This window comes from Pseudoalteromonas galatheae, assembly GCF_005886105.2.
GTDB classification, from domain to species: Bacteria; Pseudomonadota; Gammaproteobacteria; order Enterobacterales; family Alteromonadaceae; genus Pseudoalteromonas; species Pseudoalteromonas galatheae.
Genome location: NZ_PNCO02000002.1, coordinates 173,015 through 288,357, shown reverse-complemented (window position 1 = coordinate 288,357; position 115,343 = coordinate 173,015). Strand labels below are relative to the sequence as shown.

Here is a 115,343-nt window from a genome sequence, read left to right as displayed (position 1 = left end):
AAAGCACTACTTCATTTTGATAAGCAAGATGCAGAGCTACAGGCTGAAATTAAAGAGCTAATCGCAGGATATGAATCACCAGTAGAGTTCTATATCAGCAAGCTAGTTGAAGGTATTTCTACGCTAGGTGCGGCATTTGCTCCGGAGCGTGTAATCGTTCGCATGTCTGACTTTAAGTCAAACGAGTATGCAAACTTGGTTGGCGGTCAGCAGTATGAGCCTGAAGAAGAAAACCCAATGATTGGTTTCCGCGGCGCATCCCGTTACATTTCCGAAGACTTTAGAGAGTGTTTTGCATTAGAGTGTGAAGCTATCAAACGTGTTCGTAATGAGATGGATTTAACTAACGTTGAAATCATGATCCCATTCGTTCGTACCCTAGAAGAAGCAGCTCAAGTTATTGAAATTCTTGAAGCTCATGGTCTAAAACGCGGCGAGAATGGTCTAAAAGTCATCATGATGTGTGAACTGCCATCAAACTGCCTGCTTGCTGAAGAATTTTTAGAATATTTCGATGGCTTCTCGATAGGTTCAAATGACCTTACCCAATTAACACTTGGTCTGGACCGCGATTCTGGCCTTATTGCACATTTATTTGATGAGCGAAACCCGGCTATCAAAAAACTGCTTTCAATGGCAATTCAAACCGCTAAGGCGAAGGGCAAATATGTAGGTATTTGTGGTCAAGGCCCATCGGATCATGAAGATTTCGCAGCTTGGTTAGTTGAAGAAGGAATTGATTCTGTCTCACTTAACCCTGATACAGTACTTGAAACGTGGCTTTATCTAGCTGAGAAGTTTAATAAATAATTTAATGGCCCCAATGTAACACATTGGGGCCATTTCATTTCTGAAATGTCCTATCTAACTTTTCGCAGCCAAGCTTAAACAAACGCTGCACATTTTTTAGGTGCTTCTTCGCACCATCATGATTCATTGAAAAGCACACAAGTGCCGCAAGTAAAAAGATAATCGATGGACCGGGCACAACAAAGAAGATCAATGCTAGAATGCAAAACACGATACCAGCGAGGTCGTAAATAATTTTCATGTTATTTCCTCCTTTACAATAAGAGTATAAGATGCATGGTGAAATAAACTATTTCCAATTGTAACAAACCATAAAATTCTCAAGTTGATCATTAATCCTTCGTGATACAATTAATTCAAAGCAAGTAAAATATACCGTCATGATCGCAAATATTAGTCAGCAGGATTCTGCAAACGAACTTATCAACCTCTATCAAAGCAAACTAATTGATGCAGGTTTTAGTGGAGACATTGATTCGAGTTATGCAACTCGCCTTGTTACATCAACCGACAATAGTATCTATCAAGAAATCCCTCAAGCTGTATTGTTTCCTAGAACAAATCGAGACGTACAGCTTGCGCTGGAAATCGCCCAACAAGACCCGTTTTTATCTCTTACCTTTGGTCCGAGAGGAGGAGGAACTGGTACTAATGGTCAATCACTTACTCCAGGTATCGTGATAGATCTTTCGAGGCACATGAGAGAAATTCTTGAGATCAATGAACAAGAAGGTTGGGTTCGAGTTCAAGCGGGTGTAATCAAAGATCAGCTTAATGACTTTTTAAAACCTTACGGTTATTTCTTTTCTCCAGATCTCTCCACCAGTAACCGAGCAACAATTGGTGGTATGGTAAATACTGATGCGTCGGGTCAAGGCTCTCTCGTTTATGGTAAAACAAGCGATCATGTACTTGGGTTAAAAACCTTTTTGGTGGACGGTACAGAACTAAATACCTCAAAGTTAGCAATTGACAAAGCGGAGTTACTAGCTGAGCAAAACTCAAAGACTTCTCACATTTATGCGAATGTCATCGAGATCTGTCGAAACAATCGAGCACTTATACTTGAAAAATTTCCAAGACTAAACCGCTTTTTAACGGGTTATGACCTCGAAAATGTATTCGACGATTCACTAACCACTTTTGACTTGTCTCGAATTATTACGGGCTCTGAAGGTTCGCTTGGTGTTGTCACCGAAGCAAAACTCAATTTAACGCCAATTCAGCCATTTAAAACTTTGATCAATATTAAGTATGATTCATTTGAATCTGCACTCAGAAACAGTCCTTTCTTGGTTTCCGCTAATGCAACTTCGGTCGAAACCGTTGACAGTAAAGTCTTAGGTCTTGCCAAAGAAGACATCATTTGGCACTCAGTATCGGACTTAATTCAAGATGTACCCGGTGTTGAGATGCAAGGTCTTAACATGGTTGAGTTTAATGGTGAATCAGAAGATGAAATTTCATCTAAAGTCGATAGCTTATGTCAACGATTGGATCAGCTTATTGCGAACAAAGAAGCAGGTGTTATTGGCTATCAACTTACCAATGATAAGGCGGATATCCTTAAGATTTATGCGATGCGTAAAAAGTCGGTTGGCTTATTGGGTAACGCCAAGGGCAATAAAAAGCCACTTGCTTTTGCTGAAGATACAGCCGTTCCACCTGAAAACCTTGCTGATTTTATCATTGAGTTTAGAGAGTTACTTGATAGTTATCAATTAGATTATGGTATGTTTGGTCATGTTGACGCCGGTGTTTTACACGTACGCCCAGCGCTTGATATGTGCGATCCTGAACAGGAAAAACTACTACGTGTGATCTCAGATAAGGTAGTGGCGTTAACCGCAAAATACCGAGGACTAATGTGGGGTGAGCATGGAAAAGGTTACCGAAGTGAATACGGACCTGAGTTTTTCGGTGAGCAACTATTTAATGAACTTCGTAAAATTAAAAGCTTGTTTGATAAAAACAATCGCTTAAATCCTGGAAAAATTTGTACACCACTGGATTCAGGTGACCAATTAGTGTCAGTCGATGCGCAGAAAAGAGCTTGGTTTGACCGAACAATCCCAACTGAAGTAAAAGTAAACTACGAAGCACCGATCAATTGTAATGGTAATGGACTTTGCTTTAATTATGATGATAAATCACCAATGTGCCCATCGTACAAGGTCACCAAAGATCGCAGAAACTCTCCAAAAGGACGTGCAGGCTTATTCAAAGAGTGGTTAAGACTCCAAAACAATAAAGGGGTTGATTTGATTGCGACAGAAAAACAATTAATCAACCATGAAAATGACACTACTTGGTGGGAGCGCTTTCTAAATACCCGTAAGAAAAGCGAATATGACTTTTCCCATGAAGTTAAAGCATCAATGGATGAATGTTTAGCCTGTAAAGCGTGCACAACGGCATGCCCAATAAAAGTTGATGTTCCTACGTTTCGCGCTAAGTTTTTAAACTTTTACTACAGTCGTTACAATCGACCACTTAAAGACTACCTAGTTGCGAACATTGAACGTGCACTACCTACTATGGCCAAGTTCCCAAATGTAGTTAACGCCCTACAAAGTAACAAAATATCAAACTTTTTCGTTGAACGGCTAATTGGCTATGTTGACTCGCCGGCACTAAGTAAGATGCAGCTTAACAAGTTAGTGCCGAACAAATATTTCTATTCAGAGGGCCGTTTCGAAAAGTTAAGCGATGAAGAACAGCAAAGCGTAGTATTTGTTGTTCAAGACCCCTTTACGAGTTTCTATGAAGCGGAATTAGTATCGGACTTTGTGCAAGTTATATCAAAGCTTGGGTTTTATCCACTCGTGTTACCATTTAAACCAAACGGTAAACCACAACACGTTAAAGGTTTTTTAAAGGAATTTAAATCGACCGCGAGCAGCGCTGCACAGTTTTTGAATACAATCAGTGAATATAACAGGCCTCTAGTTGGGCTCGATGCTTCTTTGGTGATGTGCTATCGCGATGAATATAATGATATCCTAAAAAAGAGTAGGGGTAACTTTAAAGTACAATTGGCGCATGAATGGCTTTCAACTGTTGAAATCCCGACGGCTGCGACAATCAGTCCGTCAAAATTTACGTTAATAAGCCACTGTACAGAAACAACAGCAATGCCTGAATCAAAAGGTGTTTGGCAAGGCATTTTTAATAAATTGAACTCTAATTTAGAAGCGGTTAATACCGGATGTTGTGGCATGGCGGGAACTTATGGCCACGAAACGCAAAACCAAGAAAATTCAAGAGCGCTCTATGAATCCTCTTGGCAGCATCATATTGATAACACCGCTCTAGATGAAGTATTAGTGACAGGTTTCTCTTGTCGCTGTCAGGTTAAACGCTTTAAGGGAATAAAACCAAAGCACCCACTTCAAGCACTTAACAAAATGTTAGATTAAATCCTAAGAATGCCCAGTTTACTGGGCTTTTTTATAATTAATTTTAACTAAAGCCAATATTGGCTTAATATGACTTTATGTATGATGTGTTCCCTCATACTGAAAGGAGCCACTATAATACCAATTAGCTTAAAATTAAGTGATCTATTTTGAGGCGAGAAAATCTTGTCGACAACACCGCTATCGCAGGCTGCTATTTCCTAGGTACTCACATCAATGTAAGCAAGGCGAAATTATTGCTATTTAGTTGTTCTAAATTAGAAACCTTTAAAGCTGTAAGCGTCAGGTTTGCTCCTACAAATTGACCAAGTATTAAGACTCATTGATATAGTTTAGCAGTTCATTCGTGTTAACATCCGAGAAAGCTATATTGGCTATCATCTAAACACTGTCAGTAAACAAGTATTTAATAAAGCTCTCACCAGTAAGCATATAATTATCGCTTAATCATAATTCGAAAAGGTATTGGACGCTGCGCTTCAAGCTGCTTAAGTTTTTCAATAGACTTATCGGTAAAGGTGTGCCCTTTTGGTAATAATAAAATTCCTTGATTGCTGTGAAGTGCTAAGCCCAATGTCAAGCCAGGTTTGAGCTTTTCGGTGGTCAAGATATCAACCGAGCCGACTTGATCTTGGCCTAACTCGTTGTTATTTACTGCTTGCTCCAAAATATCAACAATTTCAGGGGAATAAAAGCTTCCCCTATAGGTTCGAATAAGGTCTAGTGCTAAATCAGCTCTCTCGTTATCAGAACCATTCGTGCTATATAAATTGTCATAATAATCTCTAGCGACTGCAAGTATTTGTGAGCCCAAAGGAATTTCTTTACCTTTAAGCCCTTTAGGGATACCTTGGCCATTGAACTTTTCAAACTGATGATAAATCGCTTCAGCTACATCAGATAAGTGCTGCGCCGGCATCAACATAAGCTGTGCAATGGAAGGGTGTGTATAATAGATTTTCTTTTGTGCTTCGCTTAGCTTTCTTATTGGTGATTTATAAATTTCAGGATCCATAGCAAGTAAGCCAACTTCAGCTAAATATCCCGACATCATGGCCGTTTCAGCTACTTCATTTGAGAGCGCTAACTTCTTGGCTATGATTCTACATAACTTGGCTATATTTTTTGCTTTTTTCCCATCAATAAAAGGATTCGCATTCAGAAAATTATATAGCAACTCTACGGTCGCTCGATGTTCTTTACGTTCTTTTTGGTTAGCTTGCTCTAATTGACTTAATACTTTACGGATCTGCGCTGTCCGTTTTTGTACTAATCCTTCCAGGTTTTCATTTAGTTCTGTTAGTTGCTCATTTTTTTGTACTATCTCTTTATTAAGCTTCTTATTTAATCTTTTTAATCTGTATTTCTCTGAACACTCTCTTACCGTATGTACGAGTATATCGTTATCCCAAGGCTTTTGAATGTATGCATGGATCCCACTTTCGTTAATCGCTTTAATTGTTGATGAGAGATCAGAATATCCGGTAAGTAATATCCTTTGTGTATCTGGGCAAATACTCTTCACCTCGTGTAAGAAAGTAGCACCATCCATTTCGGGCATCCGCATATCACTAATAACAACCTCAAAAGAGGATGCTCGCACAAGTGACAAGGCTTGTTGTGGATCATTGCAGAGCTCTGCGTGTATTCCATTTTGACGAAATAATCGATTGAGCGAACGGATCACGTTCGTTTCATCATCAAGACAAAGTATACGTATTGCTTCACCTGCAGTCGTCGATTGCTCGTCAAATTCCAAAGTTCATTCTCCTAAACGAATTAAGTTAAATCTAGTTCAAAAAGGAAACGACGACAAGAAAGGGAGTAAGTGTTTCATAAGTTATATTACACTTTGGACTTGTTAATATCTTTTTAATATATACCGCTAAAACAAACTGTTACTTACATGCTTTTTGGTAAATCTTAATGGTAACTATCACTTAATTTTAAATAATTACAAATTTAATTTATGTGCCTTATCAAGACGAAACTAAGCATATTTTTCATAGTGTTAGTGTTACAGTTTAATGAAAAAAGGATGAAAACAACGTTTACGTAAACGTAAACTTAAACCGAAATTTGTTGTTGCCATATTAATTTTATGTGTTAGCTTTATGGTGTTATTGTTAACCAAATACAATAAATGGTTGGAGAACCAAACTATGAAACAACATGTAAAGACCCTTAAACTATCGCAAATGGCTGCGTTCATTGGAGCTATTTTTTGCGCAAACTCATATGCTTACAACTGTGATGGCCTACCAGAATGGTCACAAAACTCTACTTACAATGGAGGCGCTCAGGTACAAAAATCGCAACAAGCTTTTGAAGCAAAATGGTGGACACAAGCCGATCCGATTACACACTCTGGTCCGTGGGATGATTGGAAAAAATTGGGTGACTGTGACAGCGTTGTCACCAACAATCCACCTTTAATACAGAATTTACTGCCAGTTGACGGGACCTCTTTTAATGAAAATGACAGCGTTGCCATTTCTGTAAATGCAACAGACACAGATGGCGAAGTAACTCAGGTAGAATTTTTTGTAGATGGCATGTCAGTCGGTATTGATACAACAGCAACGGGTGATAGCTTTTCCTTTAATTGGGCGGCAATCGCCGGAACTCACGCAATTTCTGTTGTTGCAACAGATGATAAGCAAGCAGTGTCCAACACGTTAACAACAAATGTTATCGTTAATACGACAGGAAATCAGTTACCTACAGCAAACCTTTCGTTCGGTGGAGGTAGTGATCTAGTTATTGATCAACCTGTAGATATCGTTCTTGATGGCTCGGATCCTGACGGCTCAATAGCAAAACTAACGCTGCTTATTAACGACCAAATCGCATTTGAAAGTACAACAACACCAGCTCAGCACACTTGGACACCAACACAACTTGGTGCGGTAACATTAAAGCTTATTGTTGAAGATAATACCGGTGCAACGGCTGAGAGCATACTTAATGCAAGTGTGATTGAAACACCTCCAGTTGCAAACAGCTGTGTTCCACATGGCCTTTACCAGACCCCCAACACTTCGCCTAACTATTGTGATATTTACGATGAAAACGGCCGTGAAAAAATGGGAAGCGATCACCCAAGACGTGTCATAGGGTACTTTACTAGCTGGAGAACGGGTAAGAATGGTCAGCCTAGCTATTTAGTTGATGATATTCCATGGGATAAGATCACCCACATCAATTACGCTTTCGCGCACGTTGATGCCAATAACAAGGTATCAATAGGGAACCCAACTGCACCTAACAATCCTGCAACGAATATGACATGGCCAGGTGTTGCTGGGGCAGAAATGGATCCATCTCTTCCTTATACCGGCCACTTTAACTTACTGAACAAATTCAAGAAACAGCACCCTGATGTGAAAACTTTGATCTCCGTAGGCGGCTGGGCAGAAACTGGTGGCTACTTTGACGAAACAGGTAAGCGTGTCGCCAGCGGTGGCTTCTATACGATGACTACCAATGCAGATGGAAGCGTGAATCATGCAGGTATTGATGCGTTTGTAGCAAGTTCCGTTGAATTTATCCGTAAATACAACTTTGATGGTGTCGATATCGACTATGAATACCCATCTTCAATGAATGACTCTGGTCATCCCGATGATTTTGCAATATCTAACCCGCGTAGAGCAGCATTGAATGCTTCTTATCAAGTATTAATGAAAAAACTGAGAGAAGCATTAGACCAAGCAGGCCAACAAGACAATACTCACTACTTACTAACGATTGCATCACCTTCTTCTGGTTACCTTCTACGTGGTATGGAGACATTCCAAGTCACCAAGTATCTAGACTATGTCAATATCATGTCTTATGACTTACACGGAGCGTGGAACCAGCACGTTGGTCATAACGCATCGCTATTCGACACTGGCGAAGATTCAGAACTTAAGCAGTGGAATGTATATGGCACCAAAGAATTTGAAGGAATTGGTTACCTTAACACTGATTGGGCGGTCAAATATTTCAGAGGCTCTGTCTCTGCAGGACGGATCAACATTGGCATCCCTTATTATACTCGGGGTTTTAGAGATGTTACGGGCGGTACAAATGGTTTATGGGGACAGGCTGCATTGCCTAACCAAGCTGATTGCCCTCCAGGAACTGGCAGCGGCGAAAAGAACAAGTGCGGTAATGGTGCAGTAGGTATCGATAACTTGTGGCACGACAAGAACGACGTTGGCTTAGAAGTACCGGCAGGTTCGAACCCACTTTGGCATGTTAAAAACCTTCAAAATGGCGTGCTAGGTAGTTACCTAAGTGATTATGGACTAGACCCAGTTAATAACCCTGAGCATCAAATTAATGGCAGCTATACGCGCCATTACGATTCTGTTGCCGTTGCTCCTTGGCTCTGGAACGCCACCAAGAATGTTTTTCTATCTATTGAAGATGAAGAATCAATGGCCGCCAAAGTCGACTATGTCATCAACCAAGAACTAGGCGGTATCATGTTCTGGGAGCTTGCAGGTGACTTTGATTATGATGCTAGCAAGAATGAATACTTTATGGGTTCATCGCTAACAACCTTAGCCTACAACAAGTTTAACCAAAGTGGCACGCCTTACTCTGTAAAACAAGGAAATAAGAGCTTTGTAAAACCAGCGTCAGCTGTTGATGTAACCTTCGTAGCGAAGGATTTTCCAGCAGGAGATGCTAACTATCCGATTGCACCAACTTTTGCCTTTACCAACAACTCAGCGATAGATTTGAGTGGCGCGAAAATTTCGTTTGATGTTCCTGTTGCAACATCGGCAATTTTTAAATCGAACTGGAATGCACAAGAAAAGCTAGGCATGGCAGTGGACGTAAATGGCTCAAATGCTGCGGGTAATAATATTGGCGGCTTCGAAAATGAATTCCATCGATTCTCAATCACGCTTGTGAATGAGTGGGGTGGTACGCCTAAGTCTTTTGCTCCAGGCGAAACCATCAATGCCCAAGTCATGTATTACATGCCTATTTCTGGCCCCGTTAACTTTGTAGTTGAGAAAGACGGAAACCGTTATGCATTCACCAGCGAATATAACGACCTACCGGTCGCAGCACCTGGCACAGGACCTACCGATCCGGTAACTAGCTGTAAAGGCACACCTATCAGTCAAATTGTGGTTTACCCTAATTTGCCACAAGGTACACATGCTGCTCAAGGTGATTTAATTGTTGAAGGAAACGCGGTGTATGAAGCGAAGTGGTGGAGCAATAAGCAGCCATCAGTCAGCAGCGACTATACCAAGGTTTGCAATTTGTAAATAGTTAATGGGGAGCTTTGCTCCCCCTTTATGAAAGGCGAATAAGCATGAATAGTTTATACCGTAAATATGCGCTTGGTCTTTTTGGCGTAACCTCGGCTTTGCTTTCAAACGCAGTTTCAGCTCATGGTTTTATGGACTTTCCCAAAGCAAGGCAAGCTATCTGTCAAGCGCAAGGAGGTTATTGGTGGCCAGATGATGGTTCAAATATCCCAAACCTAGCGTGCCGAGCAGCTTTTCTAGACTCAGGCCATTTTCAGTTTGTGCAAGAGCATGAGTTTTCAACCAATACCGCTGACTACAATAATCTAGAGGCGGTAAAAGCAAATATTCCCGATGGTACGCTTTGCTCAGCTGGCGACCCGAACAAAAGTGGCATGAGTGTTGTCTCACCGCACTGGCAGCGCACAGTTGTAGAGCCAAACGCCCAAAATAAACTTGCCATTAGCTTTAGAGCTACAACCCCCCATAACCCCAGCTTTTGGCAGTTTTTCCTGTCAAAGCCGAACTATGATGGTGATACATCTCCACTGACTTGGAATGATTTAGAGCTTATTAATGAATTTGGCAATATTGATTTCGTCGTGGATCCTGAAGGTAAGCGCTTCTATAAAATGGAAATAGATATACCGCAAGGCCGAGAGGGCAATGCTGTATTATATACCCGTTGGCAACGGTTTGATGTCGCAGGAGAGGGATTTTATAACTGCTCTGATATCACAATAACCCCAACGGGGGCACCACCAGAATGGGTGAGCAGCGGCTATTTCGTAAAACAAGGCCAAGATGCTAAAGCCGGCGATAGTGTGTGGTTTAGGACATTTGACCAATCTGGCAACGAATTAATTAGCCATCACCTGAATGTAACCTCCACTAATGTATCAAGATGGCAAGCTGAGTTAGCTCTTTATCTTAATAGCAACTACGGTAATAAGGTCAACATTGGTATTAAGCAAGCGGATGGCTCAATCGTATTTGATCCTAACGCCTTATTGGCAAACGAAGTATTTTTGCCAAGTGTAGCCTACACTAGCAATCTTAGCATCGTAAAAGGCGGCGACAACACGGCCCCTACGGTGAACCCAATTTCTAACCAAATTATCTCAGAAAACAGCCAAGTGACCGTGCATGCACATGCATTTGACGACCAAAATGATCCACTATCGTTCATTTGGAGCATTCCTGCACCACTTAGCTTTAGTGGCGAAGGTGACACCATTACCATCTCAACACCTGAAGTTACCGCTGATCAAACCTTTCAGGCTGAACTTAATGTCACCGATGGCAAAGCAAGCACGACCGTAAGTTTCAAAATTACCGTTCAAGATAGCACCAATAACCAATACCCAGCTTGGAGTAGCACAACTACTTATGTCGCAGGCGACAGAGTAACGCATAAACAAAAAGTATATGAAGCCAAGTGGTGGACGCAAGGAGAAGAACCCGGCACGTCCGATGTTTGGAAAGCAATTTAAAGAAAACCCAAATTAATTGGGTACAACATGTAACTACAATAAGGTTGAAGATATGAAACTTAACAAAATCACCAGCTATATAGGACTTGCCTTACTGAGTGGCGGAGCACTTGCCGCTCCTTCCACACCAACGCTAGACTGGCAGCCACAACAGTATTCGTTCGTTGAGGTTAACGTTGATGGGCTAGGCTCATACAAACAACTGGTTAAAGCCAAAGAAGTTGTCAATATCAGCATCAAATGGAATGCATGGAGTGGCTCTGGCGGCGACAATTATAAAGTATATTTTGATGACCAGCTCGTTAACCAAGGTACGCTTGCAGCTGGTACTAAAAGTGGCGTAGTACAATTTCCCTATACTAAATCCGGTCGCCATCAGCTTTATTTAGAGCTATGTGAAGGTACTGTATGTGCAAGAAGCGCAGGGAAAGAAATCGTCATTGCCGACACAGACGGTGCACATCTCGCGCCACTTCCTATGAATGTAGATCCTAACAACCGCAATAACGGGACAATTCCAGGCCGGGTAACGGGTGCATATTTCGTTGAATGGGGCATTTATGGTCGTGACTACGACGTAACTAAGATCCCAGCGCATAACTTATCTCACATTTTATATGGCTTTATTCCTATTTGTGGTCCTAACGAATCACTCAAATCCATTGAAAATGGTAATAGTTGGAGAGCGCTACAAACTGCATGTGCTGACTCTCAAGATTATGAAGTCGTCATTCATGACCCTTGGGCAGCCGTCCAAAAATCTATGCCAGGGGTGGATGCAAAAGATCCTATTCGCGGTGTTTATTCTCAATTGATGGCACTAAAACAACGTTATCCAGATCTTAAAATTCTCCCTTCGGTAGGGGGGTGGACGCTATCAGATCCGTTCCATGGCTTTACAAATAAAGCAAACCGCGACACTTTCGTCGCGTCAGTAAAACAATTTCTTAAAACTTGGAAGTTCTATGACGGTGTAGATATCGATTGGGAATTTCCCGGCGGTGATGGTCCAAACCCAGATTTGGGCGATCCAGTTAACGACGGTCCAGCATATGTGGCGCTAATGCAAGAACTTCGTGCAATGCTAGATGAATTAGAAGCTGAAACTGGCCGTCAATATGAGCTGACTTCTGCAATAGGTGCAGGTTACGACAAGATTGAAGATGTAGATTACCAAGCTGCTCAGCAGTATATGGACTATATCTTTGCGATGACCTATGACTTCTATGGCGCTTGGAACAATGAAACGGGTCATCAGACTGGTATCTATTGTGGCTCTCATCTAAGTACAGATGAATGTAACGGTACAGGTGTTGATGACAATGGAGTGCCACGCAAAGGCCCTGCATACACTGGCGACCATGCAATTCAGTTATTACTTCAACAAGGTGTACAGCCCTCTAAGCTCGTTATGGGCGTTGCAATGTACGGTCGCGGCTGGGAAGGTGTGCTTGATGCAAATGCGACCATTCCAGGCAATCCAATGACAGCGCCGGGCAATGGGCCGTTGACTGGTTCTACAAGTGAGGGCGTTTGGGAGCCGGGTATTATGGATTACAAGGCTATTGCAGCAAACGCTGTAGGCCAAGGTGGTTCAGGCGTTAATGGTTATGAAGTAGGCTACGATGAGCAAGCACAAGCAGCATATGTTTGGAACAGAAGTAACGGTAAACTCATCACTTACGATAGCCCACGCAGCGTTATCGCAAAAGGCCAGTATGCGAACACTCATCAACTGGCTGGTTTATTTGCTTGGGAAATTGACGCTGATAATGGCGACATTCTAAATGCGATGTATGATGGCCTTACAGCGGGTGAGATCCCTAATCGTGCTCCTTCTATCGGCGTTTCTGGACCAATCAATGTGACCTCAGGTCAGGTTGTGAATGTTGATGCGCAAGCAAGCGATTTAGACAATGATCCACTAACCTACTCATGGGTTGCTGCGCCTGGTTTGGCTTTATCTGCTAACAACACCGCAGCTGTCGCTGTAACTGCTCCATCTGTCACTCAGCAGACAAGCTATGACTTGACTGTAACGGTGAATGACGGCGCATTGTCAACAACCAAAACAGTCGCTGTAGTTGTAAACCCAGAAGGTGCAAATGCAGCGCCAGTCGTTACACCGGTTTCAGATATTACGGTTAACGAAGGAGCCTCGGCTACTGTCAATGTATCAGCTACTGACCCTGAAGGCGCAGCACTTAGCTATAGCTGGAATGCACCAGCCGAACTGAGCGTTGTAGCAAATGGTAGCTCAGCCACTATTACTGCTGCAAATGTCACTGCCGACACAACCGTGCCAGTCACAGTTACCGTATCAGACGGGGTTAACGCTGTAGATACAACATTCAATGTCACAATTAAAGACGGTGGCGCCCAATACCCGACTTGGGATCGCTCTACCGTATATGTTGGTGGTGACCGTGTAATTCACAATGGTAATGTCTTTGAAGCAAAATGGTGGACTCGAGGCGAGGAACCTGGAACTGCTGCGGTATGGAAAGCAGTAACTAACTAATCTAACCATCCCCAATTAATGAGCTTGCCAGTCAAGCTCATTTTTTATGCACATAAACATAAAGTTATCCATTATCTGGCTTTTATCAGCAATTTCTTCTTTCTTTTTCTGCTTGGTCTTTCATAATGACATAATGAACTTCATAAAAGAGTCATAAGTTCTGGCAGTGCTTATTCGTCTATCCGTTTTATTATTCGTTTTGGCTTTTCCAAAAAGCTACGCTTCCGATTGCGCGGATAAGTTGTCCCTAAAAATCGGCATTGGCTCTAGCTGGCCGCCTTTTGTTATGTATGGCACTCGTCCTTATGGCATAGACGTAGATATCACTAGAGCAGTGTTTGAGCGCGCCGGGTTTTGTATCGAGTTTATTCAACTTCCTTCATCAGCACGTGGGATCACCGAGCTTGAGAAGGGCTTAATTGATGTCCTACCATCCGCAAGTTTTAGTGTTGATAGAGCAAAAATCGCTTACTTCTCGTCGCCATATCGGCGTGAAAAAATGCGTTTGTTTGCTAACAAGGAAATAGATCTCGATAGCAACTTAATCGAGTTATTTTCTGCAGGCTATACATTTACGGCTAATCCCGGAGCCTACTACGGTGAGGAAGTGAAGCAAATAAAAAAAATCGATTGGTATGACAAGCGGTTGTTTGAAATCGCGAGCTTGGACAGGCGAATAGAAATGGTGGCTAAAAACCGCGTCGATTTTCTGATTGAAGATGAAGACGCAGGCTACTACTATATCAACAAGCTAGGCTATCAAAGCATTCAGCTACACCCTTATGTAGTTAACGATAACGCTATTCATTTTATGCTTGGACGTCATGCATTTAAGCGTAGTGACATTGAGCGGGTCAATGAAGCAATTACCAATTTAAATGGCACAATAGCGAATATCTCAGAAAAATATAGAAAAGATTCAGGATGACTCAACAGCAGCAACTCCTTCAAACATTACAAAGCACATTTGGACATACGACACTTCGCCCGGGACAATCGGAAGTCATAGAATCTATACTGCAAGGCCAAAGTGCAATCGCTATTTTTGCAACTGGTGCAGGCAAGTCGTTGTGTTATCAGTTACCAGCAATCATGAAGCAAGGGGTGTGCGTAGTCGTTTCACCGCTATTGGCATTGATGCATGAACAACGAGATTACCTACAAAGTAAAGGGGTTGCGACGGCTTGTCTTGATAGTACTCAAAATAAAGAGGAAACATTACGCATAGAAAATGCGGTGCGAAACAATGCTCTTAAAGTCCTCTTTATATCTGTCGAGCGGCTGAATAGCCAAAAGGCTCGGACTCTATTATCACAAAGCAATATCTCTTTTCTTGTCATTGATGAAGCGCATTGTATTTCTGAGTGGGGACATAATTTCAGGCCAGATTACCTAAAAGTGGCTAAATATCGATATGAACTTGGTGTCAACCAAGTGCTATTACTCACCGCGACAGCAACAAATAAAGTTGCACGCGATATGGCAGATAAATTCGATGTATCCGATCAAAATATCATTAGAACGGGCTTTTACCGTAAGAACCTATTCTTAAGTGCGGCGCATATTAGCGAATCTCAGAAAGACGAATATCTACTCGCCTTTTTGAAAAAAGCAAAAGGCGCAGGTATCGTTTATGTCACGCAGCAAAAACAAGCTGAAGAAGTAGCAAAAATGATAACCGCTTGTGGCTTTCCTGCAGAAGCCTTTCATGCATCATTGCAGAGTGAGAAAAAGGCCCAAATTCAAGCTGACTTTCTAGCGAAAGCTAATCTTATCGTTGTAGCGACTATTGCGTTTGGTATGGGTGTAGACAAACCCGATGTTCGCTGGGTACTACATTATGATATGCCAAAATCTATTGAGGGATATAGTCAAGAAGTCGGTAGGGCTGGCAGGGATGGCGAAAATGCACATTGCGTTGCTTTAATTAATAATGAAAAAATTGCCACATTAGAGAACTTCGTTTATGCCAGTGCATTAGAGCGAGAGTCATTAACGCTGCTTTTTAACGAACTTTTCGGTGAGCCAGCTACAGATTATCACCTCAACGAATACGAACTTGCCTACAAAACCAATATTAATCAATTGGTATTAAAAACACTTATTGTCCAACTCGAACTGCAAGGTTACTTACGGGTAAACTACAGCTACTTTGCGGAGCTAAGTATCGCATTTACTCAAGACAAAGATAAAATATTAGCCAGGTACTCGCCGGAACGGCAACTGTTTTTGTCTCAGCTATTCTCATGTTTTGAATTCAAAAAGAAATGGGGATTACTTTCACATCAAGCATTAGATGGGTACAACATCTCCCTTACTAAAGCGCAAGAAGTCGTTGAGTATTTGCAAAATCAACAACTGATTGACGTAAAAGTCGCTAAATATACTTCGGTTTATTCAAAGCCTGTCCAACAAGTTAACATTAATGAACTGGTTGAGTCTTTCTACCAGCAATCACAAATTAAAGAGCAAGGCGAACTTGCACGGCTAAGACATTTACTCAAATTTTTCCAGCTGACTTCCTGTTACCACAAAGCGCTCGCCAGTTATTTCGGCGATATGCACGCACCAGAGCAATGTGGCCATTGTGGGGTCTGCAGCGGTAAGCATTTGATCGTCAATGCACAAGAGAGCCACGGATTAGATATTGAAACAACAAGAAATATTTTAAGAGACGCTTCACAGTTTGCGTCGCAACGCGGCGTTAATTTTTCTACTCACCTCAAAACATTGTTTTTACTAGGCTTAAATTGCCCCTATTTTACTAAATATAAATTCAGACAACTTGAAGGATTTGGCAGTTTATCCGGAGTAAAGTATGAAAAGGCAAGAGCATTGATCATGGAGCGCGCTTTATAGATGAAAGCAGATATTATTAAACTCGCCACGATCGCGGAAAAAAAGACCAAATATATACTCGGACTAATGAGCGGTACCTCATTAGATGGGTTAGATATTGCGTTATGTAAAATTGAAGGTGCCGGGAAACATACACAGCTAACGGTTGAGCGATTTACCACAATAGAATATAACCCTTCGCAAAAGCAGCTTCTCAGTGATCATGCGTCTAGATCTCAGGTAAATCTTAAGACGTTGTGTCAATTAAATGCGTGGCTCGGCGAGTTGTACGCAAGTCTAATCAATAATATTTTGGCAGAGTGGCAAGTTGCAGCCGACACTGTTGATTTAATAGCGAGTCATGGACAAACACTTTACCATTGTCCGAAACAAGCCTTTGCTGACTTTGAAAAATTAAATAGCACCTTGCAAATCGTTGATGCTGATATTATTGCGACAAAAACGAACATCATCACCATCGCAGACTTTAGACAAAAGCATATCGCCAAGGGATATGAAGGAGCGCCTCTCGTGCAATATGGTGACTACCTGTTATATTCGAGCACGAGTATCGATAGGGTTTTGCTCAATATTGGCGGTATTTCAAACCTTACTTATTTACCAAAAAACTGTACACTTACGCAGAGTATAAGTAGTGACATTGGTCCTGGAAACACATTAGTAGACCAATATTGCCGCCACGTATTGGGACTGCCATTCGATGAAAATGGTGAGATTGCGTCAAGTGGCAAAATTCAATTGCCATTTCTCGAAGCTTTACTGTCGCACCAATTCTTTGAGATGCCACTTCCAAAATCAACTGGACAAGAGTTATTTAATCAAACCTTTGTGCATCACGCATTGGATGGAAAAGATTATAATCATGAAGATATCATCACGACACTGACTGAATTCACAGCTATCACTGTCGCAAATGCGGTGAATGAGCTTGGTACAACTGAATTAGAGCTATATATTAGCGGAGGTGGTATTCATAATGTATTTTTAATGGAGCGAATTGAAAGCCATTTGAGTAACCATGTTTTACTCAAGGACTTTTTACAACTGGGAGTAAACCCCGACGCCAAAGAAGCCGCTTTGTTTGCGCTACTTGCGAATGAAACCGTTTCAGGTGATAGTAATGCACTGCCTTTTTCTATGGGTAAGATTTCATTACCAGCATAGTCGCTAAAAAACGGATAATACTGCGCTCACTGCCGAGTTAAAAATACGTTTGAAGCCAGTAGTCTGAGTTTTGACAAGCTCAGATACTGGCTCGCTTACGGTAATTCTCTCATTCAAAATGATATCAAACTCAGCTGCATTCTTTAAATAATCGTGGAGCCCCACTAGGTTCAATTGCATAAAGTAGGGACCAGCATCAAGCGATTGCTTTACTTTGATTTCTACAATCTTAGTGAGATAAGACTCCGGATCTACCACCAAAGAGACCTCGCACTTTGCATTCCGCTCGTCGTGCTTTGTAAGTACAACGTTAACTCGGTCATCAATACGTGCATCGATTGGCAACTCAATTACCAAAGAAAGTCCTTGCTCACCTGGTTGCAGACTAAGCTTCTCATAGGGCTGAACAGCACGGTACTGTCCCCTCATAGAACTTGTGATCTGTGCTGCATTAAAACTAAAAATACCAGGTTTGCTACTCATTACTTTCTTTCGTTATTTACAAGACAATGTTAATTATCTCAAAGCTAGATTACAGAATTATGACTTACCAACCAAAGACTAAAAAAGTCAAAGCTCGGCAATACCGAGCTTTAAACGCACTTTTTAGTTAAATTTATCGTACTGCGAGCATAATAAGTCCTGGAAATACAAAGAATGAACCTAAGACATATGCTAAAGCCGCAGGTTTATTTTTAGCCCCAATTTCTGCTAACTTCTCAGCCAGATGTAGAGGAATTTCTCTAAGCAGCGGTAAGCCATAAATAAACGCAACAGCAAAAATGTTAAACATAACATGCACAAGCGCAATAGTTAATGCTACTTCTGCAGCGGGGCCTGTGATAGATGTAGCCGCTAATAATGCGGTAATTGTAGTGCCTATATTCGCACCTAAGGTAAATGGATATATCTGACGAGTGGTAAATACGCCGCTTCCAGCAAGCGGGATCATCAAACTAGTTGTAGTCGATGATGACTGTACCATTACCGTAACTACAGCACCCGAACCAATACCAACAAATGGACCTCGGCCAATAGCACTGTGTAGTAACTCTTTAGCCTTACCGACCAATGCCTTTTTCAGTAACTTGCCTAAATAGGTTACGGCGAACAAAATCATCATGATCCCGATAACGACCATAGCAACACCTGCAGCAGTGGAGTCTAAAAAGCTAACGCCATCTTTAACAACGCCAACCGCTGGCTTGACCAACGGCTTAATAAAATTATAACTTTTTAAGGATAAATCGGCGTCACCTACAAAAACGTGGGCCAATCCCGATGCTAACTTCTCAAAAATACCAAACATGATTTCGAGCGGTAGAAAAATAGCGACGGCTAATAAATTAAAGAAGTCATGTACGGTGGATGCGGCAAACGCTCTTCTAAACTCTTCTTTACTGCGAATGTGACCGATTGAAACAAGCGTATTGGTAATAGTCGTACCAATGTTTGCCCCCATTACCATAGGAATTGCAATGTTTATTGGTAATCCACCAGCCACAAGACCAACAATAACTGAGGTCACCGTTGATGAGGACTGCACCAGTGCAGTAGCTAAAGCTCCCAAAAGTAGGGCCACAATTGGATTAGTTGCAAATGCAAAGATTTCTTTCGCGCCTTCACTTCCACCTGAAGCCAACTTAAAACCGCCACTCACAGTTCCCACTGCGACTAAGACTAAGTAAACAAGTAGTATGATAGACAGCCAGTTTAAAAGTTTAGCTGATCCCGAGGTCTGAGATTGATTAACCATAGTTTCGCTCTTAGATTAAGTAATGTTCTTTCATTACATTTTTATTTCAGTCGCGCATTTAACCACTCTATTGTTACAGTTATATTTCAGTTTCATGTAACTCGTCACGGCTGCTTACTTTCTCATCGTATTTTCATAAACAGTTTCTCGATACAGCAGTAATATCTTGTTTTTTCTACTTATTAACGTAGGCATGCGTTTACATTTGTTTACTTCTTCAAATTTGATCCACATTTGCTTCACTATTTAAAAGTAGGATTTACCTATAATTATTGTGCCGTATATGACTATGCTTAGACTTTTTTCACTGTTACTAATTCTTGCCGCCATGGCAGTCAGTGCGGCTGACTTTACGTCAAATGCCAAGTATAGAGTAAGTACACCACTAACAATTTATTTTGATAAGGTCGATAAAGCACAACTATCTTCAATCTTGGTCTTAGGTCCAGATGAAGCGGAAGCTGTATTGGACAAACTTAATCAGCAGAGACCAGAGCATGAAAACAAGCGATATCAATGGGCAGTGATCACACCCGATATGCTATTACCAATGGAGAGAAATTATATTGCGTTTGGTTTTGGCAGACTACCTTGGCTAAATATTGCCTTGATAAAAGACAATGAGGTCTCATTTTTAACACAACATACACTAAATACAACGTTTGCAGAAAGAGAAGTGCAAGCACCTCAACTATATGTCCCAGTATCAAAAGAGGATTTAGCTGGGGCTAGTTTAATAGTTAGATATCAGACTTTTGCGAATGCACCGGCTGATCTAAGATTGATTAATGACAATGAACTTAATAGCAATGTCCTCACTAGCACGCTAATGAACGCGGCACTAAGTGGGATAATAGCAGCAGTGTTTATCATCGTACTTGTCAATTTTTACTTCAATGCAAACACCACAAACGCTTATTATTGTATATGGACATTGTTATTCTTACTTATTGTTTTAGACATGTCGGGGTTCACGTTTCAGTATTTTTGGCCTTTACACGGTAAGTTTGCGACCTTGTTTTCAGCATGTCTGATGACCTTTGTGCCTGTATTTCATCTTCTTTTCATTAGACAGTTTTTGCAACTAAAGCGTAGAAACGAAACTTTACATTTTTTATATAATGGATTTTTAACAGCTTATTTGCTGCTAATCCCAATCGCAATCTATTCAAAATCAGTTCACTATAATCTGGTATTAAGCTTGAGTATTATTCCGCTATTTCTTTATACCAGCTATTGGTCTTTAAAACAGCGTGCTCCTGGCTCTGTAACTTTTTCCCTCAGCCTGCTAAATCATGTTATTTTTGTAAATTTCATTGCTATCGGTGGGACTATGTATACGGGTTTTATCAATGTTCTTCATATCTCAAGCGCGATTAAATTTGGCTACCTAATCGAGGTTATGTTGTTCACATTAGCGCTCGCACAACAGAATAAGTCAGCCCAAAACAATCTATTATCAACACTACAAACTCAAGTCAACGCATTGGCCAATACTGTACAAAGTGAAAAACAGTTTAACCATGAAAATCAGCAGGCATTAGAAAAGAAAGAGCAACGCCTATTCACAGATCTGTCTCATGAGCTTCGCACTCCTTTGACTGTGATGAAAGTACAAGTTGAATCTTTGCAATACAATATTGTTGAAAATGTGCAGGAAAGCTACAGCAAACTTATGGATAAAATTGACGAGCTCAATCACTTTATAAATCAATTGATGCTCGTTACAGATCACGAAAAATTAGCAACAATGCTTAACCTTCGAGACTTCACAATCTGTAAATTGGTAAATCAAGTGCACACTCAGGCCGCGACTTTATTTAAAGATAACAAAGAACGGCTAGAAGTTAATTATCAAATATCTGGTACGGAAAAGATAACCATAGACCTAGACGCAATAACCAACTGCATTCTTGAGATTTTAGGAAATGCCATTAAGCATGGTGGAGATAAGGTCCAAGTCAAGATGAGCTTCTTCAGCGTAGACAGCAACTTAATCATACGCATTGAGGACTCAGGCACTCCTTTATCTTATGAAGCGCACCAACAGCTATTCGACCCGCTTTACAAATCACAATCTGCTAGAACCAATTCGGGAAAATCCAAGGGTATGGGCCTTGCGATGTGCAAAAAAGTGGTAGAAGCCCACAGCGGACAAATTGAATCCTTTAATAGCCTATTAGGCGGGTTGAACATGGAGATCAAGCTGCCATTAACTAAAACCCCTGCTTTCAGCTGATATACAAAAATATGTATTCGCGTTCACAATTTAATTTTTCGTCGCGGTATTAGCTTAAGCCAAAACGCAATTTCAAGTGCCACCCCCAATATTACAAATATGAACATCCCGGTTTGGCTGCTATAACTATAAGCAGCTATCGCCCCAATGAGTAAAGCCAGTAAAATGGCGATTCTGTGAAGTGTCTTCATCTTACATCCTTTTCTATGGTGCCTTAGCTTAATGCACTAATTCATTTTCTGCCAAATACCAATTCTACAACTCACCTGAGATTGCTATTTGGTTACGGCCATTACGCTTGGGCAAAATAAAGCGCTTGATCAGCCGAGGAGAGTAATTCTTTACCATTATAAGGTAGCTTAGTTTGAGTATGTAATCCTGCACTTAATGTTATCTCAATACAATAACTTTCGCTTATCAATGGACTAGCCTCACATGCCATTCAGATCTTCTCTGAAAGATCACAAGCCTGCGGACCCAAACACCAAAGATTACGATATAAAAATAGTACTTTAATCATAGTCAGCCATAAATAGTTCGCCAATTTTGAATTACATTCAACTATCCTATAGAATGCGCCGCTTGTTTGATGTGATCGATTCCTCAGTCACAAATCAAATAGGATGCAAAAAAGCGTAATGAAGGGGCGAAGTAATGAGCTTTTGGCAAGAAAAAACTCTCGAAGAAATGACTAGAGATGAGTGGGAAGCGATTTGTGATGGCTGTGGTAAATGCTGTTTACACTCTTTTATCGACAGCGATGAAGAAGATGAATCATTCGAGAGCACTGACTTTTTACGCGAAGGTGAAGAGTTACTCTACACCGATGTTGTCTGCCAATATAACGATAAAAATAGCTGTGGCTGTAGCCGCTACAGCGAAAGGCAAGTTCTAGTACCGTCTTGCGTACAGCTAACCAAAGAAAACCTTAAAGATATCTTTTTTATGCCAAACAGTTGTAGTTATCGACGACTTCATGAGGGCAGGGGACTGGCAAGCTGGCATCCACTTAAAAACAACGGGTCCAAACAGGCCATGATAGATGCGGGCATTAGTATTTTTGGTAAGGCGACCTCTGAGCTGGAGGTAGATTTAGAATCTGATTTTGAAGCGCATATTGTAGAGTGGCCCCACAACGACAGCGACTGAAGAAGCAAGTCCTAGGATAAATGCCTTGCGAGAGAGCGTGCATCTATCCTAGAAAAAGTATTCTATTCGCCAATATCGCCTTTAGACGGCAAAGCGGCAAATGCTCCAAAGCGTTGAACGGCAAACGCTCCACATTTCGCAGCATACGTGACTAAATCTTTCGCCTCATCCAGTGAGATGGCAAACTCAGCATCTCGGGTAGGTTTAAACTTTCGAATGATTTCAGCAAGTAACCCTCCGACAAACGCATCTCCCGCTGCCGTGGTATCCACTGCGACAACATTTGGCACAGTGACTTTAGCACTAACATTTGGCAGATAAACCTCAACAGGGTTTGCACCGTCGGTTATTAGTAACAATTGAGTTTGCTTATCCATAATTGCGGCTATGGTTTGCGCTTCTGTTTTACCTGCATGGCTATTTGCGTTCAGATATTCCAATTCTTCGCGAGAAAGTTTAATAACATCACTTAGCGCGATACAATGCCAAACTCTATCAAGAATATGCGCAGTCGAACTCCACAGGTTCAACCTGAGGTTCATATCAAAACTAACAAGCATGTTATTTGCGCGCGCGCGCTCAAGCGCATAAACCGTAGTTTTATAAATATTTTCTTCAGTAAGACTGTTACTGCATATATGTAATACAGAATGCGCTGTAAACATATCATCAGAAAAATGTGTTTGCCTGAACAACAAATCCGCCGCTGGTGGTCGATAAAAACTAAAGCTTCTTTCACCTTGCTCATCAAGAGAGACAAATGCTAATGCCGTTTTAGCTTTATCTGTATACTCAAGGTAACGAGTATTTACGCCATTGGCCTGTAGCTCCTCAGCTAAAAACTGGCCGAACATATCATTGCCTAACATGCCGCAAAAATACGCATTAACGCCTTGCTTTGCCGCAGCAACCGCCACGTTTGCAGGCGCCCCGCCTGCAAATTTAGTAAAAGATTCTGGTGTTTTTCCATCCGATAAAAAATCAATCAACGCCTCACCAAAACAAACAAGTGCCATATTATTCGCCTTTTAACTTCATTGAACGTAGTACTTCGTAACACGCGCCCATAGTGTGATAATCGGTCTTGCCCGCCGGGCTTTTTTCATCGCTATACTTTTCATTTTTATTATTCAAAATACGATACCAAGCACCGTATTCATGGTCGACGAAGTTATCCCAAGCATATTGCCAAATTCTGTCGTACCACTGCCAGTAACTTTCATCACCGGTTTCAAGTGCTAGTAGCGCCGCAGCAGCGAAAGACTCAGCTTGAACCCAAAAGTATTTGTCATCGTCACAAATCGACTTATCCGGTGCAAAACCATAGCAAATTCCACCAAATTCACTATCCCAAGCTGCTTTTAATGACTCATCAAACAAGTGAACGGCTTTTTCCACAAGCCATGGCTTTGGCATGTAGCGGTTAATCAACAATAATAATTTTGACCACTCAGTTTGATGACCGGGCTGAAATCCCCAAGGTCTGAATAAGTGTTTGGGATCGTCTTTATTATACTCAAGGTCGACTTGCCATTGACTATCATAGTGCTCCCAAATCAGCCCTTCAGCCTTAGCAGCTTGACGATTAACCATATTGTCGGCAAGCTCATATGCACGCTGTAAAAACTTTTCATCCTGTGTTGCTTCAAAGCAAGCTATTAGCGCTTCACAGGTATGCATATTGGCATTTTGCCCACGGTACTTATCTGCCTGGTTAAAATCTGCATCGAATTCGTCTTTATAAAGCCCAAACTCTGGCTCAAAGTATTTCTCTTCTAATAGCTGCCATACTCGCTCAATTACAGACTTACTTTCTGATAAGCCCACCTTCAACGCACTAGCATGAGCTAATAAAACAAAGGCGAGGCCATAACAATGGTTGGTGCCATCTACAACATTTCCATTTTCAAGTAACCACGCATAGCCGCCATTTTCTTGCCTATGAACGGTTTCTAAATAATCGATACCATGCCTAACCTTGTCTAAGTCAGCTGGCTCTTTAAAATAATCGTAAGCCATAGCATAGTTAAAGACAAAGCGTGTACTTGATACTAAGTGACGCGTGTTCGCATCATAAACCTCGCCATTATCCTTGAAGAAGTGATTAAAGCCACCACGTTCATCCACGCAATTTGGTGCGTAAAAGCTGAGCGTCTTTTTAATGTGTGCTTCTAAAAATTGCGTTGTTCTAAAATTCATCTAACTTTTAACCTACTGCTGAACATTTTCGTTACTTTAGCAGATAAAACATGGAACGATCCAATAAAACATTTGTGATTTTCATGTAACAGTGTGTAGAATCAAGGTGAAAACAGATTGGAGTATCACTTGTGAGCGAAATAAATACAAATCAAACCTTCGTCACAAGCGGGAATACCGAGAATAATAATTATCGACTTCCGCTTATTGCAATGACAACGCTTTTTTTCCTTTGGGGATTTATCACCGTTTTAAACGATGTCCTCATCCCACGTCTAAAAGGCGTATTTGACCTTAATTACACAGAAGCCATGCTGATCCAGTTTTGCTTTTTTAGTGCCTACTTTATTATTTCTTTACCTGCTGGATATTTAGTTAAACGTTTTGGCTATAAAAATGGGGTACTAACTGGCTTAATCGTGGCATCGATTGGCTGCATCATGTTTTACCCTGCTGTTGTTGTTCACGAATATTGGATCTTTCTCTCAGCCCTTTTTGTGCTTGCATCTGGCATCACTGTTTTGCAAGTATCAGCGAATCCTTATGTTGCAGCACTCGGCCATCCTCGCACCGCATCAAGTCGTTTAAACCTTGCGCAAGCGCTTAATTCACTGGGTACCACTATTGGCCCTATCGTGGGTGGTTTTTTATTGTTTGGCTCAGCCGGTACGCTAACCGTGGAAGCTGCGGCAAGCGCAGAGGGTGTAAAGGTACCTTATCTTATTTTGGCTGCTGCGCTACTTACAATCGCTGTAGTATTCGCGTTTTTAAAGTTGCCCGTCATTGCTGAGCATACTGAAGCTGTTGATTGTAAAGCGAAACACCATAACCTAGTTGAGGCTCCTCACCTAGTAATGGGTGTGGTAGCCATTTTCTGTTACGTAGGTGCAGAAGTTGCGATTGGCAGTTTCCTTGTAAATTACTTTGCAGAGCCTGAAATAGCAGGGCTTGAAGAGCATGCCGCAGCTAAGCTTATCGGTTACTACTGGGGTGGTGCTATGGTAGGGCGCTTTATCGGCTCAGCAGCCTTAAAGACTATTGCACCTTCAAAAGCAGTGGCTTTCAACTCAGTTGTGATTATTTTATTACTGGCATTGACCATAAGCACAAGTGGCAACATAGCGATGATTGCCGTGCTCGCGATTGGCTTGTTTAACTCAATCATGTTCCCGACAATCTTCTCAATGGCAATTGAAGGCTTGAGTTCATTAACCAGTAAAGGTTCAGGCTGGCTGTGTTTAGCTATTGTCGGTGGTGCTATAGTGCCGCTCGTTCAAGGCGTGGTTGCAGATAAATTCCATATTCAGATCAGCTTTATTGTGCCATTGCTTTGTTATGTTTACATCGCATGGTATGGGTTAAACGTGGTTAAGCTGGCGCAAAAGTGGCAAGCAAAACTGAATTAAGTTAACGAAAGTTTACAAGGCGAGCATAGCTCGCCTTTTTTATTGCATAATTTTTTCGTCGCATAGTATTGAATACGTATTCATAAAGGGTATTATAAAATAAAATTGGAACGCTCCAATTCAAAACAAAAACTAGGAGAGAGTAATGCGAGCTAAAACTTGGGCGTTGGCAATCACACAAAGTGTGTTGTTAAGCGCAACAGTTCACGCCACTGAGTCAAATACACAGTGGGTCGATACCTTCATTGGTACTGGCGGTGATGGCCACACCTTCCCAGGCGCGGTCGTCCCATTTGGTATGGTGCAATTAAGCCCAGATACAGATAACCCTATGCGCGGCGTTTCCCCTCAACCAGAAATCTACAAGCGCTGCGCCGGTTACCACTACGATGACCATACTATTGTTGGTTTCTCCCACACGCATTTCTCTGGTACTGGTCACTCAGATCTTGGCGACTTGCTGATCATGCCAATGACTGGCGAAGTAAAACTCGATGCTGGTACCGCTGAAAATCCAGACATAGGGTATCGCTCGCGCTTTTCTCATGACCAAGAGTGGTCAGAACCTGGCTATTACGGCGTTGAGTTACTCGACTATGATGTGAAGGCTGAAGTCACCGCAACCACTCGAGTGGGTATGCATAAATACAGCTTCAACAAAGCAAAACAAGGTCATGTATTGCTTGATTTGACCTCAGCTATCTACAACTTTGAGAACAAAGTGATTTGGAGCGACATACGCAAAATAAATGACACCACATTGGTTGCTTACCGTGCAACTAATGGCTGGGCGCGTAACCGCCAAATGTATTTTGCCATCGAGTTTTCAAAACCTATCACTGACTATCAGTTTTATAATCTAGACAATAATCGTTATCGTTGTATGAATTGCTTAGGAAAAGACAGCAAACACTCTACGATTGAGAATACCGCAGTAAAAATGACAGCAGGTAAAGCAGTTAAGTTTGTTGCAAGCTTTGATGATCTAGACGAAACGCCGCTATTAGTTAAGGTTGGACTTTCCGCAGTTAGCCGCAAAAATGCATTAGAGAATCTTCAAACTGAAGTACCAAATTGGGATTTTGATACCGTTCGCGCTAATGCGAAATCTCAGTGGGCAAATTATTTAGATAAAGTCGACGTGGAAGGCACCAAAGCGCAAAAACGTCAGTTCTACACTGCGCTTTACCATGCGCTACAAGCGCCTAATATCTACCAAGATGTAAATGGACAGTATCGAGGCGTTGACGGTGAAATTCATGACGGCAAAGGTTTCGAGCACTATACTTTATTCTCGTTGTGGGATACCTATCGTGCATTACATCCATTGCTCACTTATATCGACCCAGACCGCGTATCCGGCATGATCCAATCTATGCTGGTACATTATCAGCAAAGCTATGAAAAAATGTTACCTATTTGGTCGTTCCATGCCCACGAGACATGGACCATGATTGGTTATCATGCGGTTTCAGTCATTGCTGATGCATACCTAAAAGGGATCAGAGATTACGATATTGATTTAGCAGTAGAAGCAATTGAAAACACGGCTAATAACCCAGTGTATGACGCCATTCCAGAATACAAGAAATTTGGCTATGTACCAATGGACGTACTTCCTGAGTCTATTTCTATCACACTTGAATATGCTTACGATGATTTTGCCATTGCAAGAATGTACGAAGCGATGGGCAATACCAGCAAAGCGAAAGACTATTATCGCCGTGCAATGAGCTATAAAAATGTGTTCAATAAAGAAACCGGTTACATGCAAGGGTTAGATTCAAAAGGAAACTGGGATCCGGAATTTGACCCGTTTGAAGCAAAATACATGGGCCCTTATACGGAAGGTAACGCTAAGCAATATAGCTTCTATGTACCGCACGATGTTGCCGGCCTGATTGAATTAATGGGTGGTGATGATGCATTTGAAGCGCGTCTAGATGCACTGTTTGATACCCACCTTTCTGAAGAGATGATCAAAGAGCACGAAGATATTGCAGGTCTGATTGGTAACTATGCCCATGGTAATGAACCAAGCCATCATATTGCCTATCTATATAACTACGCGGGTAAGCCGTGGAGAACCCAAGAGCGCATTCGTCAGATCATGGATACCTTAAGCTCAGACAAACCGGATGGCCTTGCAGGCAATGACGATGTAGGTCAGATGTCTGCGTGGTATATATTCTCAGCGATGGGCTTTTATCCTGTTGCGCCAGGCGACCTAAGCTACGCGATTGGTGCGCCTCAGGTGCCTGAAGTTACGTTGAAACTTGCAAACGGTAAAGCGTTTAGAACCGTTGCGAAAGATTTCAGTAACGAGAATAAATACATAAAATCCATTAAATTAAATGGTAAACCACTTAATCGCAGTTATATCACACATAACGATATCATGAGTGGCGGTACATTGGAGTATCAAATGTCTAACAAGCCTAATAAGGCATGGGGTCAATCCAAGACGCAGAGACCGCCTTCATTGTCGGAGTATAAATAATGGTTAAAGCAGGAATATTTCTTGCGGCTATCACCAACTTTGCAAGTGTGCCGTCCGCACTTGCAAATGACGCCGATAGTGCCGCAGCGCGATTAAAACCGATCGCGTTTCAGTCAGATTTAGCATGGCGTCAATTTCCCCTGCCTGCCGTCTCGCTCAGTAAAACAACTAAAATTAACCATTTCGCATGGCAAGAAATTGATAATAAAGTAATAGAGCAAATAAGTTATAACGTGGCTAGATTGCTGTATAAGGAGATGGAAAGCGCGCCTAAACTACCTACACTTCATATTGTCTTTGAAGACCTAAAAGGAGTTGCATATAAAGAGGGCGATTTTAACGGTGCAACTATCCATATTAGTGCGAATTACATGGAAAACTTTTCTAAATCGCACAGCGAAACAGAATCCGTCGATGAACTCATCGGTATTCTCTATCATGAAATTGCCCATGCTTATCAGCTAGATGATCATAACTACAAGGAAATAGGGCCAATTATTGAGGGAATAGCAGATGTTGTCAGGCTAAAAGCGGGGTATATTGCAGATGACACCCAAAGGCCTGGAGGCACCTATAAAGATGGCTATAAGAATACTGCTTTCTTTATTAATTGGTTATCAAAACAAAGTAAACGGGACCTGCTTCAGGAAATCAATGCCCAGCTAGACCCACATGATGATATAAAGTGGAATTGGCAATACTTCGAGCAATCAGCAGGTGTTAAATTAGATACTGCTTGGCGACATTATCAAGCGTCGTTACTTTAACGCAAGGTGAGCGTAGTCTCACCTTTATTTAACATTCACTCTAAACCTCTCTCATTTCCTGCCGATAATCAAAGACAAACCTTTGAGTTTTTGATAAAAATAGTTACAAAGGAATCCAGTTCCTAAATCTATTAATAACAATCGGCCAACAAGTTTATTGTTTGGCTGAAGAAAAGAACAAGTTCAACAGGATCATGATGTTTAAAGCGCTAAAGTTCACCACCAAAGTAACCGTAGCAGCCTCCCTTGTATTAGTGATTGTGCTCGGCTTATTTACCGTAAACAACTTTCTCGTTATGCGAGACCAAACTCAAGCTCGGCTTACCTTGGTTTTGCAAGAGATTTCCAATTCGGTATCACAAAATATCGCCAATTGGCTCAATGACAGACTTGAAATCGTGGTGTCAATTGCTGAAGGACATAGAGCTGATGATTCTACTGAACAGATACGAAGACGATTAAAAACCGCAGACACTGCGGGGGATTTCAAAAACGTTTTTATTGGCACGCCAGATGGTACATTTGTGTTGGACGATCCAAGTATCCAACTTCCTGCTGATTTTGATGCTACTAGCCGCCCTTGGTATAAACTCGCTGAGCAAAAACAAGATACCGCATTTACCGCACCTTATATCGACGTTACCACCAACGAATTCACTATTTCTGCCGTTGTACCGGTAAAACAAGGAGGCCGTTTCGCCGGTGTGGCTGGGGGCGACATAGACATGTCAACCATCACAGAAATTATCAACGAAATTGACTTTTTAGGGTTTGGTTACGGTTTTTTACTTGATGAAAGCGGTAAAATACTCAGTCATCCAGATACTAAACTGAATGACAAGCCGATGTCAGAGCTGTTTGGTAAACGCCTGTCATTAAACCGGGATTTCACGGAGCTTGAAATTGATGGCACAGAAAAGCTTGTTTCGTTTGTAAAAATGAAAGGCATTAAAAATGTCGACTGGTATCTTGGCGTTGTTATTAATAAAGAAATTGCCTATTCGTCCGTATCTTCTTTTAGAAATATGGCTGCTATCTATATGCTACTTGGCGTGATTGCGATTGTGGTGATGCTACAACTATTACTCAAGTATCTGATGCGCCCGATGTACAATCTCAACGCAGCCATCAAAGACATCGCCCAAGGTGAAGGTGACCTTACTCGTAGATTAGTCGTAGAGAACCAAGATGAATTTGGCGAGTTATCCGATTATTTCAACCAGTTTATCGATAAAATTCATGCCTCAATTACGCAGGTAAAAAATACCACAGTGACACTTGAAAACGCAGTGAATAGCTTGGTTGCACAAACGCAAGATACCTTATCTATGTATACCGATCAGTCCAAGCGCACCGATAGTGTCGCGACAGCCATCAACGAGCTTTCTTCAAGTGCACAAGAGATCTCAAACAATGCAACCCATGCTTCAGAACTTGCCAGTAACGCCAACAAGCTTTCTGTTGAAAGCCAACATTCACTCACTCAAAATATCGAAGAAATCGCTTCACTGACACAAAAAATGTCTCAAGCACAAGACACGCTGGACGGGTTAGATAAACTCTCAGGTAGCATAGGGCAAGTACTTGAAGTGATTAAAGGAGTTAGTGAGCAAACCAACCTACTGGCATTAAATGCAGCCATTGAAGCAGCTAGGGCAGGTGAGGCTGGTCGCGGATTCGCTGTCGTTGCCGATGAAGTAAGGCAATTGGCGCAGCGCACACAAGAATCAACGCAAGAAATCGAAAGCACGATTGCACAGCTGCAGCAAGGCTCGGCTTCAGCTGTGGCCGTAATGAAAGCAAGCTTAGAAGACTCAGCAAGAAGCGCAGATAGAGCCAATACGTCAGGTACAAAAATGCAAGAAGTGAGCAATTCGATTGATGCCATAGATGGTGTAAACCACGCAGTGGCGAGTGCAACAAATGAACAAAACGCAGTTATTCAATCACTTGATAGCGACATTCACCATATTAGTGACCTAAGTCTGCAAGGCAGCAATAACCTAACCGCAACCCTTGAAGAGTGTAAGTCATTGAAACTACAGTTCGACGAATTAGAACAAATGGTGCTCAAGTTTAGAGTATAATGCCAATCCAACAATACTTAAAAGCCGCTTAACAAAAGCGGCTTTTTTGTGATCCTTTTATGACACAAAAAACCCGCAACATCTCATTAACCAACAAAATCCAATTAAAACCAGTAAGTTAATTGATAAATGTAATTTAAATGACAGCTGTCATATTTGTGTATCAGTTGCGCAACATGGTTGTCATTTTTCGTAATTAGACTGCACCCAGTTTTTAAGCAACTAGCAATAATTTATAAGGTGTATGCGATGAAGTGCGTTAACCACTTGCTTATAGCAGGTATGCTAGCAACGGCCTCTGCCGGAGCAACAGAATTAAATCAAGCGATGGGCAAAAGTGCAGCTATCAATGAATCTGCATTAAAATCTCAAGGGAAAATCGATGGTATTGCAGACGATATGCAGTCTCGTTTGCAAAAGTTCAAGACATTGAATAAAGAAATCGATGGCTTATCGGTTTACAACGCTCAATTAGAAAAACAAATCAAAAACCAACTTGAAGAAATGACGGCAATTAACACCTCTATGGATCAAGTTTCGGTGATCGAGCGTCAAATCACACCTCTCATGATGCGCATGATCACTGGTCTGAAGCAGTTCGTTGAATTAGATGTGCCATTCCTTCCTAAAGAGCGTGCTGAGCGTATTACTCAGTTAACTAACTTGATGGATCGTGCTGATATCTCATCAAGCGAAAAGTTCCGCCGCGTACTTGAAGCTTACCAAGTTGAAGTTGACTACGGCCGTACTATCGAAGCTTATACCTCATTACTTGACGTGAATGGGCAAGAACGCGAAGTAGACTTCCTACGCATTGGTCGCCTTGAGCTGCTTTATGTCACAAAAGATGGCAGCCAAGCTGGTTTTTGGAACAAAGACAGTAACGCTTTTGACGTATTACCAGATACCAACATCAGCCAAATCAATAAAGGCATTCGCATCGCACGTAAGCAGTTAGCACCAGACATGTTAACGCTTCCAGTTCAGGCTGCAGAGTAATAGGTGACACCACTATGAAATTCGTACAAAAATTCACTAAACACGCTATTTTCGCAACAACCCTTGCGTTAACCGCATCTGTGCATGCTGAACAAGCATTAGATTTAGATTCACTACTTAAAACCTTAGAGCAAGGTCAAACGGCACAAACAGCGCAAAACAAACAACGTGAAGCCGAGTTCAAAGCGCAGCAAAACAACCAAATCCAAATGTTGAATGCGTTAACGGGTGAACGTAACCAAGCGTTGGCAAAATCAGAGCGTCTAGAAACCAATTTCGAAGAAAACGAAATTAAACTGGCAAACCTAAGTGACACTCTCAGCAAGCGTATGGGTACATTAAAAGAGCTATTCGGTGTGCTTCAACAGGTAGCTGGCGATAGTTCAAATAAGTTCGCAACTTCAGTTGTATCAGCTGAAATTAAAGGTCGTGATGATTACATGACTGAGCTTGCGAAAAAGATGGGCTCAACATCACGTCTAGCATCAATCGAAGACATTGAAAAAGTCTGGTTTGAGATGCAACGTGAAATGACAGAGCAAGGTAAAGTGTCACGCTTTAATACCGAAGTTATCGTAGCCGGTGGTGCCAAGCAAAATAAAGAAGTGCTTCGCGTCGGTGCATTCAACTTAATCGCTGATGGTAAATACCTGACTTACAACAACGACACACAAACTCTCTCTGAACTGACTCGTCAGCCAGCGTCTCGTTTCACCTCAACAGCGGATGAATTACAAAATGCGAAGACAGGTTCTGTCGATTTTGCCCTTGACCCAACAGGCGGTTCAATTCTCGGTCTACTAGTACAAGCACCAAATACCGAAGAACAAGTACACCAAGGTGGCGCAGTAGGTTATGTGATCCTAGGTGTTGGTTTACTGGCACTACTTATTGCAATCGAGCGTTTTGTATCGCTCATGTTGATGGGCTCTAAAATTAATCGCCAGCTTAAAGATAGCGTTGCGCGTGACGACAACCCATTAGGCCGTGTGATGAAAGTGAAAGAGCAATATCCAGATGTGGCTTATGACACGCTAGAACTTAAGTTAAGCGAAGCAATCCTTCGAGAGATGCCAAAGATCACACGTAACCTAACTTTAATCAAAATTATTTCAGTCGTAGCACCGCTACTTGGTCTACTAGGTACAGTGACCGGTATGATCAACACCTTCCAAGCAATCACCTTGTTTGGCACGGGCGACCCTAAACTCATGGCTGGTGGTATTTCTCAGGCCCTTGTAACCACCGTACTCGGTCTGGTTGTCGCTATCCCAACCGTATTCCTTTACACACTACTAAACACACGTTCTCGTAACTTGCTCCTTATTCTTCAAGAGCAGAGCGCGGGGATCATTGCAGAGCGTAGCGAGAAAGGAGCGTAATCGTGGTTTTATTGCTTGATGCAATTAACGCTTTACGTGAATTCCTTGATACGGGTGGCCAGGTTCTCCTGGTCATCGGCTTCGTAACCTTCGCCATGTGGCTACTTATTCTCGAGCGCTTCATGTTTGTGTTCGGTAAATACAGAGGCTACAAAAACGAAGTCTTACAAGCTTGGAACTCTCGAAATGAGCGTAACAGTTGGAACGCAGAGCAGATAAGACAAGCGACTATCTCTCGTGTGGGGATCAAACTCAATGCCAACTTGCCTTATATCAATGTCATGGTGGCACTGTGTCCTTTACTAGGGCTCCTAGGTACGGTAACCGGCATGATTGAAGTATTTGATGTCATGGCGATCACCGGGTCAGGCAGTGCACGTTCGATGGCATCTGGGGTATCAAAAGCAACTATCCCAACAATGGCAGGTATGGTTGGCGCGCTTTCGGGTGTATTTGCATCGACCTACCTGCAGCGTAAAGCCAAGCGTGAAGTTGAGTTGTTAGAAGATAAAATGCTACTAGACCACTAATCGGTCGTGTGAGGAAAGAATTATGAGAGCACCACTTGCAAAAGTATTCCAAGAAGAAGAAGCAGAAGAAATTAACATGACACCAATGCTGGACGTTGTATTTATCATGCTTATCTTCTTTATTGTAACGGCCTCTTTCGTTAAAGAAGCGGGTATTGATGTTAACCGCCCAGAAGCGGCCACCGCAGTGAAAAAGCAAAGAGCAAATATCTTGGTTGCAATTTCAGATACTGGTGAAATTTGGATTAACAAACGCCAAGTAGACATCCGTGCAGTTCAAGCAAACATTGAGCGTCTTAAAGCGGAAAATCCACAGGGTAGCGTGGTTATTCAAGCTGATAAAAAGGCAACTACTGACACGCTAATTAAAGTAATGGATGCATCACGCGCAGCTGGCGCATTTGATGTTTCAATTGCAGCACAGGAGTCATAGGAACATACCATGCGTTACTTAATTGCTTTAGTAATTGCAGGCATAGTTACCTTTTTCCTTTTCTTGGGTATGCAAGCGCTTATCCAAGGAGGGGAAGGAGCAATGACAGATCCTGTAAAAGGACAAGTACTAGATTTCGTCCGTCTTAAAAAAGAGGAAACGGTGGAGAAAAAAGAGCGTAAGCCACAAAAACCACCGACACCAAAAGAGCCGCCTCCACCAATGGATGCACCACAAACACAGAACAACAATCTTGACGCAACAGGCGGCAACTTTGATTTCAGTGCCAATGTGGACGCTGACGTAGATTTGGCGGGTGGTTTGGCACTTGAGTCCAGTGATGGTGAATATCTACCAATCGTTAAAGTTGCGCCGGTATATCCAAGACGTGCGTTATCACGCGGAATTGAGGGCTATGTGATTGTTGAGTTCATTGTAACTAAGCAAGGCACTGTGAGAAACCCTGTTGTAGTAAGTGCCGAACCGGAATCAATTTTTGATCAAGCAGCGCTTGATGCGGCATTGAAATTTAAATACAAACCTCGCGTAGTAAACGGTGAACCGGTTGAAGTGGCGGGTGTTCAGAATAAGATTTCATTTCAAATTAATGGCTAATTGTCATTAAGGATTGCGATTATGAAAATGTTTAAAAAAATTACTTTATTAAGTGCATTATTTAGCACAGGGCTAATAATGCCAAGTCTCATTTCAGTCTTACCAAATGTTAATTTGGCAACGGCTTATGCTGACTCAGAAACGAAAACCAAGCGAGTGCCTGCATTACGCGAAAAAGTGTATAGCCAACTAGCTCGCGCACAAAAACTCGCAGACGATGGTCAAGTAACTGAAGGCTTAGCAGCACTTGATTCAGTCAAAGAGCGTTCATCAAGCATGAACAGTTATGAAATAGCCATGATGTATAACTTCTATGGTTTTATTTATTACAACGAAAATAAGCTAGACAAGGCCATCGAATCCTTCAAAGCAGTTATTGCTGAAGAATCTATTCCTGAGTCCCTGCGTCTTTCTACGACATTTAGTTTGGCTCAATTGGCCATGGCAAATAATGATTTTGAAAGTACATTATCATTCCTTGAACAGTGGAAAGAAGTTAATACGCAGGCCCCAAAAAGCAACTTTTATATTTTAAAAGCGCAAGCACAATATCAACTAAAAAAATATAATGACGCGATAAAAAATATAAATACTGCAATTAATTTAGTTGAAGCCGACGGTGAACTACCAAAAGAAAACTGGCTAGTTCTTCAGCGTGCGATATATTATTCATTAAATCAGCCAGAAAAGGTAGCGGATGTTTTAGAGAAAATGGTTACCCTCTATGACAAACCACAATACTGGATCCAACTTGGTGGTATGTACGGTGAGATAGGTGCCGAGAAAAAACAGCTTGCAACATTTGAAACTGCGAAGCAAAGGGGCTTTATAAAATCAAAGTCGGATTATATGCAGCTTGCTCAAGTTTATTTAATGAACGCCTTGCCTTTTAAAGCAGCGGAAGCACTCGATAACGGAATAAAAGCAGGTGTCGTTGAAGACAGCGCCAAAAACCTAACTTTTATTGCAGAAGCGTTCGTTCAAGCAAGAGAAGATAAAAAGTCACTACCTTTCTTCCTAGCAGCAACTGAAAAAGTTGAACATGGCAATTTAGATCAGAGACTTGCAGAGATCTACTTAAATCTTGAAAAGTATGATGAAGCCGCAGATCACGCCCGACTTGCTCTCAATAAAGGCGATTTAACGTTTGAGTCTAACGCCTATGTTGCACTTGGAATGGCACAGTTTAACCTGCAAAACTTTGATGCTTCTATATTGGCATTCGAACAAGCTGAAAAGCACAAAAAATCGGCAAATCTTGCTAAACAATGGATTAAATATGTGAAGCGAGAAAAAGTTCATGCTGAAACATTAAAACAAGCTCTATTATAATATTTTATAATCGCAACACCAAAGCCGCCTTCGGGCGGTTTTTTTATTTTTAAAAGTTCAATTTTTTATTGTGAAGATTTAATTACAATCATTTTGTGTAATCTTGGTGTAATAAAACACCATTAATTTAGTCACATCATTTAAACACAGTAAAAAAATAATTTTTTAAAAGTCTACTATTGGAGTTAGCAATGGAACTAAAAAACCTCTTCAGAGTCTCTGCAATCGTCGCTGCTATGGCACTTACTGGTTGTGGTGGTGACATCGAAGTTACACCTACTGTAAACGATAACAGCACTAACAATTCAAACAATACGACAAACACTGGCGATAAAACTCCAGATCCAGTTGTAGAGAACCCTTGTACAACTCGAGCGGTAGGAAGCACTGAAGTTCAAGGTACGTTCCAAGCACCACACTGTGTATACGGTACTGACTTCGCGTCTAAATCACTAGAAATTCAAGCTGATGTTACATTCAAAAAACTTAAGAATGATGGTGCTCACGTATTTAAGGGTGCACTTTTAATCGGTAAAGATTGTAACACTTCAACAGGTTGTACAATCGAGGCGAATGGTCCAACACTAACTGTAGAGCCAGGTGCTGTAATGGCATTCACTTCTGGTGAGTCAGTGGTTCGTATCGCGCGTGGAGCGAAGATCAACGCAGTTGGTACTGCCGCTGAGCCAATTCGTTTCACTTCGGCTGCAGAATATGACGCATTTAACCTAGCAGGTATCGGTCCACAGTTTGCGGACTGGGGTGGCATAATGGTTAACGGTTTTGGTATCACAAACGAGTGTACCGATGCGGAGCGCGATGGCGACCTTTGTAATGCAGATTCTGAAGGTGTAACCAGCTACTATGGCGGTAAAAACAACGCAGATAGCAGCGGTCAAATCAAATATGCACACATTTGGTATGCAGGTTCTGGTCCTCGTGATGGCGGCCCTGGAGACGACTTAAACTCGCTAACGCTTAACGCTGTAGGTTCTGGCTCTAGCTTTGAGTTCTTACACATTCACCAAGGCTTTGATGACGGTATCGAATTCTTTGGCGGCGCGGCTAGCATCAAAAACATCGTCGTAACCGACACTCAAGATGATGCAGTAGACGTAGATGCAGGTTGGCAAGGTAAAGGTCAATTCATCCTGGTTAAGCACGGCACAATTAAAACTAAGCGCGACGTTACTTATGCTGATGACGACGGCAAAGCGGTATTAATCCCTGCTGGCGAAGAAGGTTTCATGGGTAACAACGGTTTTGAAACTGATGGTGAAAAAGCAGCAGGCCCCGATTACAGCCAAGCACCGGCATCTACGCTTAACTTTGCAAACGTAACTGTGTTAACGACTGATGGTAACTCAATTCGTGATGATGACGAATCACAAGGTATGAAGTTTGACGATGCAATCCGTGGTATGTACTACAACGCATTAGTGGTTAAATCATCAGCTGCGAATGGCACTGAATGTTTAGAGTTTAAAGATGATAAGGCTGCTGCAAACGCTGAAGCTGATACGCTTAACTATGTAAGCTCTGTACTTGCTTGTGCTGCAAACTTTAAAAATGGTTCTGACCCATTACCTGCAGGTGAAGGTAAAGAAGACTGGTTTGTTAACGCAGGTTCTAACCAAATTCTAAACGGTGCAGCTGACGTAATTGCAGCAGATGGCTTCTCAACAAATTCAAGCTCTACCGCTATCACTGTTGAAGCAAACGACCTAAGCAGCCTAAATGACAACTTCTTCACGACTGTTGATTACATAGGTGCGGTATCTGATAAAGATACATCTTCTGAATGGTATCAGTGGGCTAAGAAAGCAATTGAGGCTTCAAACGCTGACTAATTATCCGTAATGACCTTAGTTATTACAATTAAGGCGCAGTCATTGCGCCTTTTTTATGATTTTTGGCAGGATTGTATATGGATACTCAAATGAAATTTAAAAAAGTTGCTTTAGCCATCAGTACGGCACTCACAGTCGCAACTTCTCTACCAAGCGTTGCAGAAGAAGAACAAGCAATCGAAGAAGTTGTTGCGGTAGGTACTCGTTTACAAGGTAGTGCTGCAGCGGTAATTGAAGAACGTAAGAACCAAGCATTCGTTGCGGATATCTTAGGCGCAGAGCAGCTATCTAGAACAGGTGATAGTGATGCAGCATCGGCGCTACGTCGTGTTACCGGTCTTACGTTAGTTGACGGCAAGTTTATCTATGTTCGTGGCCTAGGTGAGCGTTACTCAAGTGCTCGCCTGAATGGTGCCGCAGTACCTAGCCCGGACTTAACCCGAAACGTTATTCCACTCGATATTTTTCCAGCAAGCATTATTGAAAGTCTAGCGGTACAAAAAGCTTATTCTCCATCAATGCCTGCTGCATTCGGTGGTGGTAACATCGATATCCGCACTAAGTCAGTACCATCGGAGTTCACCGCAGGTATTGAGGTAGGTATTGGCCAAAACTTTAATTCTGATAAAGGCTTTACCTACAGCGGAACTACAGAAGGTATACCTCAAGTACTACAAGATGCAGTTGTAAGATATCGCGGTAACTTTGACATCGGCGAAGTTGTAGACAAAAACGGTTTCAAAGATAAAGACGGGCTAACACGTGCGGATCAAGCAATTGACGTGATCAAAGGTTTTGTGTCATCACTTCCTCGCGATATTCAAGTCAAAGAAGAGTCGCTAGATCCAAACTTTGATGTAAAAGCCAACATTGGCAATAGTTTCCAAGAAGATTGGTTAGGCGGCATGGTAGGCTTTATGCTTGCAGGTTCCTATGACAACGATTGGAATTATAGCGACCGCACAACAGGTGTTATTGACGACACATTAGCTGAAAACTGTACGTCTAAGCTTGAGACTGCGGAAGATACTGCAAACTCTTGTTATGTAACACTTAAAGAATCTAAAGTAACGACTGAAACTGAACGCCTAAATGGTGTATTCAATATCGGTTACCGCTTAGATCAGCATAGCATTACTTATTCTAAGATTTATCTCGAAGATAACGAAACCGAATCAGAGTTTTCCGTGTTACAAAGCCCTAACGGCAGTACCGTTAGAACAATTGCGGGAACGGGCGCGGCACAGCGTTCACATCAGTTTGATTACGAAGAACGCACGTTGGATATCGACCAAGTGATTGGTCAACACACGTTCCTCGATTACTGGGGGGTAGGCTTTGACTGGCAGTATACAGAGTCAAAAGCGCAAACCGATATTCCAACAGAAATCGACTTTAAGTTTATTGATAACTATAACGAAGACGGTTCTTATAAAAACTCCATCGTTACCGGTGATGATAACCGTATAACGTACGCCTTTACCGACATGGAAGACAACGTAAAGTCTTACAGCGGCAATGTCACCTTACCGTTAACCTTCGAGGGTATAGAAATTACTCTTAAAGGTGGTTACGACTTTATGGATAGAGCGCGTGTTTACAATACCAGTAACTTCGTTGTAAACAACAAAAGTGGTATATCCATCCCAGTAAACTTTGATGAGTCTGAGATCTATGGATTATCGGGTTATCTTGACGATGAGTTTTTGAACAACAACACTTTCTTGTTGACCTTCAACGAACCTCAGGCACCAGCAGCAGATGATTACATTGCCGCTCAAAAGATAGATGCGGGCTATGGTGAGTTTGATATCTTCTTCGACAATACCTGGCGTATTAGTGGTGGTATTCGTTACGAGGACTTTAAACAAGTGTCACTTGCAACATCGAGTCTGATTTTCGACCGCATAACGATGGAAACGATTTACGATGAAGAGCGTATTTTAGCCGGTACAGTTAACGAAGATAACTTCTTTAACGCACTATCGCTAACGTATCTTTCAGACGGTAACTATCAAGTACGTTTTGGTTATGGTGAAACCACTGTACGTCCTGACTTACGTGAGTTAGTACCGGTTGCCTACTATGATCCATTAACCGATATCCGCACCTTCGGTGTAGCTGGCCTTAAAAGTAGCGACCTGAAAAACTATGACGCGCGCTTTGAGTACTATATGGATAATGGCGACAACTTCTCAATTGCGGCATTCTATAAAGATATCACCGCGCCAATAGAAACTATCTTGCGCGTTGGTGATGAAGACTATACAGCAACCTTCGTAAACGGTGAGGAAGGTGAAGTATACGGTATTGAAGCCGAATGGTTATACGACTTATCGGGTCTTGCGAGTGGCTTCTTTACGTCAGGTAACATCACCCTGAGTGATTCTGAAGTATCGATAGATCCTGCTCGTGCTGGTAACTTAACCAACCCAACGAAGCGTATGACGGGTCACTCAGAGTACGTAGTTAATATGCAATTAAACTATGACTCGGCTGATGGTCAACACAGTGGTTCATTAGTGTATAACGTCTTTGGTGAGCGTATTTTGGCTTCAGGGATAGGCGGTAGAGATGATGCTTATGAGCAACCATTTCATTCACTTGATCTAGTATATACTTGGTATCCAGACTTTAACTCTAAAGTTAAATTTAAAGTCAAGAACTTGCTAAATGAAGATCAAGAAGTAACTCAATCTGACGTGGTAGTAAGACAAAAAGATGTTGGCACCTCAGTTAGCCTGAGCTACAGCTACGAGTTCTAAGGAGCAACTAAGCTTTAACCAAAGCCAAGGCATGCCTTGGCTTTTTTGATCTTTATCAATCTTTCTAAATTTTTTTCTTTGTTACTCGTTATTTCATAGACTAAGTTCTGTAACTTTGTGTATAGTTAGTCTATATATAAAATATATCTAAATACTTCAGTAAGTTACTAGGTTGTTAATATATCTGTCATATTTAACCAGTAACATTATTTAAGCGCTTTAAAAACAAAACTATAGCTGGCTTCGTACCGAGTTCTTGTTGACGCAAATGCGTTAAATTAGGACAACCTTTACATGTTGTATCCAAACCCCGCCATGCGGGGTTTTTTATTTTAAAATCCTAACTTCTAGCTAGTCCATCGCGTATTCTTTTGCTAAGGTAGCCATCTAGACATACGACTCACGCAATGAACCGTATAACCAAAATTAAGGCACATATCATGAAAAAAGTAGGACTCGTCGGCTGGCGTGGAATGGTTGGCTCCGTGCTAATGGAGCGTATGCAGCAAGAAAATGACTTTGAGGTCATTGATCCACACTTCTTTACTACCTCACAAGCAGGTCAACTTGGCCCCGTTGTTAAAGGTGGTGGTGAGCCAAAGCCGCTTCAAGACGCAAGCGACATTCAATCGCTTAGCGAAATGGATATTATCATCTCCTGCCAAGGCGGAGATTATACCAAATCTGTATATCCTTCATTGCGTGAACAGGGCTGGGAAGGCTATTGGATAGATGCTGCCTCTGCACTAAGAATGGAAAAAGACAGTATTATTGTGCTTGATCCTGTCAATAACGATGTCATTCAACAAGGTCTTGAACAAGGCGTAAAAACCTTTGTCGGTGGTAACTGCACGGTTTCTCTTATGCTACTTGCGCTTGGTGGTTTATTCGAGCAAGACTTAATAGAGTGGGTGAGCCCAATGACCTATCAAGCGGCATCAGGTGCAGGCGCAAGAAATATGCGTGAACTCATCACTCAAATGGGTGAGATCCACAACTCTGTTAAAGCACAACTAGACGACCCAAGTTCGGCCATCTTAGAAATTGATAAGCTTGTGGCAGAAAAAATCAAAGATGAATCTTTACCACAAGATCAATTTGGTGTGCCCTTGGCTGGCAGCTTAATTCCATGGATTGACGTTCCAATGCCATCTGGTCAAAGTAAAGAAGAGTGGAAAGCACAAGTAGAAGCAAACAAAATCCTTGGCTCATCAAAGCAACCCATTCCTATCGACGGATTGTGTGTAAGAATTGGCGCCATGCGCTGTCATTCACAAGCGCTCACCATCAAGTTACGTGAAAATCGAAGTGTCGAAGAAATAGAAGCAATTCTAGCAGCACATAATGAATGGGTGCGCGTTATTCCAAATGAGCGTGATATTACTGCAAAAGAACTAACTCCAGTTAATGTTACTGGCACACTGAGTATTCCTGTCGGCAGAATAAGAAAGCTCACTATGGGTGAAAAATATATCAGTGCATTTACCGTTGGTGACCAACTTTTATGGGGGGCTGCAGAGCCACTTCGTAGAATGTTGAGGATCATTACAGGTTAATTTCTAAAGGCGCCGTCGGCGCCCTTTTGTTTTTTTATCGATGACTTTTGTAAGACCGATTAAGGCGTTTCCACTCTCACCATCATGGCATCTAAAACTGTAGCCAAAATGTAGTGCTGTTCTGGATAGATAACAACAGGCTCAAGGTCGAAACCAGGCTCACGTTCAAACCTTACTTCATAACGATTGTCACCTTTTGAGTAAAGGTCGTACACTATACCTTGACACGTAAATACGACTGCATAAGACTTCAATGGGATAAGCGCACCAATATTAGTTTGATAAATCCTTTCATACATTTATCTGTTTATTTTTTGGTGCCAATACCATTATCAGCACCAAGAAGGTAATAACACTGCGTTACCATTCGCTTTCAGAAAAACTACTTTAGACAACATTCATCATATCCTTACAGCCTAGAAAAACTAAATCAATCATGATGTTTGTTACAAAATATCTCATCTTAATTTTGTTGAACTATAGTTATGTTGATTAAACAATAATCTACGCTCGCACTACGGAGAGACGAATGGGTATTTTGAAAAGATTCTCAATTATGCAGCTAACGATGATAAGCTCTATATCGCTGCTGGCATTTTTACTATTTTTAGTGGGCAAAAACGTTTTGAATAATTGGAGAGAGTACAACGCCGCTGAACAAAATATCAATTACGTCGTTTTACTCGACGCCATAGAAAAAGTGGCGCACCACCACGCGGTAGAACGTGGTTTAACAGCTGGTTTCCTTGGTGATCCAAGTAGCGAAAATAAAACGAAAGTAAGCCTGCAACGCGAAATTGCTGATCAAACGATATCCACGTTAAAGTCAATTAACAATTCGCAGTTTCTAAAAGATAAAAACGTGCAAAAATGGTTACCGTATATTTTTGAAGTGGAGACCGAAAAGCAAAAGGTAAGGAGTGAAGTAGACAGGAAAAACGGCGGTAATGCCTTTGCTTACTACAGCAAACTCAATCAGGTTTCTTTGGATACGGCGGCAAAGATTCAGGCCTATGTATCAGATCGAACCTTATCTTCTGATCTTTCTATTGCTTTTCTTATCGCCCAAAGCAAAGAGCGCCTTGGTCAGCTCCGGGGCAAGGTCAATGGTGTGCTTGCGAAAAAAGTAATGTCAAACACCCTCAAAGACGATATAAAATACTATCGCCAACAGCTAGAGATGTCATTGCATCAACTGGAGACCGCCCTAGAAGGTACAGGCCAAAGCAATATACAAACTATTTTATCTTCAAGCGAGGCAAAAGCGTTTAATCGAATACTTGATACTCTTGAAAGCCAAGGAGAAATTGACTTTAACCGCTTACCTTCAAGTGCCGAGTGGTTCTCTGCAGCGACGAGTTTAATCGGTAAGTTCAAGGCCAAGCTCGATTCCGTTTGGGAAATGACAATTGAAGACAGTCAAAAGAACAAATCAGATATAGCATTTGATAGCATACTTATGTTTGCGCTTTTTGTCGTAGTACTCGCCTTTATCGCGCTGATCAACCTTCACCTTATTCACTCACTACGCTCAGAACTTTCACAATTAACGAGCATATTAAAACGCGTAGCGGAAGAGGGCGATTTGACTTTAGATATGCGCCTAAACACTCGCGACGAGCTTGGGCAAATCTCTGAATCAATTTACAATACGATTTATGCTTTTAAAGATTTAATGGTTGGCCTGGCAAATTCGGTACAGGTAGGTACAAGGCTTGGCGAAAAAATGCATTTAGCAGCCTCTAATGTCAATGAGGATGCACAAAAAACCCAAGGGATGGCATCTTCTATTGCCGTTGCAATAGAAGAAATGGCCACAACAAGCCAAGAAATCGCAAAACTTGCGCAAGACACACTGGATGCCAGCGACCAACTTAATATCGAATCACAGCAATTACTTGCAGACAATCAAAAGAACTTAGATACCATGAGAACACTTTCGACGAATATGAACGTCGTCGACGAGATGGCCGCCAGTATGGAAAAGCAGGTGTCTGAGATAAATACCATCTTGGATTCAATTCGCAGTGTCGCTGAGCAAACGAACCTGCTAGCACTCAATGCCGCAATAGAAGCAGCCCGGGCCGGCGAGCATGGCCGCGGCTTTGCAGTTGTGGCCGATGAAGTCCGAGGACTTGCAAACAACAGTAAACAATCTTCAGAGCAAATTTCCACACTACTACTTAGCTTGTCAGAAATAAGCCAAAGCGTTGTTAAATCAATCAGAGAAAACACACTGCTCACACAAAATACCATGAACGAAGTAGAAGAAACGCGTAAAGTCTCGCTCAGAGTAAACGAACACAGTACACATGTAGAAAAACTAACAACCTCGGTTGCTACGGCAGCCAGCGAACAATCAGAAGTCGCCGCCGATATCTCACAAAATACCGCTGCCGTATTAGAAGCCGCAAACCATGAATTAGATACATCGAAAGCGTTAAATGAATTGTTTAAAGATATGAAACTAAACAGCGATACGCTACAACGCACAATGGATATATTTAAAATTGATAAGAGCTAGCATCTCATGAATATTCGAGAGTTCAACGAGAACGATTACCCAAGAGTTTTGGAGATCTATTCAAAATCTAAGCTAGATGAGCTTCGTTTTGAGAAAAAAGCATTTAAGCTCTTGCCTCTAGAGAATGATAAAAAGAGATTGTCTGCGCTTAGGGAATCAAAGATATACGTTTTTGTTGATGGGAATATTCTTGGGTTTGGAGCAATATTTGGGTCAGAGATTAGGGCACTATTTGTTTGCCCTAGTGCCAGAGGAAACGGAGTCGGAAGAAAAATACTCGAATTCCTTTTGTCACAAATATGCGGCAAGGCGAACCTTTTTGTCGCCAAGACAAATGAGCCTGCAAAGGAGTTATACAAGGCATACGGATTCGAAGTGTCTGATGAATTTCTCACTGAATATAATGGCGAGCCTGTGTACGCTAATGAAATGGTTCGTACAAATGGGCAGTACTAGCAAGACGAGGTAATATGAACTTCAGATAGCTCGAACGTGTACTTTGGCTTTTTCGGCAATTCAGGAGGGGATGGTGGCTGCAATGGTGGAGGTGGCGGAAGTTGTTAATGCCAGCAATCATATATGGCCACCAGCCAAGAAATTCATGTATAAGCTTTTCATCACTCGAAATAGGGGCATAAAATCGCAACTTCAACTTAGGTGTTTTTCACCCAAAAAAATTAAGAAATAGACAGAGAGGAAGAAAAGATTCAGTGTTTAAGTTCATTATTCTTTTCGTTTTCGATATAGGGAATAAACATAGTATTCCACTGCTTAAGACCTAACAAGAGGTTGCGTTTTTAGCAAAGTCATTTTGGTAAGTTAGCGCGAAGAATTGATAGGCATCTGGAGCGGCGACATTTTGCGATGGTAATAATGAGTTTCAGCGTCTAACTCTAGACCAACCAAAACCCATCATATAAAACAATAAACTAAACTTTACCCAAGCCAATATTGGCCAAAAAGTTGAGGTAATTCAGCCTTTAACTGTTTTGGTTTATTTTTAAACTTTTTACCTTGCGGCGGAAAGTTCACGACACTGTGATACGGAAGTTCGTCTTGATTTTTTTCTTCAAAAAGCAACCCTGCAACTAAATCTAATTCGTCAATAAACGGGTAGGGCAGGTCGTCTTTATTCGGTATAGCAAACTTATTAGCTAATTCGTCTGGTTCCGCAGTGAGTACGCTTACCGCTTCAGGGCCGCGACTGATGATCCAATTACAAAAATCTAAGAAGTCATATTCGCTATTACAGCCTGCAATCACGTAGGCCACTTTCCAGTTATCCCAATACCACAGTGCTCTTAGTTCTTTGATATATAATGCATCGAACTGAGCAATTTCTTCTGAACTTAGCGGTGATAAACGCGTTTTTAAATATTCATTATCGTTTGAATGACCGGGGGCGGTGACAAGCTGCCAGAAGCGTTCGAGTTCCATGTGTATAATCTAACTTGATAAAAACGAGATTATAGCCAGTAACCTAATGAGAGTAAATCGAAGCTAACATGCAAAATGGCTGAAGCGGGTTGTACGCAATACAACGTGCTTACCCGCGCAAAAAGATAACAGTGACAGCTAAAAGGTAAGTGGTTTTATCCTTTCAGCGCTTTGTCACCACGGCCAATACCTACCGCGCCAGAGCGCACAAGTTCAATAATGTCGCTTTCGTGACGTAATAGATCCAAGAAAGACTCAAGGCGGTCGGCTGAGCTTACCATCTGTAATATATAGCTTTGTTTGCCCATATCTATAATGCTGGCTTGAAACACCTCGGCAACACGATTGATAGCTGCTCGTGTTACTTCGTCTCTGGCATAGACTTTTACCAATAGCAGCTCTCTTTCAATGTGCTGCATGTCGGTTAGATCAATAACCTTAAGCACATCCACCAACTTGTTAACTTGCTTGGTGATTTGTTCAACAATGCGGTCATCGCCTTGGGTCGTGATGGTAATGCGAGATAGCGTTTTGTCAGCGGTTGTACCCACCGTTAAGCTGTCAATGTTGTACGCACGCTGAGAAAATAAACCTACAATACGAGAAAGAGAGCCAGGTTCATTCTCTAATAAAATCGATAGTATTCTTCTCATTATGCTTTTACTCCTTTTTTCAACCACATCTCGTCTATCGCACCTTGCTTAATTTGCATTGGATACACATGTTCAGACTCATCAACCAAAATATCTAAAAATACAAGTCGGTCTTTAATCGACATTGCTTTTTCCAGTGCCGCATCAAGTTGCTCAGGCTTATCAACCCGAATTCCGATGTGACCATAACTCTCTGCAAGCGCGACAAAATCAGGCAGTGACTCCATGTAAGAACTCGCGTGGCGTCCCTCATACATCATGTCTTGCCACTGGCGTACCATGCCAAGAGAGCGGTTGTTTAATGAGATGACTTTGACAGCAAGGCCGTATTGCAAACAGGTTGAAAGCTCCTGAATATTCATTTGGATAGAGCCGTCTCCAGTTACGCACAATACTTCACTTTGCGGGAATGCCATTTTTACGCCCATCGCAGCGGGTAAACCAAATCCCATGGTGCCAAGGCCGCCTGAATTAATCCATTGACGAGGTGATTTAAACGGATAGTATTGCGCTGCAAACATCTGGTGTTGTCCTACATCCGAGCAAACATAGGCGTCACCGCTGGTCATTTGGTATAGCTTTTCAATAACCGTTTGCGGCTTAATTTTTTCTACACCCGCAGTAAACGACAAGCATTTCTGAGCACGCCATGTGGTAATTGCTTGCCACCAATCTTCTTGTGCAGCGCGGTCGATGCGCTTCTCGCTTTTTTCGATACCGCGTAGCAATTGCTCCATCACCGTATCTAAGCAGCCCACAACTGGAATATGCGCTTGAATGGTCTTAGAAATTGAAGTTGGATCCACATCAACGTGAACAATTTTGGCATCCGGACAAAACTTCTTAACATTATTAGTCACACGGTCATCAAAACGCGCACCTAACGCTAAGATAACATCGGCATTCGCCATCGCCTTATTCGCTTCAAGACTACCGTGCATCCCTAACATGCCAATAAAATTAGGATGTGTGCCACTGATCCCACCAAGACCCATTAGAGTATTGGTGATAGGCGCGTTTAGTTTCTCAACCAGCTCAGTTAGTTTTTCTGAGGTATTCGAAAGAATAATGCCGCCGCCAGAATAGATAACCAAACGCTTCGCTTCAATAATGGCTTCAACCGCTTTGCGGATCTGCTTGGAATGCCCCTTTACACTCGGGTTGTAAGTACGCATATCAATCTGTTCAGGCATCTGGTAATCGAATTTAAGCGCAGGGTTCAAAATATCTTTTGGCAACTCAACCACAACTGGTCCCGGTCTACCAGAGTTGGCTAGATAAAATGCCTTAGCTAACACCTCTGGGATTTTTGTCGCGTCCCGGCAGTTAAAACTGTGTTTAACGATAGGACGAGAGCAACCAACGATATCCGTCTCTTGAAATGCATCATCGCCGATTAGGTTTGAAGGTACTTGCCCTGAAAGTACAACCATTGGGATTGAATCCATATAGGCCGTCGCGATCCCTGTAATACAGTTAGTAGCACCTGGGCCACTGGTCGCAAGGACAACACCGACATCCCCCGTTGCTCTGGCATAACCGTCTGCCATGTGAGTTGCTGCTTGCTCATGCCTAACCAAGATATGCTCAATATCTGATTGCTGAAACAACGCATCATAAAGATCAAGAACCGACCCTCCAGGGTAGCCAAATATGTATTTTACTTTTAATGCGCTCAATGCTTTTACTACTAGCTCGGAGCCGTTGTATTGCTCTGCCATTACCTCATTCCTCGTTGACTGTGCGTGCCTGTTATATTTCTAAAATCCAAAAAAAACCCCGCTGGTTGCGGGGTTTGAGTATTTCTTTCAAGTAATAGCTCCCCGCTGAACTCTATGAAGAGACCAGTACCACCACGAGAACGATTAGTTGAAAGAAATTTGTCATTATTTTGCCTTTAAAGTTGATTTCAAAGTTAGCCTACACAGTATTAGATATAAATTCCACTATTCCACATTTCAATTGTTGAAATATTACATTTCAATTTAAAACTAACCACCAATTAGATTTTTTTATTTAGTAGAACTTATACGGGAACAAAACGATAAAAATGCTAAACTTAAAGCTCAATTGTACTGGGGTCTCTTAGATGAACATTTTTAAACTAAGCATATTGGCATCGGCCACACTGCTATCAAGTACGGCGCAAGCTCAGGTAATCTATAAAGATCAGGTTATCTATTGGCAGGAGAAAAAGCTCGGCCGCACGCTGAGTGAATACGAGCGGAAAATAGCGCTTGAGCAATTCACCAAGACAAAGCCTATTGCAAATCAAATAAAAACACCTTATGCAATTAAAAATGTGCACCTTGGCAATACTAAGTTAGCCAAACAATTTGCAGTGGGTACGGCACAAACACTTAATGAAGCCAAAATTCTTGCTATTCTGGTCGATTTCCCGGATTTACCTAACGACCAAAACCGACTAAATCCGAGTGATACAGACATGTACTACTCGAGCTATCCCGCGTCTCACTACCAATCATTATTATATTCAGATAGCGGCTATAACGGACCGAACAATGAAACGTTACAATCAGCTACCCAGTTTTATCAAGCGGCCTCAGGCGGTAGCTTTAAAGTATCTGGCAATGCATTTGGTTGGGTAAGAGCCTCTCAAAACGCAGCCTACTACGGCAAGCAAGAAGACGATACCCGCGACTTAAGGCCGGAAGAGTTAGTATTCGAAGCTGTTAGTAAGGCCGTGACTCAATTTAATATCGACTTATCTGAGTACGATAAAACAGATTTGAACGATATAGATGGTGATGGCAACCGCCTTGAACCTGATGGCATTATTGACCATGTCATGTTATTTCATTCAAGTATTGGTCAAGAAGCAGGTGGCGGCGTATTAGATACTGACGCAATTTGGTCACATCGCTTCTTCGTATTTGATGAAAACAACCAACCAAAAGCAATTCCAGATACCAACTACAAAGTTTATAACTACACCATTAATCCTATCGATGCTGCAATTGGGGTGGTTGTCCATGAGTTTGGTCATGACCTCGGATTACCGGACGAATACGATTTAAATTCCAATGACATAGGTGAACCCGTTGCACTATGGTCGGTCATGTCTTCAGGCAGTTACTTAGGTCAATTAAGTGGCTCGCAACCGACCCAGTTTTCCCCTAAAAGCCTTGAGTTTTTACAACAAAATTATGCAGGAAATTGGTTAAACCAAACCGAGTACACATTAGACGACTTGAGTACAGAACAAACAGTAACACTCACGGATATTGGAGTGAACAATGGTACTACGAATCAAATAAAAATAAATCTGCCTGCGCAACTAGAAGAGTTCATAACGCCACTTGATGGGAATTATCACTATTACTCCGGAGAAGACGACAAACTCAATAATCAAGCAAGTTTTACCTTAAGCTTACCCAACGCAAGTCAAATTTCATTATCCATGCTTGCAAATTATAGTATCGAGCTCAACTACGATATTTTCCAAGTGGCGGTAAATGGACAGCCAATAGCGGGAAATACAACAAAATCAAACCATCCAAATTACTCCAATATCACTCACTACATGGATGGCGAGTCGTCTGCTTTTGGCGCTAATCCAATTACGCTAGATTTTGATATCTCAGCGTACCGAGGACAAACTATCACCGTGACATTCGTTTATCAAACCGACGATTTTGAAACGCTCAAAGGAGTATTACTAGATAATATCGAAGTGACAGCGGATGGTACGCAAATTTATACCAATACTGCGGAGCCAACAAATGACCTAATCTACAACGGTTTTCGTAAAATCTCAGGCTACAGAGCTAAGCCTAGTAACGCATACTATGCGCATTTGCGCTCATTTAGAGGGTTAGATGCTGGTTTGTCTTTATCGGGTTATAATTCAGGAGTGTTGATGTGGTACAGCAACGATGGGCAAAGCAATAACTCTACTTCGTTACACCCCGGTTCTGGTGATATGTTGGTGATTGATCAAGACCAAAACCCTATTTTCAAAGCCGACGGCACTACACCCGCAACGAGTATTATTCAGGTCAAAGATGCAACTCTGCGTTTAGATACTCAAAAAGCGGGTCTTGGCGATCAACATCTAACGCCAATCAGTACGTTTGATGATACTCAGGATTACACCTTCTCAATCCAAAAGGAATCAGGTGTTAATTTGCCAGGTTTTGGTGTTCAACTTAGATTGAATACCATAGAAGAAGATGCAAGCAGTGCACAAGTTGGTGTAATTTACCTCAGCGATCCTCAAATCATTCAAGTACAATCGCAAAACACCGTTAAGTTCAATGTCAAAGGCTTAGCTTTAAACGAATCAGATAGCTTTTTGTGGAACTTTGGTGATGGTCAAACAAGTAAAGCGCTTTCACCTGTTCATAACTATCAAGATATTGGCAACTATACGGTAATGTTCACACGCACCAAAGCAGATGGGAGCAGCTCAGCGTTGAGCTCAAATGTCAGCGTTGGTAATGTAGAGCCAATCCCACTTGCTGTCGGTGATATCAAAGCGACCGCAGTAGGGCAAAGTTTTGTCTTCAATGCCGAAATCATTGGTGGCAAAGCGCCTTATGAGCTTGAGTGGAACTTTGGTGACGGGGCAACCGCGACATCAAACTCAGTCGAACATATCTATGAGCTAAGCGGCACGTACACGGTAACGCTTAATGTGAAAGATGCCGAAGGTGAGGCGGTAGCTAAATCAACCTCGGTGACAGTGGTAGTGCCACTTAGCATAGAAGCCGCAGCGACCACATCTAACTTACAGGCAAGCTTTGTCGTAACTGCTGCTGGTGGTGATGGTAACTATCAAGCTAATTGGGATTTCGGTGATGGCACGCAAGGTTCTGGTTTAACTACAATGCATAGTTACGCTCAAGCGGGCACATACAATGTCGTGTTAACGCTGTCGGATGGCGCAGATCAAAGCACTAAAGGCACTGTCGAGATCACAGTAACGGCCCCAACAACAACGCCGACGGATTCTGGTGATAGCGGATCGTCTGGAGGTAGTATCGGGTGGTTTGCGTTAATTGGTGGGATTCTAGTGGGATTAAGAAGAAGGTGGTGCTAACGCACCACCCACAGATTAAATCAAGCGTTAAGAATTAAAGGCGCTCAATTACCGCCTGTGTAAAATCGGTAGTGCCGTGGCTACCACCAAGATCGCGAGTTGTACGGTCGCCGCTCTTAATAACGTCAGCCACTGCACTGCGGATTCTTTCCGCTTTATCAGCTTCGCCTAAGTACTCAAGCATTTGAATTGACGCAAGAATAACAGAAGTTGGGTTTGCAAGGTTTTTGCCTGCGATGTCTGGAGCACTACCGTGAACCGCTTCAAAGATTGCAGCATCAGTACCAATGTTCGCACCTGGTGCCATACCAAGACCACCGACAAGGCCCGCACAAAGATCTGAAAGGATGTCACCGAATAGGTTTGTTGTTACGATCACATCAAACTCTTCAGGTGTCATTACTAGTTTCATACAAGTAGCATCAACGATCATTTCTGCTGATTCGATTTCAGGGTAACGCTCACCCACTTCACGAGCAACTTTAAGGAATAGGCCTGAAGTTGATTTTAGGATGTTCGCTTTGTGAACCGCAGTTACTTTTTTACGACCTTCACGCTGTGCTAACTCATAAGCGAAAGTTACGATCTTTTCAGCACCTTCGCGAGTGATCTTTGACATTGCTTCCGCTTCGTTGCCATCCTCAGAAACAACTTGACCAAGACCTGAGTACATACCTTGCGTATTTTCACGTACGGTAATGATATCAATATCATCGTAACGTGCTTTAGTACCTTCAAATGACTTAACTGGACGAACGTTTGCGTAAAGGCCAAAATGCTTACGTAATGTCACGTTAATAGAAGTAAAACCTTCGCCAACAGGTGTAGTTAGTGGGCCCTTTAGCGTGATCTTGTTACGCTCAATCGCTTCTAGCGTTGCAGCTGGAAGTAATTCACCTGTTTTTTCTAATGCAGCCAAACCTGCGTCTACGTATTCATATTCATAGTCGCAACCTACGGCTTTTAAGATCTCGATTGCTGAATCGATGATGCTAGGGCCAATGCCGTCGCCACGGATAACTGTGATGGTTTGCTGTGCCATGTTTTTTCCTTTATCAAAAGTTGGAATACACCCGAGAAGAATTGCAGACTAAGTTTAGTAGAAATTAACAAAGGTGTACGTTCGCTTGTTTAAGCCGCGTTTTATAGCAATTAATTAGGTCTTATTCCAGTATGGAATGGAAAAATGACATACATATCATTTATGCTTGTTATTGATAGTATTTATAGAATAAATATCAGGCAATAGATGAGTAAAATCCAGTCTCTAGTAACGCCAAATCGAACTTTTGTGCGGTAACAAAACGACTTTCAGCTAAAACATCGTCAACTAATTGCTTTTGCCAGGCAGTTAACACAAAATTTGGTGATATCACTTTAAGTGCAATCAGTTTTATAAAAATGAATAGTCTACACTGAGCATTGATCTGAGACTTGTTTAGCGTTTCGCTCTCTAGCATGGCTTTGTGAAGAATACTTCTTTCAAAGTACTGCTGATTAAAGTCTAGGTATTTTTCTTTTGCTATTGCACGGATCCCAAATAGGTTAGCAATTGATACTAGTTCTTCTGAATACTCACGAGAGTGGAGCGCAGTAGCATGTTGGATCTCAACCCCTTGTTTAGTCACCAGAAACACAATAACTGCTGCGAACGGCGACAACAAACGCTCAAATTGTTCACCATAACTCTCACCCACATATAAGGCAATGATTTGACTGATTATGCCGTATTTATGCACGACATCTTCTGTAAAAGGAAGCTTGTGATTTGTTATAATTTGTTCAAGCAACACCCGCTGCGCCAGTAACCCTGCTGCATCAAGTCCCACCATTGCAAGCGAGTGCCTAACGGATGCGGCTTTTAGATTTTCACGGTTATACTGCTTTGCTGCGATCTGCACCGCACTTGAAACTGATTCAAACTCACAAATCAGTTTTTCAAGTGCCCGAATACTCTGAAATTGACTGTGAGATAATGCTTTTACTGTTGCTAATAAATGTGAGTGTTCCGAACCAAAAGGTTGTACTACTGGTTCAGCGGCTCTATCCCAAATATTGTATAGGAGATTAGCATCTGTCGTTGTGGTCAAGCTACAGTGGAATTGGAACCTACGATTGGCCTTCGCCAACTTTTTAGTTTGCCCTTGTTCAACAACAGCAATTATTTTCTCACTACTACTTTGTATCACCAAAAAGCCCACTTCGCCCTTAATTTCACACAGCATTCCCGCGGGATGTTTTACAAATGCCCCAGCAATTGCACTCAGTACCTTTAATGCAAAAGTGTAATTAAGTTTGCCATAAAGAAGCTTAATTGCTCGATCTAAAGCCATACTATTTTGTCTATAGGTTGGTGTTATTAGGCTTGCTATTCGATGAGTAATTGCCACGATCAAAGAAGCATGGTCATTAAACCGTTGGGGAATAGAGGATACTAGTTTGTTGTCGTAATTTGAAAGGCGAGATAAAACTCGCAAGCACTGCAAGTTCGGTGTTTGTCCATCACTCAGTATTTGTACTGCCAGTTGATGTCGAACTTTCCAAAGCTTATCTTGCTGCGCGTCTAGCTTTTTACCCGCTGCAAGTTGGTCGCTTTCGCGGGCAACGCATAAATAGTCTGCAAAACTCGCAAGCAATAATTCTTCAGTTACGGCACGCGAGAAATTTAAGTGATGACAAGCCATACAAACCAACACATTTTGATTCATGACCAGATTGGTGTTGTAGCCCAAGTTTTGTGAATAAAGCCCAAGCTGTCCATGCAAGCTGCTAGGGGAGGACTCGTAACAGTCCATATAAAGCTGTGCAAGTTTAACTAGGGTAGGGTAAATAGATGACCACTTTTCTTTGTGATAATAAAGACGTAATACTTTGTGTGTGCCCTGAGCTATCGCAAACAGTGTTTTACTAGTGACTATCCTTGCGTCCATCAAACTTTACCAATTTTATTAAGTAAACGGCCTATTGCTAAGCAGAAAAACAGCCCTACTCGCAAGACAAAAACTTTGCTATCTAATTTTTCTAAATGAGGCGTTTTTAACGAAACTAATATGTTATTTCACCCTTAAAATTGGTTGGAACATTAATCTGATTGGTATGACACTTTATCAAATGTAACCCTTGCACCAGGACCCCAAAGCTTCAGTACGCCATTTTCAAATAATAATCCAGTACATTCATCTTCCGTCGTAATCCCGTCCGGTTTTACAAGCTGAGTACGATAAAATACAATTTGTAAAATCGTATTATCTTGTTTCTTCTTTACATACGTTAGATCCGGACTACCCAAGGTATCTAATACTGTATCCAACTCAGTTGGTTTTTCAAGGCTAAGGTTACGAATGAAACGATTATTAAATGCTTCTCGATCCTGCCAAATCATCGCTTGCGGATCATCTTTATAGTAGTTGATAACGAGAAACACCACAGTAACGTAAACCGCAAGGCCAAGAAATATGTACTGTAATATTTTCCTAATCATCTAACTGCTCAATAAAGAATGGGTAAAATGGACTCTGTATCAACAAAACTGAGATACGCTTGCATGCAATATATCAAAGTCACCTACATTAGCCTAGCGCTTAGCGACGATGTAATACATTGCCAATAAAAAGTCCCTTCAAACCACTCGTATATCCTTCAAACTAAAGCCAATTTCAATATCTCTCCTTAGTGTCACTAGTGCCAGACTTGTAACATAATCGCTTGCTCCGGCCTCTAATTTTGCTTTTGCAGCAGGCTTTACTGTCTCATCTTTTAGCATATTTTCAAAGTCATCATGCTTTGCAAGCAGCTCTTGCGCTGTTTTGACACCAACCCCAGCAACACCTGGAATATCGTTCGTCTTGTCACCACTTAATGCCCAAAACATTTCGAGCTTGCTTTGGGTCACAGAAAATCGACTTTTGATATCTTCAAGCGAAATTATCGACTTTTTGAAATAGTCGTACACAGAGATAGCATCATTGATCAGGGGTAAGAAGCCTTTATCAGTCGATACTATCGTGCAGTTAACATTGGCGGCAGCGGCTTTACAAGCAAGTGTCGCTATCACATCATCAGCTTCATCATGTTCGGGATTAAATGATTTAACACCAACACTTGCAAACGCTTCTGAAAACTTATCGAGGTTATGATTTAGGAATTCGGGCATAGGTTGACGACTTATTTTATATTTTGGGTAGAAGTGATAACGCCAACTTTTATCACCATCAAAGACCGCAACGGCGTGTGTCGCCCCCGTTTTACGTAACAAGCTACGAGTAGCTTGCTCTACACGAAGACAAGAGGCCTTAATATGAGCCTCTTGTTCTTTATTACCTTTTGGTTCGTTAACGGCATAGATGCGCCTGATAAGGTTAAGCGCATCTATTAACAACAAATTATTCATTCACTCTAAGCTTTAATTTTATAACACGGTATATATTTGCTTCCAGGTAACTTCATTCGCCCTTGAGCTACAAATGCACCCAACAGCTTATCCATATCGGCCATCAGTGATTTATCACCACTTAATTCATACGGACCGTGCTGTTTAATTGCTGTAATACCTTCATCCTTCACGTTACCGGCAACAATACCAGAAAAAGCACGTCTTAAGTTAGCGGCCAGTAATTGTTTTGGTTGCGCTAAGTGTAAGTCTAAGCCAGACATATTTTCATGCGTCGGTGAAAAAGGATGCTGAAAATCATTTTCAATCTTTAATGTCCAATTAAAGTAATAGGCATCACCCTGAGACTTACGATACTCACGCACCGTTGCCATCGACTGCTTGAGCTTTTTGGCTACCAGTTCTGGATTGTCTACGATAATCTCAAACTTAGACAGGGCTTCTTTCCCAAGTGTTTTTTCAACAAAAGCACTGAGCTCTTCAAAATATGCAGCTGACTCTTTAGGGCCAGTTAAGATCACAGGTAAACATTGCTTTTCGTTTTCTGGATGTAACAAAATACCCAGTAAATAAAGCAGCTCTTCAGCTGTTCCGGCACCGCCTGGGAAAATAATAATGCCATGTGCGATACGGATAAACGCTTCTAGACGTTTTTCAATATCAGGCAAAATCACTAATTCATTAACAATAGGATTAGGCGGCTCAGCGGCAATAATACTGGGCTCGGTTAACCCTAAATAACGATTATTAGAGATCCGTTGCTTGGCATGGCCAATTGTAGCTCCTTTCATTGGCCCTTTCATAGCTCCTGGTCCACAACCAGTACAAATATTCAGACCACGAAGGCCCAGTTGATAGCCCACTTCCTTGGTATATTTGTATTCAACTTCATTGATTGAATGACCGCCCCAACAGACAATCATGTTAGGGTCTTTATTCACTTCAAGCGCATCGGCGTTACGCAGCATGTCAAAAACCATATGAGTAATTTCCACCGGAGATTTATTCTCACCATGGTATTTTTGACAAATAAAAAGTATATCGCGGATCACAGAGAATATGTGCTCATGAATACCGGTAATTATTTGACCATCGACAAAAGCTGACTCGGGGGGATTGCTTAACGCAATTTTTATTCCTCGCTCACGTGCGAGTAGCTGAATATCAAAATCTTCATATTTATCGTATATTTCTGAGCTGGAATCAGTATGGCTACCTACGTTCAACACCGCCAATGCACAATTTCTAAAAAGCCTATACCTCTCACTTGTGGTTGACTGCTGAAGTAAATCGACTTCCAATCTTGATAATAAGTTAAGAACCCCAGTTGGGTTTAGCTCTATTTGCATAGGCTTACTCCTTGTTTGTTATGCGCAGCGGGTGGTAATACCAACTAGTCTTAATACTTGCTCAATTTGAAGGAGCAAATCAGACGCTAACTGCGTTAAAAATTTCTCATTTAGAACAACTAAACAGCAAAATTTTCGCCTTGCCTACATGGATGTAGGTACCTTGGCGATAGCAGGACGCGGTAGCGGTGTTATCGACAAGATTTTCTTGCCTCAAAATAGAACGCTTAATTAAACGAATTGGTATAACTAAGCAAAGCGGGGACGAGTATAAAAGCTCGCCACTCAGCCTTTACCCAAGTTAACTCTATTTACTTAAAACATAGCCTATCTCGCCCGCTGTTCTTCGCTTCATAAAGCGCAGCATCGGCTCGGTCAAAGGCACTGAGCGCTGTATCCCCTTTGACAAACTGAGTAGCGCCGAGAGAAATCGTAATTTCGACTTCTTTTTCTTTAAATTTGAATGGTATAGATTTAATGACTTGCCTGACTTTTTCAAGCGGTTTTTGCGCATGAGTCAATGGCATCCCCGGCATTAGCAAGACAAATTCCTCACCGCCGTAACGTGCGATGAAATCGCTTTTCCTGATAGACTTTTTAAGCGCTCTTGCGATCACCTGTAATGTTTTGTCGCCCGCGCTATGTCCATAGCGGTCGTTGATTGACTTGAAGTGATCGACGTCGATCACAACTAGAGTCACATCTGAGTCATTAATCTCAAATAAATGCATTTCATGGGTTAGACGCTCATCAAACGCGGCTCTATTTGGTAATTTGGTTAAGCTATCCAGTAAGCTTTTGAATTTTTGTTCACTGAGCCGTTTTTTATAATTTGAAACTTTAGATTCTAAAATGTTAATTCGATTATTAATTGCATCAAAGGAGTCTAGCAGCGCCTCTCGCTCATTTTTTTCGAGTTTTTCACGCGCTATCAAATCTGCACTCAATAGCTTCAACTCATTATCGACCAAGGCCTTAAGTTCTGTTATTGAGCTGGCGTTTTGGGTTTGCTGATTTAAGTTCTGAATTTTTGATTCAATTTTATTGTTTAACGATTGCAGCTCTTTAGATGTTGATTTTGAACGTGCTGTTGTTTCAACAATAGAACGATGTAGCTCTTCTAGTGTCTGATTTAAAGAAACTAAGAAGCCTTGCGCAGATTGGCGTTCTTTGGCAATCGTTTGCGCAATAATTTTAATGATCTCTGTCGCTGCAGAATATAAATTATCTAAACTGTCATCGTCAGCAACGCTTGCCCGGATCTCTTTAACCTTTTCTATCACTTCGTCTTCGAAAATTAATTCGTTGATTAAAGCTTGAAGCTCTGCAGCTAACTCAGGATGACGGCCATCGCCGGTTTCTTCCCTAACTTCTACTTTAGATTGCAAAACGGTGTGATAAATTGAAACTAAAGACTCTAGCACTGGGATGTAAGCATTAGTGGAGTTAATTTCTTCAAGTTCAACATCTAACAAATGACGCAACTTTCTGCGTGATTCATTTGGCAAGCCTTTAAGTTTTTGCAGCAACTTGCCGCTTTGTTGAATCGCTACTTGCAACGCTTTTTGGTTATTGGAGTTGGTCACTTCTTGAGACTTCAATGGCTCAGAGATACCATCGATAAACGGCGCTAGCTGCTCAAAATCAACACCTTTATTAAGCACAGTACGAAACTTAGCCAGCTGATTATCAAGCGAAACATCTTGCCCTTTGCAGGCGAGGGATAACTTTGCAGCAAACTGAGTTAGAAGTTCTACTTGTTGTTTTCTTGCATCCTCAAGCGTTTTTCTAGCCTCGATGGCTTGCTTTAATTTTTGCTCGAGCATTAAGGCATTGTCAGTCACAGATTTCCAATCATAAAATAATCTCTTAGTTATTAAGTCTACAACAAATTAGGTCGTTATGTGCAGAAATTTAACGTGGTAACGTATCGGAGTTTGCTGTTTACTCATCGATATTACTTAGCGTGTAAGTTGCTGATTTGGTAAATTGATCATATCTCGAATTACCGACAAATAATAATGAAGAAAAGTCTTATTGCCTTAGCATGTACAGCAACATTTAGTGTTTATGCTGACGTCGACTACCGTATTTCAATTACGCAACCACAGCATCACCTCGCAGAAGTGGAAGTAAAGTTTCCAAAATCCTCACAGTCAAGCATTGATGTGCAACTCCCAGATTGGCGCACAGGTCGCTACGAGATATTGGATTTAGCCAATGGCGTACGCTTTTTTGACGCCAAGTCTCAAAACGGACAAGTACAAAAATGGGAAAAAATTGATAAAAGCACATGGCGTGTACACCTTAGCGAGCCGACCGAACTGACGGTTAAATACCAGATTTATGCCAATGAGTTAGGTCTTCGAGCCAGACACATAGACGACACCCACGCGTTTATCGATGCATCTGGCTTTTTGATGTTTAGTGAATCTTTCAGATCTGAGCCTGTATCTGTTGAACTCAATGTTCCGAAAGACTGGCGCTCTGTTTCCGGTATGGACTTTGCCGATTCAAAACATAGCTTCAAAGCCGATAACTATGACATATTGTTAGATTCCCCTATTGAAACTGGCATTAATCAACTGCATAAGTTTGAGGTAGATGGCCGTAAATATGAATTAGTTATTTGGGGCAACGGCAACTATGACGTTGACCAAATGCTCGCTGATCTTAAAAAACTCGTTCAAACCGGCACGCTTATTTGGCACGATTATCCTTATGACCGTTATGTCTTTATGGTGCATGCAACCAGTGGTGCACGAGGGGCAACTGAGCACTTAAACTCGACGATTATTCAAAGACATAGGAACAGTTTTAAAGACAGAGATGATTACATTGGTTTTATCTCTACTGCAGCACATGAATTCATTCACACGTGGAATGTCAAAAACTATCGCCCAGCAGGTATGGTTCCTTATGATTACGTCGCACCAAACTACACTGATTTATTGTGGCTAGCAGAAGGCTCAACCAGCTACTTTGAGGATTATTTACTGCTAAGCGCAGGGATCACCACCAATGATGAATATCTTAACATGCTGACTAAGCGTGTTAACCGTCATTTGAAAACTCCTGGTCGTCATATTCAGTCAGTCGCAGCAACGAGCTTTGATAAATGGATCAATCAAGGTGGCGATCATGGGATAAATTACAGCACCAATATCTATTCAGAAGGGGCGTTGGTATCCATGGCGCTTGATATTGACTTACTCGCAAAGTCAAACGGAAAAATTAGCTACCGTGACGTTCATAAAGCGCTTTACAAACAGCACAAACTGCCACACAGCTTCACCAGCGAAGATGTTAAAAACATCCTAAAAGAGCTCACAGACCTAGACTATAGTGCTTGGTGGAATGAATATGTTGATACGCCAGCGAATATAGATTTTGACAAATTATTCGACAAAGTAGGGCTTGTTTATGGTTATCCAGAGTCGGCAAAAGTGATTGCTGGCTTAAATGGTATGGCAAGGCAAAAGGGTCAGTTACTGGAGCTGACCCATGTGGCTCGTGAAGGAAATGCATGGCAAGCGGGGTTAACAGCAGGCGATCTTATCGTTGCATTTGATAAGCACCATGTTCGTAAAGATTTAAAAACAAGCTTAGAAAACTTCGAGCCAGGTCAAACAATCACAATAGATTTTATCCGTCGAGATAAGTTAATGAATACCAAAATCAAGCTTGACCGTGACCATGATAAGCCTAAAAAAATAACATTCATGCCAAACCCATCAAACGAGCAAGCATTACTTTATAAAGCATGGATGGGTGTTTCTCACCCAAATGAAATAAAATAATGCCTAATCAAAAAGGGCTGATAACTATCAGCCCTTTTAAATCCGTAGTCCTAAGCTCAGTCGCAATTAGCTTAACTTAGAACAACTTAACTTACATAATGCGAGAGAAGAAGCGTGAACGGTTCTTAGAGCGGCCTCTACGCATAGAAGAGCGGATCTGAGAGCGTGTACCTGCTAGCCAGCTTTCACGGTCTACTTTGGCGTTATCACCACGCCTTGCTTCTTCAGTAGCTCTAAAGCCACAGAATTCACGGTATGCTTTTAAGTCTAGTGACAATTCTTGCAATACAAGTTCAATCATAATCGCGTCATCCACATAACCCAGTACAGGGATATGATCTGGAACGATATCTTCTGGCTCACTGAAATAAGCAAGAGAAGCCATGATCTCTCGCTTTTCATCTTCAGGCATTTGCCATTCTTCATCTAACACAGCATCAATTAGCGTTTGTAATGAAATTAGACGAGTACTAACAAATTCAGGAAGGTTGGATTTTTCCATTGTTGCCACTAAATCTCGCGCTTTAGCAATGATTTCGGCATCACTCACATCGCCACTTTTTTCGATAGCAGCTTTCATCATTCCACGGAAGTGTTCTAGATCTGAATCAGAGAGTTCAAAGTTGATTTCTATAGACACGTCTGTGCTCCCTCAACGTTGTTATTATTAATGGTTTAAGCAAAAAGTTAATCTTATTGCAATAATCTTAGATACTAGCATATCTTTTTCAGAAGTCTTCTCATAAATTACACTTTTAACACGAATTTTTCTCTATTATGTACAGCCATCGCCCCCATCGGTTAAAAGGCATACAGCGGTTTTCACACTGTGTAGTTAGAAATGATGATGATAGCGTTTGAGAACTAAACTTCGATAAAACTTATTTTTTATAAATTTATTTATCTGGAGCAACTGTTTACGCCAAAAATACCGTTTTGCTCCTGTAACGCGTGGTGCTCTATCTATGGTACTAGCAAACTTTTCGCCATGGCTGACAGGACAAGGACTCATTACGAATACACTCAGCTCTTTTTCCCAAAAATGTTGATAATCAATATCGATCGGCCTACCAAAAGGAATTGATTTGGATAATATTTTCTTTGCCCCCTTAAGACTTACAAGCTGAGCAACCGTTCCTGCAGGTACTTTATTTTGCATAAATAACGATAGCGATTTGTTTAGGGGGAAGCTTGCAATCGGAGTTCTTTTGTTCTTCTGAGACTGGAATAGCTTGATCATATCCCACTCAAATGGCAGTGAAGCAATCATTTGGTCTATCTGTGCTAAGTCGTTGTGTAGTTGAAAATCATCTTCAAAAATAAAAGCATAGGGGAGTTTTAACTCAACAATTCTGCTTAGTGCTTTCATGTGACTTAGATAACAACCTATCTCTCCTAGCGTTAAAGGGCGAAAATACTGTTTAGCATTTTTTTTCTTACAATAGCTCGCGCCTAATACATCTGCGTTCAGCTCTGCTCCTTTCACTGCGCTAACCCTTTCAAAGGGGAGTGAGAATTTATCAAATTGAGAAGTAGACTCTGCTAGTCTATCTGTACAAGAGTCTAAATTGATGAGAAAAATATTCGGTTTGGTCACAATAATGCATACATCCACATAATAAGTACACCAGAGTGTGCGGTTTTTGTGTGACGATGGAATGAAGAAATTAAGATATAGAGTCGAAATTAGCAACCTAATGTAGAATCTATCCAAGCTAAGTCAGACTAGTTGAAGGAAGTCGAAAACGCGTGAAATGCTAATCTGAACTAATTCAGCTAATCAATCGATAAGCGGAGAAGCAGGGTTTTTCTCCGCGTTTTGGATTTTATTTCTCAGTTACATTAAACGTAACTATCCATGGCGTGACTTTATCAAGACCTTTGCCTAGTTCAATTGCGATTTTGCTGGTCGAGCTCGGTGACATAATTTGCGTACGCATCAGGTCACCACTTTTCTGGCTATCACCCACCCAAGAGGGATCTAAACACTGCTTTGCAAGACCTTGCGCATAGTTATGAATTTTTACTGCGTTTTCGTACTCTTTGAACTGTTCTGAACAGGTATATTTTGTTTTACCTAAAGTACTTTCTATAATTTGACACTTGTTGCCAACTAGATGTGCTTTTGCCTGCCAAGAGTTAATCAACTTTGTACCAACTTCAGCGCCTTTAAGCGCAGAAAACCCATTTGAAGATGCACTTAGAAGCGTATTTAGCTTTTCACACCCCGACATATCATCAAGCTTTTCTTGTTGCTCAGGAGTCAGTGTTGAACATCCGACAGCTGTCAACCCTGCCAACATTAGAGCAAGTAATCTTGTTTTCATAAACCGTTCCATACTGTTCGCAATAGCACCATTAAAGTTAGACTAATATTTTGCCACTGCATAGTTGTAAGACTATGAGAAGTTTACCTTATTTATATGAATAGGAGTTGATCTAATTACAGATTTATCCCAAATATAGTAAGTTGGCTTGTTACGGCACGATGTCGGAACAAGCCAACGAAAAGATAGGTGAAATGATTACTTACCCAAAGCGCAAATTACTGATGCCTATCTTTTAGCGTATTGACCACATCACTGAGCGTAAGCCCTTGTCTCTGTAATAAGACAATAAGATGATACAATAAGTCTGCGGACTCATTGAGCAACTCTTCGTTGTCGTTTTTCATCGCCGCCAGTGCCACTTCAACACCTTCTTCTCCGACCTTTTGACAACTACGGCTTAAGTCTTTTGCAAACAAAGAAGCGGTATAACTACTTTCAGGGGATGCATTTTTCCTCTGGGCAATCACTCGCTCAAGCTTACCTAAAAATGCAAGCTCTGGCATGGTATCCGCAAAGCAACTTTCGCTGCCAAGGTGGCAAGTTGGACCTTGTGGCTTTGCGTAAATCAGCAGGCTGTCTTTATCACAATCGGTATGCACTGCCACCAAAGTTAACACATTATTTGAAGTTTCACCTTTGGTCCAAAGACGCGATTTAGAACGCGAATAAAAAGTCACAAGTTGCTTTTCTAGTGTCACTTCAAGGGCTTCTTTGTTCATAAAGCCTTGCATCAACACTACCCCGGTTAATACGTCTTGTACGATAGCGGGAATGAGTGCTGATTTATCAAAATCTACTTCTGCTATGTTTTGTTTATTAATTATCATTGTCGTGCTGCCACATCATTATTTATTAAGAACTGCTTGAGCTTTGGAATTTCAATCACACCTTTATGGAACACACTTGCAGCCAAAGCACCATCGACATTAGTTTGTTTAAATACATCAACAAAGTCTTGCATACTGCCTGCGCCGCCAGAGGCGATAAGTGGCACTTTACACAATGTTCTAATCGCGCTGAGCTGCGCTATGTCATAGCCATTACGCACGCCATCTTGATTCATACAATTAAGTACAATCTCTCCGGCTCCAAGATCTTGAACTCGTTTGACCCATTCTTGCGTTTTGTATCGAGTACGACTTGCCGCATTCGGATCGCCAGTTAACTGGTATACTAAATATTCTTGAGTTTGCTTATCATAAAAACTGTCTACGCCTACAACCACACATTGCTTGCCAAATTCATCATGTAACTCTTTAATGAGTTCAGGCCTTGCAATGGCAGGGCTATTAATGGAGATCTTATCTGCACCTTGCTCAAGCACTCGAGCTGCATCAGCCACCGATTTAATCCCACCAGCTACGCAAAATGGTATATCAATATGTCTAGCAATTTCAGCTACCCAATTCACATCAAGCAAACGCTTTTCAACGCTGGCACTGATCTCATAAAACACCAGTTCATCAGCACCGGCCTCACTATAACGCTTGGCGAGATCAAGAATATCCCCAACCACTTCATGGCCTTGGAATTTAACACCTTTGACAACCTGGCCGTCTTTTACGTCTAAACAAGGAATTATGCGTTTTGATAGCATGTTAAGGCCTCCTCAACGCTAAAAACACCTTCAAGTAGCGATTTGCCAAGTATTACTCCACCTACTTGTTGTTTCGCAAGCCGTGCAATATCCTCAAGAGAGCTCACGCCCCCTGATGCTTGTACTTTAATTGCACTGTTATGCTTAGTGATGTCTTCGTATAATGCAAACGATGGACCTGTCATCGTGCCATCCTTACTGATATCTGTGCATAAAAAGTCGCTTACACCTTGCTCTACATAAAAATCTAACAGCTCGAATAGATCGCTTTTCGCATCATTGAGCCAGCCGTGAGTAGCAGGAGACCAGCCATTTTCAGTTTTGTTCACGTCAAGTGCTATCACAAATTTATCGGCGCCACATGCTTTAATCCATGCTGCAACTTCTTGCTGTTTATCTACCGCCATCGAGCCTATCACCACTTGGGCGGCTCCGGCATCTAGCCATTGCTTTACGTCGTCCATACTGCGAATACCACCGCCTACTTGAAAGGGTACAGATAAAGCCTTAGTCGCTGCCTGAATGGTGCGCCATTGCTTTTTGCTCGGGTCTCGAGCACCTTCTAAATCTACCAAATGGAGCTTTGCAGCACCTGCATTTTGGTATTCAAGTAAACGCTCCGCTAAATTAAATGGGTAAAACTGTGCAGTTTCGTACTTGCCTTGATACAAACGAACAATATTGTTCTCTAATACATCTAAAGCGGGAATAATCATTGTTCGTCCTTTTATAGCTGCCAATTAATAAAGTTTTGTAAAAGCTGCGCACCAACCTTGCCGCTGCGCTCAGGGTGAAATTGCATGCCAGCATAATTGTCGTTTGCAACAATCGCAGAAAACGCTTGACCGTACTCACCCGAAACCAGTGTCGATTGATTGATGGTATGCGCAAAACTGTGCACAAAATACACTTGCTCTTGTTCACTGAGTCCTGCCGTGAGCGCATGGGGCTTCACCACTCGGAGATTATTCCAGCCCATGTGCGGTGCTGTTAACTCGTTAGTCTCTAATAACTCAACCTTACCCGGAATGCGACCTAAGCACGGAATATCACCTTCTTCTGTCGATTGACAAAGCAGCTGCATCCCTAAGCAAATACCCATCAAAGGCCGTTGATAGTCAGCTATCGCCTCTGCCCAGCCTTGTTCATTTAAACGCTTCATTGCCACATTGGCATGGCCTACGCCCGGTAAAATTGCTCGTTCAAAGCTGGCTAGTTTCTCCGGTGCAGTGATCACTTCAGGTGTAACACCAAGGCGCTCAAATGCAAAACGCACTGAATTAATATTGGCACAACCGGTATTAATAATTGCAATCATAAACACCCCTTAGAACTTGCCATTTGCTGTGACGCATCCGTTGCAATTGCCATACGAATAGCACGAGAAAACGCTTTGAATAAGCCTTCAACTTGGTGATGGGCATTACCTTCACTGACGCTCAGAATTAAACTCACAGCCGCATTATCCGCAAATGACTTGAAGAAATGCTCAACCATTTGTACATCCAAGTCACCCACTTTATCTCGTGTAAAATCAGCATTGAGTACAAAAGATGCGCGTCCAGATAAGTCCAACTGACATTCTGCTTTACATTCATCCATCGGCAACGCAAAGCCATAACGTGCGATTTGTGATTTTGTGCCAAGCGCGGCCTTAAAAGCCTGACCAAGAGCAATCCCGATGTCTTCTACGAGGTGGTGTTCGTCTATGTGTAAGTCACCTTTCGCCTGAATATTCAGGCCAAGGTTGGCGTGGGTTCTGATCTGATCTAGCATGTGGTCAAAAAAACCAAGCCCCGTCGAAATTTCCCCATTGGCTTGTTGGTCTAGATTTATCGCCACCGAAATCTGCGTTTCTTTGGTATTTCTGGCAATTTGTGCGCTGCGATTTAAGGTGGTTAACTGCGTCACAATAGCAGGCCAGTTATCTTTGTAGAGAATACCTTCAATGCAGAGGTTTTCTGCGAGCTGAATATCCGTTTGTCTATCCCCAATAACAAACGATTTGCTAAGGTCCACTTTGCCCGAGCGCATCAGTTCGGTGAGTAATCCAGTTTTAGGTTTACGACATTGGCAATTGTCTTCATCAAAATGAGGGCAGATCAATACCTCTTCGAAACGGATCCCTTGGCTTGTTAGTATTTGCATCATTTTATCTTGAGGCGCATCAAAATCTGCTTTAGGGAAGCTACTTGTGCCGAGGCCATCTTGGTTAGATACCATCACTAATTTATAACCAAATGACTGTAATTGTAATAACGCAGGGATCACATTAGGTAATAGTGCTAGCTTCTCTAGACTATCTACTTGTTTATCGGTTATTGGCTCTTCGATAATAGTGCCATCGCGGTCGATGAATAAATACGGGGCGCTCATGATACTTCCTCAGTGACTAGGCATTGTTTCAGCCAATTTTCTACTTGTTTTAATTCCTGCTCGTTGCCGATAGAGATGCGCAGCCAATTGTCCTCGCCAAACAGCACAAATGGCCGCATGATTAAACCTTGGAGCATCGCTTGCTTTACAAACTGTTTGTCGGTTAGCTGTAAAGTAACAAAGTTGCCTTCGCCACATAATATTGCGCTTACGAATTCGCTGTCTTGTAGCCATTGTATAAGCTTCTTTTTTGCTAGGTTCAAAATAGAGACTTGGCGACGCATCTGAGTTAATGCGTCTGGCGTTAACGCAGTTGCTGCAATTTGTGCCACGACTGTAGAAACAGGGTAGGGCGCAATCACTTTTCTCACCGGTGCCAATAGTTGTTCACTTGCTAACATAAAGCCAACGCGAAGTCCCGCTAGTGCAAACGCTTTAGATAGCGTACGCAGCACGACGACATTTGAGAACTCTTTGATTAGCTCGACACAGGTTTTTTCTTCACAAAACTCAATATAGGCTTCATCAACGACCAAAATTGCACGGCCTTGAAGCTTACCTGCAAGTGCTGCAACTTTGCTGGCAGGTTGCATTGCACCGGTTGGGTTATTTGGATTACAGACGAAGACAAGTTTAGCCTCGCCAATTGCAGCGGTTAGTGTATCCACATCGTCATTGGCAAGCTGATCTTGGCTTAATTCATTAATCGCAATGTTATGAGTGTCAGCCGTAACTTTATACATTCCATAGGTAGGAGTAAAAATCGCAATGCTATCTTTGGCTGACTCGCAGTAAGTTCGAACTAAAAGTTCAATCCCTTCATCTGCGCCACGAGTCATCAGCACATTTGTTTGCTCGACTTTTGCGTAGCTCGCATAGGCACCTATTACGACTTGTGGCTGCGGATCAGGGTAACGATTTAAGTTATCAAAACGCATTTCAAGCATACGAGCGTATGGACTTTCATTGGCGTTAAGCCATGTTGTGCCTGTCAGCTTTTCGCTTTTTGCAGAGCTGTAAGCCTTTAGTTTTTCGATGTTATTAGGTAACGCAATACTAGTCATTAATACTCTCCAACCTTACTTTAACAGCATTCGCGTGAGCGTCTAGACCTTCAGCTTGTGCCAGAGGTAAAATGGCAGAGCTCAAACCACGCAGGCCCTCTTTTGTGATGGTTTGTACTGTGTAAGCCTTATAAAAATCCATCAGATTTAAACTTGAGTAGGTTTTTGAATAACCATAGGTTGGCAGTACATGGTTGGTGCCTGAAGCATAGTCACCTGCTGACTCTGGCGTATAGTCACCGACAAACACTGAGCCCACGTTTTTTACTAGCGGCAGGAAGCATTCAGCATCTCTTATCTGTAAGATAAGGTGTTCTGGTCCATACTCTGCTGAGATCTCAAATGCTTGCTCTATGCTCTCAACTAAAACAAGCGTGCTATTTTTAAGCGCAGCTCTGGCAATATCAGCGCGGCTAAGTTCGCCGAGTTGGCGCTCGATTGCAGCTTGAGTTTCTTCGATAAGCTGACTATCAGATGCTAATAATATGACTTGCGAGTCTTCACCGTGCTCCGCTTGAGAAAGTAGATCGGCTGCGATAAATTCTGGATTAGCCCCTTTATCTGCAATCACTAACACCTCTGAAGGGCCTGCAGGCATATCAATCGCAAGTCCAGGCACTGACTGAGAAAGTAACTGTTTTGCCATCGTAACAAAGCTATTACCTGGGCCAAAAATCTTATTCACTTTTGGTACGCTGTCGGTACCTAAAGCCATCGCAGCAATTGCTCCAGCACCACCACATTCAATAATGTCAGTAATGCCACAGAGTTTAGCTGCATACAAAATCGCAGGGTTTATCTGACTATCACCTTTAACTGGGGTTGCTAACACGATTGTTTTGGCACCGCTTAGCTGCGCGCAAACACCTTGCATCAATACAGAAGAAGGTAGAGGAGCGCTACCACCAGGTACATATAAGCCTACAGCTTCTATCGCTTGATATCTAAGCTCGCAGATCACACCCGGCTGAGTCTCAACTGTCTTGCTTTGTGGTAGCTGCAACTGGTGAAACTTTTTAATGTTGCTATAAGCTAGGTCAATAGCACTTTTCAGCTCTGGCGCTAACGCGTATTCGCTGTCGGCGATCTCTGTTTCTGTCACTCTTATTCTGGGGCTGACGCGAGCATCGAATTGCTCAGCATAATCAATAAGTGCGTTGTCGCCGTTGCGAGCGACGTTTTCGATTATCGTTTCAACTGCCGCTTTTACCTTGTCACCCACTTTGACCGCAGGACGGCTCAAGCATTCTATGCGTTGCTCGCTGGTGGCTAACTGCCAATCAAACATGGTATTACTCCATCATCTTTTCAATTGGCATAACCAGAATGGAGTTAGCGCCAAGCGCCTTTAACTCTTCCATTGTCTCCCAAAACAGAGTCTCAGAGCTGACCATGTGAAGTGCAACATATTCATCGCTGCCAGCAAGTGCAAGCAAAGTTGGTTGGCCGGTACCTGGTAAAAGTGCACATACTTCATCTAACTTGTTCTTTGGTGCATGCATCATGATGTACTTACTTTCTTTTGCTTGTTTCACTCCTTTAAGGCGTGGCATTAGCTTATCGATTAGCGCAAGCTTACTTTGGTCAGTCAATGCTGCATTTTGAATGAGGCAAGCATTCGATTCTAAGATAGTATCGCCTTGCATAAGGCCATTAGCTTCGAGCGTTGCACCGGTTGATACTAGGTCACAAATGGCGTCAGCGAGACCTGCTCGAGGTGCAACTTCTACCGAGCCTGTTAACATGACCACACTAGCATCAATGTTCTCACGTTTTAGATATTGCTTTAAAATCTCAGGGTAGGTGGTTGCGATGCGTTTGCCGTTAAACCAGGCTTTTTCCTGTAGACCTAGCTCTTGTGGCCACGCCAGCGCTAAACGGCAAAAGCCGAAGTCCAATTTTGAAAGCTTAGTGACTTCAGCAAACTGCTCGTTACGCACACGCTCAGCTTGCGCTTCTTCTAAAACATTTTCGCCAACAATGCCTAAATCACAAACGCCGTCCATTACAAGACCCGGTATATCATCATCACGCACTCTAAGTACATCAATAGGCATGTTGGTAGAGTGTGCAATTAGACGCTGTTCACGTAGATTTAATTTTACACCTAGTTGTTTGAGTAGGGCTTGGCAATCCTTTGAAAGACGGCCTGATTTTTGGATTGCGATTCTTAAACGATTATTGTTACTCATTATTTATTTCCTAATTCTTTAAACGAAAAACCCCGAGGCGGAACCTCGGGGCGAAATAAACTTTGACTATACTTTTTGTTTCGCCGGAGGTTCCTTTAAGGAATAACCCACCAGCGAAATACCTGACAGGTTATCCCGTATGATGATGGTGATGATGAATTGCTGTCAGTGTCATTAGCATGATGTTACCTTTGTAATATATCTGCTGTTCAAAAAGTTCATTTATAGATAAACATAATTTTGTTCTACTTGGCAATCATTTTTTAACGCAAATTAAAGAATAGCTTATAACAGCCGATAATAAGCAATATCAACAGCAGGTTAGTGGAGGATCATATGGATGCATTCAAACCCTTTTTAGCCCCTATCGTAAGACTTGATGTCGCACATAAGTCTGCATTTCATGTAGCTGGTGTTCAGCACTATAAGATTGAAAAAATTAAGAAAGACCTCAAAACAGATGTCGAACTTAAACGCCAAGCTGCTGAGCATGAAAAAATTAAAGAAAGTGAAGATGAAGAGGATGAGGAGGAAAAATCTCACGAAGAACATAAGGGTGAGAATCTAGATACATGGGCCTGAATAGCGAACAACCTATTAACTGTGGCAGTACCATATTAAACAAACCTTTGATTAGCCTGATTGAAAGCGCAAGCTCGGCTCACCCACTTTATATTCGAGAAGCTCCTTACAATAAACCTCTTAGGATATAATTTTCCAGTCAAACTGGTCGTTTATTTAGGGAGAAATAATATGTTAAATAAATCAGTGAAGAATCTCATAGGTTGCTTTGTTGTAGGTCTGTCTGTGCTAGCATTAGCCCCGAGTGTTGTACCTGGTAGTATGGCTGTCTTAGCATTTTACTCAAGCCTTGTACTACTCCTAGTTTCCTTGTTTACCATTTCTTCAGCCAATCACCGCCACTTTCAATTGACAGCAATCATTGTCGGCGTCGGTATGTTGGTTTTGAATGATTACTTGCGTGTCGTCATGCCTTCGCCAGAATCTACTTGGACTAACCGCATCGCTTTATATCTCGTATATCTCACTATTTGTGGGGTGGGTATGATCAAGATTAAACGACAACTTAACAGGTAATACCAGTTGTATTAAGTAAATGATCTATTTCGAAGCGGGGAAATAGCTTTAGTAGCTAGGCAAAAATTTTGCTATTTAGTTGTTCTAAATGAAAAGTTTTTAACGAAGCTAATATGCTATTTCACCCTTCAAATTGATTAGATAATTAATTCAATTGGTATCCACTCTCAGTTATTGCCAAACAGCGGTTGCGATTTGATGCTTAGCCACATACAATTTCGCGACCTGTCTGTTTGTAAACTACATTACTTTGGCTGTATCTACGACTTTCTCTTCTACGGGGCCTTTAGCCCAGCATTTCCCGGGCTATCAACCAAGGCAGCCCCAAATTGATATGGCAATTGCGGTAGAAGAAACTATACAAAATGGTGGACAATGCATCGCCGAAGCAGGAACAGGGACGGGGAAAACATTTGCTTATCTCATTCCTGCCTTTCAGTCTAAAGGTAAAGTCATCGTCTCTACCGGCTCTAAGGCCTTGCAAGAGCAATTATTCCATCGTGACGTGCCGACCCTAAAAAAGGTGCTTGGCAGTGGTAAAAAAGTCACTTTGCTAAAAGGTAGAGCCAATTACCTTTGCCCTTATCGCTTGTCACAGCATTTGAGCCATGTGCCAACCGACGACCCAGATGTTATGCACCAACTTGCTATGGTTGCAAAGTTCGCTTCTGAAACACACAGTGGAGACTTAGCCGACTGTGTTGGTATCGAAGAAGACGCAAAGGTATTACCCTACGTTACTTCAACTGCAGATAACTGTTTAGGGAAAGAGTGCCCAGACTACGAAGACTGTTATATCCGAAAGGCAAGATTAAAGGCAGTCGATGCCGATGTTGTGGTGATCAACCATCATTTATTTTTTGCCGATATGGCCGTAAAAGATTTAGGCTTTGCAGAGCTAATGCCAACCGCGGATAGCTATATCTTCGATGAAGCACATCAATTACCGGAAATTGCCAGTGACTACTTTGGTGAGACTATCAGCACTAAAGCTTTGCAGGCGCTTATTAACGATTTGAGGGTGATCTACCGCGCTGATATTCCAGATATGTTACAACTTGGCAAAACACTCAATAAATTGGAAACCAGTGTCGCCGATTTGCGTTTGGTATTTGGTGGCGATGGTGCTCGTGGTGATTGGCGTGAAGCGCTGGCGAATAAACCGATTTGCGATGCCATGCATCGAGTGATAGCTAACTTAGACTTTCTCTATAAGGTACTCAAACTTTGTCTGGATAGAAGTGAAAAAATAGAACACCCATTTGAAAAGGTCATGACCTTTAAAAGCCAGTTTGAACGTGCCTTTGATACCAGCCAAACCGGATTTAGTTACTGGTTCGAAACCACAAGACGCTTTTTATCTATTCATATCACGCCGCTTGATGTATCAAGTAAGTTTGCACAAATTGTCAAAACCACTGAGGCAAGCTTTGTATTTACCTCCGCCACCTTATCCGTCGATAATTCCCTCGAGCACTTCAGTCGTAGCCTAGGGCTCAAACCGACCTCACAATTTATTGTTGAGAGCCCATTTGACTATAAGCAACAAGCCTTGTTATGCCTGCCACGCTATCTACCAGAGACCCGTGACGACCTAATGCCACATGCGCTGGTAAAGCTTGCAAAGCAAGTGATTGAAGCGGCAAAAGGGCGTACATTTTTACTCTTTACCAGTTATCGCGCGATGCATTTAGTCTACGAAGGACTGAATACGGCGCTGCAATATCCCATTTTTATGCAAGGGCAAGCATCTAAACGGATAATACTCGAACAATTTATTCGGCATGGAAACGCCGTACTACTTGGTACAGCCTCCTTTTGGGAGGGCGTGGATGTGAGAGGTGACACTTTGAGTTGTGTTGTCATTGATAAGCTACCATTTGCTTCACCAGATGACCCTTTGTTGCAAGCTCGTATGCGCGACGCTGAAATGCGTGGATTAGAACCCTTTGATGCAATACAACTCCCCCAAGCTGTAATCGCGCTGAAACAGGGGGTTGGGCGATTAATTCGTGATGCTAACGATAAAGGTGTACTGATTATTTGCGATAATCGCTTAGTTACGAGAAAATACGGCCAGACGTTTTTAAGTAGTTTGCCTGATATGTCTCGCACGAGAGACTTAAACAAGGCAATTCGATTTTTAGAGAATATTGATAAAAATGAAAAATAACCTGTTGGCCATAGATGCCTCCACCGAAGCACTCAGTATTGCATTGCACTATGAAGGCAAGTTTATTCGCCACTTCGAGGTTTGCCCACAGCAGCATAGTCAAAAGATACTTCCCTTAGTTGAACGTATCTTACGCGAAGCCGATATCACTCTTAGTGAGCTGGATGGCATTGTATTTGGACGTGGGCCTGGCAGCTTTACAGGGGTGAGAATAAGTACAGCAGTTGCGCAAGGCTTAGCATATTCTTCAGGTCTTAAGTTGGTTGGTGTTTCAACTTTGCAGGCGATGGCGCAACAGGCATACATGGAAGCAGGCAAGTCCAGCGTAGTGTCGGCAATAGATGCACGTATGGGTGAGATCTACCTATGCCAATACAACGGGGAAACTTGTGGTGTTATTCAACCAAGCACCGAAGAAACAGTTATTACGCCTGAAAATATCGACTTTACATCGAGTGGTGCGGCAGGTGTTGGTACAGGATGGCAAGCATTCTCAGAGCTTGCTACACAGCTTGACTGCGAAATCATTGACAATATCACATTACCAGACGCTTATTACATGCTGTTTATAGCCGACGATAGTTTCACACAAGGCTTATCTGTGGATGCGGCTGACGCCCAGCCGCAATATGTGAGGGATACTGTGACGTGGAAAAAGTTGCCAGGTCGAGAATAAAGGCGTATTTTTATACAAGCATATCGTATTTATTGAGCTAGAACGTGAAACTAAATTCAATCATTCAACAAGCTGGTACTTACCAAGTAAAGCCACAGCCTAAAAAGGCCGTGAGCCCTGCTATTGAAGACGGAAATACGGCGAAGCTCAATACCGCACAGATCAAAACCAGTGAAAAGGGCATTGCGTTGGTGGAGCAGTTCCAGTCGCAGCAACGTTCGACTATCTACGACCGCCCTAACTTTCGTACTGGACAGGCAATTAGTGAATACAAAGCAATTGCAACGGAAGCAAGACGAGATGAGATAAAAAGTATGATTGGCGTTTCTGTTTACGCGTAATACCAATTCACTTAATTAAGTGGTCTATTTTGAGGCAAGAAAATCTTGTCGATACACCGCTACCGCGTCCTGCTATCGCTAAGGTACCTGCATCCATGTAGGCATGACAAAAATTTTGCTATTTAGTTGTTCTAAATGAGAAATTTTTAACGCCGTTAGCGTCAGATTTGCTCCTTCAAATTGAGCAAGTATTAAGGCTAATTGGTATATTATCTCATCCAAAACTATAAAACAAAGAAGGTCAGCAAATGCTGACCTTCTTTGTTTGAAATAGTAGATGAAGATTTCTACTTTTTAATAAATCCAATCAGTTTATCCGCAATTGCGGTATTGTTTTGCGAGCCAATGAACGCTTCTTTACCTTTACCATGGGCAAACACTTGTACATCGATAGCGGTGTGACCACCCGTTGTCCAACCAGTGAAAGATGCATCACTAATTGCCTCTTTAACGACAATGCTAAGCGCCTTCGGACCCTGTGAAAGTGCTTCTTTTACCTTTAGCTCAGTCGCACTGTCATACTCAAGACCTGTGAGCTCTTGCCATGTTGCTTTAACGTCTTTTGTCTTTGCAAGTGCTTTTGCAATTTCGCCCGCTGAACCTTTCACTTTAGCGATCACATCACGTTCCCAGCGATACTGACCATTCGCACCAAGCGTTAATCCACCGGTAGAGTGATCTGCTGTGATCACCAAGATAGTGTCTGGGTTGTTATCAACAAAAGTCTTTGCCAGCTTAATTGACTCTGCAAAGTCGTCCATTTCATGCATAGCACAAGCGATATCATTAGCATGTCCACACCAGTCAATCTGACTACCTTCAATCATTAAGAAGAAGCCTTTATCATTTTGATTTTCCAATAATGATAGCGCCGTTTTAGTCATTTTAGTTAGGCGCTGCGGCTCTTCATCAATTGCGAATGGCAGACCTACTTCTGCGAACAGACCCATAGCAGGAATTTTATTTAGCGTTTCAAGCTTGGATAAAGCATCAACGTATTGATAACCTGCGTCTTTAAATTCATTAACTAGGTTTCTATCTTCACGAATGAAGTATTTAGTGCCGCCACCAAGCATAAGATCTACGGGTAGTTTTCCTGCGATTTTATTGTCGATGTAATCATTGGCAATGTCGTCATAGTTACGACGCGATTCATTATGAGACGCGAAACTTGCAGGTGTTGCATGGTTGATTTGCGATGTTGCAACAAGCGCGGTTGTTTTACCTTTTCTTTTCGCCACTTCAAGCATCGTTTCCAAATGTTCTTTATGGGTGTCTACCGCAATTGCGCCATTATAGCTTTTAGTTCCTGTACTCAGAGCGGTTGCACCTGCAGCACTGTCTGTTACAACCGTGTCGTCGTCTGGATAGGTATGCGCCATACCAACCAAAATAGAGTCGAAAACCGTTGGGTCAACCACTTTCGTGGAAGGGTCATCTTTAAAATAACGATAGGCAGTGGTATAAGCTGGGCCCATGCCGTCGCCAATCATATAAATGATATTTTTTGGAGCAGCCAGTGTCGGATCCGCAAATACTAACCCAACAAATGAGGCCAAAAGACCAGTTTTGAATTTCATTGTTATTCCCGTGTACTTTCCTAAATAGAAACCTGTTGTTCGAACCTCGCTACTTGCATACCCGAAAGGTAGCTGTGTTCAAATTAAAAATATTTTCAACAAATCAAAGTAGTAAGTTCAAATATGTCACGGTAAGATGATAAATCAATGATGATACAATGAACACTAAAAGAATTAATCGATGTCTATAGATGCGATAAAAGAACAAAAAATCGGGCCATTCTCCTACCAAAGCTGGGGAGAGGGGGATCAAACTGTGGTCTACCTTCATGGTTGGCAAGACAACAGCAACAGTTTTGTGCCGCTTGCGTCATTTGGCAATGAAAAATATTCTCATATTGCGCTTGACTTACCCGGCCACGGACGATCAGATTGGAAAAGCACGGATGCCTTTTATTACTTTATAGACTATGTTTATGATCTGAAATGTTTTTTAGATTTAGCACAGATCCAAACGTGCCATATTGTTGGTCATTCTATGGGAGCAATGATAGCTAACTTATTTGCTAGTTGTTATCCAACACGTTGTTTATCTTTGGTTATAATTGAGGGCATAGGGATAGTGAGCACCTCAGAGAGTGATACCAAAACCCAGCTCATTAATGCGTTTAGTTCTCGAGATAAATTAAAACAATCTGAACCAAGGGTTTATCCTGATATAAATACGCTTGCGCAACTGCGCAGTAAAGTCAGTGATATTTCTGTAGAAATAGCAGCGATGCTTATGGCAAGAAATACTCTGTCGCATACTGATGGCGTGCAGCTTAGATTGGACCCACGGCTAAAGCATCACTCTGGATTTAGATATTCCATCGCCCAAGCAAAATCAGTACTCAACGGGATATCTGTTCCAACTTTACTGGTTTTAGCGGAACAAGGATATGACATGATTGTCAGACAATATAATCAATTTAAGGGCTGTTTCGACTCACTTAAGCTTGAGAAAATGCCTGGCGGCCACCATTGCCATATGGAAAACCCAGAAATTTGCTATAAGCTAATTGAAGCGCACCAAGACAGCAACAGAACATCGTTTACAACCCAAGGAGCGTAAAGAATAAACTAATCATGGAACGAAAAGTTCACAAAGAGCATTAAAGCCCACGTTTCAACAGCATCTAGATTGTAAATCCTCAGATATTGTGGGAATATGGCGTTTTTAGAGTATTTGCTCAATTGTTAAAGTGCCTTACATCGTTTATGGTTTAAGGTGAATATAAAAATAACGAGAACACAGGAGCTAAGAGTGGAAAAAATCTGGCTTAAGCGCTACCCAGAAGGTATGCCTGAAACTATCGACCCAGAGCATTACAACTCATTGCTTGAATTATTTGAAAAAAGTTTCGCAGATTATGCCCAGTATCCGGCCTATACCAATATGGGTAAGACACTGACTTATCAGCAAGTTGATGAAAAAACCAAAGCAGTTGCTAGTTATATACAAAACGAATTGAAGCTTGGCCGAGGCGATAAAGTTGCAGTCATGATGCCAAACTTATTACAAACCCCTGTTACCATTTTAGGGGTACTGCGTGCTGGTTGTACCGTTGTAAACGTCAACCCGCTGTACACGGTACGCGAATTGGAGCACCAGCTGAATGACTCAGAGTCAAAAGCTATCTTTATACTTGCGAATTTTGCCCATACCCTTGAGCAAGCATTACCAAAGACAAGTGTGAAACACGTAGTGCTCACTGAGATTGGTGACATGTTAGGTGGCTTTAAGAAGCATTTAGTTAACTTCGTTGTTAAGCACTTCAAGAAAATGGTACCGGACTTCAGCCTGCAAAATACAATCCCTTTCAAACAAGTAATTGCAGCAAACCCCGCAAAATACAGTAAACCAGAAGTGTCTCTGAGCGATCTTGCCTTCTTGCAATATACTGGCGGTACAACGGGTGTATCTAAAGGCGCAATGCTAACTCATGGCAATATGGTAGCAAACCTAGAACAAGTTTCAGGCTGTTTAGACACAGTGTTAGATAAGGGAAAGGAAGTCGTTATTACGGCCTTACCGCTTTACCATATTTTTGCACTTACAGCGAACTGCCTAACCTTTATGAAGTACGGTGGTCACAATATTTTGATTACCAATCCACGTGATATGCCTGCGTTTGTAAAAGAGCTAGCAAAGGTTCCATTTACCGCTATCACAGGTGTAAACACATTATTTAATGGATTATTAAACACACCGGGGTTTGCCGACCTCGACTTTTCAACCCTGAAAATGTCTCTAGGCGGGGGTATGGCTGTACAACGCCCTGTCGCTGAACGTTGGCAGAAAGTCACAAAATCAAAACTGATGGAAGGTTATGGCCTTACAGAATGTGCTCCGCTAGTTACTATCTGTCCGCACGATCTAGAAGCCTACAATGGTTCTATTGGTTTACCGGCCCCAAGCACTGATATTAAAATCATAGATGACAATGGCAATGAAACCCCTAAAGGTGAACCCGGTGAACTATGTGTTAAAGGCCCACAAGTGATGGCTGGTTACTACAATCGCCCAGACGCAACTGCCGAATGTTTAAAAGATGGCTGGTTTGCAACGGGTGATATCGCTACTTATGATGATGACGGTTTCTTCTACATCGTTGATCGTAAAAAAGACATGATCTTAGTGTCTGGCTTTAACGTTTTCCCTAATGAAATCGAAGAAGTCGTTGCTATGCACGAAGGCGTATTAGAAGTTGCGGCGGTTGGCGTGCCACATGAGGTTAGTGGTGAGCAAGTTAAAGTTTTTATTGTTAAAAAAGACCCATCTTTAACAGAAAAAGATATAATTGCACATTGCCGAGATAATCTAACGAACTATAAAGTACCAAAGCTAGTTGAGTTTAGAGATGAACTGCCAAAGACTAATGTTGGTAAAATACTGCGTAGAGCGTTAAAAGAATAACAAATAGAGCCGGCACTAGCCGGCTTTTTTATAACTAGCGTGATATGGCTAGTTATGTAAATTGCATGGGAGTAACAGTGCAGTATCAAGTTATTGAAAGCCAAACAGCACTAGATGAATTTGTCTTGTCTATTTCGAAAGCCAAAGTGCTCGCCGTCGACACCGAATTCATGCGTCGCCGCACCCTATACCCAGAAATTGCTCTATTACAGATCTTTGATGGTAACCACCTTGCTCTTATCGATCCATTAGCCGATATAGATTTTAGTAGGCTTTGGACATTATTTTCAGATACTAGTGTTTTAAAAGTACTCCATTCTCCTTCGGAAGATATCGAAGTATTTCTAAAGTTCGCAGGTTTTATCCCATCACCAATATTCGATACCCAGTTTGCTTTACAGTTGTTAGGTGAGGGTAGTTGTATTGGTTTTGCTAATATGGTGAAGCAACTTAGAGACGTAGACATTGACAAAAGTGAATCCAGAACAGATTGGTTACGCCGCCCTCTAACTCAGAGCCAATTAGATTACGCCGCCTCCGATGTATATCATTTACTGCCATGTTTTGAGACTATTCAGACGCGAGTAAATGAAAAGCAGCTATTTAACATAGTGCTTCAAGAAAGTGAGTTGCTCGCTCAAAAGCGAAGTTTCCGCCAGCCAGATGAAGTTCTTTACCTTGATGTTAAAAACGTATGGCAGCTCAAGCCTAGAGATCTTGCCACCCTGAAAGAACTTGCAGCATGGCGCAGAGCCAAAGCAGAGAAAAAAAACTTAGCACTCAATTTTGTGCTAAAAGAACATAATATGGTGGAGATTGCCAAACGTCGTCCAAGCTCACTGGGTAGTTTACGCAATGTTCCGGGTGTTGAGCCCATGGAAGTCAATCGCTCAGGTAAAGAAATTCTCGCCTGTATAGAAAAAGCAAAAGAGGTGAGTGAACAAAATTGTCCACAACGCGTAAGAAGACTCATCGACTTTAAAGGTTACAAAGCAGCCTGTAAGGATATCAAACATGTGGTCGCTAACGTTGCCGAGGATAATAATATTCCGGTTGATGTGTTTGCCTCAAAGAAACAAATAAACCAAGTGATCAGCTGGTCGTGGAAAAAATCACCAGAAGAAAAACAGTTGCTGATGAGGCCGGACCTCGCTCTAGGCTGGAGAGCTCAGCTTATTGGGGACAAATTAGACAGCTGGTGGTGCTAAACAAATAAAAGGGCTACCTACGCATAGCCCTTTTTAAATTCGAATTTACTTTTCATCATCAGGTAAAGTGACGTTCAGCTCAAGTACTGCTAAATCATCTTCATTTTGTTCAAACTGTACGTTGACAGCATCCGAGTCTACCTTTACATACTTACGAATAACATCAAGAATGTCTTGCTTGAGTTGTGGTAAGTAGTCCGGCGTACCACGCTTTGATCGTTCATGAGCAACGATGATCTGCAGTCGCTCTTTTGCAAGCGACGCGCTATTTTTTTTCTCAGAGCGGAAATAATCTAATAATGACACCTTACCCTCCAAAGATCCGCTTGAAGATACCTTTCTTCTCAACTTGCAAGAAGCGGAAATCGACGACTTCACCTAGTAAGCGGTTAATTGCATCGCTATACGCTTGGCCAGCATCGGACTCTTGGTCTAATATAACAGGCTGACCTGAGTTAGATGCATTGAGTACCGCTTTTGATTCAGGTATTACACCCAGTAAATCAATCGCTAAAATTTCTTTAACATCGTCTACAGACAACATTTCACCGCTGTCTACACGCTCTGGATTATAACGTGTCAGCAGTAAGTGTTCTTTAACCGGCTCTAGCCCCATTTCCGCACGCTTGGACTTACTTTGTAGAATCCCCAAAATGCGGTCTGAGTCACGAACAGATGACACCTCAGGGTTAGTAGTAACCACTGCTTCATCTGCAAAGTATAAAGCCATCATAGCACCCGCTTCAATACCAGCTGGTGAGTCGCAAATAATGAAATCAAATTCTTCTTTCATTTCATTTAACACACGCTCCACGCCTTCTCGAGTAAGAGCATCTTTGTCACGAGTTTGCGAAGCTGGAAGTATATACAGCTTCTCAACACGCTTATCTTTGATTAACGCTTGATTTAGATTAGCTTCGCCGTTGATGACATTAACAAAATCATACACCACGCGACGCTCGCATCCCATTATTAGGTCAAGGTTTCTAAGACCAATATCAAAATCGACAATGGCTGTTTTATAACCCTTTAGCGCTAAGCCAGTACCAATTGCTGCACTTGACGTTGTCTTACCAACACCGCCTTTACCTGAAGTTACGACAATAATTTTTGCCATCTGATTTATCCTTTGACCAAAGCTGTAATTTTTAATGATTCGTCTTGTTGTGTTATTTGAGCAGCTTGACCCCAGTGTTCACCTTGCAGTGAATCACTGATCCAATAACTCCCGTTTATAGACACTAGCTCAGCTTCTAAGCGTTGACAGAATATACTAGTGTCTTCTTGGCCTTGCGCACCTGCGATTGCACGACCACGCAACGTACCGTAAATGTGCACATTACCATCTGCGATAACTTCTGCACCGTGACTTACAGCACCTAGCACGATCAGATCGCGGTCTTTAGCATATATTTGCTGACCACTACGTACCGTTCCGTTCACAATTTGAGCTGGAAGATAAACTTGTTTTTCTATTACTTCAGCTGCTTGAGATTGCGATGGGGCACTCGGTTGCACATCCCTTGAATAGTTTAGTACAGAAAACCCGGCTTCTTTGGCTAAGTCGTGCTGACTTTGAGTACCGCTACATACACCCACTGGATTGAGCTGTAAATCGACCAGTGTTTGCTTTAACTCTTTGAATTCTACAGTTTGCTCCTGAACATCAGCTAAATTGACCACAATTGGTGCCCCTTGAAAAAATTTAGGTGCTTGCGAAATTTTGCTATCAAGATCTTGTCTTAACTTGGTCAGATCTAAAGAAAACAACTGTAGTACAGAGAGTGTAAATAGATTTCCTTTTAGTTCGAATGTTTGATTTGCCATATGTACTCAAATTTCTGTTACAACCGCCGCTAAAGCCTTATTTACCTGACTTTAGAGGGTAGTAAAACTTTCCACAACTTACTAATAGCATGGTATAGTGAGCGCCAATGATTAGCAAGAATTTATAGGCTTATAATGCTCACTGCCATATACAAAAGTCCAAAAAAAGCGGATACCTACCTTTTTGTAACCAAAAGAGATGATTTCTCCAACGTGCCTGCACCTTTAATGGAAACTTTTGGCACGCCGGTCTACGTCATGATGGTTGATCTTGCTAGAAGAACAAAGTTGGGTATTGCAGATCTTGATACGGTTAAGCAAAAGTTAACTGATGATGGTTTTTACTTGCAGCTTCCCCCTCACACAGAAAGTTTGCTAGATGAGTTTAAAAAACAAAATGGAGTAACAGATTCGTGATAAAAAAAATTTCCCTATTAGTAGCCTCAGTTTGTTTGTCCACATCAGTTTTCGCCAACACTCAAGCCAAGTTTGATGAGTATCTTAATAATCTGAAACAAGAAGCAATTGAAAAGGGTTACTCGCAAAAATTAGTTGAGGACGCTTTTGCTACGGCAGTATTTAAGGAAAAGGTAATTAAGGCAGATAAAACCCAACCAGAAATTGTCGAAACATTAGAGACTTACTTACCAAAGCGCGTTCCTGAGTGGAAGGTAAAACAAGCTCGCAAACTTTATAAAGAACACCAAGAATCTTTAGAAAAGATAGCAAAAGAGTATGGTGTGCAGGCGCGCTTCATTGTTGCCCTATGGGGCCTTGAAAGTAACTTTGGCCGCATTCAAGGTGGTTACCCGGTTATTAGCGCTTTGGTAACGCTCGCTTTTGATGGTCGTCGAGAAGCTTTGTATAAAAGACAGCTATGGGCTGCACTGGATATTTTAAGAGACGGCCACATCGGCCTAGATGACTTTAAAGGCTCTTGGGCGGGAGCGATGGGGCAAACTCAATTTATGCCAACGTCATTCACTTCTTACGCAGTTGATTATAACAAAGATGGTCGTAAGGACATCTGGACCACACAAGAAGATGCGTTTGCTTCAATTGCAAACTATCTAAAAAGTGTGGGCTGGAACGATGATCTTACTTGGGGTCGCCAAGTACAGCTTCCAGAAGGTTTTGACACTAGCTACATTTTAAGGCGTGGCACCAAGTCACACAAAGAGTGGCTTAGTGAATGGCGTAAGTCAGAGCGTTCACTACAAGAGTGGCAAGCGCTTGGTCTTCGTAGAATGGACGGCACTGACTTACCTCAAGTGAATATCACTGCGGCATTAGTAATGCCAGATGACGCCAATGGCCGTATGTACCTTGCTTATGACAATTACAAGGCCTTGATGAACTGGAATAGATCTTATTACTTTGCCTCAAGCGTTGGATATCTATCTGACAGAATAGGTTATCCAAAAATCTAACGATCACGACACAACGACCAAGCCCGTTTTAGCAACGGGCTTTTTTATACACTTGGCTTGAAAATGCCTTAAACAAAATATAATTTAGCAAACTTTGTTTTTAGAATAATAAAAAAGGCAGCTTCCAACTCGCTGCCTTTTGGTTGGGCTAATGTATGCAAGTGTCAATAGTAGGACAAGGGTTGAACCTTGCCCCAAAAGACTCGGTACGAAAATAACGTGTATGCAATTAAGGTCGGCACCACAATCACTACGCCATATAATAAGAAGGTGAGAGCTGATGCGTCAGCAACCGCTTCAAAGATGGTCAGCTTGCCTGGTACCACAAACGGGTAAAAACTATAGACTAAGCCGAAGAAACAAAGTACAAAAATAAACGCTGATATGAGGAATGGCAGCCAAGCACCACTATTAGGTGACTTTGGCAACTTTTGTAACACAAGCTCTAAGATTACAAAAAGCGACAAGCAGATGATTGGGGCAGGCATTACTACCAAAGCCATAGGTAGGTCAAACCACCGCTCGTAGATCCATTCATTAATAACTGGATTGATGATAGAAACAAGCAACACACCAACAAAAGCAACTCTCGCAAATTTTTTGCACCAACTGATTGCATCTTGCTGTAGTTTCCCTTCACACTTCATAATCAACCACGCTGAACCAATCAAGCCATACGCGCAAACAACACCGATCCCGCTAAAGATTGCAAATGCATGAGCAAGCGGTGTATTATCAAAGCCTATGACATAAAGTCCCAGCATGTATCCTTGTGCAAACGAAGTAAGTAACGACCCGAATTTAAACACTTTGTCCCACCGTCTTTGGCGTTTAACTCGCGCTTTTGCTCTGAAATCAAAAGCAACACCACGCATAATTAAGCCAAATAATAAGAAAACAACAGGAATGTAAAGCGCCTGCAAAATCATGCTATGGGCTTGAGGAAATGCGATAAATGCAAGGCCTACTGCCAAAACTAGCCAAGTTTCATTAGCATCCCAAAATGGACCAATTGAGGCAATCATAGTATCTGCTGTTTCTTTATCATCCAGTGGGATCATCATGCCAACGCCAAGGTCATAGCCATCTAATATTGCATAAACAAGCACAGCAAGTGCCATCAAACCTGCGTAGATGAGGGATAGATATTCCGGATTAAACACGAGTCACCTCCTCAGCGAATTCCTTCATGTCATATTCTTCCACCTCTACAGACTTGCTGGCAGTGTGGAATAAAGTGCGAATGTAAGCGTACAATAAGATTGCGTATATCGTTAGATAGCCAACCAGCGTAAATAGTACGTTTTCCGAGGCAATTGTAGTTACAGCATCTTCAACTCTCAAAACTCCACTAACAATGTAAGGCTGACGGCCAATTTCGGTGACATACCATCCCGCTAGAGTTGCTATCCAGCCAGAAAAGGTCATAGCTACAAGAGCCTTTAGTTGCCACTTGGGTAACTCACCTTTTTTCCACAGCGTAAACCGGGTAACAAACGCGACCAAAATCATCAGCATTCCCATACCAACCATAATTCTAAAGCCGAAAAAGACGGGCTTAACTGGTGGGTGTTCACCTTTGAATTCGTTAAGCCCTTTAATTTCACCATTAACGTCGTGGGTAAGAATAAAGCTAGCCATATTAGGAATGCCTATCGCAAAATCATTGCGCTTTTCTTCCTCGTTAGGAATCGCAAAGAGTAAGAGCGGTGCTCCTTTTTCTGTTTCCCATACTCCTTCCATTGCCGCAATTTTTTGTGGTTGATGTTTTAGCGTATTTAGGCCGTGTAAATCGCCGACAAAAGCCTGTATTGGAGTAAGAAGCGCTGCGACCGTCAAAGCCACTGTTAGCGCTTTTTTAGGTGCATGTTTTTCATCATTTTTGAGCATTCGATATGCACTGACACCGGCTATCAAGAACGAAGCAGTAAGTGCACTGGCCAGTAACATATGGAAGAAACGATATCCGAATGAAGGGTTGAAAATAACTTCAAACCAGTCAGTAGGGTACACAATTCCGTCTCTGAGCTCAAAGCCTGTCGGGGTTTGCATCCAACTGTTCAAAGACAAGATCCAAAATGCTGAAAGTGTTGTACCAATGGCTACAAGGAAAGTAGCTAAAGTATGTATTTTAGGTGGCACACGCTTCATTCCAAACAGCATTATCCCCAGAAATGTTGCTTCCATAAAAAATGCGGTCAGTACTTCGTAACCTAGTAAAGGACCAGCAATATTGCCGACTTTTTCCATAAATCCAGGCCAATTTGTACCGAACTGGAAAGACATAGTAATGCCGCTAACCACTCCAAGGGCAAAAGATAACGCAAAAATTTTGACCCAAAAGCGATAGGCCCGCAACCAAACGGGGTGGCCAGTCAAGTCATACTTGAGTTTAAAAAACGCCAGAAACCAAGCTAATGCGATGGTTATTGTGGGAAAGAGAATGTGAAAACTAATATTTGCCGCAAACTGTATTCGCGACAATAACAACGTATCAAGCATGACGCACCTCGCACTTTAAGACTTACGTAATAATTTATCCTTTAAATCTATTACTTTGCTCACTGAAGATCCGAGTTTCATCAACGACTGTAGTTGCTCTGGTGATAAGCGTTGAAGTTCGGCTGACCATTTAGTGACAGTTTCAAGTAGGTCATGAATGGATTGCATTTGCTGTTGAGCATATACTTCTTCTGGTGAGTTAGCGCTATCTAGGATTTGGTCTCGAAGTAAGGTGAGTGTTGGGTCAATTTCCCTTTTTCTTCTTTCTTCAAAAACACGGTTAGCTAAATCCCAAATAGACCCATTTGGAGAGTAGTACTCCTTGCGATCTCCTGGAACATGGTGAACTCTTACAAGTTGCCAAGATTGCAACTCTTTAATTCCCATACTCACGTTACCGCGTGAAATTTTTAACGCATCGGCGATTTCGTTCGCTGTCAATGGTTTTTCATTGATAACCAACAAGCCCACCATTTGTCCTATCGTTCTATTGAAACCCCAACGGCTTCCCATTTCGCCGCAATGAAGTACAAAATTTTCTATTTTTGGTGATAAGTTCATCGTTCTAAACTTTCAGTAATTATTGAAACTTTAATATAAAGGTCACTTTGACATAGATCAAGTATTAATTAAGCTCTACTTCAACATAGTGAAAGTTAACCTTCCCCGAATATCTATAATTGTCATCCACTGACCGCAAATCAATATAAATTTCAAATCATTGTGATTTAATGCGGCCGCAATCACACGGAACAAGCTGCATAGCCTCTTAATTTTGCAGCGGTACTCTTATGACATAGGAATTTATACATGCTCAAAATCCTTCTTTTCACTTTATCCATCTTTAGCTGTGCTGCATTTGCTGAGCGCGCCACAACTATATTGATCTCTATAGATGGTTTCAGATGGGATTACATCGAAAAGCACGACGCAAAGAATATAGCAAAGCTTGCCAAACAGGGCGTTCGTGTGACCAAGCTATGGCCTCAATACCCGACCAAAACCTTTCCAAACCACTTATCAATCGTAACAGGTTTAAAGCCAATCCATCATGGTATTGTTGATAACTATTTTTGCGATAAAAAACGTGATGAGTGTTATAAAATGGGGATGGGTAAAGTGGATAGCTCATGGATTAGCGGTATTCCTTTGTGGAACCTAGTGAAAATGCACGGGTATAAATCTGCCGCCTACTTTTGGCCTGAATCCGACGCTAGAATCAATGGTATGACACCAGACTATTATTATCATTATTCAAAACAAGCCGATTATAAAAACCGCCTTAATGAAATTCATAATTGGCTAAAATTACCGAAAAGCGAAAAGCCATTGTTTGTTGCCAGCTATTTTTCTCTAGTAGATACCATGGGCCATGGATATGGACCAGATCATGAAAAAACAAAAGAAGCTGTACAATTTATTGACGGCTTAATTGGTGATTTCGTCGCGACTCTAAAGAAGGACAAAATCAAAGTAAACTTAGTACTCGTTTCTGATCACGGTATGACAAGCGTAGAGCCTAGCAAAGCCGTGCTACTTGAAGACCTAGATATACCTGAAGATTGGACGATAAAAAATAGCGGAACGAGAGTATCACTTTATGCGTTAGGCAATAAATCTCTTAAAAAAGGAGTGCTTATAAAGCAGTTACGTGAAAAAGCTAAAGGCCGTTATGATGTTTTAACTAAAGCGCAAAAGTTACAACTCAATGGAGGTGAATCACCTCGAATAGGTGATATTATTTTACAAGCTAAAGCGCCAATCGTATTTATGGGCCGAGGTAAGCATAGCTATTATGGCACTCATGGTTACGAAGTAACGCCCGATATGGCAGCATTCTTTGTTGCACATGGCCCAGCCTTTAAATCAGGCTTAACGATAACACAAGCAAGCAATTTAGAGGTTTACCCAACGCTTTCACATATTATGGGGCTCAAACCGCTCAATAAGCTTGATAGTAAGGGAGAAAACTTAATGAAGTTAGTTAGAAAATAACCCATTTTTTAACTGTTCAGTGTCAATGATCAATCCTTGGCACTGAACTAGGTTAATCTGTAATCAATACCAATTTGTCTTAACAGTTGCTCAAAGTGGAGGAACAAACATGCCGGTAACTGCGTTAAAAATCTTCTATCTAGTTCGACTAACCAAGTTTTTTCGCCTCAACGTAGGTCTCATTATTAAGCAAATTGATACAAAACAGTAAAGGTTACTTTTTGTTTGTAGACTTCTTATTTGTAGACTTCATCAATCGCCTTGCTAAGGCAAATACGATATACACTAACACCAAGGAGTTGAGGACAAGCAATGCATCTCTATCAGATACAAACATCCAGATTGCCGCAAGCGCGAGACTTGCCAGTGTAAAGTGACCAACGAGTGGGTTAGTAGTCTTTTTCTTCATTAGTGTTTCGCTGTATTCATGTTCAGATTATTTTACACCCGAGAACAGCGACAATACCAATAATCTGTTAAAAAAACTAAATATTTCTAGCCATCTGGTTATAATGCGGGCACAAAAAATGTGGGCATTGCTATTCGTTATTGGTCAGACCAGAGTTTGATATAGATTAACTATTTCTCTAATGTGAATAGCTAAAATGACATGGAAGTACATTAAAAGAGAGTTTTTAGTGGCACATATTAATAAAGCGAAACATTGGTTAGACTTAAAAAAGCTAATACTTATTCTTGCAACACTATGCGTACTAGCTTCGTTATTTAACGCATTATTTTCCAGTTATCAAGTGCAAAAACAAGTGATGGTGAAGGATACACTAGAAGCAAACCGCGCTTATGCAACTAAGTTAGCCGATGTTACCGATCTTTTCTTACAGTCGGTTCTGATGCAGTTAAAAGCCTCGGGTGAAACTATCGTCTCACACTTGGATAGCCCGGAATTGATAAATAACGAGCTTAAGCAAATGCTTACTCGAACTCATAGCTTTGATTCCATTGTCTTGGTCAATGCGCAAGGAGAAATCATAGGAGCTCAACCCAGCTCACTCGGGGTCGTTGGGACAACGCTTATAAATGAAGCCGAAACTTCGCCATTGCGTGAGCAGGCACCTTTTATTGTCGGACCTTTTGTCTCTCCTGCGGGCAATTTGATGGTTAGTCCAACGCATCCAATGTTTGATAATAAAGGGAATTTTGCCGGCTTTATCGCAGCGGGCATTTACCTAAAAGGAGACAATATATTAGGTCGGCTTCTTGCAAACCACCATCATCAAGATAAAACCTATATTTTTGTGACAGGGCCAAACGGCAAACTTATCTATCATCACGACGATCACCGCATAGGACAGGATGTCACTGACAATGAAGTAGTGGGATCACTACTTCAGAAAGTCTCAGGTTCGACTCAAGTCGTCAACACTCAAGGAGTTGCAATGCTTGCTGGTTATGCTTTGGTGCCTACAAGCGACTGGGGCGTAGTTGCACAGCGCCCGCTGGAAGTGACCATGTCGCATCTCTCAAACACCATGAAGCACGTACTTAAAACTACAGTGCCATTTACCGTGTTTTTACTCATTTGCGTTCTAGGGCTCGGCTCATTCATAGCAAAGCCCTTATGGAGACTGGCTAAGCTTTCGGAGCAAGTTCAGGATGGCCGAAATATCGACTTCCCACATGTACCAACGTGGTACTACGAAGCAACATGGTTATATCAAGCGATGCGAAGTAGTGTAAAAAATTTAGGAGCACAAATCCAACGCTTCGATGATGAGCGGAAACAAGACCAGCTTACACATTTGTTTAACCGACGCGGAATGGAGAAGTGGCTTGAATCGGCCTATGAGCAACGAATTCCTTTTAGCATTATTGCACTTGATATAGACCACTTTAAGAAAGTAAACGACACCTATGGTCACGATGTTGGTGATATTGTAATACAAAAGCTCGCCGAATTAATGCGCACCAATGCCCGCGAGCAAGATCATCTGTGCCGAAGCGGAGGCGAGGAATTTTTAATGTTTCTTCCTCATGTAGATATCAATAAGGCGGGAAACATTGCAGAGCGCTTACGTGCATGCACTGCAGAAACTCAATTTGATGAAGCGGGGCATATCACGATTTCTCTTGGGATTTCTCACTGGCCATTGTGTTCTGATGATTTGCATCACGCGCTTAAACTTGCAGATCGTAGCCTTTATCAGGCCAAGGCCAATGGTAGAAACCGCGTTGAGCACGCCGTTTTAGCTAACCACAATGTAGCATAATTGGAAATCTGATATTAAAAAGTGAAATTTGCTCCGAATATCGGTAAGATGCGTTGCAATTTTTATCGTTACCTTTATTTGGAGCTGTACTTTCCATGGCAAAAACATTGAAAGTTCCTCATACGCTAGTCTTGCTGCTAGGTATGATGCTAATTGCACTGCTGTCGACCTGGATTATTCCACAAGGTTTTTTTGATACCGCAACCACAGACTCAGGTAGACAAGTTGTACTTGCTGGTACCTACCATATCGCAGATGAGTCCGTTCGTCTTACTCCTTGGGATCTATTAAAAGCTATCCCTCGTGCTTTTGCTGCTGCACAAGACGTAATCTTCTTTGTGATGATAGTCGGCGGTGTACTCGCTATTGCGCGCGCAACAGGCACTGTTGATGCGCTAATTGGCCGCTTACTTGAAAAAAATGGTGATAAGCCGCAAAAACTCATTTTTATGGTTGTGTTCTGTTTTGCAATCGCGTCAAGCGCTATCGGTACTGCCGGAGAATACATTCCTTTTGTACTTATTTTGGTAGCACTTTGTAAAGCGATGAAATTAGATGCCATGACCGCGGTAGGCATGATTATCGCTGGCTACGGTATTGGTTACGGTGTCTCAGCATTTAACCCATTTACGGTATTAATCGCCCAACAAATCGCTGAAGTCCCAGTATATTCAGGTATTTGGTTACGATTTGCGATTTTTATTCCATTTGTCTTAATTGGATTTCATCATGTATGGAACTATTCAAAAAAGGTACAGCAAAACCCCGAATATTCTATGATGAAAGGCGTGCCTTGCCCACTTGCGGGTCAGGAAGCTCCTAGCTATCCACAGCTTAATGGTCGTCATAGAACTATTTTGCTGACTTTCGTTGTGACTCTCGTGTGTGCGGTTTGGGGGATTGCAACTCAAGGATGGTATCTATACGAGCTAGGTGGCTTATTTATCGCGTGGGGTGTCGTTATTTCAATCCTCGGTAAACTTTCAGCAGATGAAGCAGCAAATCGATTTATCGAAGGAGTCTCTGACCTTGTTACTACCGCTGTACTTATTGGTGTAGCTCGTGGTATTGCACTTATTCTTGAGGATGGTCAAATCCTGCACACCATCGTACATGGCCTTTCTACACCACTTTCTTATGTAGCTGCGGAAATTTCGGCGGTGGGTATGTTAATTATCCAAACGCTTTTAAATATGTTCATACCATCGGGCTCTGGTCAGGCTTATGTCACTATGCCATTGATGGTTCCAGTGGGTGATTTAGTTGGGGTACCAAGACAAGTTGCAGTGCTGGCCTATCAATTTGGTGATGGTTTCTCCAATATGATAGTACCAACTAATGCAGTATTAATGGGGATCCTTGGTATGGCAGGGGTTCCTTATACGCATTGGTTTAAATTCTGCATGCCGTTAATGGCTAAACTTATGCTGGCTGCCGCAACTGTGCTAGTGCTCGCGGTTATGTTTGGCTACGGCCTTGACGTACAACCGCAAATTACCGGCTAATCTCCCTAAAGTAAGATGGCGTCTACTGACGCTATCTTCTTACCACTGACCACCAACCATCACTCAAAGCAAATTTATTGATCTGAGTTTATATTCTATGTAGTTTAATGAACTATTATTATCTATTAAACACAGCTCTTGGTTAGGATTGGCCCTACAGACTTCTATGAATTTATCGTTTAGCCATTTTTACAATATGACATCCACCAGCCAGCGTTATCAATTTGCCTTAAAGCAATTGTACGAGCGCTTTGATGCTGATCACTGCTTTGTGGGTAAGTTTATCGATAACGACAAACGTGTAAAAACCGTGATGTACCTTGCGGATGGTGAAGAAGTCGACAATATCATTTATGACCTAGAAGGCACGCCATGCTTTGACGCGAAGGCAAGTAATGGCGTTTGCAGTGTTACCAGTGGCCTACAACAACTGTATGAAGAGGATGAAATTCTTCGTGTCCTCAGTATAGAAGGATATTTAGGAGTAACGCTAAGAGCGTTAGATCATACTCCAATCGGTATCATGGTCTGTTTATTTAACAAGGAACAACATGTTAGCCGTGAAGAAAAACTATGGTTTCAAGAGCTAGGACACCTGATCTCAACCGAGCTTAGTCATAACTTAGAGCTAAATAAACAAGGTATTTTGCTCAAACAGCTTGCAAAAGGCGAGCAGATAGCAGATTTATGTACTTGGACTTGGCAGCTTAAACAAAACAAACACTATTTTTCCTCTCATTTAAATCATTTGCTGAAAACACAAGCAGATTCACCTTCATTATCGTTACTTCTTGATAAGCTCATGATAGAAGATAGTGAAAGGTTAAGAGTTGCATTGGAAAAGGTAAGGTTAGGTGCTGTTCGTAATATAGATTTACAAGTTTCGTTAGCGTCACGGACAGAACATCATGGTCTACTGCGAATTATCGGACAGGTTGAGCCTGATGATCAAAACATAGATGATGTAATCTTCACCGCAACCATACAAGATATTAGTTACATTTCTTCGCTTAATAAACAGCTTGAGCTGACCAATGTTGTTTTCGAGCATGCCACTGAAGCGATTATGATCACCAACAATGACAATAAAATTATTATGGTGAATCGTGCGTTTGAGCGCTTAACGGGCTACACAGGCTATGAATTGTTAGGGCAAGACCCTGCAGTTCTTTCCTCTGGTAAGCAAGACAAATCTTTTTATGAAGCCATGTGGGCGTCGTTGAGTACACTTGGTCATTGGAAAGGGGAGATCCATAATCGTCGTAAAAATGGTCAAATTTACCCTGAAGAGCTAACGCTCAGTGTCGTCAAAGACGAGCATGGTAAAATCGCTAACTATGTTGGCATTTTTAGAGACATTACTGAGTGGAAGCGTAACGAGTCCCAACTCACCTTTTACGCCAACCATGAGCCGCTAACAGCACTTTTAAATCGCCGCAGCTTTATGCAGCGCCTAGAAGAGCAGATCTCAGGTTCTAGAAGTAACAATACCAGTTGCTCACTACTTTTTATTGGCTTGGATAGGTTTAAAGAAGTCAACGATGTTTTTGGCCCGGAGATTGGCGATAAGGTACTTATATCTGTTGCAAAACGATTAAAAAATGCCGTTCGACAAAATGATATTATCGCAAGGTATGGTGGTGATGAATTTGCGCTATTGCTCACTCATAGCGATGTAGAAAGTGCACTTAAAGTTGCCCAGAAGCTTTCACAGAAACTCTCTCAACCTTATGTATTTAATGAAATTACCATTGAAGTTACTTGCTCGACGGGAGTTGCACAACTCGAAGCAGGTTCACGGATCACTGCTGCAAATTTATTGAGAAACGCGGCGCATGCACTTAACAGTGTGAAAAAAACTGAGCGCGGGCAGGTAGCCCTACACAATGCGGCAATTCAAAACGCCTATTTAAACAAAATAAAGCTTAAGGACAAGTTGAAACAAGCACTTAAAGAAAGATCGCTAACTGTATACTACCAGCCAATCGTAAATGCTGACACAAATCACATCACAAAGTTTGAAGCACTAGTGCGTTGGTTTGATGATGAATACGGCATGGTGTCGCCAGGCACTTTTATTCCTATTGCTGAAGAGTTTGGTCTTATCCATTTAGTTGGACAGTTTGTGCTTGAGCGTAGCTGTCAAGACTTAGCAAAAATTCATCATGCTGGTTTCACAGATATAGGTATTTCTATTAATCGTTCCGTTAGCGAGTTTAAAGCCAGTATTAATCAGGTGAAGTTAATCACCTGTGCTATTGAAAAAGCCAAGATCCCGTATGAAGCAATTACCATTGAAGTAACTGAATCACTTGCCACGAATCGCTATACATGGAAAACGCTCAACCAACTAAGAGAACATGGCGTCAAAGTTTCACTTGATGATTTTTGTACTGGCTATTCGTCATTAAGTAACTTAATAGAAAATCAGGTCGATTACCTAAAAATAGATAAGAGCTTTGTCGACAGCTTAATGTCTGATTACAACAAACAAGTAATGATAGACTGCCTTATAAAGCTGAGTGATCAATTGGGGATTGGAGTGATAGCAGAGGGGGTTGAGCAATTCACTCAACTTGAAAAGCTGCGAGAGCTCGGCTGCCATCATATTCAAGGGTTCTTTTACAGTCCGGCGAAACCGATTGAAGCTTGTCTGGAGTTATTAACAACAAATGCTTTTGCAGAGCAAACACAAAGTGCAGTTGAAAAGTAAGGTGTGATGATTTGATATCACACCTTAAAAAGGTATGGTTACTACTGGGCCTTTATTACAATAGGGGCTTTATCAAAGCAGTTATCGCTTTAATGTGGTCATCACGCTCGTTTAACGCAGGAATATAACGGTACTTTTCACCGCCAGCAGACTCAAAGACCTCGCGGTTTTCTACTTCCAACTCTTCTAACGTTTCCAAGCAATCTGCACTAAAAGCCGGACTTAATATTGCGACGTTTTTAATACCTTGACTCGGAAAGCTCTCAAGTGTTTTGTCCGTATAGGGTTGCAACCATTCTGCTTTGCCAAAACGACTTTGGAAGGTTGTCATGACTTTTTCTTTATCAAGATTGAGTTTTTCAACAACTAATCGAGTCGTTTGCTGACAAAAACAATGATACGGATCGCCTCTATCTAGAAATAGTTTTGGTGTACCATGATATGAAAAAACCAGTTTATCTGGCTCACCATTCGCCTTAAGGTCCTCCCTAATGGAGTTAGCTAAAGACTCTATATAAAGGGGGTGTTTATGATAGCCATTAATAAAATGCAGTTCGGGAACCCAGCGCCAGCCCCTAAGCACTTTGGAGATCTGATCAAAGGTTGAGCCTGTTGTCGCGCTGGAGTATTGAGGATATAGCGGCACAACGATAATGCGAGAAACACCTTTTTCTCTTAATTTTTCAAGCCCAGATTCAATCGATGGGTTACCATAGCGCATCGCGAGTTCAACTTCTATCTCTTCAAAGCCTTCACTTCGTAGTTGCTTTTCTATTTTATCAGTTTGCGCTCGACTAATGGTAATCAACGGAGAGCCTGCATCGGTCCAAATTGATTGATAGGCATGGGCTGATTTTTTAGGACGAACACGTAGAATAATCCCATGCAAAATGATTAACCAAATTAGTCTTGGAATTTCAACGATTCGGGGGTCGGAGAGGAACTCAGCTAGATAAACTCTAAGTGCTTTAGCCGTTGGTGCATCAGGGCTACCTAAATTCGTAATAAGAATACCCGTTTTGGAATTAAATCGGCCTTCATGGGGATTATCTGTAATGGCTGAAAAGCGAGACACCTAACGCTCCTTAGATTATCATTTTAATAGAGTTATTTTACAAGAAAGCCTATACGGGAGTAAGCCTAATTTCGATCTAAACTGGCATAAATCAATTTGCGACCAAAATTAACTCACACTATAGTTGTAATTATCATTAATTAGCCCCGTCTCTATTGCTATTCGGGGGTTGAGGGCGTATTTTCCTGAAAATCTTTAAGGGAAAATCAATTTTTTGTTAGTTTTGGACTAGTCTAATGAGAACCAACCACCCAGTAACGCAAAGAGAAAAGACCTTTTCTCGCGATGTAAAACTCATCTCTGTCACCGATCTAAAAGGTAATATCGTTGATTGCAATCAAGCTTTTATCGATGTTAGTGGTTTTACACGTGATGAGCTTGTTGGTCAACCTCATAATATAGTACGACATCCAGATATGCCACCTCTAGCGTTTCACACGATGTGGAAGCAGCTTAAAACAGGCAAACCATGGATGGGGATCGTAAAAAATCGCTGTAAAAATGGTGATCACTATTGGGTTGATGCTTATGTAACGCCAATAACGGAAAACGGCAAAATCATTGGTTACGAATCAGTTAGAAGCTGCCCAGATAGGGCTACGGTTGAACGAGCAAGTCAACTTTACACCAGCGTTAATACCAATAAGGGAAGCGGTATCCGCCTTCCAAAATTACGTGTGATTTGGCCAGTATTTAACATCGCTTCGTCCCTTGCGCTTTGGTATTTTGCCTCAGAGTCTGCAGGATTTTTCTGGTTAATGGCGAATATGCTCGCGTATTCTGCCTATGCGACTTGGCGCGATAAGGAACAGTTGAGACGTCTGGAATCTGAGTTGGCACACAGCTTTTGCGATGAAATATCCGAGCAAGTTTACTCAACATGGGATGGTACCATGGGGTCAATCCAAGTACGCTTGAAAAGTGAAAGGGCACACCTAGATACAATTCTCACCCGTGTTGAACACGCTGCACAGGACGTATCAAAAGGAGCCCACACAGCAAGTAAAGAAGCGCGGGCCACCTATGCTGATTTACAAAAGCAGCAAACTGAGACAGAACTTGTTGCCACTGCTATGAACGAAATGACAACAACCATCAACGATGTATCTAACAGTGTGCAACTGAGTGCTAAAGATGCTCAAAACTCCCTTGATTTGACTTCTCAAACTGAAAAAATCGCTAATAAAACCAAAGTTGCCTTTGGTGATTTGAGTAACACGATTGCCGACATACGCAACTCTGTTGAAGGCGTCTCTAAACAAACTGATAAAATTGCTGCCGCCGCACAAATTATCGAACAAATCGCAGAGCAAACAAATTTGCTAGCACTAAATGCGGCAATTGAAGCTGCGCGAGCTGGCGAACAAGGTAGGGGGTTTGCCGTAGTTGCTGATGAGGTTAGGCATCTTGCACAACGCACTCAAGAGTCGACAAAAGAGATCCATGCAATTATTGAACAACTAACCAGCAGCACTCAAGCGTCTGTAAATATTGCTCAGCAAGGTCAAGAAGAATCGCTCCATGGTATTGAGCAATTAAATCAAAGCACTGATATGCTTCAACAAATCACTCAAGCTGTTATTCAAATTAGTGACATGTCGATGCAAATTGCAACTTCGGTTGAGCAACAAGCGACTGTGTCTGATGACATAAACCAGCAAGTAGTGAATATTGCCCAGCTTGCGAACAACAGTCTAGATAGTGCAGACAAAGTACATCAAGAGAGTAAAGACCTAGAAACTACAGCAAAAGAAATGCATGAATTGATTATTCGTTTTAAGCGTAAATGATGATAATTAGTTGAGTTAAACGTAGTGGCTCAGATCCATCGCTAATAATAAAAAGGACATCAGTTGATGTCCTTTCCATCATAATTAGGGCTCATAGCTTAATATTGACAATACTTTTTCAATCGCCGCATCTTTGTTCTTTTTTCTAAATGTGATGTCGAAAGGATCGACTTCAACGTCAACAGGAACACCTAGCACCTCCACATTCAAATCCGAACTGTTTTCATAGTACTCATTACTAAGCTCATAAATCCAACCGTTGGGTAGCATCCGTGGAAAAGTATCAGAGGTAACACCAGCTGTAGCACGTCCTACTAATGTTACTTGAGGCAGCGCAGACATCGCCAATGCAAAGGTTTCGCCAGCACTGAAAGTACCGTTTGAGGTTAGGAGATAAATGTCTTTAAGGTAATATGGCCTGTTATTATCAGGCTCTGCATAAACTGCTGTCAGCTGATGTAGCTCCCCTGCATAAAACGTACTAATATCCCAAACAAGCGTATTTTGTGAGATAAAGCGCTTGATTAATTCTAGTGCCTGTATGTCATAGCCACCTTCGTTATCGCGAATATCAATGATCAGCTGATCTGTACGGGATAAGTCTGTGAAAATTTCATCCAGTAAATCGTTGAAAGCCGCATTGGCATAACTAATATCTTGACGTTCAATACCTCCTACATCAATAAAATTTGCAAAACTATAGAGCTTCAAATAACCAATATGTTGACCTCCAGTGTTAATCACTCCCCAATTAGGGCTATTCAGACTTTGCTGTTTACGCATTATAAAGTCTTGCTTTGTCTCTTGATCCAGGTATCGTGCAATCGTGATTTGTAGTTGATTCGTTTGCGTTTCAATATATTTTTCAACAAGCTCACCAGTTAAGCTTAGATCAAATGCTTCTCGCTCTAACCTTTTGAACAAGGTAGGCTTAGCTTCAAAGTTTATCGGTTCTTCTTCAAGGCTAAAATAAAGCCTAGTGTGACCATCATTTAGTAATTCAAGTATCTCACGAAATACACCAAGTAGCTTTGTTTCATTGGCATCACTTAGCTGCCCAGCATACTGGTTATAAACAGCATCCCAATCTACGCTACGCTCAGAGAAAAATGCATAGTGATTTTTCATATCCAACCAAAAAAGTTCAAAGATGGCCTGTGCGTCAAACGTATAGTCACTTTTATCTGAGGTAGATATAAACCCGTCTTTACAGACTTCATCGAGACTGGATATTTCAGTGTATTTTACAGGGCCAGAATCGTAGGGTCGTTTATAGTTGAGCAAACCTACATTTTTGGCGCTAAACGCATCAAATAACGAAAGTGGATCCAATGTCAGAATTGGATAGCAAGAGGAGCCTGTCACTTGCCAAGTCACAAGGCGCTCATCAACTATTTGTTTTATTTCACCATAATGTTCCGAATACCAAAGCTCGTTTCGTTGCGTTTTTTGAACAACTTCTACGCTGCTTTTATTTTCGTCAAAATGGCAACCAGCAACGCCGATACACAAGATTAAAGTGATTGGTCTTAAATTGAATTTTTTCATCATAACTTCCTATCGAATTAAAATATGAAGTTATCTTAAAGTGTAAGCAGCGATTTGATTGTCGCGGATTTGTCAGGGATTTGTCATAACTAATTGATTAACATTGGGGACAAATTGATAGTTAGACATGCACCACCGAGTTCACTTCTGCTTACCGAGATCCCAGCGTCGTAGTGCAATAAAATTTCTTTTACGATGGTCAAGCCAAGGCCTGCACCTCGTCTTTTTCCTGAGCGACTTTCATCTACCGTAAAAAAGGCTTGGAAGACTAACTCATGTTTATCTTCGGCAATGCCAATGCCATCATCTTCAACAGTTAGGAGAAGTTGAGCGTTACATAAACTTAGTGAAACACGGATCTGCTCCACTGCAAATTTATCAGCATTAACAATTAAGTTATGAAGCACACGTTTCACATCTGTTTGGCAGGCCCTTATCCTCACTGAGTTTGGACAATTTATAGTTATAGGGTGGTTACAGTATTTTTCTAAAGTGATGATGTATTCATTAATTAGTGTACACAAATCAAAATTGGAAACGCTGATCTTTGCGGAAAACTGTTCTACTTTACTGAACTCCAAAATTTCATGCACCAGCATTTCAAGCTCTTCACATTCCTCAAATAACTCTCGAACCAGATTTTTGTTCTTTGGCGGAACATCAAGCAACTCAAGCTTGAGCTGAAGTCGGAATAATGGCGTTTTGAGCTCGTGAGATACGGCTCTGATCATATTCCTTTGCTGTGCAAAGGCACACTCTAATTTTTCAGCCATTTGATTAAAGGCGTAATTGACACGTCCAACTGCTAAAAGTCCGGTATCAGCACGTTTAGATAACAATCCTTGTGCAATTAGTTTACTAGCATGTTCTAACCTAGAAAGTCGAAATTGCAACCAAAGTGAGTGCAACAAAAATAGGACTAGGATTAGTCCCAAGGGTAAACCATACTGAATAAAATTGAGGATCGCCCCTGCAGAGCCTTGCACTCCAACCGCAGAAAACGCAATTAACTCTTTACCTTGTATCTTTGCGATTACGGTTTGTAATTCCTCATCATAAACGTTTTCGATGACTAGCTTAGTCGTTTGCTCAAATGCAGGTTTATCAAGTGTCTGTACTTTTAGATTACTTTTTTCTGAGATCTGGGCAAGTAAAGCTTGCCACTGAGCATCATCCAAGCCAGGACGAGCTGCTTCTAAAGCATAAACATAGGCTAGATAATCTAGCTCTACGTCCTTTTTCAGCTCTTTTGAGAAATAACTTGTAGCTAGAGAAGTCAAAAGGGGGTTTATCACTAAAAACAAACTAACAAAGAGTAAGCTTGCAAATGCAAAACGTATGCTTGTCATTCAGTTTCCTTGCTATTTACAAAAATATATCCTTTCCCTCTTACAGTGATAAGGTGTTGATAGGGCATTTCATCACCGATAATCTTTCTTATCTTCATGATTTTATTGTCAACTGTACGATCGAAACCATCAAATGAGCGGCCGTACAGCTGAGTTGAAATCTGGTCGCGACTAAGAATAGAGTCAACATTAGACGCCAAAAAATGAAATAATGTGTATTCACTGTCTGAGAGACCAAGCGGTATACCATCTTGGCTTGCTTGCCTTGTCGATGAGTTAAATGAGAAGGGGCCAACACGGAGCACGTGCCCATTTCGCTGTTTATTCTTACTTTCTTCTGCTAAGCGAACTAGTTTTCGAAATCTCGCTAAGATAATTCGAGGGTTGACTGGCTTATGAATAAAGTCATCAGCACCCATTTCTAATAGCGTAATTTCGTCTATATCATCGTGACTCGCGGTTAGCACAATCAATTTACCATTGTACCTGTTTTGTAATGATCTACAGATCTCGAAACCATCTTTATTTGGTAACATCAAATCAAGCAATACAAAATCCGGTTGAAGTTGCAGTACATGCGCCAACCCACTCACTCCATCATTTTGGATACTCACGATAAAACCATGTTTTTCAAAAAAGCGCCTAAGCAGCTCCGCCAGGCCTAAGTCATCTTCAATGATTACCAATGATCTAGCGCTCATACATACTCCTTAAAATCCAGACCGAACGCTCAGAGCCTAAATCTTCCGTTTTAAGCCTGATTTAGCACGCTCTTTAATATTGGTTTGAATATAGATTTGATCTGTTGTTGCGATTTTGGCGTGACCTAAATCTTCAGATAGATGTTTTAGCGGGCGGTGATGTGCATCATGCGTCGCACCTGTATGTCTTAGCCAGTGTGAAGTCGCAGCTTCGAGCTGCTCTGACTCTTCCGTAAAGCCATCTTCCTTTAGTTTTGCCACTGCTAAGTCAAAACTTTGCTGAACAATACGGCGTAATTGACGAACGTTCATACCGCCTTGTCCCCTTAGTTTATGAACAATTGGGTAGGGCTCATCAACGCGAGGTAGGGCGCTTAACCCCCGGTACTGTCGATAACGCTTTAAATAACCAATAAAGTCTTCGCTAAGCGTTACATCCCTTAGCTTATTGCCCTTACCCATAATTCTTAGGTACCAAAAATCATCTTGATCCTGCCAAAAATGACTCATTACTGGTGACCAATGAGGGCGGTCAGACAGCTCTGAAATACGTAAATACAAACCCTTTAAACAAGCTAATACAAAGAGATTCCGTTCTAGATCCGGCTGCTGTTCACTTAAATCACGTGTTACGCCAAAAACATATTCCCATTGCAAGTCACTCAGTGTATCAGGAAGATTGATTTGCGATTGAACAACTAAATATGGGTTATTTTTTTTAACCACCGGAACAAAGTTCGCGAACGACTTTTCTTCTAAAATGGCAAACTTGTAAAACACATTCAGCGCGGTAAACATCGCAGCCAACGTTTGCTGGCTAGCGCCGTTTTCTTTGAGAACAAACGGCCGCCAATTTTCGTTAACCTGACGAATACCTTGGTTTTGTTTATAACGCCACTGTACAGAAGTTTGCGTCCATGCTTTATCAGGCTCAACCACAAAATCCACATACGCCTCGATATCTTCCCGTTTAAGCTCAAACACTGACTTCTCAGCAACCAGCCATGACCATAAATAAAAACGTTCAAGCTCATTACGAAAGCGGTTAAAAGTTGCTTCAGACTTACGACCGTAAACATACAAAAACTGAAATAAAAACTGCAGCTCGTTATCTACTGGTAATAATTTACCATGGCGAGCCAAAAATTTTTTCAGCTCGGGATATTCATGCGCAAGCGTATCATCTTCAAGGTGGGCGATTTGATACCTAAGCTGCTTTAAGGTGTCGACCAATGGTAAAATCATGATAAGTCCGATATTGGTTAGTATTGGACATATTATAGTGACACCTATACATGTTATGCAACACTGTATAAATAAGCCTATAATTTAAGTTATGTTAAATAGGTTAAATACCAACATTTTGCCGGTCTATTATCTATTCAACAAAGCAAAAACGAAAAAAAGCGAGGGTTTCCCCTCGCCTTGTCTACAATCTACTGTCTACGTGTTCCTGTATTTATTTACAGTAGTTCGCTACATACGTTAAGTCATTGATGTGCTCTGGACCATCCATGACAAAAGTCGATTCTGCAGTGTTTGGATCTAATGTATAGATCTTTGCATCTTCTCCTTTATTGCGGCCAGACACGTATAGCGTACCATCTGAGCTTACCGCCAAACCAGATGCCCAATTCACACCATGTTCGCCAACTAAGTCTAACGTCATCGCGCCTTTGTCTAACGTGTAAAGTGCTTTGCCTGTGAGGACGTAAATTACATTTGTGTCTGCTGAATAAGCAATGTCACCATGTGAAAAGTCATCACCAGTATAGCTTAACTTGCCAAATACTGTTTTTTCACCCGTCTGCATATCAAACTCATACAGATAAGTTTTACTGGTAGCTAATAACTTAGTGCCGTCTGGCGTTACTGCTGAGCGATAAATCGGCCAAGAAACCGCATTAGCAGCTAAAGTCTGCTCCGCATTGTCTAATGAGACCTTCCACAGTGATGACGTTTTAGTTGCGCTATCATTTTGCTCCATAAAGTATAGCTCACCATCATGTGCGGCGATATTTGAAGCTGTATTGGCTACCCCATCAACGTACGCATAAGTACCGTTGGTGACATCAAAATGATAAACATAGCTGTTGTTGTCTTCACCAAAGTTATTGATACCATAAACGCCAACTTTACAAGTCACCGGTGGCTCTGGTGGTGTAACTTCCTCTTCCTCTGTCACTACTACGTTGTCTAATAACGCACCCAATGAATCAGAAGTACCTAGGCCTTGAAACCGAAGTTGTGTTGAACTGCTCGTCGCTTCAACTGTGTACTCGTACTTTGTCCAGCCTCGGGTCGTTGCATTCATTGTTGCTAGGGTTGTATCACCAAACCATGCTCTTGCTCTATTTGTAGAGTTGTCACCTACAATTCTTGCTGAGTAATAAAAACTGACCTTGTAGCGTTTGCCAATCACAGTTGGAATATCTTGATAAATTGAGTAGTTTCCCGTCGAATCTAATTCAATATGACTGTCACCGCTCTGCGAGTCTATAAAATTTATCGTTGTCTTTTGGATTTCAAGTTTCGCACCTTCTGTACTCCACCCTTCTATTTCATCTAGTAAAGCCCAAGTCCCAGTTATTAAAGAGTTGTTTTCAAAAGAACCATTAGAGACTAAGTTTTCTGAACCTAGTACCGAGAATGGTAAAATTAATATCACCTTGGCTAATATCTTTTTCATAATGCATCTCTCGCTGATTAAATACTAATATAGATAAAGCAAAATTAAGGCCAATTTCAATTAAAGATAATTTTCTTTAATATCAATGTGATAGTTATATTTTTAAGGATATACCCTGTGTATTTAGTCTTAAGTTTTGAAATTTGCAAAAAAGTTTTTATTTTGCAAATGCAACAGGCAACTTCATTAGTCGGTCGAACCAGACACTTTATTTAAAATATCTATGAGCTTCTCTGTTTAAAATTAGGCCGGGTCGCAGGAGGATTTCTAAAGTTGTGCTTGATGTGTTAAATGAAATGCTATTTTAAGCTATCGGAGCACCAGTCTCGCCCCTAGTCAACCCAAAGATAAATACTTCTATGTAGCGATATAGAAGCTTGGGTCCAAAACGAAAAAAGCGAGGGTTTCCCCTCGCCTTGTCTACTGTCTACGTATTTTTGTATTTATTCGCAGTAGTTCGCTACATATGTTAAGTCGTTGATGTGCTCTGGGCCATCCATGACAAAAGTCGATTCTGCAGTGTTTGGATCTAATGTATAGATCTTTGCATCTTCTCCTTTATTGCGGCCAGACACGTATAGCGTACCATCTGAGCTTACCGCCAAACCAGATGCCCAATTCACACCATGTTCGCCAACTAGGTCTAGCGTCATCGCGCCTTTGTCTAACGTGTAAAGTGCTTTGCCTGTTAGGACGTAAATTACATTTGTGTCTGCTGAATAAGCAATATCACCGTGTGAAAAGTCATCACCAGCATAGCTTAACTTGCCAAATACTGTTTTTTCACCCGTCTGCATATCAAACTCATACAGATAAGTTTTACTGGTCGCTAATAACTTAGTGCCGTCTGGCGTTACTGCTGAGCGATAAATCGGCCAAGAAACCGCATTAGCAGCTAAAGTCTGCTCCGCGTTGTCTAATGAGACCTTCCACAGTGATGACGCTTTAGTTGCGCTATCATTTTGCTCCATAAAGTATAGCTCACCATCATGTGCGGCGATATTTGAAGCTGTATTGGCTACCCCATCAACGTACGCATAAGTACCATTGGTGACATCAAAATGATAAACATAGCTGTTGTTGTCTTCACCAAAGTTATTGATACCATAAACGCCAACTTTACAAGTCACCGGTGGCTCTGGTGGTGTAACTTCTTCTTCCTCTGTCACTACTACGTTGTCTAATAACGCACCCAATGAATCAGAAGTACCTAGGCCTTGAAACCGAAGTTGTGTTGAACTGCTCGTCGCTTCAACTGTGTACTCGTATTTTGTCCAGCCTCGGGTCGTTGCATTCATAGTCACTAACGTGCTATCACCAAACCAAGCACGAGCACGATTGGTTGAATTATTGTTTACAATTCGAGGCGAGTAATAAAAGCTCACAGTATATTTTTTACCAGCTGTTGTCGGAATATTCTGGTAGATAGTATAATTTGCTGTAGAGTCAAGCTCTAGGTATTGATTGCCCTCTTGTGGCACGATAATACCGAGACTTTGTTTTTGAATTTCAAATCTGGCACCGTCTCTACTCCAACCTTGGAGGTTGTCAAATAACGCCCAATCACCAGAAATATTTCCTGATGTTTCAAAAGAGCCGTTAACAACAAGATTATCGGCAGCACTTGCTGTACCAACGACTGACATTAACACTAAGGTTGCAAAGTTAAGTTTCATAGCCACTCCAATAAAATAGGGTTAATGTAAATTTATTGTTTACAGCAACACCTCTTAATATACTACCATTGTCGTACTTTTCTCCTCTACGGTCAATGCATAACCGAAAAACCAGATTTTATGATGTTTTACATCACTAAAGCAACTTAAAATCCAATACTTTTGGATTAGTTAAAAAGCATTGTGTTTTGAAATTTATTCGAGACTTTAATGGAGCTCATTATCTCATGACTCAAACTGAAGTTTAGGAACGGAATACGCTATATCGTTGCCGTCAGAATTTAGTGATAAACACAACACCCAAAGAAGGGTTTTGATGCAGTTAAGAGTCTATAGTGTAACCGCTTTGACAAATACTTATTGTGGCGACAGTATTTTCAGTAAACTTCGCTGTTCTTTTGGCTAATTATATTGATTAATAAAATTTCCTTTTCCAAAGCGCTTAAACCTACCCACTCTGAGTCTACTCGGGTAGTAGTGACTTTCTGCGTTATATGTTATCTATTCAAAAAACAGCCAGATTGAAATAATTTACTGAGGCGATCTAATACACAGCCCATATTCAGAGTAACTAAAATGGCTACCAAGTTTTCATCACGTACACGAGTACATCGCGGCACTTTTTAATACAAACTGGTGCGCATCCATATAACTTTTAATAGCACGTTGCGCAATTTGTATTGTTGCAGGTACATCGATACTCCCTTTATGGATGCAAAATATCTCTACTTTTTCAAGCTCGAAGTCAGGGTCTACCCGTTCCAGCTTGTGATTATCAAATGCGATGATTTCTGGCACTAACCCAATACCGAGGCCGCTTTCAATAAGCCTAATGGTGTCACTCACTGAGTTAGTTTTGTGATGCGCTCTAAATGAAAGCGGCTTCACTATGTTTTGGGTTGTATGCATAAATTGATAATTTGCGACTTTTCCTTCCCAAGAGTTTGCGATGTAAGGCGCTGTGCCCACATCAAATTCACTGTCCTTAGCTTTATATAGAACGTCTCTAAATGAGCCGATATATTGCTGTGACTGCTCTACGTCTGCGCTTTTTCCCACTCTGACTGCAAGATCGATCCCCCGCTCAACTAGATTGAGTGGTCGATCTTCATTAATTAAATTTAGACGTATTTTAGAGTGCGCCTTAATCAGCTTACATAATGCTGGCGCAACGATGGTTTGCATCAATGCATAAGATGCTGTCACTGTTAATTGCCCAGAAATTTCAGATTGCTTAGCTCTTGCCTTTTCCCACGCTAACTCGGATAGATGGCTAATTTCAAGACAGTATGTATAGAAATCTTTACCAACATTAGTCAATGATTGACTTCGTGTGTTTCTGTACAGTAGTGGCGCTCCTATCTCTTCTTCCAATTTCTTTAAGTGCTGGCTTATCACAGATTTAGACAAAGATAACTTATCTGCAGCTTTCGTCAGTGAACCTGACTCTACCACCCCTTTAAATATCATCATTCTTCTTAGCTTGTTCATTTTGACTTCTCTTTTATGTCGCTTCAAAAGATAAAGACCGCTACACACAAATAAAATTACACAATTAAAACATTAATTAAACATATATTTTAAATAATCACGAATGCACTAAAACTCCAGAGCCACACCTTATTCAACTTAGCGGCCTAAGACTCACGCCAATGTCGTTAGTTAGAGTTAACTTAGGTTTGTTAGCTTTCATCTTGATTAAATTTGAGTGTTATCCATACACTCCAAAATATCAGTGTAACCAGATAATTTTAAAAGTATTTTTATCTAATCCAATTATCAGAAAATGGATTAAGCTTATTTTTTCAACAAATAGGAAGGTCTAAATCAAATCACAAGAAACATTGAGTTTGATTTTATGAAACAATTCAATTACGATTAAATTTCGAGCAAAAAGCACTGTTCAAGTTAACTGTTTGCGATTTCCCTTTGACAAAAACCTCTACATCTATAGCTGTAGACGGCTAGTTTTAAGTGTCTTTTTGTTAACTTTCATTTACTAAAAATACACTTTTGCAGATTGTATACACTAATATTTAATGTTATTGGAAATGCAACTAAACCTCTAAATTTGTTAGAAAGTGTATAAGTTCTTCCATTCTCATTGTCCCTATATCAATAATATTAAAAGTACATTTAGTTAACATTTTAACTACATGCACTTTTATCTGAAGTTGTACTTTTGAAACTAAAAAGAGTTTCGTACAACTTAAAAGCTAGAACACATATTGATTAAGGAATATGAAAGATGAAACCAATTAAGTTAAAGAAAAGCGCAATTGCTATCGTAACGTCACTACAATTATTTGGACTTAGTCAGCTTGCTACGGCAAATACCGCCGTCCCTGAAATTTCCCCAATTATGTACGATACGCTTCAAGGCGATATTGAAGGCTCACCATTGTTTATAGATGTCGGCTCGGATAACTTTCTACTTACTCAGGAACAGTGGCATACGATTCAAGTTTTTGCCGAGTCAGCTGTCAGTTTACCGAATAACGAAGCAGCCTTTAGAAGTGCGACGCGATATCCAGCGGATACGCCTCTAAATAACGACTACATAGCACTGATGACAACCTTTGAGTCAATCAATGCGTCGGGTCAGAACTGGAATCATAAGCTTTATCCAAGCATCATTGATCTCGCGACGAAATTAGCAAATTATTCCGATACCCATGTATTGCTAATTCAGCCGTTTATTGATGAACTAACAAAGTTACATAACGCGTCGCTAAGCGGAGATCTGCAAGCTGCCGAACAAAGTCGACAAGTCGCAATTTCATTTCTAAACACCTTCATGAATTTTGTTGATGGTAATCTAACAAAAACCCAAACAGTGGTAGATCAACTCGTCACCTTTCAGGGAGATTTAACTACACATTCTGGACAATTAAATACACTGGAAGGCACTTTTGAAGATATCTTAAATAAAGACCAGCCAGCTAACATCCGAGATCGAATTAGTACCTTACAACGACGACTCAACGATCTAAATGATGAAAAGAGCGATTTAAAAACAGGTATTGGCTTAAGTAGTCTCGGCGGTGTGCTTGGGCTAATCATTGGCGGTAGTATCCAAGGCGCACAGTTAGAAGAAGTAAAGAGCGAGATTAATAAAGTAGAGTCTCAAATTGAGACGGCGAATAAGGAACTCGCCCACGCGATGAGTCTTGCAGCCTCGTATCAAATTGCCAAAGGGCAAGTGGAAGGCATGAACGAAAAAATTGAAACAGCGCTTGGCAATGTTCGTAAAGTTCAAGTGCACTGGCAGTCTTTGTATGGAGATATGCAATCTCTTCGAGATGTATTGACACAATTAAACAGTGACAATGCGTTACGTAATGCCAACGTAATTGTTGCAGGGATAGTTTCTTCACCTCTTGCCAGCAATGCCAGCAATTCATGGAAAGACATCGCAGACAAAGCAAGAACATTTCTACAGAACGCCTACCTGCCAACATCACAGCAGTAAGTATCACTAGACTTAAATTATAAGCATCATAACTAAACTTCTATTGAGCGCCCTACATTCACAGAGTGCTCAATAGGCGCGTCTTGTATGTTGCAATAAGGAATTACTATGAAACCAACTTTACTCAGCTTGTTAATTGGCTGCGCTTTTTCGAGCCAAGCAGCGACTTGGAACGAGCTATATAATCTTGAGTTAAGTCAAAACTTACCAAGCGTTACAACAACAAATCAACAACAGATAGACACACAAAATTACTTGGTCTCGGCATTACATGTCAACCTGAATGACGTACTTACCAGTGCTAGAGATCATAATACCATTGTCATTGCTGCAGATACCGTGGAAATCGACCGAAACATGATTTTCGATGCGCCAAATAAAAGGGTTTTTATCGTCGCACGCAAAATAATGGGTAATGGTACGGTGAGTATTAATTTAGATACTCAAAATGCCCAAGCATCAACACTGGTATTCATGGCCGATAAAGTTGAGGCTAATATCAATATAGTGACAGCTCATTCACCCAGCGGCGGTGAAATTGAACGTTTTAGCATCGCACCAGACTCCTTTGGTACGCTATATCAAGTTATACAAGGGAATAAGTTTGCGACGCCTATTTCCCCCGCGCTGACGTCACTAACTTCGGTGCACAAAGAGTACTTTTTAGATGCATTTGAAAAGTCGTTCGATATGGCGGCGGCCATTTATGATCAAAACCCAGCTTTGAGCATTGAGATGTTGAGCTGGCCTGAGTCTATACTAAATGCAGCTCATGATGTTAGAGAGTCATCAGTTCAAGCTAAGAACTTTTACTTGCAGCTTGCTAACCTTAAGCAGTTTTTGTCGTATGCAACACTTAACAAAAACTATGTTCCTAGCTTGTCCCGCGACTTTTATGAGCTAACCATCAAAGCATACATTGATGCGATGGAAGCATATCAGGATAGCTATAGTAATTTTCAGCAACAAGGCCGGAGTTTAGAAAACAAGCGCCAAGATCTCACTTTAATGCAGGATAACCTGTTCGATGTTGCATCTGCTGAGCAACGAATTATCTCTCGCTCAGTAGAGCAACTGACGAGCTTGGTAAAGACACTAGATGAACAAAAAGTAGCATTCAGCGGACAAGAAAATAACGTCTTCTATTCAGGGGTCGAGTTTCAGCAAGGAATTTTAGACTACAAACTAGATAAAATTACAGAAATCGGACTTAAAGTACTTGAAACCGTAATTAGTGCAGGCACTGCATTTGCAGGAGCTGCTGGGGGAGACACCAGTGGCCTGAAAGACTTAGTAGCGAGCTTACCCGCCACAATCCAAGAGATCAATGACTTAAAAACCAAAATTGATGATATAGCATCATTAATGGATAAAGTACAAAAGGTTAGCGGCCAGTTAAACGTATTATCGCAAAAAACTGCCGATCCGTTTTCTAGTAGTGAGCTTGCACAAGAGTTCAATCGCCTTAACTCACTCATTCCAACCAAAGAAGAGGCAAATCGAATTTGGGATGAATTTTTAATAACCGCTAAAGCACAAATGAAAAAAGCTATAGATGAAGATATTGACGGTTCAAGCGACTATCTTGTTGCTATCGAAAAGTTAATTAATCATGGTAAGGCAATTGTGGCTGTGGAAATTGATATTGCCCAGGAGCAGTCTAGACAGATAGATTTGCGGATCACCGCTGATGCAAAACTCAAGCAGATCAACCGTATAGATGCATTTTTACAAAACAATCAAAACAGTCTAGATGAAATTCAGGAAATGGAGGAGCAGCTATTTCGGACTCTGAATAATCTAAAACGTCCGATATTTGTAGCATTAACAAACTATCAGGCGGCATTTAGCTACTGGTCACTTGATGACATCATAGTGACACCAAGCCTTAATCAAAGTTATCAAGAATACCGCCGCGACTTAGCCTTGCTACGTGAGCAAGAGGCCGCGTCATTATTACGCTTTAACCCTCGACCTCAAGACTTTATGCTCACCATAGAAGAGTTGAATGCGCAGCAACAATTGCAGGATTTTGCGCAAGATGGTGAGATGAGTTTCACGCTGTCGTTAGAAGACATTGATTTTTCCCAATTTGATCGAGTTAGATTAGACGAGGTCAATGTTGTACTAGAAGGTTCGGGATTGAATGAGAACCAGCGCTACGATATCGAGGTAAGGTCAAGCGGTTCATATCAAGATAGGTTTAAAGGGCAACCCTATCAATTTAGTGCCGAATCGTTATACCGATTGGTGAGTTACGAGTTGTTAGATAGTGAAACGACACGCATAGATCCAATCACCAGTGGTGCAATCGCAAACGATTATGCGATTAATTACTTTAAACCAACTCCGTTTACTACTTGGTCAATTAAGCTGAAAAATCCACAGCTTTATGACTTAAGTAAAGTGACGAATATCAAAGTATCGTTTAAAGGGAATGCGATCCCCAAACAATAGTGCAGCGCTTGTACTTTAAAGCCAAGTAGGAGCCACTTCACGTGGAGATCTTTTAACAAAAGCTCGCAGGATTAACCTGCTCCTACTTTGGTGAGGCTTGACTATTTGCTAAACCAGATTGCTTTTTTCGTAGGAGCCACTTTACGTGGCGATCTTTAACAAAAGCTCGCGGGATTAACCTGCTACTACTTTGGTGGAGTTCAAATATTTACTAAACCAGACCGCCTTTCGTAGGAGCCGCTTCACGTGGCGATCTTTAACAAAAGCTCGCAGGATTAACCTGCTCCTACTTTGGCGGAGTTCAAATATTTACTAAACCAGACCGCCTTTCGTAGGAGCCACTTCACGTGGCGATCTTTTAGCAAAATTCCTCCGGATGAGCCGTCACCTACTCTACAACTTGAGCCTTCAATAAAGATCTGTTATCCAGATAGCCACTAAAACGGGTTGCTAATAAGGCTGCAGCACTGATAAGTGCCCCTACCCAAGCGGTGTCCTGCAAAGACATACTTTCTACAATTTGACCACCAAGGATGGAGCCGAATGCAATTCCAACGTTGAAGGCAGCGATATTCAACCCTGATGCGACATCCACCGCTTTTGGACTATATTTTTCGGCTAACTGTACAACATAGACCTGAAGACCAGGCACATTTCCAAAAGCAAATGCTCCCCACATTAATACCGTGATCACCACGCCTACTTTCGACTGCATGGTAAATGTCAACACAGCTAAAATGACCGAGAGTAACGCGAAGATGATGGTCAAAGCGCTTATTGGCCCCTTTTTGTCTGCTAATTTGCCGCCATAGATATTGCCAATGGCAACGGATACACCATAAACCAGCATAATAATACTGACTGTAGCGGCATTAAAACCAGCTTCCTGTTGTAAAATTGGCGCAAGATAAGTGAATGCCGTAAAGGTTCCACCGTAGCCAAGTATGGTCATAAGATAGACGAGCAGTAATCTGGGTTGCAATAATACCTTTGCCTGTTCAGACAGACTGGCTGATGCGCTTTGCTTTAGGTTCTTTGGAATCAATAGTGCACTTCCCAAGAGAGCAACAACACCTAAAGCAGAAACTACTAGAAACGTGGCTCGCCAGCCAAACTGTTGGCCAATCCAAGTACCCAAGGGGACACCCGTTACGAGCGCCACGGTCAGGCCCGTGAACATAATGGCTATGGCACTTGCCTCCTTGTCTTTTGAGACCAAACTTGTCGCAATCGTAGAACCAATAGAGAAGAACACACCATGAGCGAGTCCCGTCATGATCCTCGCCATAATGAGGCTTTCATAACTGGGCGCTTGCCACGCAAGCAAATTGCCAAAGACAAAGAGTGCCATCAAACTAAGTAATACAGACTTTCTATTCCATCGCCCTGTCAGTGCGGTTAAGACGGGCGCACCAACGGCAACGCCGATGGCATATAAACTCACCAGCAACCCTGCACTAGGCAGTGAAACTGATAAGTCTGAAGCGATGGTAGGTACTAAACCAACAATGACAAATTCGGTGGTACCAATGGCAAATGCGCTTAATGTCAGCGCCAGTAATGCAAGTGGCATAAATAAACCCTTCTGAGGTGATAAGCAATAAGTTGATGTAGTGTGAAAGCTTTTTTATTTGCAAAAAACAGTAAAAATGACAAAATACTTTTGTAGAAAATGAAAAGGAACGCATATGCCCGTTAGCTCAAAAACCGAAGATCTAGAAGCTTTTATCTGTGTTGTCGATACTGGTAGTTTTTCCGCTGCAGCAAATCTGATGGACGAACAAGTTGCAAAGGTCTCAAGAGCGGTAACTCGGCTAGAAAAGTCCCTGCGTGTAACGCTATTCAATCGAACTACTCGGCGGATAGAGCTAACCGAAGAAGGCGAACTATTTTTACGCTATGCGCGACAGGCACTCAATACCATTGAGCAAGGCGAAGAGGCGTTAAAGTTGTTACGATTTTCGCCGGCAGGTAAATTGAGAGTTGATGCTGCAAGCCCTTTCGTTTTTCACCAGCTTACGCCTATATTAAAAGGTTTTAATGAAGCCTTTCCCGATATTACTTTGGAAATAACTAGCCATGACAGCATCATCGATTTGTTAGAGCATAAAACCGATATCGCGATACGAATTGGTGACTTAGCTGATTCTAACCTTCATGCTCGATTGTTAGGCCGAAGTAAACTTCACCTTGTTGCGAGCCCTGACTATATAAGTAAGTTTTTAGGCAGTGAACCGTTGATTACTCTTTCAAATCACAACTTGATAGGTTTTACCGATGCCCCGCATCTCAACGTCTGGCCTTTACAAAATCCGCAGCAACTCAAGTTTTCCATTAGCGCATCCAGTGGTGAGACCGTGAGGCAATTGTGTATTGCAGGCCATGGTATTGCACTGCTATCTAACTTTATGGTGAGACAAGATATAAAAGCAGGAAGACTCGTTGAGGTATTTACCGAGCAAATTATTTCGCCAAACCGCAGAGAAGCGGTGCAAGCCGTGTATTATCAAAATAGTGGTGTATCTTCTCGGATTTCAGCATTTCTAGA

At 41.6% G+C, this 115,343-nt stretch carries 89 protein-coding genes (2 of these 89 running past the window's edge); 45 read left to right on the top strand and 44 right to left on the bottom strand.

What is annotated here, in order from left to right:
* Nucleotides 1–810: the 3' end of a phosphoenolpyruvate synthase gene (ppsA, locus tag CWC29_RS19320; RefSeq protein ID WP_128727066.1), read on the top strand. The gene continues 1,566 nt to the left of window position 1, outside the view; the window shows 810 of its 2,376 coding nt (coding positions 1,567–2,376); its start codon lies off the left edge, out of view; it ends in the stop codon at nucleotides 808–810.
* Between the two features lie 34 nt (nucleotides 811–844).
* Here ppsA and CWC29_RS19315 read toward each other — a convergent pair whose 3' ends face one another.
* The gene (locus tag CWC29_RS19315) at nucleotides 845–1,051 is read right to left on the bottom strand and encodes a YbaN family protein (RefSeq protein WP_128727067.1); all 207 of its coding nucleotides are present in this window, start codon (nucleotides 1,049–1,051) and stop codon (nucleotides 845–847) included.
* A gap of 139 nt (nucleotides 1,052–1,190) precedes the next feature.
* Here CWC29_RS19315 and ydiJ point away from each other — a divergent pair, with 139 nt between their 5' ends.
* Complete coding sequence (gene ydiJ, locus CWC29_RS19310; protein ID WP_138523620.1) at nucleotides 1,191–4,229, top strand: D-2-hydroxyglutarate dehydrogenase YdiJ; 3,039 nt, start codon at nucleotides 1,191–1,193, stop codon at nucleotides 4,227–4,229.
* Nucleotides 4,230–4,665: 436 nt separating this feature from the next.
* Here the strand turns inward: ydiJ and CWC29_RS19305 are convergent, their stop codons facing one another.
* The gene (locus tag CWC29_RS19305) at nucleotides 4,666–5,988 is read right to left on the bottom strand and encodes an HD domain-containing phosphohydrolase (protein ID WP_128727069.1); all 1,323 of its coding nucleotides are present in this window, start codon (nucleotides 5,986–5,988) and stop codon (nucleotides 4,666–4,668) included.
* A 403-nt stretch (nucleotides 5,989–6,391) separates the two neighbouring features.
* Here CWC29_RS19305 and CWC29_RS19300 point away from each other — a divergent pair, with 403 nt between their 5' ends.
* From CWC29_RS19300 to CWC29_RS19275, 6 genes are all read left to right on the top strand, one after another.
* Nucleotides 6,392–9,505: a glycosyl hydrolase family 18 protein gene (locus tag CWC29_RS19300; RefSeq protein WP_138523622.1), complete on the top strand. Its 3,114-nt coding sequence runs from the start codon at nucleotides 6,392–6,394 to the stop codon at nucleotides 9,503–9,505.
* Nucleotides 9,506–9,552: 47 nt separating this feature from the next.
* Nucleotides 9,553–10,980 (top strand): lytic polysaccharide monooxygenase, encoded by a 1,428-nt coding sequence (locus CWC29_RS19295; protein WP_138523624.1) that lies wholly within the window; start codon nucleotides 9,553–9,555, stop codon nucleotides 10,978–10,980.
* 52 nt (nucleotides 10,981–11,032) lie between these two features.
* A complete protein-coding gene (locus tag CWC29_RS19290; RefSeq protein ID WP_138523626.1) occupies nucleotides 11,033–13,501 on the top strand; it encodes a glycosyl hydrolase family 18 protein in 2,469 nt (822 codons plus the stop codon).
* Nucleotides 13,502–13,667: 166 nt separating this feature from the next.
* Entirely contained in the window at nucleotides 13,668–14,429 is a 762-nt protein-coding gene (locus CWC29_RS19285) for a substrate-binding periplasmic protein (protein ID WP_128727073.1), read from the top strand.
* The gene (locus tag CWC29_RS19280) at nucleotides 14,426–16,360 is read left to right on the top strand and encodes a RecQ family ATP-dependent DNA helicase (RefSeq protein ID WP_138523628.1); all 1,935 of its coding nucleotides are present in this window, start codon (nucleotides 14,426–14,428) and stop codon (nucleotides 16,358–16,360) included. The genes CWC29_RS19285 and CWC29_RS19280 overlap by 4 nt, the downstream gene beginning before the upstream one ends.
* Complete coding sequence (locus tag CWC29_RS19275; protein WP_128727075.1) at nucleotides 16,361–17,524, top strand: anhydro-N-acetylmuramic acid kinase; 1,164 nt, start codon at nucleotides 16,361–16,363, stop codon at nucleotides 17,522–17,524.
* 3 nt (nucleotides 17,525–17,527) lie between these two features.
* Here CWC29_RS19275 and CWC29_RS19270 read toward each other — a convergent pair whose 3' ends face one another.
* Together CWC29_RS19270 and CWC29_RS19265 are read right to left on the bottom strand one after the other, a co-directional pair.
* A complete protein-coding gene (locus CWC29_RS19270) occupies nucleotides 17,528–18,007 on the bottom strand; it encodes a hypothetical protein (protein WP_128727076.1) in 480 nt (159 codons plus the stop codon).
* A gap of 133 nt (nucleotides 18,008–18,140) precedes the next feature.
* A complete protein-coding gene (locus CWC29_RS19265) occupies nucleotides 18,141–19,280 on the bottom strand; it encodes a Na/Pi symporter (protein WP_128727077.1) in 1,140 nt (379 codons plus the stop codon).
* Nucleotides 19,281–19,563: 283 nt separating this feature from the next.
* Here CWC29_RS19265 and CWC29_RS19260 point away from each other — a divergent pair, with 283 nt between their 5' ends.
* Nucleotides 19,564–21,519, top strand: coding sequence for a sensor histidine kinase (locus tag CWC29_RS19260; RefSeq protein WP_235956692.1), 1,956 nt, complete (start codon nucleotides 19,564–19,566; stop codon nucleotides 21,517–21,519).
* Nucleotides 21,520–22,173: 654 nt separating this feature from the next.
* A complete protein-coding gene (locus tag CWC29_RS19250; RefSeq protein ID WP_095726518.1) occupies nucleotides 22,174–22,668 on the top strand; it encodes a YcgN family cysteine cluster protein in 495 nt (164 codons plus the stop codon).
* Between the two features lie 62 nt (nucleotides 22,669–22,730).
* Here the strand turns inward: CWC29_RS19250 and CWC29_RS19245 are convergent, their stop codons facing one another.
* Nucleotides 22,731–23,684 carry a carbohydrate kinase family protein gene (locus CWC29_RS19245; RefSeq protein WP_128727079.1) on the bottom strand — a complete coding sequence of 318 codons (954 nt, stop codon included), beginning with the start codon at nucleotides 23,682–23,684 and terminating at the stop codon, nucleotides 22,731–22,733.
* A gap of 1 nt (nucleotide 23,685) precedes the next feature.
* Nucleotides 23,686–24,867 carry an AGE family epimerase/isomerase gene (locus tag CWC29_RS19240; RefSeq protein ID WP_138523630.1) on the bottom strand — a complete coding sequence of 394 codons (1,182 nt, stop codon included), beginning with the start codon at nucleotides 24,865–24,867 and terminating at the stop codon, nucleotides 23,686–23,688.
* A gap of 131 nt (nucleotides 24,868–24,998) precedes the next feature.
* Between CWC29_RS19240 and CWC29_RS19235 the strand changes: the two genes are divergently transcribed.
* The 13 genes from CWC29_RS19235 to asd all read left to right on the top strand — a co-directional run bounded on the left by CWC29_RS19235 (nucleotide 24,999) and on the right by asd (nucleotide 43,089).
* Nucleotides 24,999–26,273, top strand: coding sequence for a sugar MFS transporter (locus CWC29_RS19235; RefSeq protein WP_128727081.1), 1,275 nt, complete (start codon nucleotides 24,999–25,001; stop codon nucleotides 26,271–26,273).
* 145 nt (nucleotides 26,274–26,418) lie between these two features.
* Nucleotides 26,419–28,773 carry a GH92 family glycosyl hydrolase gene (locus CWC29_RS19230; protein WP_128727082.1) on the top strand — a complete coding sequence of 785 codons (2,355 nt, stop codon included), beginning with the start codon at nucleotides 26,419–26,421 and terminating at the stop codon, nucleotides 28,771–28,773.
* A complete protein-coding gene (locus CWC29_RS19225; protein WP_128727083.1) occupies nucleotides 28,773–29,540 on the top strand; it encodes a basic secretory protein-like protein in 768 nt (255 codons plus the stop codon). The genes CWC29_RS19230 and CWC29_RS19225 overlap by 1 nt, the downstream gene beginning before the upstream one ends.
* A gap of 197 nt (nucleotides 29,541–29,737) precedes the next feature.
* Nucleotides 29,738–31,627, top strand: coding sequence for a methyl-accepting chemotaxis protein (locus CWC29_RS19220; RefSeq protein ID WP_128727140.1), 1,890 nt, complete (start codon nucleotides 29,738–29,740; stop codon nucleotides 31,625–31,627).
* Between the two features lie 249 nt (nucleotides 31,628–31,876).
* Nucleotides 31,877–32,626, top strand: a complete 750-nt coding sequence (locus CWC29_RS19215) for a DUF3450 domain-containing protein (protein ID WP_138523632.1) — start codon at nucleotides 31,877–31,879, stop codon at nucleotides 32,624–32,626.
* Between the two features lie 14 nt (nucleotides 32,627–32,640).
* Nucleotides 32,641–34,008 carry a MotA/TolQ/ExbB proton channel family protein gene (locus CWC29_RS19210; RefSeq protein ID WP_128727085.1) on the top strand — a complete coding sequence of 456 codons (1,368 nt, stop codon included), beginning with the start codon at nucleotides 32,641–32,643 and terminating at the stop codon, nucleotides 34,006–34,008.
* 2 nt (nucleotides 34,009–34,010) lie between these two features.
* On the top strand, nucleotides 34,011–34,538 hold the full coding sequence (locus CWC29_RS19205) for a MotA/TolQ/ExbB proton channel family protein (RefSeq protein ID WP_010378705.1): 528 nt from the start codon (nucleotides 34,011–34,013) through the stop codon (nucleotides 34,536–34,538).
* 22 nt (nucleotides 34,539–34,560) lie between these two features.
* Nucleotides 34,561–34,971, top strand: a complete 411-nt coding sequence (locus CWC29_RS19200; RefSeq protein ID WP_010378708.1) for an ExbD/TolR family protein — start codon at nucleotides 34,561–34,563, stop codon at nucleotides 34,969–34,971.
* A gap of 9 nt (nucleotides 34,972–34,980) precedes the next feature.
* A complete protein-coding gene (locus CWC29_RS19195) occupies nucleotides 34,981–35,586 on the top strand; it encodes an energy transducer TonB (protein WP_010378710.1) in 606 nt (201 codons plus the stop codon).
* Between the two features lie 21 nt (nucleotides 35,587–35,607).
* Nucleotides 35,608–36,918, top strand: a complete 1,311-nt coding sequence (locus CWC29_RS19190) for a tetratricopeptide repeat protein (protein WP_128727088.1) — start codon at nucleotides 35,608–35,610, stop codon at nucleotides 36,916–36,918.
* A 191-nt stretch (nucleotides 36,919–37,109) separates the two neighbouring features.
* Nucleotides 37,110–38,768 (top strand): hypothetical protein, encoded by a 1,659-nt coding sequence (locus tag CWC29_RS19185; RefSeq protein WP_138523634.1) that lies wholly within the window; start codon nucleotides 37,110–37,112, stop codon nucleotides 38,766–38,768.
* Nucleotides 38,769–38,845: 77 nt separating this feature from the next.
* A complete protein-coding gene (locus CWC29_RS19180; RefSeq protein ID WP_138523636.1) occupies nucleotides 38,846–41,533 on the top strand; it encodes a TonB-dependent receptor domain-containing protein in 2,688 nt (895 codons plus the stop codon).
* A 440-nt stretch (nucleotides 41,534–41,973) separates the two neighbouring features.
* On the top strand, nucleotides 41,974–43,089 hold the full coding sequence (asd, locus tag CWC29_RS19175; protein WP_128727091.1) for an aspartate-semialdehyde dehydrogenase: 1,116 nt from the start codon (nucleotides 41,974–41,976) through the stop codon (nucleotides 43,087–43,089).
* A 59-nt stretch (nucleotides 43,090–43,148) separates the two neighbouring features.
* Here asd and CWC29_RS19170 read toward each other — a convergent pair whose 3' ends face one another.
* On the bottom strand, nucleotides 43,149–43,388 hold the full coding sequence (locus tag CWC29_RS19170; RefSeq protein ID WP_235956691.1) for a hypothetical protein: 240 nt from the start codon (nucleotides 43,386–43,388) through the stop codon (nucleotides 43,149–43,151).
* Nucleotides 43,389–43,618: 230 nt separating this feature from the next.
* Here CWC29_RS19170 and CWC29_RS19165 point away from each other — a divergent pair, with 230 nt between their 5' ends.
* Together CWC29_RS19165 and CWC29_RS19160 are read left to right on the top strand one after the other, a co-directional pair.
* Nucleotides 43,619–45,613 (top strand): methyl-accepting chemotaxis protein, encoded by a 1,995-nt coding sequence (locus CWC29_RS19165; protein ID WP_138523638.1) that lies wholly within the window; start codon nucleotides 43,619–43,621, stop codon nucleotides 45,611–45,613.
* 6 nt (nucleotides 45,614–45,619) lie between these two features.
* Entirely contained in the window at nucleotides 45,620–46,069 is a 450-nt protein-coding gene (locus CWC29_RS19160; RefSeq protein ID WP_138523640.1) for a GNAT family N-acetyltransferase, read from the top strand.
* Between the two features lie 480 nt (nucleotides 46,070–46,549).
* On the opposite strand, the gene CWC29_RS19155 is transcribed toward CWC29_RS19160, so the two are convergent.
* From CWC29_RS19155 to CWC29_RS19145, 3 genes are all read right to left on the bottom strand, one after another.
* Entirely contained in the window at nucleotides 46,550–47,050 is a 501-nt protein-coding gene (locus tag CWC29_RS19155) for a DUF4240 domain-containing protein (RefSeq protein ID WP_138523644.1), read from the bottom strand.
* A gap of 155 nt (nucleotides 47,051–47,205) precedes the next feature.
* On the bottom strand, nucleotides 47,206–47,703 hold the full coding sequence (gene ilvN / locus CWC29_RS19150) for an acetolactate synthase small subunit (protein WP_010377111.1): 498 nt from the start codon (nucleotides 47,701–47,703) through the stop codon (nucleotides 47,206–47,208).
* Nucleotides 47,703–49,424, bottom strand: coding sequence for an acetolactate synthase 3 large subunit (locus CWC29_RS19145; protein ID WP_010605491.1), 1,722 nt, complete (start codon nucleotides 49,422–49,424; stop codon nucleotides 47,703–47,705). The genes ilvN and CWC29_RS19145 overlap by 1 nt, the downstream gene beginning before the upstream one ends.
* 368 nt (nucleotides 49,425–49,792) lie before the next feature.
* Between CWC29_RS19145 and CWC29_RS19140 the strand changes: the two genes are divergently transcribed.
* Nucleotides 49,793–52,765: an immune inhibitor A domain-containing protein gene (locus tag CWC29_RS19140; protein ID WP_138523646.1), complete on the top strand. Its 2,973-nt coding sequence runs from the start codon at nucleotides 49,793–49,795 to the stop codon at nucleotides 52,763–52,765.
* Nucleotides 52,766–52,799: 34 nt separating this feature from the next.
* Here CWC29_RS19140 and CWC29_RS19135 read toward each other — a convergent pair whose 3' ends face one another.
* From CWC29_RS19135 to CWC29_RS19110, 6 genes are all read right to left on the bottom strand, one after another.
* Nucleotides 52,800–53,807 (bottom strand): isocitrate dehydrogenase, encoded by a 1,008-nt coding sequence (locus CWC29_RS19135; protein ID WP_138523648.1) that lies wholly within the window; start codon nucleotides 53,805–53,807, stop codon nucleotides 52,800–52,802.
* Nucleotides 53,808–54,003: 196 nt separating this feature from the next.
* Complete coding sequence (locus CWC29_RS19130) at nucleotides 54,004–55,695, bottom strand: hypothetical protein (protein WP_138523650.1); 1,692 nt, start codon at nucleotides 55,693–55,695, stop codon at nucleotides 54,004–54,006.
* 152 nt (nucleotides 55,696–55,847) lie between these two features.
* On the bottom strand, nucleotides 55,848–56,246 hold the full coding sequence (locus CWC29_RS19125; RefSeq protein WP_128727097.1) for a DUF3192 domain-containing protein: 399 nt from the start codon (nucleotides 56,244–56,246) through the stop codon (nucleotides 55,848–55,850).
* A gap of 138 nt (nucleotides 56,247–56,384) precedes the next feature.
* A complete protein-coding gene (gene xni, locus CWC29_RS19120; protein ID WP_128727098.1) occupies nucleotides 56,385–57,155 on the bottom strand; it encodes a flap endonuclease Xni in 771 nt (256 codons plus the stop codon).
* Between the two features lie 5 nt (nucleotides 57,156–57,160).
* Nucleotides 57,161–58,504 carry a nucleotide 5'-monophosphate nucleosidase PpnN gene (gene ppnN / locus CWC29_RS19115; RefSeq protein WP_128727099.1) on the bottom strand — a complete coding sequence of 448 codons (1,344 nt, stop codon included), beginning with the start codon at nucleotides 58,502–58,504 and terminating at the stop codon, nucleotides 57,161–57,163.
* A 311-nt stretch (nucleotides 58,505–58,815) separates the two neighbouring features.
* Nucleotides 58,816–60,348 carry a GGDEF domain-containing protein gene (locus CWC29_RS19110; protein ID WP_128727100.1) on the bottom strand — a complete coding sequence of 511 codons (1,533 nt, stop codon included), beginning with the start codon at nucleotides 60,346–60,348 and terminating at the stop codon, nucleotides 58,816–58,818.
* Between the two features lie 177 nt (nucleotides 60,349–60,525).
* Here CWC29_RS19110 and CWC29_RS19105 point away from each other — a divergent pair, with 177 nt between their 5' ends.
* The gene (locus CWC29_RS19105; RefSeq protein ID WP_138524249.1) at nucleotides 60,526–62,304 is read left to right on the top strand and encodes a M61 family metallopeptidase; all 1,779 of its coding nucleotides are present in this window, start codon (nucleotides 60,526–60,528) and stop codon (nucleotides 62,302–62,304) included.
* Nucleotides 62,305–62,395: 91 nt separating this feature from the next.
* Here the strand turns inward: CWC29_RS19105 and CWC29_RS19100 are convergent, their stop codons facing one another.
* The 11 genes from CWC29_RS19100 to hisG form a co-directional block, all read right to left on the bottom strand.
* Nucleotides 62,396–62,944, bottom strand: coding sequence for a YkvA family protein (locus CWC29_RS19100; protein ID WP_128727102.1), 549 nt, complete (start codon nucleotides 62,942–62,944; stop codon nucleotides 62,396–62,398).
* 195 nt (nucleotides 62,945–63,139) lie between these two features.
* Entirely contained in the window at nucleotides 63,140–63,901 is a 762-nt protein-coding gene (locus tag CWC29_RS19095; RefSeq protein WP_138524248.1) for a glycosyltransferase family 25 protein, read from the bottom strand.
* Nucleotides 63,902–64,130: 229 nt separating this feature from the next.
* Complete coding sequence (locus CWC29_RS19090) at nucleotides 64,131–64,631, bottom strand: hypothetical protein (protein ID WP_128727104.1); 501 nt, start codon at nucleotides 64,629–64,631, stop codon at nucleotides 64,131–64,133.
* 218 nt (nucleotides 64,632–64,849) lie between these two features.
* Complete coding sequence (gene hisIE / locus CWC29_RS19085; protein ID WP_138524246.1) at nucleotides 64,850–65,461, bottom strand: bifunctional phosphoribosyl-AMP cyclohydrolase/phosphoribosyl-ATP diphosphatase HisIE; 612 nt, start codon at nucleotides 65,459–65,461, stop codon at nucleotides 64,850–64,852.
* Nucleotides 65,458–66,231 carry an imidazole glycerol phosphate synthase subunit HisF gene (gene hisF, locus CWC29_RS19080; protein ID WP_138524244.1) on the bottom strand — a complete coding sequence of 258 codons (774 nt, stop codon included), beginning with the start codon at nucleotides 66,229–66,231 and terminating at the stop codon, nucleotides 65,458–65,460. The genes hisIE and hisF overlap by 4 nt, the downstream gene beginning before the upstream one ends.
* The gene (locus tag CWC29_RS19075) at nucleotides 66,213–66,947 is read right to left on the bottom strand and encodes a 1-(5-phosphoribosyl)-5-[(5-phosphoribosylamino)methylideneamino] imidazole-4-carboxamide isomerase (protein ID WP_128727107.1); all 735 of its coding nucleotides are present in this window, start codon (nucleotides 66,945–66,947) and stop codon (nucleotides 66,213–66,215) included. Before CWC29_RS19075 ends, hisF begins: the two co-directional genes overlap by 19 nt.
* An 11-nt stretch (nucleotides 66,948–66,958) precedes the next feature.
* Entirely contained in the window at nucleotides 66,959–67,549 is a 591-nt protein-coding gene (hisH, locus tag CWC29_RS19070; RefSeq protein ID WP_128727108.1) for an imidazole glycerol phosphate synthase subunit HisH, read from the bottom strand.
* Nucleotides 67,546–68,607, bottom strand: coding sequence for a bifunctional histidinol-phosphatase/imidazoleglycerol-phosphate dehydratase HisB (hisB, locus tag CWC29_RS19065; RefSeq protein ID WP_128727109.1), 1,062 nt, complete (start codon nucleotides 68,605–68,607; stop codon nucleotides 67,546–67,548). Before hisB ends, hisH begins: the two co-directional genes overlap by 4 nt.
* Nucleotides 68,604–69,671: a histidinol-phosphate transaminase gene (gene hisC, locus CWC29_RS19060; RefSeq protein ID WP_138524242.1), complete on the bottom strand. Its 1,068-nt coding sequence runs from the start codon at nucleotides 69,669–69,671 to the stop codon at nucleotides 68,604–68,606. The genes hisB and hisC overlap by 4 nt, the downstream gene beginning before the upstream one ends.
* On the bottom strand, nucleotides 69,664–70,959 hold the full coding sequence (gene hisD / locus CWC29_RS19055) for a histidinol dehydrogenase (protein ID WP_138524240.1): 1,296 nt from the start codon (nucleotides 70,957–70,959) through the stop codon (nucleotides 69,664–69,666). Before hisD ends, hisC begins: the two co-directional genes overlap by 8 nt.
* A gap of 4 nt (nucleotides 70,960–70,963) precedes the next feature.
* Nucleotides 70,964–71,863 carry an ATP phosphoribosyltransferase gene (hisG, locus tag CWC29_RS19050; RefSeq protein WP_128727112.1) on the bottom strand — a complete coding sequence of 300 codons (900 nt, stop codon included), beginning with the start codon at nucleotides 71,861–71,863 and terminating at the stop codon, nucleotides 70,964–70,966.
* Between the two features lie 336 nt (nucleotides 71,864–72,199).
* Between hisG and CWC29_RS19045 the strand changes: the two genes are divergently transcribed.
* From CWC29_RS19045 to CWC29_RS19025, 5 genes are all read left to right on the top strand, one after another.
* Nucleotides 72,200–72,445, top strand: a complete 246-nt coding sequence (locus tag CWC29_RS19045; protein WP_128727113.1) for a hypothetical protein — start codon at nucleotides 72,200–72,202, stop codon at nucleotides 72,443–72,445.
* Between the two features lie 171 nt (nucleotides 72,446–72,616).
* Nucleotides 72,617–72,961: a hypothetical protein gene (locus tag CWC29_RS19040; RefSeq protein WP_138524238.1), complete on the top strand. Its 345-nt coding sequence runs from the start codon at nucleotides 72,617–72,619 to the stop codon at nucleotides 72,959–72,961.
* A 334-nt stretch (nucleotides 72,962–73,295) separates the two neighbouring features.
* Nucleotides 73,296–75,134 (top strand): ATP-dependent DNA helicase, encoded by a 1,839-nt coding sequence (locus CWC29_RS19035; protein WP_128727115.1) that lies wholly within the window; start codon nucleotides 73,296–73,298, stop codon nucleotides 75,132–75,134.
* Nucleotides 75,124–75,810, top strand: a complete 687-nt coding sequence (gene tsaB / locus CWC29_RS19030; RefSeq protein WP_128727116.1) for a tRNA (adenosine(37)-N6)-threonylcarbamoyltransferase complex dimerization subunit type 1 TsaB — start codon at nucleotides 75,124–75,126, stop codon at nucleotides 75,808–75,810. The genes CWC29_RS19035 and tsaB overlap by 11 nt, the downstream gene beginning before the upstream one ends.
* Nucleotides 75,811–75,854: 44 nt before the next feature.
* Nucleotides 75,855–76,151 (top strand): hypothetical protein, encoded by a 297-nt coding sequence (locus CWC29_RS19025; protein ID WP_128727117.1) that lies wholly within the window; start codon nucleotides 75,855–75,857, stop codon nucleotides 76,149–76,151.
* A 287-nt stretch (nucleotides 76,152–76,438) separates the two neighbouring features.
* On the opposite strand, the gene CWC29_RS19020 is transcribed toward CWC29_RS19025, so the two are convergent.
* On the bottom strand, nucleotides 76,439–77,731 hold the full coding sequence (locus tag CWC29_RS19020) for an alkaline phosphatase (protein ID WP_138524227.1): 1,293 nt from the start codon (nucleotides 77,729–77,731) through the stop codon (nucleotides 76,439–76,441).
* Between the two features lie 181 nt (nucleotides 77,732–77,912).
* Here CWC29_RS19020 and CWC29_RS19015 point away from each other — a divergent pair, with 181 nt between their 5' ends.
* The 3 genes from CWC29_RS19015 to rnd all read left to right on the top strand — a co-directional run bounded on the left by CWC29_RS19015 (nucleotide 77,913) and on the right by rnd (nucleotide 81,838).
* A complete protein-coding gene (locus tag CWC29_RS19015) occupies nucleotides 77,913–78,785 on the top strand; it encodes an alpha/beta fold hydrolase (protein WP_138524226.1) in 873 nt (290 codons plus the stop codon).
* A 192-nt stretch (nucleotides 78,786–78,977) separates the two neighbouring features.
* Complete coding sequence (gene fadD, locus CWC29_RS19010; protein WP_128727120.1) at nucleotides 78,978–80,630, top strand: long-chain-fatty-acid--CoA ligase FadD; 1,653 nt, start codon at nucleotides 78,978–78,980, stop codon at nucleotides 80,628–80,630.
* Between the two features lie 77 nt (nucleotides 80,631–80,707).
* Nucleotides 80,708–81,838 (top strand): ribonuclease D, encoded by a 1,131-nt coding sequence (rnd, locus tag CWC29_RS19005; protein ID WP_128727121.1) that lies wholly within the window; start codon nucleotides 80,708–80,710, stop codon nucleotides 81,836–81,838.
* A 45-nt stretch (nucleotides 81,839–81,883) separates the two neighbouring features.
* Here rnd and minE read toward each other — a convergent pair whose 3' ends face one another.
* Genes minE through minC form a run of 3 tightly spaced genes read right to left on the bottom strand, consistent with a single transcriptional unit; the run spans nucleotide 81,884 to nucleotide 83,665 of the window.
* The gene (gene minE, locus CWC29_RS19000) at nucleotides 81,884–82,144 is read right to left on the bottom strand and encodes a cell division topological specificity factor MinE (RefSeq protein WP_010372964.1); all 261 of its coding nucleotides are present in this window, start codon (nucleotides 82,142–82,144) and stop codon (nucleotides 81,884–81,886) included.
* 1 nt (nucleotide 82,145) lies between these two features.
* Nucleotides 82,146–82,955, bottom strand: a complete 810-nt coding sequence (gene minD, locus CWC29_RS18995) for a septum site-determining protein MinD (protein WP_095727585.1) — start codon at nucleotides 82,953–82,955, stop codon at nucleotides 82,146–82,148.
* 5 nt (nucleotides 82,956–82,960) lie between these two features.
* A complete protein-coding gene (minC, locus tag CWC29_RS18990) occupies nucleotides 82,961–83,665 on the bottom strand; it encodes a septum site-determining protein MinC (protein WP_128727122.1) in 705 nt (234 codons plus the stop codon).
* Nucleotides 83,666–83,800: 135 nt separating this feature from the next.
* Here minC and CWC29_RS18985 point away from each other — a divergent pair, with 135 nt between their 5' ends.
* Both CWC29_RS18985 and CWC29_RS18980 read left to right on the top strand, forming a co-directional pair.
* Nucleotides 83,801–84,082 carry a YcgL domain-containing protein gene (locus tag CWC29_RS18985; RefSeq protein WP_128727123.1) on the top strand — a complete coding sequence of 94 codons (282 nt, stop codon included), beginning with the start codon at nucleotides 83,801–83,803 and terminating at the stop codon, nucleotides 84,080–84,082.
* Nucleotides 84,079–85,095: a lytic murein transglycosylase gene (locus tag CWC29_RS18980; protein WP_128727124.1), complete on the top strand. Its 1,017-nt coding sequence runs from the start codon at nucleotides 84,079–84,081 to the stop codon at nucleotides 85,093–85,095. Before CWC29_RS18985 ends, CWC29_RS18980 begins: the two co-directional genes overlap by 4 nt.
* 164 nt (nucleotides 85,096–85,259) lie before the next feature.
* On the opposite strand, the gene CWC29_RS18975 is transcribed toward CWC29_RS18980, so the two are convergent.
* From CWC29_RS18975 to CWC29_RS18965, 3 genes are read right to left on the bottom strand one after another with little or no spacing between them, the layout of a single operon-like run.
* Nucleotides 85,260–86,258: a cytochrome d ubiquinol oxidase subunit II gene (locus CWC29_RS18975; protein WP_128727125.1), complete on the bottom strand. Its 999-nt coding sequence runs from the start codon at nucleotides 86,256–86,258 to the stop codon at nucleotides 85,260–85,262.
* Nucleotides 86,251–87,597, bottom strand: coding sequence for a cytochrome ubiquinol oxidase subunit I (locus CWC29_RS18970; RefSeq protein ID WP_138524225.1), 1,347 nt, complete (start codon nucleotides 87,595–87,597; stop codon nucleotides 86,251–86,253). Before CWC29_RS18970 ends, CWC29_RS18975 begins: the two co-directional genes overlap by 8 nt.
* Nucleotides 87,598–87,612: 15 nt before the next feature.
* Nucleotides 87,613–88,158 carry a GbsR/MarR family transcriptional regulator gene (locus tag CWC29_RS18965; protein ID WP_128727127.1) on the bottom strand — a complete coding sequence of 182 codons (546 nt, stop codon included), beginning with the start codon at nucleotides 88,156–88,158 and terminating at the stop codon, nucleotides 87,613–87,615.
* A gap of 249 nt (nucleotides 88,159–88,407) precedes the next feature.
* Here CWC29_RS18965 and CWC29_RS18960 point away from each other — a divergent pair, with 249 nt between their 5' ends.
* A complete protein-coding gene (locus tag CWC29_RS18960) occupies nucleotides 88,408–89,592 on the top strand; it encodes an alkaline phosphatase family protein (RefSeq protein ID WP_138524224.1) in 1,185 nt (394 codons plus the stop codon).
* A 214-nt stretch (nucleotides 89,593–89,806) separates the two neighbouring features.
* On the opposite strand, the gene CWC29_RS18955 is transcribed toward CWC29_RS18960, so the two are convergent.
* Nucleotides 89,807–90,001: a hypothetical protein gene (locus tag CWC29_RS18955; protein ID WP_138524223.1), complete on the bottom strand. Its 195-nt coding sequence runs from the start codon at nucleotides 89,999–90,001 to the stop codon at nucleotides 89,807–89,809.
* Between the two features lie 229 nt (nucleotides 90,002–90,230).
* Here CWC29_RS18955 and CWC29_RS18950 point away from each other — a divergent pair, with 229 nt between their 5' ends.
* From CWC29_RS18950 to CWC29_RS18940, 3 genes are all read left to right on the top strand, one after another.
* Complete coding sequence (locus CWC29_RS18950) at nucleotides 90,231–91,820, top strand: sensor domain-containing diguanylate cyclase (protein ID WP_128727130.1); 1,590 nt, start codon at nucleotides 90,231–90,233, stop codon at nucleotides 91,818–91,820.
* A 95-nt stretch (nucleotides 91,821–91,915) separates the two neighbouring features.
* Entirely contained in the window at nucleotides 91,916–93,325 is a 1,410-nt protein-coding gene (locus tag CWC29_RS18945) for a YfcC family protein (RefSeq protein WP_128727131.1), read from the top strand.
* A gap of 166 nt (nucleotides 93,326–93,491) precedes the next feature.
* On the top strand, nucleotides 93,492–96,038 hold the full coding sequence (locus tag CWC29_RS18940) for a putative bifunctional diguanylate cyclase/phosphodiesterase (RefSeq protein WP_138524222.1): 2,547 nt from the start codon (nucleotides 93,492–93,494) through the stop codon (nucleotides 96,036–96,038).
* 55 nt (nucleotides 96,039–96,093) lie between these two features.
* On the opposite strand, the gene hemH is transcribed toward CWC29_RS18940, so the two are convergent.
* Nucleotides 96,094–97,113 (bottom strand): ferrochelatase, encoded by a 1,020-nt coding sequence (hemH, locus tag CWC29_RS18935; protein ID WP_128727133.1) that lies wholly within the window; start codon nucleotides 97,111–97,113, stop codon nucleotides 96,094–96,096.
* 236 nt (nucleotides 97,114–97,349) lie between these two features.
* On the opposite strand from hemH, the gene CWC29_RS18930 reads away from it, so the two are divergent.
* Complete coding sequence (locus CWC29_RS18930) at nucleotides 97,350–98,903, top strand: methyl-accepting chemotaxis protein (RefSeq protein ID WP_138524220.1); 1,554 nt, start codon at nucleotides 97,350–97,352, stop codon at nucleotides 98,901–98,903.
* A gap of 84 nt (nucleotides 98,904–98,987) precedes the next feature.
* On the opposite strand, the gene CWC29_RS18925 is transcribed toward CWC29_RS18930, so the two are convergent.
* The 7 genes from CWC29_RS18925 to CWC29_RS18895 form a co-directional block, all read right to left on the bottom strand.
* On the bottom strand, nucleotides 98,988–100,451 hold the full coding sequence (locus CWC29_RS18925; protein ID WP_167815450.1) for a S41 family peptidase: 1,464 nt from the start codon (nucleotides 100,449–100,451) through the stop codon (nucleotides 98,988–98,990).
* A gap of 89 nt (nucleotides 100,452–100,540) precedes the next feature.
* On the bottom strand, nucleotides 100,541–101,800 hold the full coding sequence (locus CWC29_RS18920; protein ID WP_138524216.1) for a sensor histidine kinase: 1,260 nt from the start codon (nucleotides 101,798–101,800) through the stop codon (nucleotides 100,541–100,543).
* Nucleotides 101,797–102,501, bottom strand: coding sequence for a response regulator transcription factor (locus CWC29_RS18915; protein WP_138524214.1), 705 nt, complete (start codon nucleotides 102,499–102,501; stop codon nucleotides 101,797–101,799). The genes CWC29_RS18920 and CWC29_RS18915 overlap by 4 nt, the downstream gene beginning before the upstream one ends.
* A gap of 36 nt (nucleotides 102,502–102,537) precedes the next feature.
* Nucleotides 102,538–103,746, bottom strand: a complete 1,209-nt coding sequence (locus CWC29_RS18910) for a tyrosine-type recombinase/integrase (protein ID WP_138524212.1) — start codon at nucleotides 103,744–103,746, stop codon at nucleotides 102,538–102,540.
* 214 nt (nucleotides 103,747–103,960) lie between these two features.
* The gene (locus CWC29_RS18905) at nucleotides 103,961–105,190 is read right to left on the bottom strand and encodes a DUF642 domain-containing protein (protein WP_138524210.1); all 1,230 of its coding nucleotides are present in this window, start codon (nucleotides 105,188–105,190) and stop codon (nucleotides 103,961–103,963) included.
* A 443-nt stretch (nucleotides 105,191–105,633) separates the two neighbouring features.
* The gene (locus tag CWC29_RS18900) at nucleotides 105,634–106,866 is read right to left on the bottom strand and encodes a DUF642 domain-containing protein (protein ID WP_138524208.1); all 1,233 of its coding nucleotides are present in this window, start codon (nucleotides 106,864–106,866) and stop codon (nucleotides 105,634–105,636) included.
* 594 nt (nucleotides 106,867–107,460) lie between these two features.
* On the bottom strand, nucleotides 107,461–108,357 hold the full coding sequence (locus CWC29_RS18895; RefSeq protein WP_138524206.1) for a LysR family transcriptional regulator: 897 nt from the start codon (nucleotides 108,355–108,357) through the stop codon (nucleotides 107,461–107,463).
* 757 nt (nucleotides 108,358–109,114) lie between these two features.
* On the opposite strand from CWC29_RS18895, the gene CWC29_RS18890 reads away from it, so the two are divergent.
* Nucleotides 109,115–110,338: an alpha-xenorhabdolysin family binary toxin subunit A gene (locus CWC29_RS18890; RefSeq protein WP_138524204.1), complete on the top strand. Its 1,224-nt coding sequence runs from the start codon at nucleotides 109,115–109,117 to the stop codon at nucleotides 110,336–110,338.
* A gap of 108 nt (nucleotides 110,339–110,446) precedes the next feature.
* The gene (locus tag CWC29_RS18885) at nucleotides 110,447–112,795 is read left to right on the top strand and encodes a hypothetical protein (RefSeq protein ID WP_138524202.1); all 2,349 of its coding nucleotides are present in this window, start codon (nucleotides 110,447–110,449) and stop codon (nucleotides 112,793–112,795) included.
* 388 nt (nucleotides 112,796–113,183) lie between these two features.
* Here the strand turns inward: CWC29_RS18885 and CWC29_RS18880 are convergent, their stop codons facing one another.
* Complete coding sequence (locus CWC29_RS18880; protein ID WP_138522947.1) at nucleotides 113,184–114,368, bottom strand: MFS transporter; 1,185 nt, start codon at nucleotides 114,366–114,368, stop codon at nucleotides 113,184–113,186.
* A 115-nt stretch (nucleotides 114,369–114,483) separates the two neighbouring features.
* Here CWC29_RS18880 and CWC29_RS18875 point away from each other — a divergent pair, with 115 nt between their 5' ends.
* A protein-coding gene (locus CWC29_RS18875) for a LysR substrate-binding domain-containing protein (RefSeq protein ID WP_138522945.1) crosses the window boundary here: on the top strand, nucleotides 114,484–115,343 show its 5' portion. Its footprint extends 28 nt past the window's final position; 860 of the gene's 888 nt are visible here — the first part of the coding sequence; its start codon is at nucleotides 114,484–114,486; its stop codon lies off the right edge, out of view.

Bases quoted from the DNA above. Each gene is read 5' to 3' on its own strand.
- CWC29_RS19315 (WP_128727067.1), bottom strand. From the start codon at position 1,051: ATGAAAATTATTTACGACCTCGCTGGTATCGTGTTTTGCATTCTAGCA.
- ydiJ (WP_138523620.1), top strand. From the start codon at position 1,191: ATGATCGCAAATATTAGTCAGCAGGATTCTGCAAACGAACTTATCAAC.
- CWC29_RS19300 (WP_138523622.1), top strand. From the start codon at position 6,392: ATGAAACAACATGTAAAGACCCTTAAACTATCGCAAATGGCTGCGTTC.
- CWC29_RS19295 (WP_138523624.1), top strand. From the start codon at position 9,553: ATGAATAGTTTATACCGTAAATATGCGCTTGGTCTTTTTGGCGTAACC.
- CWC29_RS19290 (WP_138523626.1), top strand. From the start codon at position 11,033: ATGAAACTTAACAAAATCACCAGCTATATAGGACTTGCCTTACTGAGT.
- CWC29_RS19280 (WP_138523628.1), top strand. From the start codon at position 14,426: ATGACTCAACAGCAGCAACTCCTTCAAACATTACAAAGCACATTTGGA.
- CWC29_RS19275 (WP_128727075.1), top strand. From the start codon at position 16,361: ATGAAAGCAGATATTATTAAACTCGCCACGATCGCGGAAAAAAAGACC.
- CWC29_RS19270 (WP_128727076.1), bottom strand. From the start codon at position 18,007: ATGAGTAGCAAACCTGGTATTTTTAGTTTTAATGCAGCACAGATCACA.
- CWC29_RS19265 (WP_128727077.1), bottom strand. From the start codon at position 19,280: ATGGTTAATCAATCTCAGACCTCGGGATCAGCTAAACTTTTAAACTGG.
- CWC29_RS19260 (WP_235956692.1), top strand. From the start codon at position 19,564: ATGACTATGCTTAGACTTTTTTCACTGTTACTAATTCTTGCCGCCATG.
- CWC29_RS19250 (WP_095726518.1), top strand. From the start codon at position 22,174: ATGAGCTTTTGGCAAGAAAAAACTCTCGAAGAAATGACTAGAGATGAG.
- CWC29_RS19245 (WP_128727079.1), bottom strand. From the start codon at position 23,684: ATGGCACTTGTTTGTTTTGGTGAGGCGTTGATTGATTTTTTATCGGAT.
- CWC29_RS19240 (WP_138523630.1), bottom strand. From the start codon at position 24,867: ATGAATTTTAGAACAACGCAATTTTTAGAAGCACACATTAAAAAGACG.
- CWC29_RS19230 (WP_128727082.1), top strand. From the start codon at position 26,419: ATGCGAGCTAAAACTTGGGCGTTGGCAATCACACAAAGTGTGTTGTTA.
- CWC29_RS19225 (WP_128727083.1), top strand. From the start codon at position 28,773: ATGGTTAAAGCAGGAATATTTCTTGCGGCTATCACCAACTTTGCAAGT.
- CWC29_RS19220 (WP_128727140.1), top strand. From the start codon at position 29,738: ATGTTTAAAGCGCTAAAGTTCACCACCAAAGTAACCGTAGCAGCCTCC.
- CWC29_RS19215 (WP_138523632.1), top strand. From the start codon at position 31,877: ATGAAGTGCGTTAACCACTTGCTTATAGCAGGTATGCTAGCAACGGCC.
- CWC29_RS19210 (WP_128727085.1), top strand. From the start codon at position 32,641: ATGAAATTCGTACAAAAATTCACTAAACACGCTATTTTCGCAACAACC.
- CWC29_RS19200 (WP_010378708.1), top strand. From the start codon at position 34,561: ATGAGAGCACCACTTGCAAAAGTATTCCAAGAAGAAGAAGCAGAAGAA.
- CWC29_RS19195 (WP_010378710.1), top strand. From the start codon at position 34,981: ATGCGTTACTTAATTGCTTTAGTAATTGCAGGCATAGTTACCTTTTTC.
- CWC29_RS19190 (WP_128727088.1), top strand. From the start codon at position 35,608: ATGAAAATGTTTAAAAAAATTACTTTATTAAGTGCATTATTTAGCACA.
- CWC29_RS19185 (WP_138523634.1), top strand. From the start codon at position 37,110: ATGGAACTAAAAAACCTCTTCAGAGTCTCTGCAATCGTCGCTGCTATG.
- CWC29_RS19180 (WP_138523636.1), top strand. From the start codon at position 38,846: ATGGATACTCAAATGAAATTTAAAAAAGTTGCTTTAGCCATCAGTACG.
- asd (WP_128727091.1), top strand. From the start codon at position 41,974: ATGAAAAAAGTAGGACTCGTCGGCTGGCGTGGAATGGTTGGCTCCGTG.
- CWC29_RS19170 (WP_235956691.1), bottom strand. From the start codon at position 43,388: ATGTATGAAAGGATTTATCAAACTAATATTGGTGCGCTTATCCCATTG.
- CWC29_RS19165 (WP_138523638.1), top strand. From the start codon at position 43,619: ATGGGTATTTTGAAAAGATTCTCAATTATGCAGCTAACGATGATAAGC.
- CWC29_RS19160 (WP_138523640.1), top strand. From the start codon at position 45,620: ATGAATATTCGAGAGTTCAACGAGAACGATTACCCAAGAGTTTTGGAG.
- CWC29_RS19155 (WP_138523644.1), bottom strand. From the start codon at position 47,050: ATGGAACTCGAACGCTTCTGGCAGCTTGTCACCGCCCCCGGTCATTCA.
- ilvN (WP_010377111.1), bottom strand. From the start codon at position 47,703: ATGAGAAGAATACTATCGATTTTATTAGAGAATGAACCTGGCTCTCTT.
- CWC29_RS19145 (WP_010605491.1), bottom strand. From the start codon at position 49,424: ATGGCAGAGCAATACAACGGCTCCGAGCTAGTAGTAAAAGCATTGAGC.
- CWC29_RS19140 (WP_138523646.1), top strand. From the start codon at position 49,793: ATGAACATTTTTAAACTAAGCATATTGGCATCGGCCACACTGCTATCA.
- CWC29_RS19135 (WP_138523648.1), bottom strand. From the start codon at position 53,807: ATGGCACAGCAAACCATCACAGTTATCCGTGGCGACGGCATTGGCCCT.
- CWC29_RS19130 (WP_138523650.1), bottom strand. From the start codon at position 55,695: ATGGACGCAAGGATAGTCACTAGTAAAACACTGTTTGCGATAGCTCAG.
- CWC29_RS19125 (WP_128727097.1), bottom strand. From the start codon at position 56,246: ATGATTAGGAAAATATTACAGTACATATTTCTTGGCCTTGCGGTTTAC.
- xni (WP_128727098.1), bottom strand. From the start codon at position 57,155: ATGAATAATTTGTTGTTAATAGATGCGCTTAACCTTATCAGGCGCATC.
- ppnN (WP_128727099.1), bottom strand. From the start codon at position 58,504: ATGCAAATAGAGCTAAACCCAACTGGGGTTCTTAACTTATTATCAAGA.
- CWC29_RS19105 (WP_138524249.1), top strand. From the start codon at position 60,526: ATGAAGAAAAGTCTTATTGCCTTAGCATGTACAGCAACATTTAGTGTT.
- CWC29_RS19090 (WP_128727104.1), bottom strand. From the start codon at position 64,631: ATGAAAACAAGATTACTTGCTCTAATGTTGGCAGGGTTGACAGCTGTC.
- hisIE (WP_138524246.1), bottom strand. From the start codon at position 65,461: ATGATAATTAATAAACAAAACATAGCAGAAGTAGATTTTGATAAATCA.
- hisF (WP_138524244.1), bottom strand. From the start codon at position 66,231: ATGCTATCAAAACGCATAATTCCTTGTTTAGACGTAAAAGACGGCCAG.
- CWC29_RS19075 (WP_128727107.1), bottom strand. From the start codon at position 66,947: ATGATTATTCCCGCTTTAGATGTATTAGAGAACAATATTGTTCGTTTG.
- hisH (WP_128727108.1), bottom strand. From the start codon at position 67,549: ATGATTGCAATTATTAATACCGGTTGTGCCAATATTAATTCAGTGCGT.
- hisB (WP_128727109.1), bottom strand. From the start codon at position 68,607: ATGAGCGCCCCGTATTTATTCATCGACCGCGATGGCACTATTATCGAA.
- hisC (WP_138524242.1), bottom strand. From the start codon at position 69,671: ATGACTAGTATTGCGTTACCTAATAACATCGAAAAACTAAAGGCTTAC.
- hisD (WP_138524240.1), bottom strand. From the start codon at position 70,959: ATGTTTGATTGGCAGTTAGCCACCAGCGAGCAACGCATAGAATGCTTG.
- hisG (WP_128727112.1), bottom strand. From the start codon at position 71,863: ATGAGTAACAATAATCGTTTAAGAATCGCAATCCAAAAATCAGGCCGT.
- CWC29_RS19045 (WP_128727113.1), top strand. From the start codon at position 72,200: ATGGATGCATTCAAACCCTTTTTAGCCCCTATCGTAAGACTTGATGTC.
- CWC29_RS19040 (WP_138524238.1), top strand. From the start codon at position 72,617: ATGTTAAATAAATCAGTGAAGAATCTCATAGGTTGCTTTGTTGTAGGT.
- CWC29_RS19035 (WP_128727115.1), top strand. From the start codon at position 73,296: ATGGCAATTGCGGTAGAAGAAACTATACAAAATGGTGGACAATGCATC.
- tsaB (WP_128727116.1), top strand. From the start codon at position 75,124: ATGAAAAATAACCTGTTGGCCATAGATGCCTCCACCGAAGCACTCAGT.
- CWC29_RS19020 (WP_138524227.1), bottom strand. From the start codon at position 77,731: ATGAAATTCAAAACTGGTCTTTTGGCCTCATTTGTTGGGTTAGTATTT.
- CWC29_RS19015 (WP_138524226.1), top strand. From the start codon at position 77,913: ATGTCTATAGATGCGATAAAAGAACAAAAAATCGGGCCATTCTCCTAC.
- minD (WP_095727585.1), bottom strand. From the start codon at position 82,955: ATGGCAAAAATTATTGTCGTAACTTCAGGTAAAGGCGGTGTTGGTAAG.
- minC (WP_128727122.1), bottom strand. From the start codon at position 83,665: ATGGCAAATCAAACATTCGAACTAAAAGGAAATCTATTTACACTCTCT.
- CWC29_RS18985 (WP_128727123.1), top strand. From the start codon at position 83,801: ATGCTCACTGCCATATACAAAAGTCCAAAAAAAGCGGATACCTACCTT.
- CWC29_RS18970 (WP_138524225.1), bottom strand. From the start codon at position 87,597: ATGCTTGATACGTTGTTATTGTCGCGAATACAGTTTGCGGCAAATATT.
- CWC29_RS18965 (WP_128727127.1), bottom strand. From the start codon at position 88,158: ATGAACTTATCACCAAAAATAGAAAATTTTGTACTTCATTGCGGCGAA.
- CWC29_RS18960 (WP_138524224.1), top strand. From the start codon at position 88,408: ATGCTCAAAATCCTTCTTTTCACTTTATCCATCTTTAGCTGTGCTGCA.
- CWC29_RS18955 (WP_138524223.1), bottom strand. From the start codon at position 90,001: ATGAAGAAAAAGACTACTAACCCACTCGTTGGTCACTTTACACTGGCA.
- CWC29_RS18945 (WP_128727131.1), top strand. From the start codon at position 91,916: ATGGCAAAAACATTGAAAGTTCCTCATACGCTAGTCTTGCTGCTAGGT.
- CWC29_RS18940 (WP_138524222.1), top strand. From the start codon at position 93,492: ATGAATTTATCGTTTAGCCATTTTTACAATATGACATCCACCAGCCAG.
- CWC29_RS18930 (WP_138524220.1), top strand. From the start codon at position 97,350: ATGAGAACCAACCACCCAGTAACGCAAAGAGAAAAGACCTTTTCTCGC.
- CWC29_RS18925 (WP_167815450.1), bottom strand. From the start codon at position 100,451: ATGAAAAAATTCAATTTAAGACCAATCACTTTAATCTTGTGTATCGGC.
- CWC29_RS18920 (WP_138524216.1), bottom strand. From the start codon at position 101,800: ATGACAAGCATACGTTTTGCATTTGCAAGCTTACTCTTTGTTAGTTTG.
- CWC29_RS18915 (WP_138524214.1), bottom strand. From the start codon at position 102,501: ATGAGCGCTAGATCATTGGTAATCATTGAAGATGACTTAGGCCTGGCG.
- CWC29_RS18910 (WP_138524212.1), bottom strand. From the start codon at position 103,746: ATGATTTTACCATTGGTCGACACCTTAAAGCAGCTTAGGTATCAAATC.
- CWC29_RS18905 (WP_138524210.1), bottom strand. From the start codon at position 105,190: ATGAAAAAGATATTAGCCAAGGTGATATTAATTTTACCATTCTCGGTA.
- CWC29_RS18900 (WP_138524208.1), bottom strand. From the start codon at position 106,866: ATGAAACTTAACTTTGCAACCTTAGTGTTAATGTCAGTCGTTGGTACA.
- CWC29_RS18895 (WP_138524206.1), bottom strand. From the start codon at position 108,357: ATGAACAAGCTAAGAAGAATGATGATATTTAAAGGGGTGGTAGAGTCA.
- CWC29_RS18890 (WP_138524204.1), top strand. From the start codon at position 109,115: ATGAAACCAATTAAGTTAAAGAAAAGCGCAATTGCTATCGTAACGTCA.
- CWC29_RS18885 (WP_138524202.1), top strand. From the start codon at position 110,447: ATGAAACCAACTTTACTCAGCTTGTTAATTGGCTGCGCTTTTTCGAGC.
- CWC29_RS18880 (WP_138522947.1), bottom strand. From the start codon at position 114,368: ATGCCACTTGCATTACTGGCGCTGACATTAAGCGCATTTGCCATTGGT.